Raw genomic sequence first — 100,448 nt, 5'->3', positions numbered from 1 at the left:
CGGCGGATCCGCGTGCCAGCGGATCCGTCTCGGTGCGGACGCTCCCCGCTCCTCCCCACCCGGCCACGTCGGCGAGCCGACCGCGGCACGGGCGACGAGGAACGAGGAGCCCGTGCACACCAGCACCGAACGACGGATCCGCGTGCCAGCGGATCCGTCTCGGTGCGGACGCTCCCCGCTCCTCCCCACCCGGCCACGTCGGCGAGCCGACCGCGGCACGGGCGACGAGGAACGAGGAGCGCGTGCACATCAGCTCAGAAGAAGCCCATCGGTCCTTCCGCGTAGGAGACGAGGAGGTTCTTCGTCTGCTGGTAGTGGTCGAGCATCACCTTGTGGTTCTCGCGTCCGATGCCCGACTGCTTGTAGCCGCCGAACGCCGCGTGCGCGGGGTACTGGTGGTAGGTGTTCGACCAGACGCGGCCGGCTTCGATGGCCCGGCCGGCGCGGTAGAGCTGGGCGCCGTTGCGGCTCCACACGCCGGCGCCGAGGCCGTAGAGGGTGTCGTTGGCGATGCCGATCGCGTCGTCGAAGTCGTCGAAGGAGGTGAGGGCGAGGACGGGTCCGAAGATCTCCTCCTGGAAGATGCGCATCGAGTTGCGGCCCTCGAACACGGTCGGGTTGACGTAGTAGCCGCCGCTGAGCTCGCCGCCGAGGTCGGCGCGGTCGCCGCCGATGAGCAGCTTCGCTCCCTCCTGCTTGCCGATGTCCATGTAGGAGAGGATCTTCTCGAGCTGGTCGTTCGAGGCCTGGGCGCCGATCATCGTGGCGGTGTCGAGCGGGTTGCCCTGTTTGATCCGCTTGACCCGCTCGAGGCCGTCTCCGACGAAGTCGTCGTAGATCGAGCGCTGCACGAGCGCCCGCGACGGGCAGGTGCAGACCTCGCCCTGGTTGAGGGCGAAGAACGAGAAGCCCTCGAGCGCCTTGTCGTAGAAGGAGTCGCGTTCCGCGGCGACGTCGGCGAAGAACACGTTGGGGCTCTTGCCGCCCAGCTCCAGCGTCACCGGGATGAGGTTCTCGCTGGCGTACTGCATGATCAGGCGGCCGGTGGTCGTCTCGCCGGTGAAGGCGATCTTGCGGATGCGCGGGTGGGAGGCGAGCGGGGCGCCCGCTTCGAACCCGAATCCGTTGACGACGTTGAGCACGCCGGCGGGGATGAGGTCGCCGATCAGGTCGAGCAGCACGTGGATGGACGCCGGCGTCTGCTCGGCCGGCTTCAGCACCACGCAGTTGCCCGCGGCGAGCGCCGGTGCGAGCTTCCACACGGCCATCAGGATCGGGAAGTTCCAGGGGATGATCTGCCCGACCACGCCCAGCGGCTCGTGGAAGTGGTACGCGATCGTGTCGTGGTCGATCTCGGAGACGCCTCCCTCCTGCGCGCGGATCGCTCCGGCGAAGTAGCGGAAGTGGTCGATGGCGAGGGGGATGTCGGCGGCGAGGGTCTCGCGCACGGGCTTGCCGTTCTCCCACGTCTCGGCGACGGCGAGCAGCTCGAGGTTCGCCTCCATGCGGTCGGCGATCTTCAGGAGCATGTTCGAGCGCTCGGCGGGGCTGGTCTTCCCCCAGCTCGCGAACGCTTTCCAGCCCGCCTCGACGGCGCGGTCGACGTCGGCGGCGGTGCCGCGGGCGATCTCGCAGAAGGGCTTCCCGGTGATCGGGGTGATGTTCTCGAAGTACTGGCCGCTCGCGGGGGCGACGTACTCGCCTCCGATGTAGTGGTCGTAGCGCGAGCGGAAGGAGGCGACGGATCCCTCCGTGCCTGGATTCGCGTAGACCGTGGAACCCGGCTCCTGCGGTGCCTGCTCGGCGACCTGGTCGGCGTACAGCGTCATGTGGACCTCCATCGACGTCGTTGTCGTGGGCGCGGGGTGGGCGCCCGGTCCTGACGCTACGTCGCGGGGGGTTGCACGACGTTGCACGGGTCGACGCACCGGCGGGAGCGGCGAGGACGGAGGCCGGACCGGCCGGGCGGAGACGCGGCCGCCCGAGGAGGACGGCCCCGCGGCCCGGACCTCAGACGCTCGCGAGCAGACGCTGGGCGATCCGGCTCATGTAGACGCCGTAGGTCACCGTGGCCGCTGCGGCCCCCGCGCCGACCCAGGACCACACCTGCGGCCAGGCGGAGCCGTCGACGAGGACCACGACGACTCCGATCGCTCCGACCAGCGTCGTCCAGGTGGCGAGCCAGAGGTCGAGCGTCCGGCCGAAGATCCTCGCCATCGGGTAGAAGTGCAGGCCCACGATCACGGCGATGGCCGGCACGAGGAACCGCTCGAGCCCGGTGCCGGTGAGGACGCCCACCGCGACACCGATCAGCACGCCCTCCGCGGCGAAGACCGCCCCGAACAGCAGACCGTTCGGCTTCGCCGCGCGGTCGGCGTCGGTGAGCTCCACCGCCATCCTCCGCCGGGCGACGAGGAGGCGGACGGCCTGCACGGCGAAGACCACGGCCGCGAGCGCGCAGACGGTCACGGCGGTCGTCGCCGCCGGTGCCGGCCAGCCGACCGTGGTGTCGCTCGCCCACCACATCGTGAAGACCGCCATCAGGAGCAGACCCCCCGCGACTCCGCTCGCCAGGGCCTGGGGAGGTGGTGCGAGGGTGCTCATGCGTCGAGGCTAGCGAGACGGCTCCGCGGCCGGACGGCTCCGGCGGGACTCCCGGGAGCGGACGGGACGGCTCAGCGCTGCTCCGCCTCGATCGTCTCGAGGTGCGCGGCGACACCGGCACGCCGCGGCGAGCGGGGCGGGAGGACGCGCAGGAGCTCCCGCCACACCTCCGCGTCGTCGCGGCCGTCCGGGCCCTCCGCCCAGGCGAGGAGGGTCGCGGGCGCCGCATCGGCGAGGACGCTCGCCCGCACCCGCAGGCGCAGCTCGCCGGCGATCGCCCGGATCCCCGGCGCCTCGGACGAGGGCAGCGGCGCGCCCCGGTAGGCGTCCAGGGCGAGGCGGTGGGAGCCGCGGTCGAGCAGGCCGAGCACCTGGCGGGCGTCGAGGTCGACCGGGCTCGCCAGGCGGTAGGGGCGCGAGAGGGGCACGAGGCGCGGGAGGGTCGGCTCGAGCGCGCGGCGCAGCCGCACCATCTCGGCGCGGACGGTGACCACCGCGTCGTCCCGGCCGTGGAGCAGGAGGGCGAGCTGCTCGGCCGAGAGCCCGGCCCGGTGCCAGGCGAGCAGGGTCAGGATCTCGGCGTGCCGGGTGCTCAGCTCGAGCGTCGCTCCGGCGGCCGTCACCAGGCCCGTCTCGCGCCCGAGGACCCGCAGGCTCGGCGCCCGGGCCGCCGCCGTGCTCCGTGCAGCGGGCCGCCGCGGGCGGAGGAGCCGCTGCACCATCAGCTCGCTCTCGACGGCGGCGGCGGTCGCCTCCATCAGCGGGAGGGTCTGCGGGGCGACGACGTCGGCGCCTCCGGTGATGTCGATCACTCCGAGGATCTCGTGCGTCTCGGGGTCGTGCACGGGGACTGCGGTGCAGCTCCACGGGTGCACGAGCGAGGCGAAGTGCTCGGCGCCGTGGATCTGCACGCCGTGATCGAGCACGAGGGCCGTCCCCGGCGCGGACGTCCCGACGTCGGGCTCGGCCCACGCCGCGCCCTCGACGAACGACATCCCCTCGGCGAGGCTCTTGAGGTGCTGGTCCCCGTCGATCCAGAGCAGCCGCCCGAGCGCATCGCCCACCGCGACCAGCACGCCGCTGTCCTCGTCGGCGTCGCGCACCAGCAGGCGGCGGATGACCGGGAGGACCGAGGCGAGCGGATGCCCGGTGCGGTACTCGCGGAGGTCGTCGCCCGAGAACGAGAGCGGCGCCGTCAGCCGGTCCGGATCGAGGCGCCGCCGCCGTGCGCGCTCCCACGACTCCTCGACCAGCGCGCGCCGCCGACCGCTGCCAGGGCGGGCCAGCCACGGGTTGGTCATGCGCTCCGCCTCGTCGTCGGGTCGGTGGGAGTCGACGCTACTCCGCGGAGCGCGCCGGCGCCTCTCTCCGCGCACCGGAACGGCCGCGCCCCCGCACCGCCAGCAGCAGCACCGCCGCCACCAGCACCGCGACGCCCAGGACGGCTCCCGCGGTCAGCCGCTCCCCCAGCACCGCCACGCCGAGGAGGGTCGCGGTCGCCGGCTCGAGGAGGGTGAGCGTCGAGACGGTCGCCGCGGGAAGCACTCGCAGGCCGCGCGCGAAGAAGGTGTAGGCCACGGCGACCGTCACCACTCCGAGCCAGAGCACGGCCGGGATCGAGCCGGAGAGCCGCGACGGATCGCCCAGCAGCAGGAACGGGAGCGCCAGCAGCGCCGCGGCTCCGAACTGGGCTCCCATGGCGGCGACGGGGCTGAGTCCGCGCTCGAGCAGCAGCTTGCCGCAGACGGCGTAGAGCGCGTAGGAGGCGCCGGCGCCGGCCGACGCGGCGAGGCCGGGGAGTGTCACGCCGCCGGATCCGCCTCCGCTGAGGAGCACCACGCCGACCGCGGCGAGCGCGGTCGAGGCGAACCAGCGCGGGCTCGGCGTCGTCCGCAGGACGAGCCACTCCAGCAGGCCGGTGAAGGCGGGAGCGGAGCCGAGGGCGACGATCGTGCCGACCGCGACTCCGTTCTGCGCGGTGCCGGTGAAGAAGGCGGGCTGGTACGCGGCGACACCGACCGCTCCGAGCACGACGAGCAGCACGACGGCCCGGGTCGGGCGGGAGCGGCTCCGCCGGCGCAGAGCCTCCACGCCGAGGAGAGCGGCCAGCAGGGCGCCGCCGAGGACGATGCGCGCCGCCCCGAGGAGGAGCGGATCGACGCCCGCCGCTCCGAGGGCCTGGGCGGTCCCCGTCGTGCCGAAGCAGACGGCGGCGAGGAGGACGGCGCCGATCGCCGAGGTCCGGGCCCCGCTCATCCCGCCCCGCTCCCCCGGCCGCCTGATGACCGGCTCCCAGTGTCCCAGGGATGGGCGCGTGCTCTTCCGCCTCTCGCACCGGGGGCCCAGGATGGAGGGACCGGACTAGCGGAGGAGCACGACGTGGGCATCGCGGAACCGTTCGACCTCGAGGACCACCACCGCAGCGCGCACGGCGCCCTGCGCGAGCACTTCTCGGTGCGCGAGTTCGAGGAGGTGCCGCTGGACCGCGAGGCCATCGTCGCCACCGCGTACCTGCGGGCGATCGAGCACGCCACCGTGGCCCGGGTGCTCCCCCTCGCGCGCGCCCACCCCGACGAGCAGGTCCGAGCGTTCGCGTCCGTCTGGGCCGCCGAGCGGCACCGGATCGCCGACGCCCTGGGCGAGGTGCTCGCGGCCTCGCCGCAGATCCGCGGCATCGACGTCCGCCCGCCGGAGCCGACGGTGAGGTCGCGCCCACTCCTCGACCGCGCCGCGGCCTCCCTCGCCGGCCCCGTCGCGCTGGCCCTCGCGGTGGACGCCCGGGTCGCGGTGCACGGCTACCGCCGGCTCGCCCGGCTCTCGCTGCACCCCGAGATGGAGCGCCTCGCCGAGACGGTCACGGGCATCCTGGAGCGGCAGGCCGACTTCTTCACGGTGCACGCGGCGGGACGCCTCGGACGCCCGCTGCCGCGCCGGGTGCAGGCGGCCGGCCTGCTCGCCGTGCTGCGCCTCCCGATCGGCGAGGCCGACCTGCCGGAGGCTCTCGCCCTCGAGGGCCGGGAGCTCGTCTTCGGCCGGGACGACGGCGGACTGGACGGGATCGACGCGGGCGTCGTCGCGGCGTTCGCGCTGCCCTGCACGGCGGCCCGGCGGCTCGTGCACCCCTACCGGCCGGTGTCGATCCGTGCCGCGCACCGCCTCGGACGGCTCGCCGCCGACACCCGCGCCGCCGTCACGACCCTGCTGGAGCAGGTGCGCGAGTAGCGGCGGCGCTCAGCCCAGCAGCTCGCGCACGTCCTCGGCGGTGATCCCGCCGGTGGCCGCCGCGCCGTCGTCCGACATGACCGCGGCGAAGAGCGCGGCCTTCGCCTCCTTGAGGGCCATCACCTTCTCCTCGATCGTGTCCTTCGCGACCAGGCGGTAGACCATGACCGAGCGGGTCTGGCCGATGCGGTGCGCGCGGTCGACCGCCTGCGACTCGGTGGCGGGGTTCCACCACGGGTCGAGCAGGATGCAGTAGTCGGCCTCGGTGAGGTTGAGGCCGAAGCCGCCGGCCTTGAGCGAGATCAGGAACACGCCCGCCGCGCCCGAGCGGAACCGCTCGATGACCTCGTCGCGCTTCTTCGTCGCTCCGTCGAGGTAGGCGTACTCGATGCCCGCCGCGTCCAGCCGCCCGCGGACCCGGCCGAGGAACCGCGTGAACTGGCTGAACACCAGCACGCGGTGCCCCTCGCCGAGTGCGTCGCCCAGCAGCTCGTCGAGCAGGTCGAGCTTGGTGGAGGGCACGCTCTCGTGCGCCTCGTCGACCAGTGCCGCGTCGAGCGCGACCTGGCGAAGCACGGTCAGCGCGCGGAAGATCGCGAAGCGGTTCTTCTCGAAGTCGCCGATCAGGCCCAGCACGCGCTGCCGCTCCCGCGCCAGGTACGTGTCGTAGACCTTCCGCTGCTTCGGGCCGAGCTCGACCTCGAGGGTCTGCTCCTGCTTGGGCGGCAGCTCCTTGGCGACGAGCTCCTTGGTGCGCCGCAGCATCAGCGGGCGGATGCGCCGCCGCAGCTGCGAGAGCTTCTCGCTGTCGGCCTCGCGCTCGATCGGCTTCTGGTAGAACTCGACGAACCCGGCGGGCGAGGGGAACAGGCCCGGAGCGACGATCGACAGCAGCGACCAGAGCTCCATCACGTTGTTCTCCATCGGCGTTCCCGTGATGGCGAGCTTGAAGGGCACGTCGAGCCGGCGCGCGAGCTGGTGCGTCGCCGACTGGCGGTTCTTGACGAACTGCGCCTCGTCGAGGAGGAGCCCCGACCACTGGATGCCTGAGTACGACTCGTAGTCGAGCCGGAACAGGGCGTAGGAGGTGACGACCAGCTCGGCCTCGCCGATGACGCTCGAGAGCGCCTTCCGCTTCTTCTTCGACGTCTCGTCGATCCCGACGACGCGGAGGTCCGGGGCGAAGCGCTTGGCCTCGCCGACCCAGTTGGGCACCACGCTGGTGGGCGCGACGACGAGGAACGGGCGCGGCGAGGTGCCCGCCTCCGCGGCCGCGGCGCGCTGCTCCTGCATCACCCGGGTGACCAGGGCGAGGGACTGCACGGTCTTGCCCAGGCCCATGTCGTCGGCGAGCACGCCGCCGAGCTGGTTGTCGTAGAGGAACGAGAGCCAGTCGTAGCCGAGCTGCTGGTAGGGCCGCAGCTCCACGGCGAAGCCCTCGGGCAGGACCCGCGACTCCAGCGCACCGGTCGCGGTGAAGCCGGAAAGCCCCTCCACGGAGCGGCGCCACGCGGCGGCCTGGGCCTCCACGACGCCCAGCTCGACCAGCTCGTCCCAGAGGGAGGACTGGAACCGGCTGATCCGCAGGGTCTCGCCGGGGTCGTCCGAGAGCTCGCGGGCCTCGGCGATCAGCTCGCGGAGGCGGCCGAACCGCTCGTCGTCGAGGGCGAAGTAGACGCCGCTGGGCAGCACCATGTACTCGTCGCCACGGGCGAGCGCGAGGAAGATCTCGGCCAGCGGGACCGCCTCGTCGTTGACGGTGACGGAGATCTCGAGGTTGAACCAGTCGCGGCTGTCGGGCTGGGCGACGGTCTGCACGGCGACCACGGGCGCGGTCTGCGCCTCGCGGTACTCGACGCGCTCGCCGATCTCCTCGATCTCGACGGTGCCCAGCTCGCGGAGCCGCTCGACCTCGCCGGTGAGGAAGCCGACGGTCTGCATGCCGCGCAGGTCGAAGGTGGGGCGCAGGCGCCTGCTCGACGGCGACACCAGGGCAGGCGTCGACTCCGGGTCGAGACCCGCTCCCACGAGGGAGTCGAGGATCCGCTGCTCGGCCTCGGGGTCGCGGTAGCCCGCGTCCTCGCCGACCCGCAGCGGGAGCCGCTCGGCGTCCACGCCGCCGCGCGCTCCCTCCACTCCGTAGCGCCACCACCACGAGCCGCGCAGGCCCGCGCCGTCGGTGTGCTCGAGGGTGAGGCCGAGGCGCGGCTCGGGCACCGCCGGCGCCTCGAAGGAGCTGTCGCGGGAGACGATGTCGAACAGCCGGTGCAGCCGCTGGTAGTGCTCGGTGAGGAACGCCGACTCCTCGGCCACCGGGATGCGGATGGCCTCGCGGCTCCAGAGGAACGTGCGCGCGGAGGACAGCAGCGGCGCGGCGAACGGGATGAGCGTGACCGGGCGGGCGCGCATCTCGTCGCCGCCCTCCCACGTGTAGAGGCCGACGGCCGGGTCGCCGATGAAGCCGAACTCCTCGGGCGCCGGGTGGTCGCCGATCGCGACGAGCGAGCGCAGCTCGAGGCCGGCGGCGGTGCGCGTGACGTCGATGGAGGCGGTGGCCGTCGTGTCGAGGATCTTCAGCGGCGTCTGGTCGCGGTCGCCCATCACCAGGCCGATGCCCGCGCGGACGGCGCCGTGCAGTGCCGCCCAGATCGCCTCGCTCCGGCACTGGTCGAGGTAGAGCCAGGTGTCGGGCGAGTAGTAGCTGGAGGCGCTGTGCCCGGAGAGCAGGCCCTGCATCTCGCGGATCACGTCGATCTGGCGCTCGTCGTAGTCGTGGCTGTAGTGCAGGTAGCCGAGGTCGCGCCAGCTGGTGCCGGTGCGGACCCAGCGGTCGCGGTCGCCCATCCGCACCGGGCGCACGCCCAGGCGCGGGCGCGGCTCGGGCGGCGGCCGGTAGGAGTTGTAGCGGCCGGGCGGGCGACGCACGGGCTCGCCGGGCAGCAGCTCGAACTGCAGGCCGAGCGGGATGCCGGTGTGCGAGCGCTCCGCGCCGGCGAGGAGTGGGGCGAGCGCGCTGCGCCACTCCGGGACGGCGTCGACAGCGGCCTCGCCCGGGAAGGGACCGGCCGCTCCGCCCTCGCGCTCGCGGCGCAGGGCCTCGATCAGGACGGCGGCGACGTGCTTGCACTCGTGCTTGACCGGGCAGCTGCAGGCGCCGCCGAGGAGGGTCCAGTGCTCGCCCTCGTCGCGGAGCTGCACGCTCACGGCGTACGGCGAGCGCCCGGATCCGCGGACCTGGCCGAAGAGGCGGGTGCGGCCGCCGAACCACTGCAGCTCGCGCACGCGGCCCTCGTCCGCGTACGCGGTGCCCTTCTCGACGGCGGCGGTTCCGACGAGGGCGCGGATGTCCTGCTCGGAGAAGGGCTCGTGGCCGGCGGTCACCGGCCCGGGTGCGGCCGACGGCAGCACCTCACCGGGGGGACTCTGGCGGGCCATGGACCTCACGCTCTCCGCGCTCGAACGAGCGCATCCGTCTATTCAACCCGATTCCGGAGGCGCTGCGAGCCGCGGGCCGGGATCCGTGGAGGACGCACGGCCGTCCCTACGATGGAGGGATGCCCCGTCTGGCCGTCGTCTCGGCGCACACCTCCCCGCTCGAGCAGCCGTCGACGGGCGACGCGGGCGGGATGAACGTGTACCTCGCGGCGGTGCTCCCGGAGCTGGCGGCGCTCGGCTGGGAGATCGAGGTGCTGACCCGCGGCGAGGGCGTCCGCATGCTCGCGCCGGGTGTGCGGGTGGTCGGCGTGCCGGTGCCGGCGGGCGACAAGTACGCGCTGGCAGCCGCGGCGCCGGAGTTCGCGCGCGCCGCGGAGGGGGCCGACGTCGTGCACTCGCACTACTGGGTGTCGGGCCTCGCGGGGGCGCTCACCGGCAGGCCGCACGTGCACTCGATGCACTCGGGCTCGCTCGCGAAGAACGCCCGGCTCGCCCCGGGCGACGTCGCGGAGCCGCAGCAGCGGATCGACGCGGAGCGCGCCGTGCTCGCCTCCGCCGACGCGATCGTGGTGGCGGGCGCCTCGGAGCGGGAGGACGTCGTCAGCGGGTACGGCGCGGATCCGGACCGGGTCGTCGTGGTGCCGCCCGGAGTCGACGCGCGGTTCCGCCCGGGCGGCGGCGAGCGCTCCGGAGTCGTCCTGGTCGGCCGGGTGCAGCCGCTCAAGGGCCAGCTGCTGGCGGTCGAGGCGCTCGCGAGAATCGCGCCGGCGGAGCGGCCGGTGCTGCGGCTGGTGGGCGGGGCGGCACCGGGCCGGGAGTCCTACCTCGACGCGGTGCGCGCCGCGGCGGCTCCGCTGAGAGATCGAGTGCTGATCGAGGGGGCCGCCGACCGCGACCGGGTGGCGGAGCGGCTCCGGAGCGCGCAGCTGGCGCTCGTGCCCTCGGCGGCCGAGACCTTCGGGCTGATCGCGCTCGAGGCGGCCGGCAGCGGCACTCCCGTGCTCGCGCATAGGACGACCGGCCTGGTGGACGCGGTGCGCGACGGCGGGAGCGGCGTGCTGCTCGACTCCGACTCCCCCGCGGCGTGGGCCGAGGCGATCCTGACCCTGCTGGGCTCGCCCGGTGAGCTGGCGCGTCTCGGCCGCGGCGGCGTCAACTGGGCGGCCGCCCACTCCTGGCCGGCCGCCGCCGCCCGGCTGGACGCCGTCTACCGCGGCCTGTCGGCCCGCTGAGGGAACCCCGGACCGTTGAGGGACCCCGCTCCGCCGGATCACCTCGACGGGTCGGGGCTCCCTCGGTGCAGGGAGGGGGTCAGTCGGCGATGGCGGGGGCCCCGGGGTCGAGGCGGGCGCCGCGGGTGGAGCGGTACCAGGGCGCGAGGCGGTCGGGCGAGACGGCGACCATCGCGGCGCCCGTGAATCCGGCGTCGTTGCCGAAGCGGGCGGGGACGATCTCGGTGCCGATGTCGAGGAAGCGGGCGAACTCGTCGAAGACGTGCGCCGCCGCGCCGCCGATCACGAACAGCTGCGGCGAGAGCAGCATCTCGAGGTGCCGGTAGTAGACGCTGAGGCGACCCGCCCACTCCTCGAGGGTGATGCCCTCGCGGCGGACGGCCGAGAAGCCGACCTTCGGCTCGAAGTCGGGACCGTCGATGTGCAGGTGACCGAGCTCGGAGTTGGGGATCACCACGCCCTCGTGGACGAGCGCCGTCCCGATGCCGGTGCCGAGGGTGGTCAGCAGGAGGAGGCCCTCGCGTCCGCGCATGGCCCCGAACTCGCGCTCGGCGACTCCTGCCGCGTCCGCGTCGTTGACGACGACGACGTCGACCCCGGTCGCCTCCGAGAGGAGGGCCTGCGCGTCGAGCCCGACCCAGCGCTGCGAGACGTGGGTGGTCTGGCGGACGACGCCGCCGCGGACGATCCCGGGGAAGCCGACGCCGACGGGCGTGCCTGCGATCGGCGAGACGTCCCGGACGATGCCGGCGATCGCCTCGGCGAAGTCCTCGGGCTCCTTGCCCAGCGGGTTCGCGACCGCGAAGCGCCGAGCCGCCCGCTCGCCGGTGGTGACGTCGACGAGGGACGCCTTGATCGACGTCCCCCCGATGTCGACGCCGACGGCGAAGCGCGGGAGGAGGCCGTCGTGGGGCTGGGTCACGGATGCTCCGTCTGCAGTGGTGGGCGAGCGCGGGGACTCGCGAAAACGGTCGGCCCGTCGGATCCGGGATCGCGACGAGCCGAAGGCGATTCTACGAGCCGTCAGGTGCGCGCGGGCTCCGAGAGGGCGCGGAGGACGAAGTCGATCACCGGCTCGTAGAGATGGACGGCCAGCCCGTCGTCGATCGGGACGACCACCTCGATCGAGCCCTGCGCCTCGGCGACGAACACCGCCGGGTCGTTGCAGTCGGCGATCGCGATGACCGGCAGCCCCCGCCGGCCGGCCGCGCCCGCGAAGCCGTGGTCGGCGACGACCAGGTCGGGGCGGATGCCGAGCTCGTCGAGGCGGTCGAGCAGCGCGTCCATCGGCTCCGGCGAGTGCGTGTGCTGCAGCCCTCCCCCGCGGTAGACGCAGGTGACCCCGCCGGTGCACCACAGAGCCTGGTGCTCGTCCGCGAGAGGCACGCGGATCCCGTCGGGGGCGGCGAACGGGAGCGCATTCACGTCGATCACGCGAGCGCCCCGTTCCGTCGCGGCAGCAGCGAAGCGGCGGTAGACGTCCATCAGGGTCGCCGGGTGCGCGGTGGCGAACAGGAGGAGCGCCCCCTCGCGGACAGCGGCGGCGAACCGGTCGCGGTAGCGGGCGAGACCCGCGACCGTCAGGCGGGCGTCGATCCGGTCCTGCCCGCTCTCGAAGGAGGGGTCGGTGCTGATCCCCACGCGCTCCCCCATCAGCGCGAGCAGTCTCTCGAGCGTCCAGTCCTCGGCCACGTCCACCCCGTAGAGGTGCGCGGGCTCGCGGGCGGCGAGGCCGCGGAGGTTGCCGAGGTTGCTCGCGCGGCCGGTGAGGACGTCCCCGGCGAGGAGGGAGGAGTCGAGGTACGCCTCGAGCTCGGAGTCGGGACGCGGCATGCGGGACCTCTCGATCGACGGGGAGCTCCCAGGCTACGGGCAGTTCAGGTGTTGACATCCGATCCGTCACCGATATATCGTTACTGCATCGCCGACAGATCGGAAGCAGCCGCTCCCGACGGGCGACCGGATCCGATCGAAAGGGATCCCCTCACGACAGAGAGCAGCACACCCATGAACTCCAGGACCTTCTTCTCCGACGACCGCCGCGACTCGTGCGACGGCGACCACTCCTCCCGCCACGAGCACCCCGGCCGCGGACAGCGCCGCGGACCCGGCGGTCACGGCCGCGGCTTCGGGCCCGGCTTCGGCTTCGGCCCGGGCTTCGGCCCCGGCTTCGGCGGCCCCTTCGGCCGCGGCGGAGGACGCGCCCGACGCGGTGACGTCCGCGCGGCCCTCCTCTCCCTCCTCTCCGAGAAGTCCTCGAACGGCTACGGCCTGATCAAGGCCATCGCCGAGAAGACGAACGGATCGTGGCGTCCCAGCCCCGGCTCCGTCTACCCCACCCTCCAGCAGCTCGTCGACGAGGGCCTCATCACGGCCGTCGGCGAGGGCCGCGGCACCGAGTACCAGCTCACGGACGCGGGCGGCACCTACGTGCGCGAGCACGCCGACGAGCTCGACGCGGCCTGGGAGGCCACCCCCGGCGCGAGCGACGCCGATCGCGCCTTCATGGAGAACGTCGGCAAGCTGATGGGCGTCGTGCAGCAGTTCCGCGGAGCGACCGAGGCGCAGCGCGCCGCCGCCTCCGCCAAGCTCGACGAGACCCGTCGCGCGCTGTACCTCATCCTCGCCGACTGACCTCGGCTCCCCTCCCGCGATCCGTCGCGGGAGCCCCGGACGGACGGGACCCCCTCGCCTCGGCGACGGGGTCCCGTCCGTTCCGTCGTCTCCGGAGCCGGCGCCTCAGCGGGCGGCGGACAGGCGCGCCAGACCCTCGTCGAGGGTGACCGACGGGCTCCACTGCAGATCGGCGCGCGTGCGGCGCTGGTCGAACCAGTGCGCGGTCGAGAGCTGCTCGGCGAGGAAGCGGGTCATCGGCGGCTCGTCGGCGCCGGGCCGCACGGCCCACACGCGCTCGACGAGCGAGCCCGCGGCGCGGGCGACGGAGGCGGGGACGGACCAGCGCGGCGGCTCGACGCCCGAGGCGCGGCAGATCCCGGCGAGCAGCTCGGCGACCGGGCGCGGCTCGCCGTTGGTGACGACGTAGGAGCGGCCGTGCACCTCCTCCGCCCGCCCGAGAGCGGCGACGATCGCCGAGGCGGCGTTGTCGATGTAGGTGGAGTCGATCAGCGCCTGGCCGTGCCCGAGGAGCGGCAGCCGGCCGGCGCGCGCCCGCTCGACGATGCGGGCGACGAGCTGGGTGTCGCCCGGACCCCAGACCAGGTGCGGGCGCACGGCGACCACCGCGAAGCCGGGGGCGTCGGCCGCCAGCGCCAGCAGCTCGGCGCGGGCCTTGGTGCGCGCGTAGTCGCCGCGGGCCCGGTCCGGATCGGCGGGCTCGGCGTCGTCGCCGGTGATCGAGGAGCCGGAGTGGGCGACGGAGGGCGACGAGATCTGGACGAAGCGGCTCACGCCGGCGCGGGCGGCGGCGGCGAGCAGACGCCGGGTGCCGTCGATGTTCACGCGGTCGAAGTCGCCAGGATCGCCGGCGAGCGAGACCTTCGCGGCGAGGTGCACGACGCCCTCGGCCGCGTCGACGGCCTCCTCGACCGCGCGCGGATCGGTCAGGGAGCCCCGCGCCTCCTCGACGCCCACGACCCCGGAGGGCCGACGCTGGAAGGTGCGGACCTCGTGCCCCTGGGCGACGAGGCCCGCGGCCACCGCACCGCCGAGCAGGCCGCTCGCGCCGGTGACCAGGACCCTCACGGAGCCACCATCGGGCCGCCGGCGAGCACGCCCTCGGCCCAGCGCGAGAGCGCGGCCCGGTCGATCTTGGAGTTGTGGCGGATGTCGGTGGGCAGCGCCGGGACGACGAGCACCGCGGCGACGGGCCGGCCGACGACCGCGCGCACCTCGGCGGCGAGGGCCTCCTCGGCCAGCACCACGCGGCGCGCGCCCGAGCGCAGCTCGACCACGGCGACCAGCTGCGCGACTCCGCGCGGGCCGGCTCCGACGATCGCGGCGCGGGCGATCGAGGCCACGCGCGCCTCGATCCGCTGCTCCGGTCCGACCGGCGTGACCACACCGTCGGGCGTGACGACGACGTGCGGCATCCTGCCCTCGACCCAGAGGCGGCCGGCGGAGTCGATCCGCCCGACATCCCCGGTGCGGTGCCAGCGCTCGCCCGGGACGGCGCCGACGCGGGCGGCGCGGTCGGTGAGCCAGAGGCGCTCGTAGTGGTCCTCGACGTGACCGGCCGAGACGACGATCTCGCCGGTCGTGCCGGTGATCTCCTCCGGCTCGTCCGCGGCGCGGCCGTCGGCGTCGAGCGGGGCGATCCGCAGCCGGACGCCCGCGGCGGGCACGCCCACGCAGACGCCTCCGCGCGGATCGTCGTCGGAAGCGGCCTCGCGGATGCCCTCCAGCGACGCGTCGGTGAGCAGCAGCCCCTCGGTCATGCCGTAGGGAGTGCGGGCGGAGGCGTTCGGCATGAGCGCCTGCGCCTCGCCGAGCAGTCCCGCCGAGACGGGGGCGCCGGCCGAGAGGAAGGTGCGCACGCCGGCGAGGGCCCGGTGGTCGTCGGCGTCGAGCGCGCCGGCGGTGGCCACGACGTTGGCCAGTGCGGCCGGCGAGAGGAACAGCACGGTCGCGTCGACCCGGGCGGCGGCCGCGGCGACGGCGGCCGCGGTGAGCGTCCGGGGCGCGGTGACGTCCATGTCCGGAGTCGCGGAGCGCGTGCCCAGCGCGGGGCCCAGCAGGGCGAACGGCGCGAAGCCCGCGACGAGGCCGGTGCCCGGTCCGATCCCGTACTGGCGGGCGAGCGCGTCGCGGACGCCGGCGAGCTGGCGGTGCGTGTAGACGACGCCCTTGGCGGGGCCGGTCGAGCCGGAGGTGAACAGGATCGCGGCCACGGCGTCGGCGGCGGGCGCCTCGCCCAGCGCCTCCGGGTCGGCGGCCAGCTCGGCGCGGCCGAGCTCGATCAGCTGCCCGAGCGAGGTGTCGACCCCGAGAGCCGAGGCGGAGGCGCGGGGCAGTGTCTGCGTCGAGACCCGGCCGCCGGGCCAGCGGAGGGCCCGCGCGACGGCGAGGCCGGGCAGGGCGCCGACCACCAGATCCGGCCAGGCGCCGCGGACCGCGCGGGTGAGACCGCGCAGGCCCAGGCCCGCGTCGGCCACGACCACGACGGCTCCGATGCGCAGGCACGCGTAGAGCAGCGCCGTCAGGTCGGCGCCGGGCGGCACGAGGAGCGAGACGCGGTCGCCCGGGGAGACGCCGGAGGCGCGGAGCCCGGCGGCGAGCTCGCGGACCCGCTGCGAGAGCAGGCGCCACGAGACCGAGCGGGGCCCGCCGCCTCCGGGAGGCGCCATCTCGACCAGGGCGAGCGAGTCGTCCTGCGCGTTGCGGTCGAGGTGCGCCCAGAGCGGCTCGACCGGCGCGGTCGGGCGGCGGACGTCGGGGGCGGGGTCGCCGCCGAACGGCTCCTCGCCGTCGGAGAGGTCGCCCAGCCAGGTGAGGACGGCGGACGAGTAGTCGACGTCCTCGGCCACCAGGTGGCCCGCTCCCTCGTAGCGGTGGACCTGCGCGTGCGGGAGGCGGTCGACGAGGTCGTCGAGGTAGCGGTCGGAGAAGATCGGGTCCAGCGGGCCCCAGAGCATCAGGGCCGGCGTCGTCAGGGCGCTGACGCCCTCGGCGATGCGCTGCAGCTCCGGGTCGCTCGCGTGCGCGGAGTCGACCGGGATGTCGGCGACGAAGCCGCCCACTCCGCCGCGGCGCGACGCGGACCGGTAGGGCGCGCGGTACCCCTCCTTCACCGCGGAGGGCAGCGCCGGGTGCCCCAGCGCGAGGGTCGTCTCGAGGAAGGCCGGCGTGCCGACCGTCGAGGCGCCGAGCACACCCGAGGCGAGCGCGAGCCGGAGCGGGGCCGGGATCGGCTCGTCGGCGCTCTGGTGGATCGCGGTGTTCAGGAGCATCGTGGCGCGCAGCTGCTCCGGGTGGTCGACCGCCCAGCCCAGCGAGACGACTCCACCCCAGTCGTGGCCGAGGGTGACCACGTCGTCGAGGCCGAGCACGTCGGTGAGGTTGGAGAGCTCGCGAACACGGTCCGCGAGCGTGTGCAGGGCGCCGGTCCGCTCGGAGAAGCCCATCTCGAGCTGGTCGACAGCGACCACCCGCCAGGCGGGGCCTCCGTGGCGGGCCGACTCGAGCGTGGCGGCCGCGAGGCGGCGCCAGAGGTACGACCAGGTGGGGTTGCCGTGCACGCAGAGGACGGTGCCGACGGGCTCCGTGCCGAGGGCCCCACCCGTGTCGAGCAGGTGCCAGCGACGCGGCACGCCCTGGGCGTCCGGAGCGTCGACGAGGCGCGACCACGCGGGATCGAGCCCGTCGAGCCCGGCCGGGGGCAGCTGCGCCGCGGCCGTGGAGCCGAGCGCTCCGCGGATCCGCTCAGCCGGGTGGGGCGCGGTCACCAGGCGATCTCGAGCATCGCGGTGTTGATGCCCGAGCCCACTCCGATGAGCAGCACCCGGTTGCCCGGCTGCAGGGTCTCGGCCTCCTGGGCCAGGGTGATCGGGATCGACGCCGGGCCGACGTTGCCGAGGGTGGGGTAGGTCGTGGGGACGCGGCTGCGGTCGATGCCGACGGCCTTCACCAGGGCGTCGGTGTGGACGTCCGACACCTGGTGCGTGATGTAGCGGTCCATCCCGCTCCAGTTCCAGTCGCGGGTGGCCTCCTTCCACGCCGAGAGGACGAGCTCCATGCCGCCCTTGAGCAGCGCCTTCGCGTCCGTGAACATGCCGTCGACGCTGCCGACGCAGAGCTCGTTGAACTGCGTGGCCGCGCGGGTGATGCCGCCGAGGATGCGGTGGCCCTTGGGGTGCTCGTCGGCCGGGCCGAGGACGGCCGCGGCGGCGCCGGAGCCGAGAGTCAGGCTCGCGAACTCGCTCATGAAGTCCTTGCGCTTGACGCCCTCGCGGCTCAGGCGCTCGATGGTGTTGACCTGGATCTCGTCGGCGTCCTCGCCGTCGATGATGAGCGCGTAGCGGATCTGGCCGGAGTCGATCAGCTGCGCGGCGAGGGTCATGCCGTTGACGAAGCCGAGGCACGCGTTCGCGATGTCGAAGTTGATGGCCGACGAGGGCAGGCCGAGCCCGTGGTGCAGGCGCACGGCGACCGAGGGCTCGAGGTGCTTGCGGGTCACCGACGTGTTGATGATCAGGCCGATCTGGTCGGCGCGGACGCCGGCCTCGGCGAGAGCGCGCTTGCCCGCGTCGATCGCCGCTCCGTCGAAGCCCTGCTCGGAGCCCCAGTTGCGGCGCTCGTGCACTCCGGCGACGCGCTGGAGGAGCCCGGTGGGGAGCCGCAGGCGCTTGAGCGCCGGAGCGAGCCGGGCCTCGATCTCGGCCGAGGTGGTCACGCGCGGAGCCAGCGTGGTCGCGACGGACAGCAATGCGACGTTGCGGTGCGTGGTCGTTGCGTTTCCGTCCAACGGAACTCCCTGTCGAGTTGTCGATCCTGGCATGTGCCTCCGTGATTTTACGCTGTCGTTCAGGCTGCGCTTCCTGGACGCCCGCTGGGCGGTCGCGGAACGCGTCCTCGGCGGCCCGGAGGGGGCTCCTCACCCGGAACGACGGGCGAGGAGCCGCCGAGGCCACACGCGACGCGCGGTGTCAACCCACCCGCAGGGGCGTCAGGTCCCCATCGCCCACGGCTCGCGATCGCCGCGGAGGCGGGCGGCGAGCGCCATCGCCTGCTCGTCGGTCAGGGTCGCGACGTAGTCGACCACACCGCGCCCCCGGCCGAGCCGCTGCAGCGCGGCCGGGTCGGAGGTCGGCCGGCCGCGCTCGTCCGCCGGGAGCCAGTCGGGGTGGTCGGCGCGCAGGCGGAAGTAGCCGTCGGTCGCGAGCTCGATCAGGTCGAGCAGCTTCTGCGGAGCCCGCGAGCCGTCGCGCGGGTCCTCGAGCCAGGCGTCGAGGTGGGTCACCAGCGTCTCGAGCACCTGCGACTGGCCGCGCTGGTAGGTGGCGAAGTCCGGCCGGTCGATCACGAAGCGGGTGTGCACGAACTTCAGCACGGCCACGTCGTGCCAGGCGTCGGGGAGGAGGGAGAGGTGGCCCGAGCGGACGTTCGGCTCGGCGAGCACCACCACGGAGCGCTGCAGACGGCCGATCCAGGAGGAGACGAACGCCTCGATCGCGCGCTCGGTGCGCGTCGATCCGTCGAACGGGAGCGCGAGGAGCCCCTCGACCAGCTCGGTCGACACCCGCTCCACGGAGGCGCGGAAGTGCTCGTCGCTCGCGATCCACGGGTCGCGGGCCACGAGCCTCCGGCGGAGCATCTCGAGCGAGTGCCCGGGGGCCCGCGCCCACAGCTCCTCGGCGTCGAGGGCGGCGAGCGCGTTCTGCTCGCGGAGGAACGCGCGGAACTCCACGGCGACGGCCGCCTGCTGCAGCACCCCCGCGCGGTAGAAGTCGTCGAGGTCGTGCAGCGAGTAGGCGATGTCGTCGGCGACGTCCATCACCGAGCACTCGAGGGTCTGCTGCCAGGGGGCGATCGCGGCGAAGCCGGAGCGGGCGTCGAGCAGGTCGTCGAGGTCGAGGGTGTACGCCGAGAACTTCGGCGGAGCGGTCTCCCACCGGCTGGCGGTCGAGCCGCGGGGCAGCTCGGTCGGGTCGGCGGAGTCGATGCCGGGGCGGTGGACCGTCCGCCCCCACGGGTACTTGAGCACGGCGGCACGGGAGGCGGCGGTGAGGTTCAGCCCCACCTCCACCGTCTCGCAGACGTCGAGCTCGGAGAGGATCCGGAACGACTGCGCGTTGCCCTCGAAGCCCTCCGCGAGCCCCAGCCGCTCGCGCGCGAGGCGGTCGAGCGCCTGCTCGCCGAGGTGGCCGAACGGAGGGTGGCCGAGGTCGTGCGCGCTGGCCGCGGCCTGCACGACCACCGGGTCGCAGCCGCCGAGCCGCTCGACCAGCTCGCGCTGGGCGGGGTCGGTGGTGGTCAGCTGCATCGCGATCGCGCGGGCGACCGCGGTGACCTTGATCGAGTGCGTGAGCCGGTTGTGCACGACCTGGCCGACGCCGGAGGGCGAGATGACCTGGGTCACCGCGGAGAGTCGGGCGAAGTAGGGCGAGAAGCGGATCCGCTCCAGGTCGACGCGGTACTCGGGGTACTCCTCGCCGGTGGCGAACCGGTCGACCGGCTCGGGGATGCGCCGGTCGCGGCGGTGGTCGTGCGGGGCCGAGGCCCGCGGGGCCGTCGTCTCGGGGAGTGCCGGCTCGCTCATGGCTTCACCCTAATCAGGGGCGCGGGGGCGGAGGGACCGCGCCGCTCCGGCGGGCGGCGTCGCTCCTCCGGCGAGACACCGCGTCCGCCGGCGAGGCACCGCGGGGACGGCGGCGCCTCGGGGAGCGCACGAACACCTCGGCGGTCCGGTGGGCGAGGCCGGCGCCTCGGCGGACGCCGGGACGCCCCGCGGCAGCCCGGCCGACGGGCGAACGGAAGACGGGGGGCGCGGCCTCCCGTCAGGCGGACTGCTCGCGCGGAGCGACGGCGAGGTGCACGGCCGCGGCGACGACCGCGCCGAGGACGTAGGCCGCGATGTCGAGCCAGGAGAAGGTGGTGCCGACGACGAGGCGGAGCGGCGCCCACAGCTCGACCAGGCGCGCTGCGACTCCGATCGCCTGCAGCTGCTCCATCGCGATCGACCAGGCCAGCGCGATCCCGGCAGCCGTCACGCCCGGGATGCGCGGCAGGAGCACCGCGATCAGCAGCGCCACCAGCACGACGTAGGCCACTCCGCCGGCGAGGTCGGCGAGCAGCCCCGTGAGCACGAACCGCAGCGCCAGGCCCAGGCCGAGCACGGCGACGGCCGCGAGGGCGAAGCGGAGCCGCGCCCTCACCGGGCACGCTCCTCGAGGGCGCGCTGCAGGCGGTCGAGAGCGAGGAGGAACGTGCGGTCGTCGGCCACGCGCCAGCCGAGAGCGGCCGGGGCGGCGACGACCAGGGGCACGAGGACGGTGCGCGGGCGCCGCCTCGCCGTACGCAGGACGGCGGAGGCGGGCGGCGGCGCGAGGACCGCCAGGACCAGCGCGCGGACCCGGTGGGCACCCGAGGGCGAGGTGCCGACGCCCACCGAGACGATCCGATCCCACTCGGCGATGCGCAGGGCGTCCGCGCGCTCGGCGGCGAGCTCGAGTCCGTCGCGGCCGACGGCCAGCACTGCGGCGGCGGCGGCCGGAGCGGCGGAGGCGGGTGCCGCGATCCGGCGCAGCGCCCGGGCGAGCTCGGGAGTGCGCAGGACGGCGAACCCCTCGGTGACCGCGGCGAGCGCCGCCAGCCGGCGCTGCCGCTCCGGGGCGGCCTGGCGGACCCGGGCCCGGACGGCGGCCGGGGCGGGCAGGGGCGCGGCGAGCAGCGCCGTCGGCTCGAACCGCGTGCGCGGGGGCAGCGGGACCGCCGGCGGCGTGCGCGGCGGGGGCTCGCCCCAGTACGGCGTCGATGCGGGATCCATGCGCCCCTCCCTCCTCGCGCGGCTCCGAGCCGCCCCTGAGATCATCCCTCCTCCGCCCTCCCGCCTTGCCGAGAGGGCTCGCTGGGCTTACGATGGAGTACCCCCCGGGGGTATGCCGCGACCGGTGTGCCGACCGGACGCCCACCGGGCCGATCGACCGGATCGGACCGGACGCACCACACAGGAGGACCCATGAGCACCAGGATCGACCTCGGCCTGACCGCGAGCGGATCGACGGGAGGCTGCGGCTGCGGCGGAGGCGGTGCCTGCGCGTGCGGCGGCCACGGCGGCGCCGGCCGCTCCGACGCCGGCCACGCGGCGCAGGGCTCCCTGTCCGCCGCGTCCGTGCAGAGCTTCGGCGTCGCGGGCATGACCTGCGAGCACTGCGTCCGCAGCGTCACCGAGGAGCTCGCCGCCTACCCCGAGGTCTCGGCGGTCGACGTGTCCCTCGCCCCCGACGGGGTCTCGACCGTCACGGTCGGCTCCTCCCGGCCGCTCGGCCGCGAGGAGATCGCCGCCGCCGTCGCTGACGCGGGCTACCGCCTCGCTCCCCTGAGCTGACGTGACCGAGACCACCGGCACCCCGCTCGAGCTCGCCATCGGAGGGATGACCTGCGCCTCCTGCGTCGCGCGGGTCGAGAAGCGCCTCGACGCGCTCCCCGGCGTCCACGCGACCGTCAACCTCGCCCTCGAGCGCGCGACGCTGACCCTCCCGCCCGGCACGACTCCGGCCGACGCGATCGCCGCCGTCGAGGCCGCGGGCTACAGCGCGTCGGTCCCCTCCATCGGCGAGGCGGCTCCCACGGAGGAGCAGGAGGAGCAGAGCGACGACGACCGCGAGCGGCGCGCCCTGCGCACCCGGCTCCGCGTCTCCGCGCTGCTCGCCGTGCCGGTGGTCCTGCTCTCGATGATCCCGCCGCTGCAGTTCGCGAACTGGCAGTGGCTGTGCCTCGCCCTCGCCTCACCGGTCGCGGTCTGGGGCGCGCTCCCCTTCCACCGCAACGCCTGGCGGGCGCTGCGGCACGGCTCCACCACCATGGACACCCTGATCAGCCTCGGTGTCAGCGCCTCCTTCGCCTGGTCGGTCTGGGCTCTGTTCCTCGGCGACGCGGGGCGGCCCGGCATGAGCATGCCGTTCGAGCTGCTGGGCAGCCGCTCCGGCCACGACGAGATCTACCTCGAGGTCGCCGCCGCCGTCCCCGTCCTCGTGCTGGCCGGCCGCTACCTGGAGGCGCGGTCGAAGCGCGACGCCGGTGCGGCGCTCCGGGCGCTCCTCCGCCTCGGCGCGAAGGACGCTGTGCGCGTCGCCGCCGACGGGCAGGAGGAGCGCGTGCCCGCGTCCTCGCTCGCCGTCGGCGACCTCCTCCGCGTGCGCCCCGGCGAGACCGTCGCCGCCGACGGCACCGTGCTCGAGGGCTCGAGCGCGATCGACGCGAGCATGCTCACCGGCGAGAGCGTGCCGGTCGAGGTCGGCCCGGGCTCGACCGTGACCGGCGGAGTGCTCAACGCCCACGGCCTGCTCACCGTCCGCGTCGACCGCGTCGGCTCCGAGACCACGCTCGCGCGGATGGGCCGCCTAATCTCGGACGCGCAGGCCGGCAAGGCGCGCGTCCAGCGGCTCGCCGACCGCGTCTCCTCCGTCTTCGTGCCGGTCGTGGTGGTGCTCGCCCTGGCCACCCTCGCCGGCTGGCTGATCGCCGGCGCCGACCTCGCCGCCGCCGTCTCTCCCGCCGTCGCCGTCCTCGTCGTCGCCTGCCCGTGCGCGCTGGGCCTGGCCACCCCGACCGCCGTCCTCGTCGGCACCGGCCGCGGCTCCCAGCTCGGGATCCTCCTCCGCGGGCCGGAGGTGCTCGAGGCCGGGCGGCGGATCGACACGGTCGTGCTCGACAAGACCGGCACGCTCACCACCGGCGCGTTCCAGGTCGTCGAGTCCAGCGACGACGAGAGCCTGCGGTTGCTCGCCGCCGTCGAGCGCGGGTCGGAGCATCCGCTCGCCGCAGCGATCGTGGCCGGGGCCGCGCACCTCGACGTCCCCGAGGCGACCGGATTCCGCTCCAGCACCGGGTTCGGCGTGCGCGCCCGGGTCGAGGGCCGCCTGGTCGTCGCCGGCCGGCTGCGCTGGCTGGAGGAGCAGTGGGGCTTCGCGCCGGGCGGTCTCGCCGAGCGCGCCGAGCGAGCGACCGCCGAGGGCGGCACCGTCGTCGGCGTCGGCTGGGAGGGGGCGCTGCGCGGCTTCGCGGTCCTCCGCGACGAGCCGAGGCCGGAGGCGTCCCGCACCGTCCGCGCCCTGCGCGAGCGGGGCCTGCGGGTGATGGTGCTGACCGGCGACAACCCGCGGGCGGCGCAGGCCGTCGCCTCGGCCGTCGGCATCGACGAGGTCGTCGCCGAGGTGCTGCCGGAGGAGAAGCTCGCGGTGATCGAGCGCCTCCGTGCGGAGGGCCGCCACGTCGCCTTCGTCGGCGACGGTGTGAACGACGCCGCCGCGCTGGCCGCCGCGGACGTGGGGATCGCGATGGGCGCCGGATCGGACGCGGCGATCGAGGCGAGCGACATCACCCTCGTCGGCGACGACCTCGGCCGGGTGCCCGACGCCCTGCGCCTCGGGCGCCGCACCCTCGCGGTCATCCGGGGCAACCTCTTCTGGGCCTTCGCCTACAACGTGGCCGCGATCCCGCTCGCGATGGCCGGACTCCTGGGGCCGCTCGTGGCCGGCGCCGCGATGGCGTTCTCGAGCGTCTTCGTCGTGCTGAACAGCCTGCGGCTGCGGTCGTTCCGCTGAGTCCCGGCGGGCCGTCCGGAGTTCCCTCGCGGAGCTCTTGACGGCCCGCCCGCAGGTGGCGAGGGTGAGCGCATGAGCCTCTTCATCACCTGTCCGGTCGACGACGTCGAGCGCGCCACCGCCTTCTACACCGCGCTGGGCTGGACCCTGAACGCCGAGATGTCCCGCGAGGACGTCTCCTGCTTCGCGATCGGTCCCGGCACGTCCGTCATGCTCGCGAGCCGCGCGATGTACGAGAGCGTCGGCGCCACCGAGGAGCTGATCGGCGCCCCCGGCACCCCCTCGAAGGTGACCGTCTCGTTCGACCTCGACAGCCGCGAGGCCGTCGACGAGCTCGTCGAGCGGGCCGCCGCCGCGGGAGGCCGGATCGGCGACACCGACGACTACCCCTTCATGTACCAGCGCCAGTTCGACGACCTCGACGGCTACCACTACTCCCCGTTCTGGATGAAGCCGGGCGGCGACGCGGCGGAGTGACGGGGCGGCGCGGACTCACTCCGCGTGCCGCAGGCGGTGCCGCCGGACCGCGGCCCGGTTCGCACAGCGGACGGAGCAGTACCGCTGCCGGCCGTTCCGCGTCACGTCGACGACGACGTTCCGGCAGTGGTCGCCCGGCGCCCGACCGGCCTCGCACCGCAGGAGGCGGCTCATCCCCCGGGTCGTCAGGTGCAGCGCCGTGCCCACCGCGATGACGGCGTGGAGGACGTGCGCCAGGGACTGGTCCTGGTCGCGGTAGTGCAGGTGCCAGCCCTCGTCGTCGTGGTCGGTCAGGCGCGGATACGCGGCGATCGCGGCCATCTGGCGGTTCAGCGACGTCGCCCGGTCGCTCGGAGTCGGCGCGTCGACCACTTCCAGCCACTCGTCGATCACGTCGCGCGTCCGGGCGTGGTCGTCCGGGCCGGACTCGAAGGCCATCGTCATGCCGAACTCGCGCGTGCGCGCCTCGATGCCCGCGCGGTCGGACGGCCAGTCGTTCGCGAGGGAGGCGGCGAGCAGGACCGCGTACTCGCCGTAAGGGTTGAGCTGCATAAGACCATGACAGCACAGTGGCTCCCATGCGCACCTCCACCCCCTCCCCGCACCCCTCCGAGCCGCTCGCCCCCGCCGTCGATCCGCACGAGCACGGCTGGACGACCGAGTCGGCCCACCGGACCAGCGAGGGCGTCGTCGTGTACGTCCGCTGCGACGACTGCGGGACGCGGCGCGTGGACGTGCGGACCGGACGCCAGGATCCCCCTGCCGCTCTCAGCCGCGTCCTGCCCGCCTCCGACCACCGCTCGCGGGGTGGAGCAGCGAGCGGCCGCGGGAGGATGAGGGCATGATCGCCGACCTGACCCTCCCCTGCGACGCCGGCCCCGGGGAGAGGAGCCTCCTCCTCCGGCGTGCGGTGCTCGACGACCTCCCCGCGATCGTCCGGCTCCTCTCCGACGACCCGATCAGCGCCGGGCGCGGAGACGTCGCCGCCGAGGAGGACGGGGCCGCCTACGAGGCCGCCTTCCGGAGCATCGCGCACGACCCGGGCAACGATCTCGTGGTCGCGGTGGACGGCGCCGGAGCCGTGGTCGGCACGCTGCAGCTGACCGTGATCCCCGGGATGGCGCGCCGCGGCAGCTCCCGCCTGCTCGTCGAAGCGGTCCGGGTGGCGAGCGCCGAGCGGTCGGCGGGGATCGGCACGGCCCTGATGCGCTGGGTGCTGGACGTCGCTGCGATCGAGCTCCGCACGCCGCTCGTCCAGCTGACCTCGGACGCCGCCCGCACCGACGCCCACCGCTTCTACCTGCGCCTGGGCTTCGTCGACTCGCACGTGGGCTTCAAGCGCCGCGTCGAGCTGCCGGGCTCGTAGCGGCGGTGCGGGCAGCCCGTCCGGACGCCTGATCGGCGTGTCCCCGCAAGCACGACCGGCGCAGGAGGGGACGCCCCGAGCGGAGGCCCGGACGGCACTGCTCGCCTCTCCCCGGCCGACGTGATTGGCTGGCCCGATGAGAACCGAGACCCGTCAGGGCGTCCCCCTCCTGCTCGTCGACGACGACGGAGGCGCGCTCTCGACCCCGGACGACGCGATCGCGCTGATCGGCGAGACCTACGGCGGCGACGTCGAGACGATCGTGGTGCCCGTCGGCCGGCTCGACCCCGAGTTCCTCCGCCTGCGCTCCGGCATCGCCGGCGAGTTCGTGCAGAAGTTCGTCTCGTACGGCAAGCGGCTGGTGATCCTCGGCGACGTCAGCGGGCCGGTGGCGGAGTCGAGCGCGCTGCAGGCCTTCGTCGTCGAGTCGAACCGCGGCGACCACCTCTGGTTCGCCGCCGACCTCGAGGCGCTCGACGCCCGCCTCCGCAGCTCCGGGACCGCGACCGAGCCCGGTGCCGACGGCGGAGTGGAGCCGACGCCCGGCCCCGCCCGCTGATGCCCCTGCTCCAGCCCGGCCCCGACGGCTCTCCACCCGAGGTCGACGGTCCGGTCCGCCTCCTCCTGCTCGCCGACACGCACCTCCCGAAGCGGGCGAAGGCCCTCCCGGACGAGGTGTGGCGCGCGGTCGACGAGGCAGACCTGGTCGTGCACGCGGGCGACTGGGTCGACGAGGCGACGCTGGACGCGCTGGAGGAGCGGGCGGCGCTCCTGCTGGCCGTGTGGGGCAACAACGATCCGGAGCCGCTGCGCGCCCGCCTGCCCGAGGTCGCGCGCGCCCGCGTCGCCGGCCTCGACGTCCGCGTGGTGCACGAGACCGGAGCGGCGACCGGCCGCGAGACCCGCGCCGACGCCGCCCATCCGGGTGCCGACGTGCTCGTCTTCGGGCACAGCCACATCCCCTGGGACACCGTCTCCCCGGCGGGTCTCCGCCTGCTCAATCCGGGCTCCCCGACGGATCGGAGGCGCCAGCCGGCCTGCACCTTCCTGACCGCCGTCGCCGACGACGGAGCGCTCCGCGACGTGCACCTGACCGCCCTGCCGCTCCGGGCACGAACCATTCCCGGCGGCGGCGCAAGGGGGTCACAGAGCATTTAGGTCGGCCTAAGCTCACCTGGATGAGCAGCTCACACGACCACCCCGACTCCGCGCACCTGCGCCCGGAGGGTCTCGACGACGCCACCGTGGCGGCGCTCGGGAAGCTCTCGGAGGCGCTCGAGACGGTCGAGCACGCCCGCGGTCTGCTCTACGGCTTCCACCGGCTCACCGGCGCGGCCGACCTCGCTCTGGGCGAGGCCGTCGACGCGCTGCGCGAGGCCGGCCACGCCGCGACCGCCGAGCGGATCGAGGCCGAGCTCGTCGGCCGCAACGTCATCGAGGGGCGCTGGACCTTCCAGATCGTCGAGGACTACGACGACACCTACTACGCCGCGTTCCGGGAGCAGGAGCGCGCCGCGCGCGACGAGCTCGCCGGCGGACGCCGCCACCTCTTCGAGTCCGAGATGAAGGAGGACCGCCGCTCCGGCGGCCGCCGCCATCACGAGTCGCGCCCGGAGGCGGGCTCGTGAACGCCGTCATCCGGATGCACGCATCGTCGCTGCGGGTCAAGGCGGTCACGCCGGGCCGCGGCGGACGCGGCACGCCTCCCGAGCCCGAGGCGACGATGCGGCGCACCACGCTCAGCATCGACGGCCGCCGCTTCCTCCTCGCCGTCTCCCTCGACACCGAGGAGCTCGAGAAGCGCCTGGTCGAGGCCGTGCGCAACCGCGGCGACATGGTGAGCTTCACGGTCGCAGGCGAGCGCGAGGTCTGCGTGCTGGTCTCCCCGGGCGTCGCGGTCATCCTCGAGCACGAGGACGTCCCGGTCGAGGATCCGGACGCCGAGGACGCGCCGATCCTGTACGACGACGTCGAGTACCTGACCTGATCCGTCGGCGGCCGGTCCCGGCCGCCGGTCCGGGCGCGGCCTCTCGACTCGGGTCGTCCACCCGCTCAGACCGCTCCGGTGCTCGCCCACAGGTGGAACGCCGCGTGCGCCCGATGCGGCCGCCACGCCTGCGACGCCGCCTCCGCCTCCGCCGTGCTCACCCGGCCGAGCGCCTTCCGCAGCACCAGGTCGCCGGCGGGGAAGGCGTCCGGATCGCCGAGGAACCGGAGCGCGAGGTAGTCGGCCGTCCACGGCCCGATGCCGGGGATCGCGAGGAGCGCGCGCCGCTGCTCCGGCAGGTCGCCCGCGCGGTCGAGCACGGGTCCGGCGGCGAAGGCCTCGGCGACGGCCCGGACCGTCCGCGCCCGGGCGTTGGTGATCCCGATCGCCGAGCGCAGCGCCTCGAACTCCGGCGCGAGCAGGGCGGCGGGTGCCGGGAACGCCAGCAGACCGCGCTCCCCCGGGGCGCCGAAGGCCGCGGCGGTGCGTCCGCCGAAGGTCCGGGCCGCGGCGACGGACACCTGCTGGCCGAGGACCGCCATCACCGCCGCCTCGAACGCCTCCGGGTACTGCGTCGCGCGCAGCCCCGGCCGGGCCGCGACGGAGCGGGCGAGCAGCGGGTCCCGCGAGAGCTCGGCGCCGATCGCCACCACGTCGGAGTCGAGGTCGAACCAGGCACGGACGACCGCGGCCGCCGGCGTCAGCACGTCCGGCTCCGCCTCCACCCGCAGCCCGGTCTCCGTCACCTCGAGCGCGATCGGCCGCGGCGCCCCGTCGAGGGTGAGCAGGCGATCCAGGCGCCGGCCGTCGGCCGAGACCCGCTCCACTCCGGGGAGGGCGTGGTTGCGGAGGAGGCTCGCGGCGCCGGCTGAGTCGAAGGGCCCGAGGGCCGGCAGGTCGAGGGAGGACGTCTCGTTCAGGGGAGCAGGACCGTCTTGCCGCGCGCGCGGCCCGACTCGACGAGGGCGAGCGCGGCGGCCGCCTCGGTCAGCGGGAAGGAGGGCCCGAGCACGACCTCGAGCTCCCCGCGACCGGCGCGGTCGAGCAGGCCCGGCCGGGCGGCGTCGCGGAGCGCGGTGCCGGGATCGGCTCCCGGTCCGCCGCCGAGCATCAGGATCCCGCCGAGGCGGGCGGCGTGCTCGAAGCCGGCGACGGTGGCGATGTGCGAGCGGTCGGCGACCAGAGCCACCGAGGCGTCCAGCGCCTCGTCGGTGCCCGCCGTGTCCAGCGCGACGTCGACGCCGCCGGGGGCCAGGGCGCGCACGCGCTCCTCCAGCCCGGCGCCGTAGCGGACCGGCTCCGCGCCGAAGCGGCGGACGGCCTCCTCGCCGCGCTCGCTCGTGGTGCCCAGCACCCGTGCTCCGCGGGCGACCGCGAGCTGCACCGCGAGCGAGCCGACGGCCCCGCTCGCCCCGTGCACCAGGACGGTCTCCCCGGAGGAGACGCGGGTGGCCTCGACGAGGTGGTCGGCGGTCGTCCCGGCCAGCAGCAGGCCCGCGGCCGCCGCCCAGCCGAGCCCGGCGGGCTTGGGCAGGACCGCGCTCGCGGGCGCGACCAGCTCGGCGGAGTAGCCGCCGGAGACCCGGAACGCCACGACCTCGTCGCCCACTCTGATCGGGCCGAGCGGCCCCTCGGCCCCCTCGCCGACCGCGGTCACGACTCCGGAGACCTCGCTGCCCGGCCGGACCGGCACCCGTCCGCGCCCGAACATCCCGCGCAGGAGCTTCGCGTCGGCCGGGTTCACGCCCGCTGCGCGCACCGCGATCCGCACCCTGCCGGGCGCCGGCTCCCCTGGATCGACCTCGACGGCGCGCAGCGCCTCCGGCCCGTCGAATCCCTCGGCCTGCATCGCGACGACCATGCGTCCGCCTCCCGTTCCCGGGCGCCCGCGCACCCGAGCGCGACGCTAGCAGCAGCGTCCGACCCCCGGATCCCCTGCGGAGAGCGCGGCAGCCGACCGAGAACGCCCGTTCTGGTACCGCCTACCATGGAGGGATGTCCCCGATCCTCGACGAGCGCCCTCCCCGCGAGGCGATCCTCGCGGCCGCCGACCGGCTCTACTACGAGCGCGGCATCCAGTCCGTCGGGATGGACGAGCTCCGCACGGCCGCGGGCGTCTCGTTGAAGCGCCTCTACTCGGAGTTCCCGAGCAAGGAGTCGGTGGTGGTCGCCGTCCTGCACGGCCGGCACGAGCAGTGGACCCTCGGCGTGACCACCCGGGTCGCCGCGGCGGACGGACCTCGCGGCAAGCTGCTCGCGATCTACGACTTCCTCTTCGACTGGTTCTCCGAGGACTCGTTCCGCGGCTGCGGCTTCATCAACGCCTTCGGGGAGCTCGGCTCGTCGAACCCGATGGTCGCCGAGATGGCGCGCGACCACAAGGAGACGTTCCAGCGCTTCCTCGCGACCCTCGCCGAGGAGGCGGGTGGCGGCGCCGAGCTCGCCGCGCAGCTCGCGATCCTCGCCGAGGGCGCCCAGACCACCGCGGCCATCGCCGGAACCCCGGAGGCCGCCCTGCACGCGCGTCGCGCCGCCGAGATCCTCATCGACGCGGAGACGCGCCCCGTCTGAGGCACGCCGCGCGCGGGATCAGGCCTCGCCGCCCCCGGGCGGGCCGACCACCAGCAGCGCCGCGAAGACCACGGCGACCAGAGCCAGGACCAGCGCCCCGGCGAGCACGGGCCGCGCGAGAGCCCAGCGGAGGAGCCGGCTCGTTACGCGCCGGTCGCGCGGGTCGTCCGTCGCGTGCGTCCGCCACGGTCCCTCCAGCAGGCCGCGGCGCTCGAAGCCGCGCTCCAGCGGGACCGTCGCGTAGGGCACGACCGCGCTGACGACCGCGAGCGCCGTCGCGCCCGCCGACCACCGCTGGTTCACCGCGAGCACCAGGGCCGCGGCTCCGTAGGCGAGGAACGCGAACCCGTGGATCGGCCCGGCGACGCTCACCGGCCAGTCGCCGGCTCCGGCCGCGTACTTCAGCAGCATCCCCACGATCAGGAGAGTCCAGGTCACCGCCTCGACGATCGACAGCAGGCGGAAGAGGCGGCGGGGGCTCATGGGATCGGCTCCGTTCGGTCCGCGGCGACGCGGCTCGGGGTCGGTCGAGGGTCGCCCGGAGCCTACGGGAGCACGCTCGCGAGGAACCTGAGCGGACGAGGACCGCTCGGGGCGCTCAGCCCAGCCAGCCGGTGAGCGAGAGGGCCGTCACCGCGCCGACCAGGCCCGCGGCGACGAGGGCGACCGTGCCCGTGACTCCGCTGCGGGAGGGGGCTGCGGCGGGGCCGCCGGCCAGGCGCGCCCAGAGCCGGCGTGCCACCTCCTCGGCGGAGGGGCGGTCGGCCGGATCGAGAGCGGTCATCGCGGTCAGCAGCTCGCGCCACTCCGCCGGGACCGTGTCCGGGACGACAGGCGCGTGGTGGAGGCGCTGGATCGAGATCTCGAGCGTCGTGCCGGTGTAGGCCCTGCGGCCCGAGACGGCCTCGAGGAGGACCAGCCCGAGCGAGTAGACGTCGGACGCCGGTCCGACCGGGCCGGAGCCGAGGCTCTCGGGGCTGAGGTACGCAGCGGTGCCCACCAGCACGTCGGAGCGGGTGAGCCGGGCGTCGTCGACCGAGCGGGCGATCCCGAAGTCGCTGAGCTTGGCCTCGTGCGCGGAGAAGCCGGATGCGGTGGCGCGCGAGCGGACGAGGACGTTCTCGGGCTTCACGTCGCGGTGGAGGACGCCCTGCGCGTGGAGGTGCGCGAGAGCATCGGCCACTTGAGCCCCGACCTCCGCGATGAGCCGCGGATCGCCGGAGCCGAACCAGTCGGCCGCCGGGTCGCTGCGGTCGAAGTACTCGAGGACGAGGAACGCGAGGTCGCCCTCCTCGCCGGGGATCTCGCCCTGGTCGAGGACGTCCACCACGGAGGCGTGACTCGAGTCGATCAGGAAGCGGATCTCGCGCTCGCGACGCGCCCGCTCGTTGGGTGTGTCCGGGACGTCGCGGTGGACTTTGACCGCGACCTGGCGGGCGAGGCGGAGGTCGCGAGCGCGGTAGACGACGGCGCTGCCGCCCTCCCCCACCCGCTCGAGTACGAGGTAGCGACCGGCCAGGGTGGAGCCGACCAGCGGATCCACGACGTCGGCGGGGAGCGGCTGCAGGCGGTCGAGTTCGTCCAGCACGGGCAGCTCCCTTCGGGAATGAGTCACTAGCTCGTCTAACTAGTAGTCCCTTCGTAGTGGTCGCCGCCCTTCCAGGCAAGCACCTCGGGAGAGGTTGGCTTGTCTAGATGTTCTTGCTACGAGACTGTCTAGACTGTTCGTCATGGATGAGGTCACGCTGAAGCGACCCGGGGCCTTCTGGTTCTCGGGTGAGGCGACCGAGCCCGGAGCGGTGGAGGTCCTCGCCGCGATGCGCGCCTTCCGCACGGCGGAGGCCGCGATGCGCCGCCGGACCCGCGGATCCATGGGCATGGGCGAGAACGACCTGCTGGCCGTGCAGTTCCTCATGCGCCGCCAGCAGAAGGGCGTGCACGTCAGCCCGAAGGACCTGGCCTCCTACCTCGGCATCTCCTCCGCCTCCACGACCGTGCTGATCGACCGGCTGGTCAAGAGCGGGCACGTGGTCCGGGAGCCGCACCCGAGCGACCGCCGCGCCATCCGCATCGTCGCCACTCCCACCTCCCACCGCGAGGTGCGCGAGACGCTCGACGAGATGCACCGCCGCATGCTCGAGGCGGCCGAGACGCTCAACCCCTCCGAGGCCGGGACCGTCATCCGCTTCCTGCAGACGATGCGCGACATCGTCGAGCGCCCGGCCGACTCCGAGACGGTCGACGCCGCCCAGGAGCTCGCGGGCGAGCCGATCGGCGAGTACGCCGACGGCGTGCTGGAGCAGCGCCGCGCCTGACCGGCGTCCCCGCGGCCGTGGCCGCGCGTCCCCGGGAGTTCACTCCGAGGGTCTTCTGCCGCGCCCCGGATCCGTCGGAGAATCGAGTCGTCCGGCGGCGATGGACAGAAAACGCACTCCGCGACGTAAGTAGCTAGCTCAACTAGTAGGAAGTCTTTCTAGCGATATAGAGTGACGGACGTCAGCCACTCGCACGTCAGATCGGAGCACACCATGGGCAACATCCTGTACGGCACTCCCCCCGCCGCCATCGAGGTCGAGGACCGCGCCCTCGCCCACCTCCAGATCGTCATCATCAACAAGTTCCGCCGCGACGAGCGCTTCCTGCTCACCCTCGACGCGAGCCCCCAGGCCGGCACCGGCCGCCGCGGCGTGTGGATGCACCCGACCATCCCGATCCAGTTCGAGTTCAAGGGCAGCCGCCAGCCCACGATCAACCCGGAGTGGGTCGAGGCCCTCATGGAGCGCGCCAACAGCGGCGCCGGCCTCCGCATCGTGCCCGAGCCGACGAGCAACGCCGCCGTTCCGCTGCGCCGCGCCGAGCCCGCCGCCTGACCCTCCGCGCCGGAGCCGCTCCCGATCAGGCTCCGCCGCCGCACACCGACACGACCCGCCTTCCCGCCCGGGAGGCGGGTTCCGTCGTCTCCGGGTCTGAGAACCCCGGGAGCGCGCTCGCAAGTGGTTGACATTCCGCGCCACGGTCAGGGTCGCAGTCCTACACTGCTCCTGCGGCACGGGGTCGTTCCGGCGGGCTCGTCCCTGCTGTCGCACGCATGACCGGCCGCCGGCCGCTCGGGCCCCCCTCTCGAGCGACCGGCGGACGGCTGCGCGGCGCACCCGAAGCGCCGTCCGCGAGGTCCGCCGGAACCAGGAGCGGCCAGATGACCCACGGAACGAACAACCTCACCACCACCGTCGACGAGGTGCGCCCGGGCGACCTCTTCTGCGCCGTCGTCGCCCACGAGACCGAGCAGTGGCGCGTCGTCGCCGTCCTCGGCATCCGCGTCCTCGCCGAGCGGGTCTCCGGAGGAGACCGCCGCAGCTTCACCCTCCGCTTCGTGCGCCACCAGCTCTCGCCGGACGTGCTCATCGCGAGGGGCGCCGCAGCGACGGCCTCTCCGGACTCCCGCCGTTAGAGCGCCGCCGTCGCCACGGCGGGCCGCGCCAGGCGGGCGAAGAGGCGATCGAAAACGACCCGCCGATCGAACTGCAGGGCGTACTCCCGGGCGGCCGCCGCTCGGCGTGCGCGATCGTCGGCGCTGAGCTCGAGGACGGCGTGGTCGAGGAGCGCGGCGATCGTGTCCGGGCTGTCGACCGGGGTCACGAAGGCGTGCTCGCCGATCGCCTCGCCGATGCCGCCGGTCAGCGTGGTGATGATCGGGCCGCCCCCGGCGAGCATCTTCTCGGCCAGCGCGATGCCGAAGGTCTCGACGAACTCGGGCCGCGGCTTGCTCGGGAGCACGAACGCCGCGCAGCCCGCCATCAGGAAGGGCTTCTCCGCGTCGCCGACGTCGTCGAGGAAGCGGATGCGGTGCGCCAGCGGCGACGCCGCCGCGATCCGGCGCAGCTCCGCCTCCTGCGGACCGCGACCCGCGATGACGAGCTCGTGGCGCTCGTGGACGGCACTGCGCTCGTAACCGGTGATGAGGTCCTCCACGCCCTTCGCCTCGGTCAGGCGCGAGAGGAAGAGGACGTAGCCGTCGGTCCGGAGTCCGCGGGCCCGCACGACCTCCTCGACGACGCCGGGGTCGAGGTCGAGGTAGGCGTCCGCGTCGATCGCCGGGTAGGACACGGCGATGCGCTCCCGGCACTGCGGAGCGAAGCGCGTCCCGTGCGCGGCGTCGACGCGCTCCGCCTCCTCGATGATCAGGTCGCGCGTGTACTCCGACACCGCGACGCAGTGATCCTGCGAGAGGTAGGAGGAGAGGATGTGGGCGGCGGCGCCCAGCCGGCCCTCCTCCACCGCCCGGCGGACCACGTTGGTGACGTCGGAGCCGACGGCCTCGGCGATCGTGGTCACCTCGACGGGGAGGCCGGTGCTCCAGGCGGCGCGGAGGGCGTCGGCCACGACGAGCGTGTGCGGGCTCAGGTAGAGCGAGAGGCAGACGGTCGGGACGCCGTCGGTGAACAGCTCGATCAGGCGTCCGGTCATCCCGGCCAGCCAGCGGCCGTCCGGGACCTTGTAGTCGCCCACGGGTCCCGGCCGCTCCACGACGATGCCGTCGCTGTAGGGCAGCACAGCGTCGAGCGGCTTGAGCGGGAGGCCCGCGGCCTCGAGCCGGTCGATCGGCCAGGTGACGATCCGGACCTCGTCGAATCCGCGCTCCCGGGCGGTCTCGGCGAGATTGCGCGCTTCGACGGAGTGCCCGCAGATCACCGGATCGGCGCGGACGACGATGACGAGTCTGTTCTGCACGGTGTTCGCGTGCGTGCTCTGGTCCATGGGTCTCCTTCAGGGGTCGTCGGTCGGGTGCGGCGGCGGAGGCCGGACGCGCGGGGTCGGTGGTAGCGGGGGTGACAGCGAGCGGGGGTCAGTGCCGGCGCGCCGGCCACGAGGGCGGCCGGTGCTCGGGCAGGGTCCCCCAGTCGGAGGGCTCCGGACCGAGGTGCAGGAGCAGCTCGCCGCCGCGATGGAGGGCGGCCGCGGTCAGGACGCTCGTCAGGAGGGGCGCGCCGTCGAACTCGGCCGACTGCACGTACTGGACCGGCCCACCCGCCTCGGGCTCGACGAAGCCGGTGGTCCGGATCTCGAGGTCGGCCCCTCCGATCGCCACCGACGCGCGCGCGAAGCTCGGCGCGTTGACCAGCACCAGGCCCTGCCCGGCGACGGGGAACAGCCCGAGGCTCGCCCACACGTACCAGGAGCTGAGGCCGCCGGAGTCGTCGTTCCCCGGCAGGCCGCCCCGGCCCGCTCCGAACCGCTGGTGCAGCACGCCGTGCACGATCTCGGCGGTCCGGTCGGGCCGTCCCGCGTAGTGGTACGCCCACGGCGAGTCCATGTCGGGCTCGTTGTTGAGCCCCTCGAAGCGTCCGAGCTCGGCTCCCGCGAGCATCTCGCTCCGCTCGGGGCGCAGCCCGGGCTGGACGACCGGCTCGGCTCCGTAGCCGAAGAACTCGTCCAGCTGAGCGACGAAGCCCTCGTCCCCTCCGCTGAGGGCGATGCGCCCGGCCATGTCGTGCAGCAGGCGGAAGGAGTAGTTGTGGCGGGTGCCCTCGTAGTACGTCGAGTCCTCGAGCAGGCCGGAGCGGAGGTCGAACGCGTTCACCCACTGCGCGGCGCGCTCCTCGAGCTGCTCGGCGAGCTCGAGATCGCCGACGTGGCGGGCCACGACCGCTGTGCACCAGTAGCCGTGCGCCAGGTCGAGCGTGTGGCTGATCGGGTGAGCCTCCCCCGCGGCGAGGAACTCCTCGCCGTACATCCGCTTGAGGTCCTCGCTCATGTGCACGAGAGCGGCGTCCCAGTCGACCCCGGGCAGCCCCAGCCGGCAGAGGTCGGCGAGGAAGGTGTGCGCGAGGGCACTGCCCTGGCGCGAGAACCGGTCGCTGCCCTTGGCCATCCGGTAGCCGATCGGGAAGTTGCCCTCCTCCTCGCAGATGGTGAGGAGCGCAGCCGCGATCTCGACCGCCCGCTCGGGCAGCAGCATCGTGAGCAGCGGGAGCTGAGTGCGGTAGATGTCCCACATCGTGCTGATGTCGAAGACGAAGGGTCCGTCCGTCGGCCAGAACGGGCTCTCGGAGGGAGCGAGGCACGGCTTGATCAGCGAGTGGTAGAGCGCGGTCGAGAAGACCGTCTCGCGCTCGGCGGACGGGGTGTCGACGGCGATCGTGCGCAGGCGCTTCCGCCACGTCTTGCGGGTGCGATCACGGCGCTGGTCGAACCCGGTGCCCGCAGGAGGGACGTCGCGATGCAGGTTCTCGCGGGCGCGGTCGGTGCCCCGCAGCGAGAAGCCCATCCGGAGCTCGACGGTCTGCCCGGCCGTGCTGGGTCCCGCCCACATCAGCCCGAAGGGGCGCAGCGTGGTGGGACGGATGTGGTCGAAGTCGAGCCGGGTCCCGCCGGGCATCAGCCGGCGGTCGTACCAGAGCATCTGCCGCCACTGCAGGGCGTCGCACTCCAGGTGCACCGCGAGCGGCGCCCCCTCCATCACGACCTCGCCGGCCGCGACGCCGGGCGAGATCGAGTGCAGCTGCGCGCGCAGCGGCACCGTCGCTCCGCTCGGGATCGCCAGACCCCCGAGGGAGAGGTCGACCACCACGCGGGCGCTGCGGTGCTCGGGGAAGGTGTAGCGGTGCACCACGGAGGCGGGCCCGACGGTGAGCTCGGCCCGTACGCCGGAGGAGAGGGTCGCCGCGTAGTAGCCGGGCTCCGCCACCTCGTCCTCGAGGGCCCAGCTGCGCCCGAGCTCGTCGAGCGGCTCGAGCATCGGCGTGACCCGCAGGTAGTTGTAGTACTTGCGGATCGCGCCGGTGCCCGACTGCTGGAAGTGGGTGAATCCGCTCGCCTCGAGGCCGTCGTGGAGCGTCGGCGGGACCCCCTCGAGCGCGAGGTCGTAGCGGCCGTAGCCCGTCGGATAGGCGCCGGAGTAGGAGCACGCGGACACCATGCCGAGGGGGTAGGTGGCTCCGGGGTGCGTGTTCCCGATCTGCGGCTTCGGCGACCACCACGTCGCTGCGAGCCCCGTCGGCTCCGGGAGCGCGGTCGCCTCCGTGCCCAGAAACGGGTCCACCCGCTCGATCATCCGCTCGCCGCCATGCCGTGACGCTAGGCACGGCGGGGAGACGAGGGGTGTCGACGGGGTGTCCGGCGGACGACGGAGCGGCGACGGATGAGGGCCGACGGGCTAGGGGATCAGGCGCTCCGCGCGGTAGCGGTCGAAGAGCGCCGTGAACGAGTCGACCGTCCGGTGGAACGCCGTGAAGCCGGCGAGGCGGGACTTGCCGATGTCGGTGACGACCTCGAGGTTCCGGCCGAGGTCGGCGTCCGTGTGCCACCAGGAGGCGACGCGGGAGAGGTCGGGCTCGATCAGCCCGTGCTCGTCGACGAGGCGCCGCCAGACGGGCTCGGCATCGGCCATCTGCTGCTCGAGCGGCTGCGGCTCCTCCCCCGGGCCGACCGGCTCGACGCCGAAGTGCTCAGCGATCCGGGTCCACATCCAGCGCCAGCGGAAGACGTCGCCGTTGACCACGTTGAAGGCCTGGTCACGGCCCGCCTCCGACGTCGACGCCCAGAGCATCTGCTCGGCGAGGATCGTCGCGTCGGTCATGTCGGTGAGTCCGTTCCACTGCGTGAGCGAGCCGGGGAACACGAACGGGGTGCCCTCGGCACGGTGGATCGACGCCGCGACCGCGAGGGTCAGCCCCATGTTCATCGCGTTGCCGACGGCGTGCCCGATGACCGTGTGCGAGCGGTGCACCGACCAGCTGAACCCGGCGCGCCCGGCCGCGGTGAAGAGCTCGTCCTCCTGCGCGTAGTAGAAGTTCGGGGCGTCGAGGCGCTCCTCCTCCTCGTGGAACGGGGTGTCGGGCATCGCGCCCTGCCCGTACGCCTCGAACGGGCCCAGGTAGTGCTTGAGGCCGGTCACCAGCGCGACGTGCTCGACGGGAGCGTGCGCGAGCGCGGCGAGGAGGTCGCGGACCATGCCGCCGTTGACCGCGATGTTCTCCTCCTCCGTCGCCTGGCGCGACCAGGCGGTGAAGAAGACGTGCGTGGGGCGCTGGTCGGCGAGCACGCGGGCCAGGTCCTCGGCGGAGCGCAGGTCGGCGGCGAGCGGAGTGACGCCGGGGCGCGCGTCGATCGGGCGGCGCGAGAGGGCGGTCACCGGCCAGCCCTGCTCGGTGAGCAGGTCGACGAGGGCGGAGCCGCCGATGCCGGTCGCACCGACGACGAGGGCGCTGCGGGGGTCGGACGGGGGGACGGGAGTGGTGGAGGACATCCCCTGGGCCAACAGCCCCGGGGGCGAGGCATTCCCCGATCCGGGCGTCACGGAGGGACACCGGAGGTCACGGAGGGACACCGGGCGTCACGGGCGGACCGCGGACCGGGCTCCTCCCCTACCGTCGAGCACGAGCCGCCCGGGGTGGGCGCAGCGGAACAGGAGCCGACGATGACCGCGACCGATCTGCGGGCCGTGCCCGAGGTGGACTACGAGGAGCTGGCGGGGCGGTTCCGGCCGCTGTTCGCCGAGATCGCGGCGGGAGCGGCGGCGCGGGAGAGCGCACGCGAGCTGCCGGTCGCGCAGATCCGAGCGCTGGCGGACGCCGGGTTCGGCGCGGTGCGCGTGCCGCTGGAGTCCGGCGGGGCCGGCGCGAGCCTCCCCCAGCTGTTCCGCCTGCTGACGGAGCTGGCCGCCGCCGACTCCAACCTGCCCCAGGCGCTCCGCGGCCACTTCGCCCTGGTCGAGGACCGGCTGCTCGCGACCGACGGGACCCGCGAGCGCTGGCTCCGGCGCTTCGCCGACGGCGAGCTCGGCGGCAACGCCTGGACCGAGGTCGGCACGGTCGCGATCGGCGACGTGCAGACGAAGGTCGCTCCGGTCGAGGGCGACCCGACGCGGTTCACGGTGACCGGCACGAAGTACTACTCCACCGGCAGCGTCTTCGCCGACTGGATCGACACCTTCGCCCAGCGCACCGACACCGGGCAGAAGGTGATCGCGATCGTCGACGCTCGCCAGGCGGGCGTCGAGCACGCCGACGACTGGGACGGCTTCGGCCAGCGCACCACAGGCTCGGGGACGAGCACCTTCACGGAGGCGGTGGTCGCGGCCGAGGACGTGATCGACTTCGAGACCCGGTTCCGCTACCAGACCGCGTTCTACCAGGCGGTGCTGCTGGCCGTGCTGGCGGGCTCGATCGCGGGGGCCGAGCGCGAGATCGCGGCCGAAGTGCGGACGCGGACGCGGATCTTCTCGCACGGGAACGCCGAGTCGTTCGCGGCGGATCCGCAGATCCTGCAGGTGGTGGGACAGGTCTCGGCCGCCGCCTATGCGGGAGCGGCGATCGTGGAGCGCGCGGCGGTCGCGCTGCAGCGGGCGCACGACGCGGCCCTCGACGGCGACCCGCTCGAGGACGAGCGGCAGAACGACCTCGCCGAGCTCGAGACGGCGCAGGCCCAGATCGTCCTGACGCAGCTGGCCACCCGGGCGACCTCCGACCTCTTCGACGCGCTGGGCGCCTCCGGGGTGAGCACCCGCAAGAACCTCGACCGGCACTGGCGCAATGCGCGCACGGCCGCGAGCCACAATCCGTGGGTGTTCAAGGCGCGGATCGTCGGCGACCACGCGGTCAACGGCACCGTGCCGCCGCGGGTCTGGGCGATCGGCGCGGGGCCGAAGCGGTAGTCGCCCCGGCGTCGGCCGGGGGCGGTGGACAGCCGGCGAGAGCGGAGGAGAGGATCGAGGGGGCGGCGACGCGGCCGCCGCGGACGAGGGGGCTCGCGATGATCCGGACGACGACCGCGAGGGGCGCCGGTGCGCTGCTCGCCTGCGCGGCGGGGCTGCTCGCGCTGAGCGGCTGCACGGGAAGCGCCGACGAGGGGACGGCCCCGACGACCGCTCCACCGCTGATCTCGAGCGCTCCGACGCCGAGCAGTGCCGTGCCGACCGCGAGCGCCGGCAGCGCGACTCCGCTGCCCACCGCGACCCCGGCCACCGCCCTGCTCCCCTGCGAGGACCTGCTCACCGCCGAGGAGGAGGCGTCGCTCGCCGAGGACGGTCTCGCCCTCTCGCCCGAGGCGACGGTCTACGACGCCGACTACCCCGTCGTGCAGGAGATCGCCGAGGACGGGGTGCTCTGCCGGTGGAGCGGCCAGGGCGACGTGTCGGTCGTGGTCGGGCAGCTGGCGGTCCCGGACGCGGAGTGGCCTGACCGGAGCGCCGTGCTCCTCGCCGACGGGTTCACCGCCGACGACACCGCGGCTCCGGGCTTCCTCGACGGGCCCGACGGACCGGACGAGAGCTACCCCGGCCGCGGCGTCCTCCACCGCGACGGCGTCCTCTACTACGTGAGCTACTCCGGGATCGTCGGCTCGATCGTGCCGCTCTCCGGCTGAGGCGGCGGATCGAGAGCCCAGGGCGGGCGCCCAAGGTCGGCGCTGCTCCCCGTCGTCAGCTGCTCGCCGTGGTGGTCGAACGACAGCGGGACTCCCGCCTCGGCGCACTCACGGCCGATCAGGTCCATGGCGTTCCAGAAGTACTCGCTCGCTCGTCGATCCCCGGAGATCGCGGAGAGCAGATTGCTCGTGGCGAGACGAGCAGCGTCGGACGCGATCGAGTTCGAGGAGCTCTCGTCGAAGCCCTCGAGGGCTTCGCGAAACGGTGGACGCAGAACGGGATCGAGTTCCGGCGCGTAGTCGTTCCACGTGCGCTCGAGCGGGACGCAGGGAGCAGCCTCGTGCACGCCTCCCGGCTTCCCGCACCCGGTCAGGAGGAGCGTGGCCGCCAGCAGGGCCGGCACAGCTGTGGTGCGTCTCACGGGTCTCCTGTCGGTCGAGGGTCCGTCCCGGTCCGCTCCCGGTGCACCGGTTCCTCCCGGGACGGATCGAAGGACCGTATCCGGTCCGAGCTCGCCGACCGGCGCCGCGGCGCGGTACGGCTCCGACAGGCGCGTCCGGCGTGCTGCCCGGTGGGTTCCCGTCCGGGGTCGGGTGGGGCCTGCGGCAGGGGGTAGCGTCGACAGGTGCGATTCCCCTGGCGTTCCCGAGACAGCGAGCGACTGCCGCGGGACGTGCTCGTGCTGGGGGTCGTCGCCTTCTTCGTGATGCTGGGGTTCGGCGTCGTCGTGCCGGTGCTGCCGACCTACGTGCGCAGCTTCGGCGTCGACTACACGGCGGTCGGCGCGGTCGTCTCGGCGTTCGCGCTGATGCGGCTGGTCGCGAATCCGTTCGTGGGGCCGCTGGTCGACCGGTTCGGCGAGCGGGTCGTGCTCGCCGTCGGCATCGGCATCGTCGCGCTCTCCTCGGCGCTGGTCGGCTTCGCCTCCGACTACCCGCACCTCCTCCTGCTGCGCGGAGTCGGCGGCATCGGCTCCGCGATGTTCTCCGTCGCGGCGATGACGCTCCTCCTGCGCACCGCGAGCCCGGAGCGGCGCGGCCGCTCGATCGGCTTCTACCAGGGCGGTTTCCTGCTCGGCGGCATGGCGGGCCCCGCGGTGGGCGGCGTGCTCACGGCGATCTCGCTCACCGCCCCCTTCTTCTTCTACGCCGGCACGCTCGCGATCGCGGGGCTCGTCGGGCTGATCCTGCTGCAGCGGCCGGAGCGCGACGCGGCACCGTCCGCCGCGGCGAGGACGAAGCCCCTGCGCGAGGTCGCCCGCGACCGCCGGTACCAGAGCGCGGTGCTGGCGAACTTCGCCCTCGGCTGGTCGGCGATGGGAGTCCGCGCGACGCTCGTCCCCGTGCTCGTCGTCGAGGGGCTCGGCGGGCAGCCCGCCTGGACCGGCATCGCGTTCGCGATCGCCGCGGTGGTGCAGACGATCGCGCTCGCGCCCGCCGGCCGCTTCGTCGACACGGTCGGCCGGCGCCCGGCGCTGATCGGCGGGTTCTCCGTCGCGGCGGTGGCGATGCTGGCGATGCCGTTCGTCTCGGAGCTGTGGCTGCTCGTCGTGCTGCTCTGCGTCTACGGAGCGGCGGCCGCCTTCATGGGCACGGCCCCGGGTGCGCTGGTCGGTGACGCCGCGGGCGAGCGCGGCGGCAAGCCGGTCTCGGTGTTCCAGGCCGCGTCCGACCTGGGCGGCGTGATCGGGCCGCTGCTCGCGGGCGCCCTCGCCGACGCCGCGTCGCCGACCGCGGCCTTCGCCTCCGCCTTCGTGCTGCTGGCGGCGAGCGCGCTGCTCGGCCTGCGGATCCCGCGCTCGCGGATCGCCTAGCTGTTCCGCCCGCGGGCGTCGACGGGCCAGACGGCGCCGCCGCCGTCGCGGAGGAGGACGCGGTACTCGTCGGCCAGGTTCACCGCGACGCAGACGTGGTTCGGCGCGATCCGCACGCGCGTCCCCACCGGGAGGTCGACTCCGGTGATCGTCGCATGGTGCTCCGAGAGCACTGGGATGCGCGCCTCCGGGTGCTCCGGGAGGCGGCCGAAGCCGCTCGAGGCCGCGCCACGATCGGAGGAGAGCACCTTGCTGCCCGCGTCGGCGATCAGGTGGTCGCCGCGGCGGGACACGATCGTGGCGAGGACGGTGACGGCGATGTCCTCGGGCGTCATCGTGCCGATCTCCCACTGCTGGGCGTCGCCGAGGGCCGAGACCCCGGGGCGCAGCTCCGTGAGCACCGAGGAGTCGGCGAACGCGGCCGAGGGTGTCGAGCCTCCGCTGACCACGCGGGCCTCGACTCCGGACGCCGCGAGCGACGCGACCGACTCGGCGAGCGCGCGCGCCTCGTCGCGGGCGGCCGCCGCTCCGTTTCCGGCCGCGTAGCTGTGGCCGGGGAAGGTGAAGACGCCGGCGACGTCGAGCCCGGCCGAGACGGCGGCCGCGGCGATCGCGCCGGCTTCGGCGGGGAGCACGCCGCTGCGGTGGTGGCCGGAGTCGATCTCGACGACGACCTCGAGCCCCTCGCGCTCGGGCAGGGCCGCGGCCAGGCGCTCGGCCGACTCCGCCGAGTCGACGCCGACCCGCACACGGGCGCTCGCGAGGACATGGCGGAGCCGCCCGGCGCGCTCGGCGTCGAGCCAGAGCGGGTAGGCGATGAAGAGGTCGCGGATCCCTCCCGCGGCGAAGACCTCGGCCTCCGAGACGGTCGCGACGGTGAGCCCGACGGCCCCCGCGGCGAGCTGGCGCCGGGCGATCTCGAGCGACTTGTGGGTCTTCGCGTGGGGGCGGAGCGCCAGACCCCGCTCGCGGGCAGCCGCGGCGACGGCGGCGATGTCGCGGTCGAGCACCGCCTCGTCGAGCACCAGCGCCGGAGTGGCGAGAGCGTCGAGCACGGCGGAGCGGGCGGAGGAGTCGGCGGCGGCGGTATCGACGGTCACGCGCCGAGCCTAGGCCGCACCACCGGCCCGCGTCCGGCCGTCACGGCGGCCTCGCGCCGGTCCGCCGCCGGTCATCGCGCCCCGAGGAAGGCCCCGCGGAGGGATCCCGTCGAGCACGACACCGCGTCGACCTCGGAGGCGGCCGCGCCGCTCCGACACCGTCTTCCGGATCGCCCACCTCTCCGCCGGGACGCTCCCGACGATGCTTCCGGGCTTCGGCGTGGTCGGGCTGAGCACTCTCGTCCACTGACCGTTCATCCTCCGCGGGATGCGGGGAGGACCCCGGCGCTGCCAGGCTGAGCGGATGACTCCGCAGTCCTCCCGCCTCCGGCCCTTCGGCCCGTCCGGCGCCACCGTCACCCGGCTGACCCTCGGCACCTCCTGGCGCCCCGATCGCGTCGCCGACCTCGACCGGGTGCCGGCCCTCGAGCGCGTCCTCGACTCCGACGCCGCCACCCGCGCCGTCTCCGTCGTCGACACGTCGAACGAGTACGCCGGCGGCCACAGCGAGCGCCTGATCGGGGAGGCCCTGCAGGCTCGCGGCGGCGTCCCCGAGGGGATCACCGTGGTCACCAAGCTCGACCGCGACCCGAGCACCGGCAGCTACTCGGCCGAGCGGATGCGCCGCAGCCTCGACGAGAGCCGCGAGCGCCTCGGTATGGACGTCCTCCCCCTGCTCTACCTGCACGACCCGGAGCGCATCTCGTACGACGAGGCCTTCGCCGAGGACGGCCCGGTCCGCGCGCTCGTCGCGATGAAGGAGGCGGGCGTCGCCCTCTCGATCGGGATCTCGGGCGGACCCGCGCCGATGCTGCGCCACTACGTCGACACCGGCCTGTTCGACGCCGTGATCACCCACAACCGCTTCACGCTGGTCGACCGCTCCTCCGAGGAGCTGATCGACGCGTCGGTGGACCGCGGCGTGATCGTCGTCAACGCGGCGGTCTACGGCGGAGGCGCCCTCGCACGCTGGCCGGAGCCGGTCGCCTCCTACGCCTACCAGCCGGCGCCGCGCGAGATCGTCGACGCCGTCGCGGCGATGGGAGCGGCCTGCGACCGGGCGGGCGTGCCGCTCGCCGCCGCCGCGCTGCAGTTCTCGACGCGCGACCCCCGCGTGACGACGACGGTCGTCGGCGCCACCTCCGCCGAGCACTACGACTCCTTCGTGGCCGACGACGCGCTCGAGATCCCCGACGCGCTGTTCGAGGAGCTGGAGTCGCTCGCTCCGCCGAGCACCGTCTGGCAGGACGCGCCCGGGGCGACCTGGCCGCGCTGATCCGGGCATAGCCGGGCTCTCCTCCCGGTTGGAGCACGTGACCCCCTCCGCGAGATGCCGCCGGCGTGCGCCCTCACCGGCGTATCGCCTACCGAAGCGGCGTTCCGCGGAGAAGCACGACAGGAGAGACATGACCGACACCGCCTTGTTCCAGCCGCTGACGCTCCGCTCGAGGACCGCGCGCAACCGCCTCTGGGCGGCACCGATGTGCCAGTACTCGGTGGAGGCGCAGGACGGTGTGCCCACCTCGTGGCACCTCGTGCACCTCGGCGGGCTCGCGCGCGGCGGATCGGGCGTCGTCATCGCGGAGGCCACCGCCGTCGTCCCCGAGGGGCGGATCAGCCCCTGGGACACGGGGCTGTGGAACGACGAGCAGCGCGACGCCTGGGCTCCGATCGTCGATTTCGTGCACGGACAGGGCGCGCTCGCGGGCGTGCAGCTCGCCCACGCGGGCCGGAAGGCGTCGACCTACCGCGAGTGGAGCGGACGCGGATCCGTGCCGCTGGAGGACGGCGGCTGGCCGACCGTCGCTCCCTCGGCCGTCGCGTTCGAGGGCTACGCGGAGCCGCGCGAGCTGGCCGCGGAGGAGCTGCCCGGCCTCGTCGAGGCGTTCCGCGCCTCCGCCCGCCGCGCCGCGGACGCCGGCTTCGACGTGATCGAGCTGCACGCCGCGCACGGGTACCTGCTCCACCAGTTCCTGTCGCCGCTCTCGAACACCCGCGAGGACTCCTACGGCGGCTCGCTCGAGAACCGGGCGCGCCTGCTGCTCGAGGTCGTCCGCGCGGTCCGCGCCGAGATCGGGGAGCTCGTTCTGCTCGTCCGCTTCTCCGCGACCGACTGGGCCGAGGGCGGCTGGACGCTGGAGGAGACGATCACCGTCTCGGAGTGGGCGCGCGCCGAGGGCGTGGACCTCTTCGACGTGTCGACCGGCGGACTCGTGCACGCCAGCATCCCGGTGGCGCCCCTCTACCAGGTGCCGTTCGCGCGCGACCTGCGGAAGGCGACCGGTGCGCTGGTCGGCGCCGTGGGACTCATCACCACGGCGGAGCAGGCGGAGGGCGTGGTCGCGAACGGCGACGCCGACGTCGTGCTGCTCGCCCGCGAGCTGCTGCGCGACCCGAACGCTCCGGTGCGGATGGCGCACGAGCTCGGCGCGGACCTGCCGGTGCCCCCGCAGTACACCCGGGCCTGGCGCTGAGCCTTCAACCGCGAGATGCCACCTGTGCGCACGCCTCGCGGCGTGTCGTGTGCACAAGTGGCATCTCGCGGAGGAGAGCGGTCGGGCCCCCCGGAGGAGAGCGTCAGCTCTCGGAGGGCTCCTCGGGAGCGTCCTCCTCGGGGTTGAAGTGCGAGTCTCCGGAGACCCCCACCGCCAGCCCGTCCTCGGAGTGCGGGATGGTCTCGTCGTCGCCGAGACCGTTCGCCTTCTTCTCGCCCTCGGACGAGGTGGCTGCGTCGGTCACGGCTCAGGCCTCGACGTCGCCGCGCCAGGCACCGTCGGGGGTGCCCTGCTTCTCGATGTACTCCTTGAAGTTGTTCAGGTCCTTCTTCACGGCGTGACTGCCGGCGCCGACGAGCGACCCGAGCGTCTCGAGGAAGCCCTTGGGCTCCCAGTCGAGCTGCACGGTGACGCGGGTCTCGGTGTCGGAGAGCTTGTGGAAGGTGACGACGCCCGCGTGGTCGGTCTCGCCGCCGGTGCTGTTCCATGCGACGCGCTCGTCGGGGTGCTGCTCGGTGATGTTCGCCTCGAACTCGCGCTCGACGGGGCCGACCTTCACCTTCCAGACGGTGAGGGTGTCGGTGACCTGCTGGATCGACTCGACCTCGTCGAGGAAGCGCGGGAACTCCTCGAACTGGGTCCACTGGTTGTAGGCGACGGACACGGGGACGTTGACGTCGACGGTCTCGATGATCTGCGGCACGGTGGTGCTCCTTGCTGTCTCACTCGGTGTGCGGCGTTCCGCTGCTGCGGTCGTCACGCTCGACGTTAGGCGGGAGCCGCCTGGGAGCGCACCGGGTTGCGGACTGCCCCGAACGTGGTAAGCGAGGGCGCTGCTCCGGCGTGCGTGCCGAGACGGCTCCGGCCGGCGCCGAGCCGCCGCCGTGCGCGCCGGGACGTCCGCGGGAGGGCGGCGTCCGGACGGCACGGCGGCGTCTCGGGAGCGGCAGGCCGGAGCAGGCCGCGGTCAGCGGTCCTGCGGGTCGCCGCCGAGCTGGCCGATGGCGGGGAGGGGGCCGCCGTCGTCGGCGCCGGTGCGGCGCCAGCGGGCGATGGCGTTGCCCAGGTGGTAGATCACGAGGGCGGCGCCGGCGCCGAGGACGATGCCGCCGAGCTCGAAGCCGCCGGAGGAGAACGAGAAGCCGGCGATGGCGATCACGAGGGAGACCGCGGCGGTGTACTGGTTGACCGGGCGCGAGAAGTCGACGCGGTTGTCGATCCAGATCTTGATGCCGATCACGCCGATCAGGCCGTAGAGCGCAGTGGTCGCGCCGCCCAGGACACCGGCCGGGATCGAGTTGAAGACGGCGCCGACCTTGGGCGAGAGGCTGAGCAGGATCGCAGTGACGCCGGCGACCCAGTAGGCGGCTGTCGAGTACACGCGGGTGGCCGCCATCACTCCGATGTTCTCGCCGTAGGTCGTGGTGCCGGAGCCGCCGAAGGCACCGGAGAGGGTGGTCGCCACACCGTCCGCGATCAGGGCCCGGCCGGTGCTGGCGTTGGCGGAGGCGTCGGTCATCGTCGCGACGCCGCGGACGTGGCCGACGTTCTCGGCGATGAGGACGAGCACGACAGGCAGGAACATCGCGATGCCCGACCACGTGGATCCGGAGGCGAAGTCGGGGAAGGTGAACGGCGGAAGCCCGAACCAGTCGGCCGCACCGACCGCGGAGTAGTCGATCTCGTTCCGCAGCAGGGCGACGACGTAGCCGATGACCACGCCGAGGAAGATCGAGACGCGGCCGAGGAAGCCTCGGAGGAACACGCTCGACAGGATGATCGCGGCGAGCGTGATCGTCCCGGTGATCGGTGCCTGCTTGAAGCTGAGGTACGCGGTCGGAGCCAGGTTGAACCCGATCAGGGCCACGATCGCGCCGGCGACGACCGGCGGCATCAGCCTGTCGATCCAGCCGAGGCCGACGACCTGCACGAGGACGCCGACGGCGGCCAGGAGGAGGCCCACGGCGACGACTCCGGCGAGCGCCGACCCCGTCCCTCCGACGGCGGTCGCGGCTGTGACGGGCGCGATGAACGCGAAGCTCGAGCCGAGGTAGCTGGGGAGCCGGTTGCGCGTGATCAAGAGGAACAGCAGCGTCCCGACTCCGGAGAAGAGCAGGGTCGTGGCGACCGGGAACCCGGTGAGCACGGGCACGAGGAACGTCGCTCCGAACATGGCGACGACGTGCTGGATTCCGATGGCGATCGTGGCCGGCCAGGCGAGCCGCTCGCCGGGGGCGACGACGGCGCCGGGCTCGACGGTGCGGCCGTCTCCGTGCAGGGTCCAGATGGGCATGGGGCTCCTCGGCGGGGAAGGGAGGCGGGGGTCGACGTTCACAGTAGCGAGGGGTCTGGCCGTGCCGCGGTACCCGACCTACGATCGGGCCATGGACGGAGCGCGGCGTCTCGGCGAGGAGGAGTTCTCCGCGCACCTCGCCGAGCGGGTCGCGCGGATCCGGGGGTCGTTCGGCGACCTCCCGCTCTGGGCGGTCTCGGGCTGGAGCGGTCCGCGGCTGCTGGCGGAGTGGACGCTGACGGGCGGCCCGCGTGGGCTCTCGTTCCTCGCCGACGACGCGGTCCCGGGCGGGACGGGGCCCTCCGTCGAGATCCGCACGACCCTCGGCGATCCGCGGCACGACGTCGCGCTGCTCTGCTGCCGGGAGGAGGCGCCCGTCTCGTTCGTGCAGCCGGAGGCGCTGCCCGCTCCCACGCGGATCGCGGAGATCCCGGTCGACGGGGCTCCGGAGCCCTTCGAGGTGTGGGAGGGAGCCGGGGCCGTGCGCGCGGCCGCCTGGGTGCGGGGGCACGTCCTCACGCTGGAGTGCCGCGGAGTCGATCTGGACGCTCTCGCGTTGAACGAGGTGGACGACATCGAGCCGTTCGTGGCCGGCTGGCTGGAGTTCGTGGGCGCCTCGCGGCGTTGAGCGCCGACCCGCGCTCCCGCGGTGCTGGGAGAGCGCGGAGTCCCGCTCGGCGCGCCGGTGAAAGATGTGCGCCGATCCCGGACAGGAGGGAGCATGAGGCACATGCCAGCTCCCCTCGCGGGTCCCGACCGGTTCGCCGCGGTCGCCGCCGCGGTCGCCGATCCCGTCCGCCGCTACCTCTGGCGGCGCACCGACTCCGCCACCGCCGACGACGTGCTCGCCGCGACGCTCTCGGTGCTCTGGCGCCGCAGCGCCGACGTGCCCGAGGACGACCCGGTGCCGTGGGCGATCGGCGTCGCCCGGCTCCAGCTGCAGAACGCCCGGCGGATGCAGCGCCGCCAGGTCATGCTCGCCCAGCGGATCGCGGTCGTCGATCCGCCCCAGGTGCAGATCGACGAGGGCGAGGCGTCGGGCGCGGAGGAGATCGTGCGCCTCGTGCTCGCCCGGATGCGCGAGCAGGACGCCGAGCTGCTGCGCCTCTGGGCGTGGGAGGAGCTCGACGTCCGCGGGATCGCCGCGGTCCTCGGAGTCACGGCGAACGCCGTCTCGATCCGCCTCCATCGCGCGCGGCGCCGCTTCGCCGAGCTCTACGACTCCACCGACCCGCACGCGCCCGAAGGGGGACTCCGATGACCGGAACCGACGACGAGGACGTCCGCCGCCTCCTCCGCACGGTCGACCCCGCGCGGAGCCTCCCCGCGCTCGACCGCGACGAGCTCGCCGAGCAGATCGCCGCCGCCACGGGCGAGGGCACGCGGACGGTGCACTCCCGCCGCCGGTCCCCCTGGCTGATCGTGGGAGTCGGCGCGCTGAGCGCCGGGGCCGCCGCCTCCCTCCTGCTGCCCTTCGCGCTCGGCGTGGGCGGGGGCAGCACCTCGACGCTGATCCTGCCGAGCACGGGCGGGCCGATGGCCGCGTGCTCGCCGGTGACGGCCGCTGCACTGGCCCCCGCTCAGCTCGCGTTCCGGGCCGAGGTCCGCTCGATCGACGGGAGCACCGTCACCCTGCACGTGCTCGAGCGCTACGCGGGCGAGGTCGGCGACGGCGTCACAGTCACCCAGGGCAGGGAGACGGCGGTGGACGGGGCCCCGATCGTGTTCGAGACCGGGGTCGACTACCTGGTCGCGGCCGACGGCGACACGATCCTGACCTGCGGCCTCAGCGGCGAGAGCTCCCCCGAGCTCGCGGCGCTGTACCAGGAGGCGTTCTCGCGGCAGTAGGCGGAGGCGGGTAGCGGCCCGGGCGGGCGGTGGCAAGGGCCTCCCCGATCGGGGGGAGCGGCGCGCAGGCTGGGGCATGGGCCTCCCGGCCCTCCCCCTCCGGTCGCCCGGCGGCGCCCGCGGGCCCTCGGCGACACCGCCCCGCCCGCCCCGCAGGAGGCCCGCATGCCGGTGTTCCGGCTCCTCGAACCGCTCCACGCCGCCGGTGTCGCGCTCGCCGACCTCGCGAGCGATCGGCTCCGCCTCCACGGCGACGGCTCCGACGTCCGCATCACCGCGGTGACCGTCGCGCACACCGAGGCGGGCCCCGGCGCCCTCTTCGCCGCGCTCCCCGGGAGGAGGAGCCACGGGGCCCGGTTCGCGGCCGACGCGGCGGCGGCAGGAGCGGTCGCCGTGCTCACCGACGCGGGCGGGCTCGACGAGGCCCGCGCCTCCGGACTGCCCGTCCTCCTCAGCGACGACCCCCGCACTGCCCTCGGCCCGGTCGCGGCGCGGGTGTACGGCACGAGGAGCGGACCGGTGCTCCTCGGCGTGACCGGCACCAACGGCAAGACAAGCACCGTGCACCTCCTCGACGCGGTGCTCCGGCAGCTGGGCGTCGTCTCGGGGCTGAGCTCCACCGCCGAGCGCCGCAGCGCCGACCACGTGGTCGCCAGCCGCCTCACCACGCCCGAGGCCTCCGAGCTGCACGCTCTCCTCGCCCGGATGGCGGAGGACGGCGTCGAGGCGGCGGCGATCGAAGTCAGCGCCCAGGCGCTCGTGCGCTCCCGGATGGAGGGGATCGTGCTCGACGTCGCCGGGTTCACCAACCTCAGCCACGACCACCTCGACGACTTCGGCGACCTGGACGAGTACCTCCGCGCCAAGCAGCGCCTGTTCACGCCCGAGCGGAGCCGCCGCGGCGTCGTGGTCGTCGACACGGAGGCGGGGCGCCGGGTCGCCCGCGAGGCCTCGGTCCCGGTCGTCACGCTCTCGGCCGGGGACGGAGCCGACTGGCGGATCGACGTGCTCGAGACCGCGGTCGACCGCACCCGCTTCCGGCTCACCGCCCGCGACGGCTGGTCGACGACCACCTCCGTCCCGCTCCTCGGCCGCCACATGGCCTCGAACGCGGCCCTCGCGCTGGTGATGCTGGTCGAGGCGGGCCACGCGCGCGACCGGGTGGCCGCGGCGGTCGGCTCCGGGATCGACGTCACCGTGCCCGGGCGGACGCTGCTCGTGTCCGGCGCCGACGGGCCGCGGGTCTTCCTCGACTTCTCGCACACCCCCGACTCGGTCGAGCGCACCGTCGACGCCCTCCGCGAGGTGACGCCCGGCCGCGTGCTCGTCCTCCTCGGCGCCGACGGCGACCGCGACCCGAGCAAGCGCGCGCCGATGGGCCGAGCCGCCGCCGAGCGCGCCGACCTGGTGATCGTCACCGACCACCACCCGCGCTTCGAGGACCCCGCGCGGATCCGCCGCGCCCTGGTCGACGGCGCCCGCCGCGTCGAGCGCTGCGAGGTGCTCGAGATCGCGGAGCCGGCCGACGCCGTCCGCGCCGCGCTGCACCGGGCCGGCCCGTCCGACTCCGTCCTCTGGGTCGGCCCCGGCGACACCGACTACCGCGTGGTCGGCGCCGACGACCTCCCCTACTCCCCCCGCGCCGACACGGCCCGCGCGTTGGCCGAGGCCGGCTGGAGCGTCGACCTGCTTGACTGACCGGGTGTTCTCGACCCTCCCGGTGCGCCGCGTGCAGGCCCGACCCGAGCACCCCGCCGACCTCGCGCGCTGGCCCGCGACGCTCGCGCCCGTTCGGCAGGTGCTGGCCGAGGGCTGGGATCTCGGCCAGGTGACGGTGATCACCGGCGAGAACGGCTCGGGCAAGTCGACGCTGCTCGAGGCGGTCGCCCTCGCCTACGGGCTGAACGCGGAGGGCGGATCCACGGGTGCGATGCACTCCTCCCGCGCCTCGGAGTCGGACCTGGCCGAGCACCTCCAGCTGGTCCGCGGGGCCGGGGCGTCCAAGCGCGGCTTCTTCCTCCGCGCCGAGACGATGCACGGCTTCTTCAGCTACCTGGAGGAGGTGGGGATCGACGGCGGGTACCACGAGCGGAGCCACGGCGAGTCGTTCCTCGACATCGTGGCGAACCGCTCCCGGATCAGCGGGCTGTGGCTCCTCGACGAGCCGGAGTCGGCCCTCTCGGTGTCGGGCTGCCTCGCCCTGATCGGGCAGCTGCGCGACCTGGTCGCCGGCGGCTCGCAGGTCGTCCTCTCCACGCACTCGCCGATCCTCGCCGCCCTCCCCGGAGCCGACCTCTACGAGCTCGACGAGACGGGCCTGCGCCGCTGCCGCTACGACGACCTCGACCTGGTGCGGACCTGGCGCGGCTTCCTCGACCAGCCGGCCCGCTTCCTGCGCCGGTTGGAGTAGGTCGGAGGGCGCTCGGCCGCGCCGGAACGGGCCGTTCGTGTTCACCACGAAGGGAGGTAAGTCGGCAGGCAGTCCCGTTCTCGCGGATCCCGAGCCGCCAGGGCGAAAGTCTCCGCCGGCACGAGCACTGTCAGGCCGCGGAGGCCGCCGCCGGCCGGGCGACCCGGGGCGCCCAGCCCACCGCGATCGCGGCGCCGGCGAGCGCGAGCTGTCCGAGCGGCGGCAGGATCGCCGAGACCAGGGAGCCGTCGCCGCCGGACGTGACGAAGGTGTCGGCGACCGACATCCCGAAGCCGAACCCGGCGAAGAAGCGGAAGACGACGGCGCCGGCCACCAGGGCGAGCATGAGCACCGCGATCCGCCGCGGAGTGAGCGGCGACCTCCGGCCGACGAGGGCGCCGACCGTCACGACGATCGCGGCGGCCGTCCAGAACGCGGCCCACCCGGTGACCCAGATCGCGTGGGAGCCGAACTCGAAGCCGTCGCGCTCGGACATGGTCGCGTAGATCTCCGCCAGGGCCACGCCGGGGACCTTCGCCTGCGGATTCCAGACCAGCAGATCGACGGCGCCCACCACCGTGACGCCCGCCACGAGCGCGAGGCCCGCGAGGGCGACGGGGAGGCGCTGAGCGCGGGTCGCCGTCCGCGGTGCGAGGGCGATGGTCCGCGAGCCGCCGAGGACGATCGCCCCGCAGACGAGTCCGGCGAGGGAGACGGGCAGGCCGACGAGGGCGAGGGGTCCGGGGAGGAGGAGGCCGGCCGCGGTGAGCACCGGGCCGACGACGGCGGCGACCAGGGAGATCCGCGCGAGCACCGTGCGGGCCGACGCCGCAGCGCCGAGGAGGTGGACCGCGCCGAGGACCGCGACCGCGACGGCGGCGACGAGCACCGCGGTCTGCACGGCGCCGACGGCGGCCAGGGCGGTGTCGGAGGCGGCACCCGGCTCGGGGACGATTCCTCCGCCGGTCAGCGCGATGCCGCTCAGCATGAGCGCGGCCGCGGCGAAGAGCGCGAGTCCGCGGCGCGCGAGGCGGCGCGGGAGCGTGCCCCGCGCTTCGCCGGTGTGCGCGGGCAGGTCGCGGTCGACGCTCACCAGCAGGGCGAGCGCTCCGAGGACGACGCCGCGCCGGGGCAGTCCCAGCTCGGCGGCCCCGGCCAGGTCGGCCCGCCACTCCTCGAGGTAGCGCTCGCGGGCGAGCGGGGGCAGCAGCAGCGACAGGAGCCGCAGGAGCGCGCTCATGCGGTCGCCTCCGCCGCTCGCGGCGCCGTCCGCGCGGTCGACCGCATCCGCTCGACGGCGGCCCGGGCTGCCGGGGCGCCCTCCGCGGTCAGCTCGTAGAGCCGGCGACGCGGGCCGCTCCGCTCGCTCGCGGCCTCCCACTCCGAGACCACCCAGCCCGCTCCCTCGAGCCGCTCCAGGATCGGGTAGACGCTGCCCGCCGGTCGCCCGGTGGCCTTGATCACGACCATGCCCCAGGTCGGGCCGTCGGCGTCGAGGAGGGTCCGGAGGACGTCCGCGGTGGCGGACGTGAGGCGAGGGAGTGGCTGCACACGGATGACGCTACCTATGTAGAGATAGCGGGGTCAATCGGACCGCCTCCGTGCGTCCGGGCGATTCCACGCCACTCCTCGGCCTCGGTCGGGCCCTCAAACGTTCGACGACTGCGCCGCCCCCGTCCGAGGAGGACCGGCGTCGGCCCCGCCCCCGCTTCCCTGATCGGCGGGATCGGCGCCTTGATACTCCGATGACCAGGGCGGGATCAGCTGCCGCATCACAATTCACGGCGGGGTGGTCGCCGAGCAGATCAGCACAGGCGCGTCCGCCTCGGCGATCCCCACGGCGACCCCGCAGCAGCCGCGGACACTGCCGCTAGCCGGACCCCGCACGCAGAACGTCGGCCGAGAGCAGCCGCCCTCCACCCTCGGGGGACGGCGGGCACTCTCGGCCGACGTTCTGCGCGCGAGCGCGGGGACTACTTGCGGAACATCCGCGCCGTGGTCTCGAAGAGGCCCTTCACGGGGCGCTGCTGCTCGCCCTGCTGGGCGCCGAGGACGATGATGACGGCGGTCAGCACGGGGATGGCCCACTGGGTGACCTTCTGCACGCGGAGGGCCGTGGTCAGCTCCTGCGAGTTCTGCTCCGACGCCTCGGTCACGCCGGGGGCGCCCTCGTCGGCGTGCTTGGCCTGCGTCGCTCCGGCGACCGCGGCGATCACCGAGGCGGCGCCGGCGAGCCCGGTCACGACGGTCTTGACGACGGTGTTCGTGCGGCTCTCCTGCTGGTTGGCCAGGCGGGTCTTGTTGGCGAGGACGAGTCCGATGCCGCCGACGCCGTGGGCGGCGATCGCGGCGAGCTGCACAGGGGTCCAGCGGGCCCAGCCGTTCGAGGAGAGGCGGAGGCGCTCCGCCGGGTCGGACGAGGTGGACGCGGCGCCGTTCAGGCCGACGGCGCCCATGAGCGAGCCGCCGAACCAGGCGGCGGCTCCGAGGTCGTGGAGACTGCGGACGAGGGTGTTGCGGGAGGGCATGTGGGCCTCTTCTCTGCCGGCGGCGGACGCCGGCGGTGGTCGGCTGGTGCGGACTCCTCCGACGCTACGCGCGCCCTGGAACCGCGCACGGGGCTTGACCTCTCCCCCTCCGACAGGCTCCGCTGGAGGTCACCGACCGACCCGGACCGACCGACCCGAGGAGCCCCGCGATGCCCACCGACGACGAGAAGCGGACGACCCGCGACGAGTTCCACGACGCCGTGAACATGACCGCGAAGGAGCTCGAGGAGTGGCTCGGCACCGACGAGTCGAAGGAGGTCGGCCAGAAGCCGGAGGGCGGCGGCGAGTCCGTCGGCCACGAGAGCGGGCGCCGCATCGTCGAGCTTCTGGGCACGAAGCAGGCCGACCTGAGCGAGGACGACTACGCCCACATGACGAAGGTCGTCGGCTACGTGCACCGGCACGCGAAGCAGCGTCCCTCGGGCGATGTCACCGAGACGAAGTGGCGCTACTCCCTGAAGAACTGGGGCAACGACCCGCTGAAGGGCTGACCCGGTCCGAGAGCTGCGCTCAGCACATCCCGAAGAGGTTGCAGAGGGCGCCGCGGTCCTGGATCGACTCCATGCCGCCCGGCTTCTGCACCTTCGGCAGCTCGTAGGAGGCGGCGACCGTCTGCACGCCGGCGGACGAGGCGGCCTGCACGGGAGCGGCGGCAGGAGCGAGAACGGCTCCGAGGGCGAGGGCGGCGGCGGCGAGGATCGGGGCCATGGTCGTTCTCCTGTGATCGAGGGGTGCGATCGGCTCGACCGCTCCATAAGCATGGCGACGCCCCGTCGCACCGCTCCTGTACGAAAGACCAGTCCGCCCTTGTACGGAAGGCCGACGGGGCTCGGGGGAGGCTTCGGTACCCTGGTCCCGTGGTGGGGACGACGCGGTGGACGAACGACGTGCGGACGCTGCCCGGCGGGTGGATCACCCGGTCCCTCCTGCTCGGCTCCTTCACGCTCCTCGTCGTCATCGACCTGATGGGCGGCAGCGTCGACCTCACGTCGGTCCGCGGCTGGATCGAGCTGGCGCTCCCCTACCTGCCGCTCCTGGCGCTGCTCGCCGGCGCGATCCCCGCGGCGGTCTCGCTCTACCTCGTCTACGCCGTCGTCCTGATGCTCGGCGCCCCGCCGCTGCTGCTCGCGGCGCTGATCTTCCCGACCATCGTGGTGGTCGGCTTCGTCACCTTCCTCCTCCCCTGGCGCGCGGGGCTCGTCTTCGTGCTCGGCACCCTCGTCCTCCTGCCCGCGGTGCTGCTCGTCGACCGCGCCATGGGCACGGCCGTCTACGTCCTGGGCGCGTTCGTCCTCTTCGGCGGCACCGCCGGGCTGGGCCTGAACGCCTTCCGGGGCCGCAGCGAGCGGAGCGAGCGCCGGGCCGACCGCATCCAGGAGGAGCAGGCGCGGATCCGCAACGAGGAGCGGACCCGGCTCGCGCACGAGCTGCACGACATCGTCGCGCACGAGGTGACCATCATCGCCATGCAGGCCCGCCGCGCGACCTCGGTCGAGGACCCGGCCAAGACCGAGCGCATCCTCGAGAGCATCGGCGACGCGGCGCAGCAGGCGCTGCAGGATCTGCGGAGCCTCGTGACGCTCCTCCAGGACGAGGACGAGGCAGGCGCTCCCGCCCGCGGCGACTCCGACCTGCTCGGGACCCCGGAGGTCTCGGGCGCCACGACCACCGCCGTCGGCTTCGTCCACGACGTGCGGAACGTCGCCGACGCGATCGAGCGCGCGGGCTTCCGGGTCCGCCTCGACGTGGCGGGCTCCGTGGCGCAGGTGCCCGCGAGCCTCCGCCAGGTGCTGCGGCGCACGGTCCGGGAGCTGGGCACGAACGTGCTCAAGCACGGCGACACCGCCGGTGAGGTGCAGCTCCGGCTCGAGGTGTCGGGGGGCGAGGTGCAGCTGAGCTCCTCCAACGCGATCGCCTCCGCGGCTCCGATCGTCTCCTCGCACCTCGGGATCGAGGCGATGTCGGCCCGCTGCGCCGTCTTCGGCGGGCGGCTGGACGCGGGAGCCCGCGGCGGCCGCTGGACTACGACCATGACCATCCCCCTCGAGGGCCGGGCGTCCGGTGCGCTCGTCGCGGGGGCGACCGACGAAGGACGAGAGCGATGACCCGCGTGCTGCTGGTGGACGACGAATCGATGACCCGCGAGATCCTCCGCGACTACCTCTCGCAGGACCCGGCGATCGAGGTGGTGGGCGAGGCCTCCGACGGGAGGATCGCGGTGCAGCAGGCGGCGACGCTCCAGCCCGACCTGATCCTGATGGACATGCAGATGCCGGTCATGAACGGCGTCGCCGCGACCGAGCGGATCCACGCCGAGCACCCGGGCATCGCGATCCTCGGGCTCAGCACGTTCACCACGGACCGCTACGTCGTCGACCTGCTCCGCGCGGGCGCCTCCGGCTACCTGGTCAAGGACACGAAGCCGCGGGAGATCATCGCGGCGGTGCACGCGGTGCTCGCGGGCGAGTCCGTGCTCTCCGCCGAGGTCACGCGCCACGTGGTGAAGGGGCTCGAGGAGTCGGTGCCGGCGGAGACGGTGCCGGACCCCGATCTGCTCGAGGCGCTCACCGAGAAGGAGCTCGAGGTGATCCGCCTGCTCGCCCGCGGGATGAGCAACCGCGAGATGGCGCAGGAGCTGTTCGTCACCGAGTCGACCGTGAAGGCGCGGTTCGTGAAGGTGATGGAGAAGCTGGGCGTGCGCGACCGGGTGCAGATCCTGGTCTCGGCGATCGAGCACGGGCTCGTCGACCTGGGGACGCGTCCCGGCCGGAGCTGATCGAGCCCGCCGGATTCAGCCCCAGCCGACCACGTCGGCGACGGGCCGCAGGAGCCCCGCGACCGCCCGCTCGAGCGCACTCTCGTCGACCGCGGCGAGCGCCGACTCCGGATCGAGCACCAGGGCGCCGCCCCAGCCCATCACCTCGTACTCCACCAGGGTGCGCGCGAGCGTCTCGGGCGACCGCCAGGCGCGGAGGAGGTTCGCCCGCGCGAACGCGTGCGCGGCGCGTGCTCCCTCCCCGTGCGCGGCGCGGCCGTCGAGGACGGTGCGCAGCACGGTCTCGAGGGTCGGGATGCCCTGGCCGGCCGGGGAGACGACCTGCCAGGTGAGGGAGGGGCGGCTCGAGCGCAGGCCCCGCGCGACCTGGGCGACCGCATCGCCGCCGGCGGAGCGCAGTGCGGCGGGGACGAGCGGCTCGGCCCCCGCGGTGAGGCGGCACAGCGCCAGGAACGTCGCAGCGTGGCCGACTTCGCCGGACGGGTCCGCGCCAGTGACGATCGTGCTCTCGTAGCCCTGCTCGCGGGACTGGTGCAGAGCGCTCGGCAGCGGAGCCGCGGCGGGCACGGAGACGGGCCGGGACGTCTCGCGGACGGCGCGTTCGGGCCCGACCACGGCGAGCACCGGATCCCCGGCTCCCTGGGCGCGCTCGAGCGTCAGGGCGGTCCAGGCCGCGGCGCCCTCCGGAGGGAGCACCGCGGTGAGGCTCTGCGCCCCGGCCGTCGCCGTCCACGCGAGCGAGACCGCTCCGGGGGGAACGGCCGAGCGGAGGCGGGCAGCGCGGTCGGGCCCGTCGTCTCCGGCCGGGTCGCGCCAGCCGAGGGCGACGACGGCGAAGCGGGAGCGCTCGTCGACGACGGCGAGCGGGGGTGCGGCGGTCATGGGCTCCTCCTTCCGGGACGGGTGGAGGCGGCGGGAACGCCCAGTGCGGCGAAGGGCTGCTCGGCGAGGCGGGCCGCGGCGTCCGCGAGCAGCGGGCGCGGCGGCCGCGCGGCGAGGGAGTCGACGAGCTCGCCCGCGAAGCCGGGCGCACCGCGCAGCAGGGCATCCCGGGCGACGGTGCGGGCCAGACGCTCGTCGTCGTGCACCAGCCGCTCCGCACGCAGCACCGCGCGGTGCCGGGCGTGCTCGAGGGCGGAGTCGTCGCTCACCGCGAGGGCGCGGAGGCGGTGCCACGGATCGACGGGCACGGCGGTGTCGTCGACCAGCACGAAGAGGTCGTCGGCGACGGTGTCGCCCGGGCCGAAGAGTCCGGCGCTCGCGTCGAGTCCGGCCTGCGCAGCGAGCGCCTCGGCGGCGATCAGGTCGCCGAGCAGCTCGTCGGAGACGCGGGTCGACGGCGCGGCGGCGGTCGCGGCGAGCCGGCGGGCGGCGGGCTCGGCGCGGTACTCGGGGCGGGCCGTCCCAGGTGGGACGGCGACCGGTCCTGCCGCGCGATCGGGCGTCTCCGCGAGGGCCGCGACCAGGCGGTCCAGGAGCCGGGCGGGGTCGTCGGCCGTGACGCCGACCAGCACGGAGCCGGCCGGGCTGTAGTGGCGCCGGTGCAGCGCGCGCAGGACGGGCTCGGTCGCGCGGCCCTCGAGGTCGAGGTCGCCGCTGCCGTCGTGCGCGTTGGGGGCGTCGGCCCAGTAGCGGGCGGTCAGGTGCGGCCACGGCAGCACGCCGCCCGGAGCGGGGGCGAGGCGCGCGGCCCGCTCAGAGGCGACCGCGCGGATCTGCTCCGCGATCTGCTCCGGCAGGAAGGCGGGGCGGAAGACCTGCTCGACGAGCCGCTCCGCGATCACGGCGGCCGACCCGGGAGAACCCGTCTCGAAGAACTCGGAGTAGTCGAGGTGCGTGTGACCGCCGAGGACGCCGCCGCTCTCGGCGACGCGGGTCTGCCGGACGAGACCGGCGACCCCCTCACTGTCCTGGTAGACGAGGTGCTCGATCAGGTGCAGCATCCCCTCCTCGCCGTCGCGCTCGTGGCGCATGCCGGCGGGCACGGCGAGGGCGACCGAGTCGTTGCGGACCTCCGGCCGGTGCACGACGAGCGCGCGGGCGCCGGAGGGCAGGGCGGCGGACAGGGTCGGGACGTCGCGGGCGCTCATTCCGCCCGCTCCCCCAGCTGTGCGGCGGACAGGCGCAGCAGCAGCCGCGCCTGATCGCTGCTGGCGCCCCCGGAGCGGTGCCAGTCGACGGCGTGCTGGGCCAGCCGGAACGCGGTGCCGACGCGCAGCAGCTCGGCGTCGTGGTCCTCCTCGAGCGAGAGTCCGCGGCGGAGCGCGTCGAGGGCCGGGCGGAGCGCGGGGTGGAAGGCGTGCAGCTCTGCGAGCTCCCCGAGCACCCAGGCGGCGTCCCAGACCGGGTCGGCGAGCCCGACGTCCTCGCCCGTGAGCAGAGCGACGCGGGTCCCGTCGACGACGAGGTGGGCGAGGCCGGGGTGGCCGTGGACCACGACCGCGGCCGGCGAGGCGACGACCGCCTCCGCCCAGTCGGCGAGCTCGAGGAGACCGCCGGCGCCGAGCTCCTCGGCGGCGGGCGCCCAGCCACCGGCGAGCCAGCCGCGGGCGCGCTGCAGCGGACGCGGAGGGAGCGGCTCCCCGGCGGGCCGGGCGCCGTGGAGCGCGTCCAGCGCGCCCTTCCACTCGCGGCCGACGGAGACGAGCGCCTCCTCCGACAGCTCGTGGAGGAGCGCGGGCAGCAGGGCGCGGGCGGTGGTGCGGTAGCGGCGGATCGACGGGTCGGCGCCTCCCGGCACGATCCGGGGATCGGGCGCTGCGAGGCGGACGGGCACCGGCGAGAACGGCAGCGGCGCCTGCTCTCCGAGGCGGCGGGTCCAGACGGTGGTCCCGTCGGGTCCGGCCGAGAGCTCGGTGACGAGCAGCCCGGTGACGAGGGCCCGCGGAGGGGCAGTGGTGCTCACGCCGACCTCGCCTCCTCCGCGGCAGCCGGTGCCGTGCGCAGCGACTCCAGGTGGCGCAGCACCGCGGGGAACGCGGGCGGCACCCAGGCGAGCGCCGTGTCGCTGGACTCGCTCGGCCCGGGCACGGGGTCGATGACGGTGAAGTTGGCCGGCTCGCGCAGCAGCGCGAGGGTTGACTCGACGACCGGGTTGCCGAGCGCCCGCGGCGGGAGCGACGGAGCGATGCACACCGGCGCCTCCGTCGTGAGGGCCGCGAGCAGCGATGGGGAGTCGGTGATGCCGTGCGCGAGGCGCGAGGCGTAGTCGAGGGTGGCCGGGTAGATCAGGATGAGGTCGGCCCACTCGGCGAGGTCGACGTGGGCGACGACGATCTCGTCGTCCCAGCGGTCGTCCTGGATCCGGCCGCGCAGTCGCGACTCCAGGTTGTGCCGGGTGGTGAAGCGGTAGGCCGAGTCGCGGACGAGCACGCGGAACTCGGTCGCCGGAGCGGCGGCGCGCGCCCACTGGATCCAGTAGGGCATGACCTGGGTCATGGCGGAGCCGGTCAGGACGAGGGCCACCCGGGAGTAGCCGAAGCGGCCGAGCGAGAGGTCGGAGAGTGCGGCGCTCTGCGCACCGGGCGGGGTGGTCATGGCGGTCTCCTCAGAGGGCGGCGGGCGGGAGGGCGGATCGGGTCACGGCCGGCGGCGGACGGGCGGACCGTGCCCGCGGAAAGGGCGGACGGGGATGGGCGGACGGCGCGAGCGGACGGCACGCGCCCGGGAGGGGCCGGGGCGACGCGGTCGAGGACCGGTCGCCCCGTGCCCGTCAGCACCCTGCGGTGAGGGTGACGCCGATGATGACGCCGGCGCAGAACGGGGTGGTGGCGGGCGCCTCGGAGGCGGCGTCGGTGCCGATCTCGTCGGCGGCGGTGAAGGTGTCGTGGGCGGTGGCGAGCTCGACGAGGTCGGCGGACTGGACGGTCTGGGCGGTGATGGTCGACATGGTGTTCTCCTTGGATGAGTGGTGGCGGCGGATCCGCCGGGTCGTGCGGGGAGTGGTGCGGGTGGTCCGGCCGGAGGGCCGGGGAGCGGGTGCTGCGGGAGCACCCGGGCGGGAGGAGGGCCGGGTCAGCAGCCCGCGCCGAGGGTGGCGCCGACGATGATGCCGACGCACAGGGGCGTGGTGGCGGGCGCCTCGGTCGCGGCGTCCGAGCCGAGCTCGTCGACGGTGGCGAAGGTGTCGTGCGCTCCCGCGAGGGCGGTGAGGTCGGCGGACTGGGCGTCGGTGGAGATGGTGGTCATGATGTGTCCCTTTCGTGGAGTACCTCGGGCTGAGGTGGTGGTCCCCTCGGGATCGAGGGGAGGTTCGTGGGGCCCTAGCGGGCGGTGAGTCCCGGGCGGTCCGGGTCGATGCGCGCGGCGCGGGCGGCGTCGGCCCAGGCGTCGGCGGCGGGGATCGTCTCGGCCGAGGAGCGCAGGAGCGCTTCGGCGAGGACGCGGGAGCGGTGCTGGCCGAAGCTCAGTCCGCGGTAGGAGGAGCGCTCGTCGGCCGGGTCCTCGGCGTAGGCGAGGCCGTCGGCGAGCCTCTCGGCGAAGGCCGAGACGGCGGTGCGGGGCGAGGGCCGGGCATCGAGCAGCGGAGTGACCCTCCGGGCGACGTCGTCGGCGGAGTCGGCGGGCAGGTAGACGACGAGGGCGTCGGAGCGGGGGAAGGCCCGCGGGTCCGAGAGCGCCTTGGCCTGGTGGCGGGCTCCGGAGGCGGCGAGCGCCTCCAGGAGCGGGCCCCACAGGGCGAGCGCGTCCTCCGCCGAGTCGGCGACGAGCGAGAGGCGCACGACCCGGTCGGCGGGATCGAGTCCCATCGGGCCGAGGGCGAGGAGGTAGCCGGGAGTGGTGCGGGTGCGCCAGCTCGGCAGCCGGACGCCGGCGACGGCCCCGTCGGCGGAGCGGACGAGATCGACCTCGGGCACGAGGACCCGGACGCGGCCCAGCTCGACGACCCGGCGCTCCTCCCCCTGCACGGTGGCGGAGCCGAGCACCCCGGAGGGAGCGGGCTGCAGGACCGTGCGGTGCGGGATCGCGTCGATCAGCCGGGGGGCGAGGTCCTGGCCGTCGCCTCCGGCGGTCTCGCCGAGCAGCGGGTTCCGGAGGTGCAGGTGGGTGTAGACGGTGGCGGCGAGTCGGGCCCGCAGCTCGATCGGCCCGGTGGCCTCGATCACGGTCCCGTCGACCTCGGCCCGCAGCCGGGCGGCGTCGACGCTGATCACGGCCTCGTCGAGGACGGAGCGGGTGGTGAGGGCGGTCATCGCGGGCTCCTGTCGAATCCGAGGGCGGTGGAGTAGGCGGAGGGGGCGAGCAGGACGCGGCGGCCGATGCCGGCGGCGGCCCGCTCGATCCCGGGGAGGCGGGAGACCATCGAGGCCCGGGCGAGGGTGCGGTCGACGAGGTGCCAGCCCAGGTGGGCGGTGGCGCGGACGGCGAGGGCGTCGTCCGCGCCGGCGGTCTCGGCGGCGTAGGCGAGCCACATCCGCCGGATCCTCGGGACCAGTGCCGCCATCCGCTCCGCGATGCGGGCGTCCGCGGCCGCAGTGTCGAAGGCGAGTGGAGGAGCGGAGGCGCCCTCCCGGGTGGTCACGGTGTCGAGCACCGCGCGGTGGATCCACTCCCCCGCCAGCGTGCCGAGGTCGCGGGCCGGATCCCCGATCCCGAACTCCTCCCAGTCGAGCAGCTGGAGGCGCCCGTCGCGGAGGTGGAACTGGTCGAGGCGGAGGTCGCCGTGGATCGGGGCCGTGCGGTTGCCGCTCTCCCACTCGCGGAGATCCTCCGTGGCCGAGACGAGCTGCTCGTCGTGCTGCAGGTCGCCCCAGAAGGCGAGCTCGGCGAGGGTGAGGTCGACGTAGCGGGTGTGCGGGATGCCGACGCGCAGCATCTCGACGGGAGGGCTGGGGTGCGAGGTCGCGGTGAGGCCCGCCACCGGGCCGGCGTGCAGCCGGGCCAGGAGCCGGCCGGCCTGTTCGGGGAAGTCCGCGGGGACGCGCTCCTCCACGAGCAGGAGGGCCAGGCTGGTGCCGGGGCAGTGCTCGAACACCAGCAGGGAGTCGTCCTCGTCGGCCGCCAGCAGGCGGGGTCCGGCCGGGGCGTGCTCGGGGCTCCGGGCGGCGAAGCCGGCGAAGTCCCTGGAGCGGCGGAAGGCCGCGGGGCCCGCCGTCCGGGGCGAGACGTGCTTGACGAAGACGCGGGCGCCGTCGTCGAGGGTCATCGTCCACGACGCGTTCCGGCCGGCGAAGGCGGGGCGGTCGATCGCGGCGACGCGGTGGCGTCCGCCGCCGAGCAGCCGCTCGGTCGAGGCCGCCGCCCGGAGGGCCGCCGGATCCGCGGGGCGGTGCCCAGGGGTCGCGGGGCGGAGCCCGGGAGTCGCGAGGAGAGTCACGATCGTGTCCTTCGGTCGGTCGAGCGGATCAGAAGAGGTAGGTGACGACGAGGTAGGCGCCGCCCGCTCCCCCGACGAGGAGGGCGGTGTTGACGAGCAGCTTCTTGAGGGGCGAGGGGCGGGTCGAGGCGGTGCGCGAGGTGGTCATGGTGGTGTCCTTCCGAGGGGTGGTGGTGGTGGATATCGGGAGCCGGGCCTAGGAGGCGTCGGCGGCCTTGAGGGAGGCGCGGAGCGAGACGCGGGAGCCGGTGCGGAGCGCGTTGTTGCGGTAGACGCGGACGACCAGGCGGAACAGCAGCGGCACCGTGATCGCGGCGACGACGGCGGCGATCACCATCTCGGGGGTGCCGACCGAGTCGAGGCCGAAGCGCATCGGCATCAGGTAGGAGGAGAAGAGGGGGACGAAGGAGAGCGCGTGCACCCAGGCCTCGTCGAGGTTCGCCGGCACCACGTAGAGCGCGATGATCAGCAGCGCCATCTGCACGACGGAGAGCGGCATGGCGGCGGTGCCCAGGTCCTCCTGCCTCGACACGGTCGAGGCGAGCAGGGTGCTGAGGAGCGCGAAGAGCACGTAGCCCTGCAGGAACCAGACGAGGAACCAGACCAGGCTCGGGCCGAGCTCGATCTCGAGGACCGACCACCCGCCGACCACGCTGAACCCGCCGACGACGGCGCCGCCGATCACGAGCAGCTGGGCCAGGGTCACCAGGCCGACGCCGATCATCTTCCCGGCGAGCAGCGGGGCGACGCCGATCTTCGTCAGCAGGATCTCGACGATCCGGGACGACTTCTCCTCGACCACCCCCGAGGCCAGACTCGACGAGGAGTAGACCATCGCGGCGAGCAGGGCGCTGATCATCGCGGTCGCGAACAGGATCCGGGTGTCGAGGACCACGGTCCCCGCCTCCCTCGTCGCGTCGACCAGGAACCAGCCGCCGATCCCGGCGCCGAGGCCGGCGATCGCGGCCAGCGCGAGGGTCGCGGTGAGGATCGTGCGGTTCCCGGTGCGGGTCAGGATCTCGCGGCGGACGATCGTCGCGGCTCCCCGGGCCGGCGTCGGAGGAGCGGAGCTCTCGGCGGTCCGGGCGTGGGCGGCGCGGGGGTGCGTGGTGGTCATCGTCCTGCTCCTTGGATCTCGAGGCGGCGCTCGGCCGCAGGGGTGGAGGCGGCGGTGAGCCGCTCGGACAGCAGCTCGGTCAGCGAGCGCTGCGCGGTGCGGATGCTCCGGAGGCCGCCGTGGCGGGTGAGGGTCGCGAGCACCTGCTCGGGGACGTCCCGGCCGCTGCCCTCGATCGAGACGAGCAGCGACTCCGGCTCACCGGGGACCGGCTCGGCCGACAGTCCCGGTGTGACGCCGAGCTCGGCGACGAGCAGGTCGTCCAGGGGGCGGGAGAACTGCAGCTGCCAGCGGCTGCGGCCGTCGTCCTGCAGCTCGGCCACCGCTCCGCTCGCGGTCACGCGGCCGGAGTCGAGCACGCAGACGGTGTCGCAGAGGCGCTCGACCAGGTCGAGCTGGTGGGAGGAGAAGAGCACGCCGACGCCGCGGGCGGACTGCTGCCGGATCAGGCCGGCCATCGTCTCCACGGCGACCGGGTCGAGCCCCGAGAAGGGCTCGTCCAGCACCAGGAGCGACGGATCGCCCACCAGGGACACGGCCAGCTGCACGCGCTGCTGGTTGCCGAGCGAGAGGTCCTGCACCAGGGTGTCGGCCCGCTCGGCCAGGCCCAGCGCGTCGATCACCTCCTCGGCGGTCTCACGGGCTCCCCGGGCGTCGTGCCCCTCGAGCAGAGCGAAGTGGATCACCTGCTCGCGGACCCGCATCTGCGGGTAGAGGCCGCGCTCCTCCGGCATGTAGCCGATCGAGCGGCGGTCCTCGGCGGTGATCGGCGCGCCGTCCCAGGTGATGGTCCCCGTGTCGGGGGTGAGCAGGCCCAGGATCAGCCGCATCGTCGTGGTCTTGCCGGCGCCGTTGCCGCCGATGAAGCCGACGATCTCGCCGCGGCCCACGGACAGGTCCACGTCGTGCAGGACCCGGTGGCCGCCGAATGCACGGCTCACGCCGCTGAGCTGAAGCCCTCGCATGTCATCTCCTCGAAGTCGTTTCTCTTGACTCCTCAGACGCTACGGACGCTCTCGCGACGGGCTCCTGTACTTCGGTACAGCGCCGAGGTGGCCGAAAGTGCAGGTCCCGGATCACCGGACGTGCAGGTCCCGAGGCGGCCGCGCGTGCAGGTCCGGGGGCGGCCCGGGTGCGGGCCGCCGGCGTCCCGAGCACGACGGACGCCCCCGTGCTCGTCCGGTCGGCGACCGGAGCGCACAGGGGCGTCCGTGGAGGAGGAGGAGCGGGGTCAGGCCGTCGCGCAGCTCCCGTCGACCTCGCCGATGACGCCGTCCGTCACCGACACGACCGCGCAGTTCGGGTAGCCCCGCTGCGGCCGGTGCGCGGGGTCGAGCGCGCGGAGGATGCTCCCCAGCACCGCTCCATGGGTCACGACCAGCACGTCCCCGTGCTCGGCCGCCGGCACGAACCGCGCGATCGCGGCCTCCACGCGGGCGCGCACGGTGGCACCGCTGTCAGCCCGGCCGGAGGGGTCGTGGCGGTGGATCGCGTCGAGCACCGAGTCGAGACCGGCGTCGGTCATCCGCGGCCAGTCGGCGGAGGAGGGCACGTAGGAGTAGCCGTGATCGGCGAACACCGGCTCCCAGAGCGAGGCGTTCGGCTGCCCCTCGAAGGCGCCGAAGTGCCACTCGCGGAGCTCGACCATCGGCTCGGCCTCGAGCGACGGGTGCCCGGCGAGCGCCGCCGCCGCCGTGGTGCGGGTGCGGGTGAGGTCGCTCGTGAACGCCGCGACGAGCGGCACCTCGCGCATCCGCTCGCCGAGGGCCGCCGCCTGGCGCTCGCCGCGCTCGGTCAGGGGCGAGTCGCACCAGCCCTGCAGCTGGCCGGCGACGTTGAAGAGGGTCTCGGCGTGGCGCACGAGGTGGATCGTGCCGCTCACGGGCGCGCGCTCGCGGGCGTCGTCTGGCGGGCGGGGGTCGTGCGGTGCATGCGGTTCTCCGGGGTCAGCGCGCTACTCCGGAGCGGCGCGCGCGATGTGGAGGGCCAGGAAGGCGACCTCCTCGTTGGGCAGGGCGGCCTGGTACTCGGCCGCCACGAAGGAGCGGACCCGCTCGGCGGAGGCGATCGCGCGCGGGTAGCGGGCGCTGAGGCTGGTGAAGAGGAAGTCGTCCTCGCTCTCGAGCAGGCCGCCCGAGAAGAAGCGCTCGGCGAAGTACTGCAGGTGCGTTACGAAGCGGGCGGAGCGGAGGTCGTCGCGGTCGAGCGCGGCTCCGCTGGAGTGCTGGATGATCGCGGTCACCGAGCGGATGAGCTGCACGATCCGGAGCGAGTCGATCCCGACCTTGCCGAGCTCCGCGTTGGCGAGGTGGAACGCGACGTTCGCGGCCTCATCGGCGGGCAGCTCCACGTCCAGGCGCTCGCGCATCCGCTCGACCGCCCGCTCCCCCACCGCGTACTGCACGGGGTAGACCGTCCGCATCTCCCAGGCCAGCCGGTTGGCGACCGAGAGCCCGCGCCGCTGCCGCTCCACCGCGAAGTGCAGGTGGTCGGTGAGCGCGAGGTACACGTGCGGGTCGAGCTTCAGCCCCTGCTCCTCCGCGTCGGCGACGACCGCGCGGGTGAGCTCGACGAACTCCGGCGGGATCTGCGCCAGGAGCTCGACGAGGTTGCGCTGATCCGAGTCGTCCAGCGCCACGAACACCTGGTCGACGCTCGAGGGCTCGATCGCCTCGCCGGCCTTCGCTCCGAAGCCGATCCCCCTGCCCAGGAGCACGCGCTCGACGCCGCGCTCGTCGACGACGAGGACGACGCTCGAGTTGAGCACCTTCTTGATGGTCTGCATGCGTGTCTCCGTCGACGGCCGCGTCAGGGCTGGGGTGGGGGTGGCGGGGCCTCTGCCCGGAGAGCCGGACGGCGCCTCCGGGCAGAGGAGGATCATCCCAGATCCGCGCCGTTGGAGGCGATGACCTTCTGGTACCAGAAGAACGAGTCCTTCCGGTAGCGCTCGGTGCTGCCGTGGCCGAGGTCGTCCATGTCGACGTAGACGAACCCGTAGCGCTTCGAGATCTGCGAGCTGGAGGCGCTGATCAGGTCGATCGGTGCCCAGCTCACGTAGCCGAGCAGCTCCACGCCCTCGTCCACCGCCTGGATCATCTGCTCGAAGTGCGCGCGGAAGTAGTCGATCCGGTACGGGTCGTGGACCCGGCCGTCCTCGGTCAGCTCGTCGCGCATCCCGAGCCCGTTCTCGACGATGAACAGCGGCTTGCCGTAGCGGTCGTAGAGGTCGATCAGCGAGATCCGCAGGCCGACGGGGTCGATCTGCCAGCCCCACTCGCTCGACTCGAGGAACGGGTTCTTGACGCCGAGGACCGTGTTGCCGGGGGTGCGCTCGGCGTCGGGGCGCACCGACTCCGTCATCGACATGTAGTAGCTGAACGAGATGAAGTCGACCGGGTGCTCGCGCAGCAGCTCGACGTCGCCCGCCTCGAACGGGATCTCGACCCCGCGGCTCTCGAGCGCCCGCAGCGCCAGGCGCGGGTAGGCGCCGCCCGCCTGGACGTCGGTGCAGAGGTAGAGCATCCGCTCCTTCGCCTGCGTCGCCGCGACGTCGTCGGGGTGGCAGGTGTTGGGGTAGGTGGTCAGCATCGTGAGCATGCAGCCCATCCGCGACTCGGGCCACAGCTCCTTCAGCGTCCTCGTGACCGAGGCGGAGGCGACGAACTGGTGGTGCAGGGCCGTGTAGCAGGCCTGCTCCACGCTGCCCTCGACGGTCTCCTCGATGATCCCGCCCGAGGTGAACGGGTGGCGGATGATGCCGTCGATCTCGTTGAAGGTCAGCCACATGTCGACGAGGTGGCCGAAGCGCTCGAAGCAGGTGCGGGCGAAGCGCTCGAACAGCCCGATCGTGCGGCGGTCGACCCAGCCGTTGTGCTTCAGCGCGAGCGCGAGCGGCGGGTCGTAGTGCGAGAGCGTGACCAGCGGCTCGATCCCGAGGCGCCGCATCTCGGTGAAGAGGGCGAGGTAGTAGGCGATGCCCTCCTCGAGCGGCTCCGCCTCCTCCCCCGTCGGGTAGAGGCGGGTCCAGGCGATCGAGACGCGGAGGGTGGTGAAGCCCATCTCGGCGAACAGCGCGAGGTCGCCGGGGTAGCGGTGGTAGAAGTCGATGCCGCGGCGCTTGGGGTAGTACTCGGTGTCGTCGTCGGACATCGCCGCCGTGATGCTCTCCACCGTGTTGCGGTGGTGGATCGCGTACTCCTTCGGGTCCGCCTTCGGCTTGTAGGAGGCGACGTCGCTGACCGCCGGGCCGCGCCCGCCCTCGCGCCACGCGCCCTCGACCTGGTTGGCGGCGAGGGCGCCGCCCCATCGGAATCCGTCAGGAAGCGCCATCGGCGAGCTCCTTCTCTCTCTGCGTCACGGTCATGATCCGGTCGCCGGCGGTGATCCGCTCGGCGGCCTCGACGAGCACGGTGTACTCGGCGGAGTTGGTCACGAGCACCGGGGTCGTGGTGTCGTAGCCGGCCGCGGTGATCGCGGCCAGGTCGGCGGTGAGGAGCAGCTGTCCGGCCTCGACCCGGTCGCCGACCGCGACGTGCGCCTCGAACGGCGCGCCGTCCAGCTGCACCGTGTCGATGCCGACGTGGATGAGCACCTCGACGCCGTCCGCGCGGCGCAGCCCCACGGCGTGGCGGGAGGAGAGCAGCGCGATGACCTCGCTGGCGAACGGCGCCCGGACGGCTCCGTCGGTGGGGCGGATCGCCAGCCCCTCGCCGAGCACGCCGGCCGAGAACACGGGGTCCGGAACCTCCGAGAGGGGGATGACGGAGCCGGTGAGCGGCGCCTGCAGCGCGAGCGGGCTCCCGGCGTCGGCCGCCACGTCGCCGAGCGCCTGGACGCTGGCGGAGGCGTCGTCGCGCCAGATGACGAAGGAGACGACGAACGAGACGGCGACCGAGATCAGCAGGCCGATCACGGCGTTGAGCAGGTTCCAGGGGTTCAGCCCGTCGATGAACATCGAGATGCTCGCGACGCCGGGGCTGACCAGCGCGAACGCGGCGACCTGCGTGGCGCCGATGTAGGCGCCTCCGACGACGCTGCCCGTGATGACGGAGACGAGGGCGCGCTTGTTCTGCAGCGTGACGCCGTAGAGCGCCGGCTCGGTGATCCCGAAGAGGGCCGAGAGGCCGCCCGAGAAGGCGGTGGCGCGGAGGGTCGCGCTCTTGGTGCGCAGGGCGATCGCGAGGCTGGAGCCGGCCTCCGCCGCGTTGTGGGCGAGCGAGGAGGCGAGGTAGAAGGTGTCCTTGCCCGCGCTGGCCATCGTCGCGATGGTCGGCGGGATGAACGCCTTGTGCATGCCGACCGAGATGATCAGCGGGAGCACGCCGGCCAGCAGCGCGACGGCCACCCAGCCGAGCGCCCCGTAGAGGCCGATCATCGCGCCGGTGAGCATCGAGCCGAGCCAGTAGCCGAGGGGGCCGAGCAGGAAGATCGTGGCCGGAGCGACGATCACGAGGCACATCAGCGGCACGTAGAACGTGCGGATCGGGCCCCACGAGTGCTTCGTGAAGAAGCGCTCGACGACCGAGAGCAGCAGCACGGCCAGGATCGCCGGGAACACCTGCGCGTTGTAGGCGATGACCGGCACCGGGATGCCGAAGAGCGCGACGCCGCCCTCCTGGTTGAGCAGCGTCGTGAACGCCGGGAAGACCAGGACGCCGACGAGCCCGAGCGCGAGCGGCCGGTTCACGTCGAGCTTCTTAGCGCTCGTGTACGCGACCAGCAGGGGCAGGAAGCCGAACACCGCGTCCGGGATGGCGGACAGCAGCTTGAAGTTGTCGGAGGCCGGGTCGAGCCAGCCCAGCGCCGAGGCGAGGACGAGGAACGACTTGAAGATGCCGGCGCCCGCGATGGCCGGGATGATCGGCGTGAAGACGCTGACCACGAAGTCCATGATCGTCGCGCCGAGGCGCTTGAGGGACCGCGGCTGCTTCGCCTGCTCCGCGGATGCGGTGGTGCCGCCGCGCAGCTTCTCGACCGCCGCGTACATCTCGCTGACGCCGCTGCCGACGATGACCTGCGTCTGCGGGCCGGTGACGACGCCGATCACGCCGGGCACCGCCTTCAGCGCCTCGACGTCGGCCTTCGCGTCGTCCGCCAGCGCGAACCGCAGACGGGTCGAGCAGTGCTGCAGCTTCGCCACGTTGGCGGCGCCGCCGACGTGCTCGAGGATCGCCTTCGCGCTCTCCTGGGTACTCATCGGTACTCCTCCGGGTGTGTGGGGACGCGCGCTTCCCTGCGCTGTGCTGCCCGGCCGTCCGTCGCCGTCCCCGCCCCCTCCGGCACCGTCATCGGTGCTCCGGCGGAGCGTCAGGAGGCGTCCGGGCACAAAAAAAGGACCCGACGACGCTCATTACGCGTTTCGTCGGATCCTGCCTGCACGACCAGTCACATGTCCGATAGCGACGCTAACACGGGGGTGGGTGGGGCGTCAAAGAGGGGGGTTGCTTCGAGATCGAGCTCATCCGTTCCAACGACACGAGATTTCATCACGAAGAGCCGGACGATTTCTTTCCTTCGTGCCGGTGCGAGAGTAGTCGTCGACCTCATCCGGATGAGCATGGAGAAGAGCAAACAATGGCCAGGATCAGATCGCTGGAGCGCGGCGACCAGCGGGTCACCGTTCATCCGACCGAGGTCGACTGCACCTTCCAGGAGATCCAGTCCGATGACGGCCATACTTACGTCCATCTGTCGACCTTCGGATCAGATGACCGCAAGTCCGGCCCCAAGAGCAGTCAGAGCCTCCAGCTCGACGAGAAGATGGCGCGCGAACTCATCGAGGTCCTGATCACGGCATTCCACCTGGATTGAGTCGCGCACCGCGCAGGACCGCCTTGCGCCATTCGCTCTCCACATCTGCCGCTACCTCATCCGGATCCTGGTGCTCCCAGTAGCGGAGCACCAGCCATCCCGCTCCAGTCAGGCGCTCATCCGTGTCGCGGTCCCGCGCGGTGTTCGCCTGCAGCTTGGCCGTCCAGTAGCCGTCGTTCCGCTTCGGCTGCGTGGCATGCTCGGGGCAGCTGTGCCAGAAGCAGCCATCGATGAAGACCGCGATCCGACGAGCGGTGAAGACGACGTCTGCACGCCGCCGCAGTCCCGGCAGCGGAGCATGATCGACCCGGTAGCGGAGCCCCCTGGCATGGAGTCGACGGCGCACCTCGAGCTCAGGACGGGTGTCCCTTCGCTTGTTGCCGAGCATGGACCGGCGGGAGCCGGGCGTGCTCGCCCACGACTCTGCCCCCACTCCGCGGTCCGGCCTCAGCTCAGGACGCTCGCGATGGAGCGGGGAAGGTTGGTGTGCGTCGTCTCGTAGTCCACCCCGAGGAAGGACTTGAAGAGCGCGGAGAAGACGACCTCCGCCCCCTCCACCGGCACGGCCATGCCGATCTGGCGTCGCACGCTGTCCCTTCCCCCGACGAACTGGTACTGGTCCGGGAACGTCTGGAGTCGGGCGCGCTCGCGATTCGTCAGCGCTCGCGGCTCGTCCCAGTGGTAGACGTGTGTCCCGCCGCCGCCCGAACCAGTGACGGTGTACGAGGGCTTGTCCCTCTCGAGGCGCTTGTAGATCTGGCTGATCGTCGCGCCGGTGACGTTGAGTCGGAGGTGCTCAGGGAGCTCGGCAGTGAACGCGCTCTGCCCCGGCTTGATGTGCGTGAGCCGCTCGATGACCCAGGGCTTCTGCTTGGCGAGCTCGTTCTGAGTCACGTCGGGGCCGATAGGCGGGTTCTCGAGCCGATTGCCCGCCGAGTTGTCGATGTGCGCATAGGGCTCCACCGCCGGGATGCGGAACTCGACGTCGAGGTCCCTCCGGATGCCCACGATGAGGATGCGGTGCCGGCGCTGGGGCACCCCGTACTGCTCGAACTTGTACAGGTGCGGAGTCAGGACGTATCCGCCCTGGTCCCCTGCTTCCTCCAGCTCGCGGAGGATCCGACGGAAGGAGTGGCCGTCGTTCGCGCCCTTCAGGTCGCCCACGTTCTCGGCGACGAACCAGGACGGCGAGTGCTCGTTCAGCACGTTCACGCCGTACTTGTAGAGCGGCCCGAAGCGGCCCATCATCCCCTTGCGCTCGCCGACACGGCTGAAGTCGTTGCACGGGAATCCGAAGGCGAAGCCGTCGATCGGGTCGAGCGCAGCGGTGTCGAGGGTGCGGACGTCGCCGTGGATCACGGACTCCCGGCTGGCGCCGGGGATGTTCAGACGGTAGGTCTCACAGGTGTCCGCGTCGTAGTCGTTGGCCCAGACGTGCTCGAGGCCCACATCGAGCCCCTGCGCAGCGCGATGCGCGCCCAGTGCCATCCCGCCCGGTCCGCAGAAGAGCTCACCCATCTTGAAGTCCACGTGCTGCCTCTCGTTCGACCCCGACACAGTGTGCGGCTTGCCACTGACATGCGCAGAGCGGAGCAGCTGCGCACCGCCGCACGAGCGTTCCCCGCTGAGCACGCGCGCATGCCCCGTCGGGCCAGGAGCAGCTTACCGTTCCAGGAGGAGTCGGCTGCACGGGGGCGGGAATGCCCGAAGGCCCACCAGCTTGCGCCTCATCTCCTGCTTCATCGCAACCGGCCTCGGCATTCCGCGGAGAACTCAGTGTCCTTTCCTGCCCTTAGGCTGTCGATGAGTTCATCGAGGGGGCGGCTTGCAGCACGAGATTCTTGTTCCCGGCGTGGAGCTGCTCGAATCGATGCGCTCCGTCGGGTACTCGTTCCACGCGGCTATCGCAGACCTGGTGGACAACAGCATCAGCGCTGGTGCTGTCCGAGTCGAGATCGTCGGCGACCCGGTGGACTCCTCATTCCTCACCGTCCTGGACGACGGCGCGGGGATGAGCCCAGACGAGGCTCGGACAGCACTGCAGCTCGCCGGCAGCGCGCGCACGACGACGAGAGCGGGAAACGACCTCGGACGGTTCGGCCTCGGCCTCAAGACCGCATCGCTCTCGCAGGCGCGACGATTGACCGTGCTCACCCGGAAGAACGCTCAGACGACGGCTCTCCAGTGGGACATCGACCACGTCCTCTCGTCGGGTGAATGGTCCCTGAGCGTGCTTGCCGAGAGCGAGTACACGTCGCTTCCCCGGGCGGATGCGCTCCTCTCCCGACCGTCGGGAACGCTGATCGTGTGGCAGGAGCTCGACTACATGCTCGGCGCCGCGTCACGGCCGGATCTCGTCATGGCGGAGCGGCTGGCCGACCTCAGGGGCCACCTCTCCCTCACCTTCCACCGGTTCCTCGACGACGGAACGCGCAGCCCCCTCGTCATCAGCGTCAACGGCCTCGACGTTCCGGCGCTCGATCCCTTCCTGTCGAAGAACCCTCGGACGCAGCAGTCCCACCGCGAGCCGCTCACGATCGAGGGGCAGAGGATCGAATTCCAGGCCTACACGCTCCCGCACCCGTCGGCACTCTCGAAGAAGGACCGCGAGCGCTGGGATCTGAGCGCCGGGATGCGCGAGCGCCAGGGCTTCTACATCTACCGGAACCGCCGCCTCATCTCCTACGGCCACTGGTTCGGGCTCTCCCGCCGCGAGGAGCTCTCCAAGCAGTCCCGCGTGATGGTCGACATCCCGAACACCGTCGACCACCTCTGGCAGCTCGACATCAAGAAGTCCCGTGCGGAGCCGCCTCAGGCCTTCCGCCTCCACTTCCGGCGGGTCATGGACAAGGTCATCGATCGCAGCAAGCGGGTCCACACGTTCCGAGGAAGGCGCGCGACCGGCGAGACCATCGCCAGGATGTGGGACAAGATCATCGATCGAGAGGGCTCCCGCTACCAGGTGAACGCCGATCACCCGCTCGTCGCGGCCCTGCAGGAGACGATGACCGACGAGCAGAGGCGCCAGCTCTCCCGGCTGCTGACCGACCTCGCCCAGACCTTCCCGACTGCGGATCTGTACATCGAAGCCGCCAAGGGCCAGACGAGCACGGCACCGGTGGCAGCCACCGCCGACGTGCTCGAGCAGCTCGCATCACTCCGCCGTTCGGGCGGCTTCGGCGACCTCCCTCCGGCGCAGGTGGCCTCCACTCTCCGCGCCACGGAGCCTTTCGACCGCGTCGAGGACCTCGACGGACTCATCACTCAGATCTGGAGCGCATCCGCATGACGACCATTGCCGTCGAGAAGGACAAAAAGAAGCTCCTGGACATGCTCACCAGCCTGCTCGTCAACGACAGCTCGATCCAGCTCGACGACCTCGAGACGAAGGCCCGCCTGTTCGCCCCCATAGTCGGACCGGACCTGCAAGCGGGAGACGTCGATGCCGTCATCGCACGAGTAACGGAGCTGCAGCAGGTGACCCTCGACCTCGGACCGGTCGTCTTCGACCCGAAGACCTTCAAGGAATGGCTCGAGGAGCGCAAGAAGACCACTGAGACGAAGCGCTGGAACGCCTACCAGCAGCTTCTCGTCAACCGGGAGTGGAGCCCGACCGTCGTCAGGAAGCTCGACGAGCAGACGGACATCATCCTCGAGCGCATGGGCGACCCCAAGGCGGGCGGCGAGTGGGCCCGTCGCGGACTTGTCATCGGCGAGGTCCAGTCGGGGAAGACAGCGACTTACCTGGGCATCCTCAACAAGGCCATCGACTACGGCTACAAGATCATCGTCGTCATCGGCGGACACACGGAGGACCTCCGCCGTCAGACGCAGCAGCGCCTCGATAAGGACATGACCGGCGTCGATTCGGTCTACATCGCCGACAACATCGACTCCCGCTACGAGAACATGCGCATCGGGGTCGGCGCGATCGACGGCTCCATCCAGAGCAACATCCTCACGACGACCCGCTCCGACTTCAGCGCGGCGAGCAAGAACGCCGGGGTCGTAGCGCTGGGCGGCGACACTCCGACGATCTTCGTCGTGAAGAAGAACGCCCGAGTGCTCGCGAACCTCGCTAACTACCTCGTCGGACAGGCTAATCAGGGCAAGCTCACCGCACCGCTGATCGTCGTGGACGACGAGGCCGACTGGGCGTCGGTCAACACCAAGACCGAGGATGACGCGGCGGCAGTCAACCGCGTCGTCCGCCGGCTGCTGGCCACCTCCAGCCGCAGCTCCTACCTCGGCATCACGGCGACGCCCTTCGCGAATGTGCTGATCGACGATTCGGTCGAGGAGGACCTCTTCCCTCGCGACTTCATCCAGGCCCTGGAGAGCCCCTCGAACTACACGGGCGTCGAGGCGTACTTCGGTCGCGACACGAAAGGCTCCGACCCGCGTATCAGGACCGACGTCCAGGACTGCCTGGAGGTGCTGCCCTTCACTCACAAGCGGACGGCCCAGATCGACGAGCTGCCCGGCACTCTGGTCCAGGCCATCAGCGCGTTCCTCGTCGGGACAGCCATCCGGCGCCGGCGCGATGGATCAGTGCAACCGGCATCGATGATGATCAACGTCTCGCGCTTCAACGACGTCCAGTCGAATGTGACCGCAGAGGTCCAGCACTTCGTGGACGACGTGAGGCGGGCAGTGCTGGCCGAGTACGCCATGCCCGAGGACGAGGTGGGCGACACGACGACAGCCGCCTCGATCCTGAAGGAGACCTTCGACGGCGAGTTCGCCGACGAGGCGTCCTGGGCGGAGCTGCGACCGCTGCTCCTGCAGATCGTCGAGGAGGTGAGCGTCGTGCTCGTCAACAGCGGGACGATGGGCCCGCGCAACAAGCGGCTCAGCGAGATGTCCCGAGAGGACCGGGAGGCGGAGTCCCGGCTCCCGACGATCTTCGTCGGAGGCGATGTGCTGGCTCGAGGTCTCACTCTCGAGGGACTCCAGATCAGCTACTTCGTGCGGAAGGCCGCTGCCGCAGACACGCTCCTCCAGATGGGACGGTGGTTCGGCTACCGTCCGGGCTACGAGGACCTTGTCCGAGTCTGGATCGACTCCACGGTCGTGGATCTGTTCAAGTACGTCGCCGACGTCTCGGACGATCTGCGGGGCTCGCTGCGGCTGATGAACTCCCTGAAGATGACGCCTCAGCAGTTCGGCCTGAAGATGCGACGGCATCCCGAGGCGTTCCTGATCACCGCGGCGAACAAGCAGAAGCACGCCGCGCAGATCGAGGGCGAGGTCGACATAGACGGAGCCTCCTTCGAGTCGCATGTGCTCTCCATCGACTCCTCCGACAGGAGGAGGAACCTGGATGCCGCGAAGGATCTGGTCTCGGCACTGCAGGAGGGCGCCGGCGAGGAGCCCGACGAGACGCGATCCTCGATGGTGTGGTCGAACGTGCCGTCTGAGGTGATCGCACGATTCTTCTCGCGCTTCCGCGGTCACGACAGCGAGACGTTCTTCGGGCAGACGAGCAAGAGCGGCGGCAAGGCGCAGCTTGCCGCGCATCTCGCCGATGCCGTCAACTCGGAGACCTGGGACGTGGGTTTCGTAGAAGGTCAGTCCAAGACGAAGACCGAGGTCCTGGGATTGTCCACTCCGCTCTCGCCGAGCATCCGCAACAACCTGGAGGCCGGTTCAGGCAAATCAGTTCGTTTCGGGAACCGGCGCGTCGCGGCGGGTGCAGACCTGCGCAATGCGATGAAGAAGGACCGGGTCCTCGAGCTGGAACGCGACCTCGAGCGCGGTACTGCGGGCAAGCGGAGACGCCTTTCGGACCAGGACGTCATCCGAGGCGCACTGGAACGGCCCCTGCTGCTCGTCTTCACGGTGATCAACGAGACGGAGTCCGGCGCCGCCGCCCGGGAGCAGCACGACGCCGTAGCCGCCCGAGACGACGAGCTCCAGTTCACTGCGCAGGACCCGTTGATCGCAGTGGTCGTAGCATTCCCGGTCTCTCAGGACGACGCCGAGCGCGCCGGGAGCAAGAAGAACCGGGTTGCGCGGTTCGTCGCGAACACTGTCTTCGCCCGACTCAACCTGGGTCTGCCCGACAAGGACGAGCCCGCTGGAGACGAGGAGTGAGGCTTCACGAGGCATTCGCCGCCGTCCTCCAGGGACCGGACGGCCAAGTGGTCAGGGTTCCGCATCTGTGGCTGCGGATCTTCGCCCAGAACGGCCAGCAGCACCCCGCCCTCGTCCTCGAGCTTCCGTCGACGCCTGCCTACTTCATCGACGGCGGGCGCGGATTCACCGCTCAGATCACGCAGTCCGCGCATTCTGCGACGAGCTATCTCAGGATCGCCTCATCGGATGCCGAGGTGCAGCCGGCCTTCCTGGCGCTGTGCCAGTACCTCCTGGACGAGAGCGGGAGAGCGGACGGCGCTTCAGCGAGCGTGGACATCTTCGCGCGAAGCCTGGAGTCGTTCCGGGACCTCCTCGCCAGGCCCCGGGGCCGTCTGGGAGAGGATGCGCTCCGCGGCCTGATGGCCGAGCTCTCGATCCTCGAGAGCCTTGCAGACGAAGCGGTTTCCCTGTCAAGCGCTCTCCGCACCTGGAGCGGCCCCTACGGCAACAGCAAGGACTTCATCTTCCCCTCGGGGCACTGCGTCGAGGTGAAGTCAGCACGCCTGCCGTCGATGGAGGTGACGATCTCGAGTCTTCAGCAGCTCGAGCCCGCGAACACGACTCTCCAGCTCGCGGTCCTTCCGATGGAGCGCTCGGACGCCGACGACGGCGAGGCCAGGAATCTCCTTCAGCTCTTCGACGCGCTCGCAGAGGCCGCCGATGCTGATCCTGTCTCCCGGAAGCTGTGGCGGGACGCAGTCGAGACGCTGGGCTTCGACCGCGATGATGCGTACTACGCCGACTGGTGGTTCCGCCTCGGCGAGATGCTCGCCTTCGACGTCCTGGAGGGCTTCCCGCGCATCCGCGCGCACTCGGTGCCGGCCGCCGTCAGGAGCGTCAGCTACCGCCTGGACATCACGTCGCTGTCCGACTTCACCGCCAGTCTCCGACTGCACTGACCAGCAACACGAGGTATGCACCAATGACATTCGAGGAAGATCTCCGCGAGCAGATCGCCCTGCGCGCCGCCGGCTCGTCCTCCTTCGCAGTCCAGGCTTTCGGCGAGGAGCTCGTGGAGCGTCTCGAGGACGCCGAGGTCGTCTTCGATGCCACGGTCGAGCCGTTGCGGTGCATCGGGCGACGGGGCAGGAAGCTCGAGCTCCTCGGCTCCGCAGAGGATTCCGCGGACGACTCGCTGGTGATCATCGTCGGGACGTTCCGTGGGACGACGGGCGCGGTGCTGACGAAGTCCGAGTCGGACAAGATCTTCGGCGCTGGTGCCGCCTTCCTGGAGCACGCACTCGACGGATGGCTCACCGAGCACCTCGAGCCCAGCTCCCGAGAGGCTGACTATGCCGCGTACCTGAGGGACAATCTGGCCCGATTCCAGCGCTTCAAGTTCCTCCTCGTGACCGATGCCACTCTGAGCGCCAGGGTCACGACGATCAACGATGAGGTCGTCCTCGACAGGCCGGCGTCCTATTCGATCTGGGATCTGCGCCGCTTCGAGGAGCTGGCCGCCTCGGAGAGCGGCCGGGACGACATCCGGCTCGACCTGACGGAATGGATGCCCGAGGGCCTCCCCTGCCTGGTTGGAGCGGAGAACGGCGCGGAGGCTCAGAGCTACCTCGCCGTCCTCCCCGGCCGCGTGCTCGCCGACGCCTTCCAGCGGTTCGGCAGCCAGCTGCTGGAATCGAATGTGAGGACGTTCCTGAGTGCGCGGGGGAAGGTGAACAAGGGGATCCAGACCACGCTGGCTGAGGAGCCCGAGATGTTCCTCGCCTACAACAACGGCCTGACCACGACCGCTTCCGACGTGACCGTCGAGCAGCGCGACGGGGGGACGTACCTGACCGCGATCGACAACTGGCAGATCGTCAACGGAGGCCAGACGACGTCCTCCCTCGCCCACTTCGTGCGTCAGGCGAAGGACAGGTCGCTCGACGGCGTCTTCGTCCAGATGAAGCTCGTCAAGGTCGCCCCTGTCAAGGCTCAGGAACTCGTTGCGAAGGTCTCCCGCTACGCGAACAGTCAGAACAAGGTCAGCGAGGCCGACTTCTTCTCGAACAGCCCGTACCACGTGAAGCTCGAGCAGATCAGTCTCCGAGTCAAGGCACCGGCGAAGGACGGTGCACAGTTCACGACCGGCTGGTTCTACGAGCGGACCCGCGGTCAGTACGAGAACTCGAAGAATGCGCTCTCGGCGCCGGAGCAGAAGCGGTTCGAGCTCGAGTTCCCCCGGGCCCAGGTGATCGCGAAGACGGACTGGGCGAAGTTCGCCTTCTCCTGGGACCAGAAGCCCCACGAGGTCAGCAGGGGTGCGCAGAGCAACTTCGTGGCATTCGCCGCCGAGACGGACCGGCTCTGGAGAGAGGCCTCCGACGCCGTGGACGACGAGTACTTCCGGCACAGCATCGCGAAGGTGATCATGTACAACCGGCTGCGCGCCGCCGTCATGCAGTCGGACTGGTACTCGACCGGCTACCTCGCGAACATCGTCGCCTACGCCATATCCAAGTTCGCCTACGAGCTCGGACGACAGATGCCCGGCTACCGATTCGACTTCGAGCGGGTCTGGCGCGAGCAGCGGCTCGGACCGCGCACTGAGGCTGTCCTCCTCGACCTCGCGCATGCCATGCACGGAGTCCTCACCGACCCCTACCGCCTGCAGATCAACGTGACGCAGTGGGCGAAGCAGGTCGCGTGCTGGGACTCGGCCAAGAAGAGACGATTCGTCCTGCCTGCCGCCCCTGTCGACGAGCTGGTCGAGGTGGGGGGAGCGCATGCTGCCGCAGAGGCCCCCCAGTCCGATCTGGACCCGGCACCTCAGGCGGATCCTGTCCAGCGTGTGCTCGACGTCCCGTCGGCGGTGTGGACGACTGCCCTCGGCGAAGGCGTCGAGCGAGGTATCGTCAGCCCGATCGAGCGCGCCCAGATCGAGCGCCTCACTGCTCCGGGGAAGCCCCCGACCGAGCGGCAGGCCACGAGGGCTCTCGCAGCACTGGCTCGTGTAGCGGAGCACGGGCTCATCGCCGCGGACGCCTACTGAGGCGGTCGCCCCGCCGCCCTCCCCTCAGCCCTGGCCGGCCTCAGCCAGCCCGCTCGCGAGCTCCCCTTCGCCCCGATCCTCCAGCCGGGCCTCGAGCTCCTCACGGCTCGCCTCCTCGGGCAGGCCGACCGCGCGGGCCATCGTCGAGGAGTCCGCGGTGGTGATGCCCATGACGGCGAGCAGGTCGTCCGGCCGTTCGATGCCGGCCACGGTCACGTGCTCACCGTCGAAGACGAGCCGCACGCTGTCTCCGGCCGCGCTGTCGATGGTCGCGAGCCCTGCGCGGAGAGTGCTCATCATCGGCTGCGTGCGGGCCCAGGTGATCGTCAGACCCCACCCTTCCCCGCTCCACTGCCTGGTCTCCCCGGGGGCCACGCCGAGCGCGAGGGCGACTCCGGACGAGAGCATGGTCCCGCTCCCCCGCAGGTGCTCCCCGGTGACGTCGATGCGGAAGGCGATGCGCCCCTCGTCGAGGAAGTACAGGTTCCTGGTCATCCCCGGCTTCGTCCGGACGACTGCTCTGCGTTCCGCGAAGCGCACCACTCCGGCCTGGACGACGAAGGGCCAGCCTCCGGCGTAGGTCCTGATGCTGTTCGCCGAGATCGAGAACCGCTCCGGCAGATCCTCCAGGAGCGCCTCGAGCGCGACCGCTCCGTCGTTGCGGCGCACCTCTGCGGCGATGGCGTCCTTGATGCTCGTGTAGGCCTCTCCGCCCCACTCGGCGAGCGCCCAGTCGTCGCGGCCGACCCGGACCAGACGCGCGTCGGCGGCGAGGGCGCTGCGGATCGACCGGACCTCGCGCTCGCCCTCGAACGCGGCCTCGATCCAGTCGACGGACCTCGGCTCGCCCTCGCTGCTCAGCAGGACGACTGCGAGATCGCCGATCGACCTCCGACGCGAACTCGTCCAGACGTCCCCGATGCGGACGTGGCCCAGCATCGCCATCCACTCGACGACCCTCTTCTCGCTGAGCGACGTCCATTCGGCGAAGGAGGCGAGGACCTCCGCGTGGGTCGCTCCGCCGTGAGGATCGACGAGGTCGGCGAACCGGACGGCCGTCTCGGCGCGTGCGGCCCCGAGGGAGGGCGCGGCGAACCAGGCGCCGTCGCCCTCGAAGCCGTCGTCGACGGCGTCCAGCACGGCGAGCGCCGACGTGCCGTCGTCGTCGATCTCGTCCAGGAGCCCGGGGACGTCGGACAGCCCGTCGAGGTGGGACAGCGCTCCGATGCGGGCCCTCACCGCGGAGGCGCGGAAGGCCAGCGCCTGATCGCGCTCGAGCCAGAGGGGCAGAACGGCGCGCAGGCGCACCTCGAGCTGGCGGACCCGTTCGCGAGTGACGCCGAACCGCTCCCCGAGAACGTCGAGGGTCGCGCGGCGACCGGCTGTGTGCCGCTCGAGCAGGATCACCCGCTGACGGTCGTCCAGCTCCGACAGGTGGACTCCGAGCTGCTCGGCGAGCGTCGCTGCCGGCGCTCCTCCGCTCCACTCCGCAGAGGTGAGCGAGTCGAGCAGAGACCACGCCTCGACGACTTCGGCCGGAGCGTTCGCCGTGTCCCGGGAACCGGCGAGGAGCGGCGCGTCGCTGAGGCCGAGCGCCTCGTTCCAGGCGGAGGCGAGGTGGAGCGCATCGAGGAGCCGCGTGCGCGGGGTGGCCTCGGCCGCCTGACGGGAACGTCGAGACGGCGGAGACTGCTCGGCGAGCGGCGCCGCACGGTCCTCTCCGGTCCGGAGTGCCTCTCCGACGTACCAGCTCAGGAGATCAGTGAGGCTGCGGGCGCCCATGCCGCGCACGACCATGAGTCCCCGGACGCGCATCGGCGCCAGTGCCTCGAAGTCCACGAGTCCTTCCCTCAGGAGGACGTTGGCGAGCCGGACGCTGTCGATGCGCTCGGGCAGGCCGCGGACCCGGACGGACGGGAAGAGCTCGCCCATGGTCGAAGCGGACCTGTGCTCGACGATGTGCTCGACGACGGCCGAGCGCGCGCTCGGATCCGAGGGGTCCGCCTCCGCGAGCACGGAGCGGAGCTCCGCCCTGTCGGCGGTCGCGTGCCCTTCGAGCCAGGGGAGAGCCCGCCTCCAGCCGATCGGCAGCTCTCCCTCGTAGTCGAAGTCCTCGTACGCGCTCCCGGTCATCGGGCCCCCTCTCGGCTCAGCCATTCTGGCCGGCGCAACCGACAACCGTCGCCGACGCTCCGCTCGCGACAGCCGGACCGGCCCCTCACTCCCCGCACACCGCCAGCACCGCCTCCGACGCCGCCCGGTCCCGCGCATCGATCCCCAGCCCGTACGCACCAAGCACCGCCACAAACTGCTCCACGTACCCGCAGCGCAGCTCCGCGGCCGGTGGCAGCCACTCCCCCGGGCCGGCGTCGCTCTTCGCGCGGTTCGTCTGCTCGGAGGCGGCGACGAGGTTCGCGGGGTCGTTCGCGAAGGCGAGGCGCTGGTCGTCCGTCCACGACCAGGCGCCGTGGTGCCAGGCCCAGCCCAGGGCGACGACGTGGTCGATCTGCACGAGGCGGGAGGTGTCGGTCCCGGAGATGAAGGCGACCGAGGTGCCGTCGTAGGGGTCGATCAGGGTGCCGGTGAGGACCTTGCAGTCGCGGGTGCCGGGCTTGAACACGGGGGCGAGCAGGTCACGGCCGAGGACATCGTTGCGGGTGTCGCAGCCGTTGCGGTCGACGTCCGACCACGCCTGTCCGAAGAGGTCGCGGTCGTAGGGGACGGCGGCGGGGCCTTCGACCGAGGGGAGAGCGGCCAGCGTCGCGAGGAACGGAGCGGACGGCTCCGTTTCCGGAGCGGACGGCTCGACGACCGCCGGCGGGCTGCTCGGCGCGGGAGCAGCGGGACTGCTCGACGCCGCAGAAGCACCGGCCGGGGAGGACACCGCCTCCGGTCCCCCTCCTCCCGCCGTGTCCGACAGTGCGACGGCTGCGACGGCGAGCGCCGCAGCCCCCAGCAGAGCGAGGATCGCACCGGCCCGTCGACGAGGGCGCCGGCGCACGGGTGACGTAGGCCAGTGGCGCATGATCGACCCCTCCTGCCACGAGACCCGCGATGCGGTCGACGCGACACGCCTCCTCAGTATGCGGAGTGACCCGCTCCGGGCTCGACGGTCGGGCGGAGCGTCTTGAACGGGGCGGCCGCGCGGAGCGACGGCGTCGACGGCCGGGATCGAGCCTCCCGGAGGCCACCTCGTCGCGCCCGCGTCGGCGACCCGCGCCTGCTTGACTGCTCCCATGGAGATCTTCATCGGAGTGGTCGGCCTGCTCGGCGGGCTGGTCATCGCCGGGCTCGCGGTCGTCGCGGTGGTCATCGGACGGCGGCGGGCGGTGCCGGCGTCGCTGGTCGACGTCGAGGTGCGGCTGACGCACGCCGGGGACGACTGGTGGCGGGTGGGCGCGCGGGTGCGCAACTCCGGCCGGTCGCTCGTGCCGGTGACGAGCTACAGCGACGGGCGGCCGATCTCGGTCGATCTCGGCGGAGCCGTGTCGGCGGAGTGGTACGGGTCGGCTCCCCGGTCGGACGCGTGGCGGATCGATCCGGCGGTCGGGCTCCTCCTCGGACCCGTCGCGCTGGAGCGCGGAGCCGACCTGGGGGCGACGATCGTCGTGCGCGGGCGGCCGCAGGTGCGGATCGACGCGCCGCTGCGCTACGTGCCGGTGCGCGAGAACGTGATCGAGTCGCAGACGCCGGACGCCGCTCCGGTCTGGGGCGTGTCCGAGGCCGCGGCCGCTCCGGCAGCAGCGCCGGCGTCGGCTCCCCCTGCGCCGATCCGTCCGCGCCAGCAGCGGCCGATGGACGCCGACCCGTCACGTCCCGAGCGTGAGAGCGTCCTCCGCGGCGGCTTCGGAGTGTGGGCGGCGATGATCGCGGGCGGCGCAGGAGCCGTCGGCGTCGCGATCGGGATCGCCCTCGAGCTGACCGGCGTCGAGGCATCGGGGCTGGGCGGCGCGGGCATCATCCTGATCGCGGCCGGCTTCCTCGGCCTGGTCGGCACCCTCGTGATCCGGCTGCTGCGCCGCTGGCTCGAGCCGCCCGCCCTCTGGCGGACGCCCGCGCAGCGCCTCCGCCGCCCCGGGACGATCACCGTCCTCATCCTGAGCTACGCCGGGCTGGCGCTGTTCTGCACCGAGTTCGCGGCACAGTCGGTGACGGGCGACACGACCTGGGTGGCCGGTGTCGCCGTGCTGATGCTGATCGCCGCACTGATCGGCATGGGACTCGTCGGGTTCCTCCGCCTGGTCGTCCTGCTCGGCGTGCGCCGCGCCTCCCGGGAGACCCCGTGACCCGAGAGGTCGTCGTCGTCGGAGCCGGCCTGGTCGGAGCGGCGACAGCCCGCGCACTCACCGAGCGCGGCGACCGCGTGGTGCTCGTCGAGCAGTTCGAGCGGGGCCACGACCGCGGCTCGTCCCACGGCGAGACGCGCATCTTCCGCCGCGGCTACCTCGAGGACGACTACCGCGCCCTCACCGGACGGGCCGGGCGCGCCTGGGCACGGCTCGAGGCCGAGACCGGCCGCCGCCTGCTGCACCCGGTCGGCGCGATCGACCACGGCGACCCCGCCGTCCTGGCCGCCGTCGAGGCTGTCCTCCTGCGCGACGGGATCCCCGTGGTGCGGATCGAAGCGGACGAGGCGCAGCGGCGCTGGCCGGGACTCCGCTTCGAGACCGACGTCCTGCTGCACCCCGAGGGCGGACGCCTCGACGCGGCGGCCGCGATCGACGCGATGCTCGACTCCGCCCTCGGACGCGGCGCCGTCCTCCGGACGCGGACGCGCGTGCTGGGCATCGAGGAGCGCGCCGACGACGTGCGCGTGCTGACCACCGACGGCGCCCTCGACGCCGACGCGGTCGTCGTGGCCGGCGGATCCTGGACGCCTCCGCTCGTGGACGGCCTCGTCCGCGCGGCCGGCCGACGCCTCCCTCCGCTGCGCGTCACGCAGGAGCAGCCCGCGCACTTCGCGAGCGATCTGCCCCTCGACTCGTGGCCGAGCTCCGCTCACCACCGCGCCGGCCTGCCCGTCGTCTACGGGCTCGCGACGCCCGGAGTCGGGGTGAAGGTGGGCGAGCACGGCACCGGTGTCGTCGTCGATCCGGACGAGCGCACCTTCGAGCCCGAGCCCCGGGCGCTCGCCCGCCTCGTCGGCTACGTCGCGGAGTGGATCCCGGGCGTGGACGCGGCGAGCGCCACTCCGATCAGCTGCCTCTACGACAGCACCCCCGACGAGGACTTCGTGATCGACCGCGTGGGCCGCGTGACTCTGGCGACCGGGTTCTCGGGACACGGCTTCAAGTTCGGCCCGGTCCTGGGCGAGCTGCTCGCGGACCTCGTCGCCGGCGGGGCGGCGCGGGAGCGGTTCCAGCTGCTGCCGGCGTGAGGGGCGGGTGCGTCCGGAGGAGCGGCTTCGACCGGGAAGCAGCGGGTGCTCCCGGAGGCGGATTCCGCCGCAGTAGCGTCTGCTCAGCGGCCTGCGGGGCCCGTCCCGTGCTGCTCGCGGCCGTCCGGGTCGAGGAGCACGGCGTCGTCCCAGCCGCTCGCCGCCTCCGTCGTACGGGCCTTCGCCGGCGAACGCCGCGCGACCGCGACGACGATCAGCGCCCCCAGCATCACCAGGGCGGCGGTCTGGAGCGGCGGCGCGACCATCGCGAGCGCCTGCCGCACGTAGAGCTCCGGCGGGACCGTGATCGAGTCGCCCTGGTACTGGTTCGGCAGCAGGAGGACCACGACCGGGAGCGCGAGCACTGCGGCCCAGAGGACGACGGTGACCGCGATCGCGGCGGCCCAGAGCAGGCGGACCCGCGTCATCGGCGGGGAGCCCTCAGCAGCGGCACCACGACCGCCAGGCCGAGCGCGATCAGGCCGACGGTGAGGAACGGTCCGATCGCGTTGTCGCTGAGCACGCGGAGGTACTGCTCGGGCCCGAAGGCGCTCTGCGACGGCGAGTAGTCGTACCAGCTGTGGGAGCTGTTCCAGAGGGCGAGGAGTCCGACGAGGACGCTCACGCCGCCGACGACCGCCAGGGTTCCGGCGATGCGGCGAGTGGAGACAGCGGGGCGGGGGTCGGTGTCGGTCGCGTCGTGACGGTCACCGGAGTCGGGTGCCGCGTCGCCGGGAGCGGAGTCGGGTTCGGTGGGGAGCGGGACGGTCGGCTCGGTCGGGAGTGGGACTGTCGGCTCCGCGGGTCGGGGCGCGGTCGGCTCCGCGGGTGTCGGGACGGCCCGCACCGCCGCTCTCGCGCGTTTCGGAGCGGTCCGTCGGCCGGAGACTCGGGAGCCCGTCGGGCCGCCGACCGATCGCACGTCCTCCTGATCGGGAGCGGACCCGCCACCTCGCCGGCCGGCCGATCGCCCGATGCCCGAGGTCCCGCCCGACAGGAACGGGGAGCGGAGGCGCTCCTCGCCGCTGCCGCGCCGCTCGGCCTCGCGTCCGTCGTAGCCGCGCTGGAAGCCCGCGTGGTAGCGCGGGTCGGTGCCGCCCTCGTCCGTCCCGCCGCTCTCGCGTGGGGAGCCGTCCGCTCCGGTGCTCCGCGCCATGCCGTCCCCCGCTTCGTGCAGTCGGGCCATCATGTCGCACCTCGCCCGCTGCGGGGAGGTGCCGGGCGGAGCTCGGGGGGCGGTCGACGGAGGCGGGGGTTCACCGTCCGGCCGCGGTGGTGCGCGACGGGAGGCTGACGATCCCCGCTCCGACCAGCAGCAGGCCGATCGTCACCGCCGTCAGCGCCGGCCAGCCACCGGCTCCGACGGCCAGGCCGAGGAGCCAGCCGCCGGCGGCCGAGCCCGCGTAGAAGGCGATCGTGTAGACCGCACCGGCGTGCCCTCGGAGTGCCGGAACCGCCCGCGCTCCCGTCCAGGCGGCGCCGGTCGCGTGCAGGGCGAAGAAACCGGCCGTGAAGACGAGGAGTCCCGCGATCACCACGGCGACGTTCTCGGCGAGCATCACCAGCAGTCCGACGATCATCAGGGCGACGCCGATCCGCATGACGAGGCGGGGACCGATCCGCGGCCCCCATCTCCCCGCGAGCCGGGAGGAGACGGTTCCCGCGAGGTAGGCGGCGAAGAGGAGGGAGACGAGCGCGGGCGCCAGCGCGAACGGCGGCGCCTCGAGCCGGAACGCCAGGTAGTTGTAGACCGCGACGAACACCCCGACCGCGAGGAACGTCTGCAGCGCGATCGCGACGAGCATCGGATCGCGGAGCACCTGCGCCGTCTTCCCTCGCCAGCCGCCGGGGGCCGCCTCGCGCGCGCCGCCGCCCCGGGGCGCGAGCACCGCGAAGACGATCGCGGCCGCCGCGCAGACGGCCGTCACGACGAGCAGGGCTCCGCGCCATCCGAGCGCCGCCGCGAGCGGTCCGGCGAGCAGGCGTCCGGCGGCACCGCCGATCGTGGTCCCGGAGACGTAGGCGGTCGCGGCGGCCGTCGCTCCGGCGCCTCCGACCCGGTCGTGGATCGCCGCGACGGCGAGCGCCGGGACGGCACCCAGTGCCGCTCCCCCGAGGAAGCGCAGGACGAGCAGGAGCTCGAAGGTCGGGGCGATGCAGGCGAGCAGCGCCAGGACCACGGACGTGAGGACCGCGATCCGCATGGATTCGAGCCGTCCGATGCGCTCGGCCACCGAGGCCCACGGCAGCACCGAGAGCGCCAGCCCGAGGGTCGCGGCCGAGACCGTGAGCGCGGCGTCGGACGGGGCGAGGGCCCACTCCCGCGCGAGCTGCGGGAGGACGCTCTGCACGGCGTAGAGCTCGGCGAAGGTCGCGACTCCGGCGGCGAGGAGGGCGATGGTCAGCCGCCGCTGCGAGAAGGGCGCCGCTGCGCGCATCGGTCGGGTGCCTGCGGCGGCGCTCATGATTCCAACGGTAGACCGCCTCCGGGTGCATGACTAATGTCCTTTCTCGTGCTGTTCATGCGTTCTGGTCATGTCCGGATCTAGGGTGGTGGCGTGTCCGACGACTGGCCCGCGACCCTCCGCCTCCTGCCCCTGCTCGTCGCGATCGCCCAGACCGGGAGCGTGACGGCGGCGGCCGCCGAGCTCGGGATCCCGCAGCCGACCGCGAGCCGGTCGCTCGCCCGGCTGTCCGCCCTGGTCGGCACTCCCCTGGTCCGCCGGGAGGGCCGCGGGGTGGTGCTGACGGAGGCGGGGACCCGTCTCGCCGAGGCCGCTCAGGACGGCATGTCGGTGATCCGCACCGGGCTCGCGGAGGTGCGGCAGGCGGGCGACGTGGAGCACGGCCGGATCGACCTCGCCTTCCAGACGCTCCTCGGGGAGAGCTTCGTGCCGGATGTGATCCGCCGGTTCCGCCGCCGCTGGCCGCAGGTCGGCTTCGGGCTCCGTCACGGCTCCCGAGCCCTCTGCCTGAGGGCCGTGGCGGAGGGCGAGTCCGAGCTGGCGATCGTCGCGGATCCGCCCGATCTCCCCGGCACCACCACGACGACCCTCTACTCGGAGCCTCTCCTCGCGGTCGTGGACCCCCGTCATCCGCTCGCCTCGCGGCGCTCCGTCACGGTGGAGGACCTCCGCGGCCTCGACCTGATCATGCTGGCGCCCGGCTACGGCCTCCACGAGTCGGCCCGGCGCCTGCTCGCCGTGGACGGCCGTGACCCCGTGCCGGCGTTCGAGGTCGGCGACTACCGCGCCGCCCGGGGACTCGCGGCAGCCGGCCTCGGACTCACGATCCTGCCGCCGAGCCCGTCCTCGGTCGACGACGACGTCCGCGAGATCCCGATCGACGATCCGGGCGCGAGCCGTGAGATCGGTGTGCTCGCCCGCGACACCGGGAACCCGGTCGTCCCCGAGTTCCTGCGGGCCCTGCACGCCGCGGCGGCCGCCCGGCGCCGGTGACCGCTGCTCGGCTCTGCTGTCAAGCACAGGAAGCGGAGGCCCTTCGTGCAGCAAGCTTCGAGAGGATCCCCGCACCGCCAGCGACACCCCCCTCCCCCCGCTCCTGCACCACGTCACCGAGGACGGCCCCGGTCATGATCCTTCTCCGCACCCACGCCAACCGCTGGACCGCGCGCGCCCGCCGCAGCGGCGTCGTCCTCGGCATCATCACCCTGGTCTCCGACCTCCCCCGCCCGGCCTACCGGACGGTCCGCCTCGATCCGGCAAGCGGCGAGCGCGTCCTGCTCCGCGACACCGCCGAGCTCGAGGAGGCCTTCGCCGTGCTCCTCGCCGGGCTCGAGCGCTCGCGCATCGCGGCCTCGGCACCCCCGGCCGAGTCGGCTCCCCCGTGCGCCCCGGTCGACGCGCCCGTCGCAGTCGAGGACGACCTCGAGGAAGCCGCCTGACCCGACGGCGTCCTTGCGGGGAGACCCTCACCGCGCATCAGGTGCCGAGCTCTCCGCCCGCCTCCTTCACACTCGACGTGTCGGATCGACGTGCCGTGACACCTCGACCGGCGGATCCGTCCTCGGCAGGTCCCGCGGACCGATGACCCGTCGGAGCCGGGCCGGCCTGCGCGACCGCAGGAGAGCCCGGCGCCAGCGCGGATCGGTGCGGGCTCGGAGGTGGGGGTCGAGCGGGCGGAAGCCTCCCGCGGTCCGCTCCTCGATCAGCACGATCGTCGCGGTCGCGAGGTGCAGTCTCCGGATCGGCTCCCTCTCGGGATGCGGATGCCCGGAGCGCGTGCGGAGCTGCTGCTCCAGCTGCTCCGGGTCGGCGGACCACCAGGTGCTGACGCCGACGCGTCCATCGGGGAGAGGGAAGCGCTCGGTGATGCGGTAGGGGAGGCCGTGCTCGGTCATGCAGTAGTGCCTTTCGAGGAGAGGGTCCGAGAGCCCGGGCCGCGCTGCAGCGGCCCGGGCTCCGGTTCACGAGGTGCGGGTCGAGCGACGGCGCAGCGCCGTCAGGGCGCCGCCGGCCAGGAGCAGAGCGCCGGCTCCGGCCGCGAGGGGCCCGGCCGCCGCTCCCGTCGAGGCGAGGACCGTCGGCACGAGTCCGACCGGAGGCACCGCCACCTGGGCGCAGCTGGCTCCGCCGTCGTCCGCGCACGGGTGCAGGACGGTCGTCGGATCGAAGCCCTCCGGGACCTCGGTCAGGCGCGCCCGGTTGGGGATGGTCCACGCGTCCACGCCGTCGGCGACCCGTCCGGTCACGGTGAACGTCGTCGACGCTCCCGGGGCCAGAGACAGGTTCTCGACAGTCAGGTCGGACGACGCCGGGCCGCCGTCCCGGGAGATCGTGACGTCGCTCAGGTGCGCGAGCTCGGGGATGTCGGTGAGGGTCACCCCGTCCGCCGGCCGAGCCCCCTCGTTGGCGACCACGATCCGGAACCCGGCGCGCCCGCCGTGGTCGACCTGATTCCCGATCGCCGTCTTCTCGATGGAGAGCCTTCCCTGGACGGGCGGCACCGGGATCTCCGCGCAGGACGACGTCGCATCGTCAGCGCAGGCGTTCTCGACCGTCGGCGGGTCGAAGCCCTCGGGCTGGTGGGTGATCGAGACGCGGTTGGGCAGGGTCGCGGAGTCGTACCCGTCGGTGACCCGGCCGCTGACGTGCAGCGACACCTGGCCGCCGGCGGGGATGTCGAGACCCGTGACGGGCTCCGTGGCCGGCTGCGTTCCTCCGGCGCCGTTCTCGATGGTCGCCTCGAGCAGGTGGTCGAGCGTCGGGACGTCGGTCACGGTCACGTCCGTCGCGTCGACCGTTCCGGTGTTCGCCACGACGATGTCGAAGCCCGCCGTGCCGCCGTGCTCGGCGCTCGCCTGGGACGCGGTCTTCCGGATCAGGAGCGACCCCTCGCCGATGTCGTGCGGGACGGTGGCGCAGGGGTTCGCGTCGGTCCCCGTGCCGGACGAGGCGGGAGCGAAGGGCGCATCGGCGAGGCAGGCCGTGTTCGTCAGCGCGCGGTCCCCCTCGCCGGTCACGATCACGTCGAAGGTCAGCTCGGCCGTCGCCCCGACCGGCAGGCTGCCGGCCGCCCAGGAGATGCGGCCCGTCTCCGCGTCGATCGTGGCCGTGCCCTGCGAGGCGCGGAGGGAGTCGGCGTCGAGCTCGGCGTCGTCGAGCACGCCCTTGTCGAGGTAGTCGATGACGGCGGCGTCGGTGTAGTCCCCTGTCCCGTCCGAGGTCAGCGTCACCCGGTAGGGCACGCGGGCGCCGCGGAGCAGCGGAGTGGCGGAGTCGACCGACGAGGTCTTCGCGATGGTCACGTGCGGCGCGAGCGGATCGAGGCGTGCGACCGCGACCGCACCGTCCGAGCCGTAGGCCCAGTCGTCGATCGCCCGCAGGTCGCCGTAGGAGCCGTGCACCGAGTCGTTGGCGTTGGGGACGCGGCCCCGCCCGGAGTCGTCGCCCTCCCAGCGGTGCACCCCGCCGGACGAGTCGGTGCCGCCGTCGCCGGACGTCACCGCGGAGGTGCCGGAGTACCGCTCCGAGTTCGATCCGGCGAGGAGCGAGTCGTCCCAGTGGACCATCGACGGGTCGTCGCCGCCGCCGGTCGACCTCACGACGGACACGCCGCCGGCGGACGTCTCGGCGTCGACCCGCGTGAAGTGGAACTCGTTCGTGCGGCCGATGGAGGCGCGGAAGGTGACGTCGGGGTCGGTCACGTCGACCGTCCCGCCCTTCGCGTCCCGTCCGTCCCAGTCGACCGAGAAGGGACCGGTCGTCCCCGCGATCCGGGTGAGGTGCACGTCGCGCTCGCCGTCGTAGGAGCCGTCCCCGTCCGCATCGACGTCCACGACGACGGTGCCCGGCTGCGTCCCCAGGACGCCGGTCAGCGTGCCCGCGTCGGAGCCGGCGGTCGACCGGCGGAAGGCGAGGCCCTCGATCGTCGGCCCGCGGTAGGCCGGAGCGATCGACTCCGGCAGGTCGGACGACGGCGGGTCCAGGAAGAGCTTGTAGGTCTGCAGGCCGTCGATCCCGGAGCGTCCGGACGCCTGCACGTACTGAGCCCCGATCCCGCCCGCCTCGCTCGACTGCGGCATGGGGACCGAGAGGTAGGACGGATCGGACGACCCGACCTTCACGTTGCCCTTGTTCGTGGCCTGGACCGTCGAGGCGACCCCGTCGTAGCCGCGCAGCCCCAGCTCGTAGCGGGCGCCCGTCTCCGTGACGGCGTGGAGCGTGAAAGACGAGCGCCGCTCCTCGGGCGAGGAGTAGGACTCCTTCGCCCCGGACTGGATCGCATAGGAGTCGGACCACACCCGGCCCGCGACCGCCGCGCCCCGCGCGTCCTGGACGCCGATGCTCCAGACGAGGTTCACCGGCGCCGTCACGTCGTCGTCGGACACCCGGATCTGGAAGACGCCGGTCTCGTCCGCCACGAACGAGCCGCCGGCGGACACCGAGGGCGCCGCTCCGGGCGCGAAGTCCTGCTCGTCGAGGACGGCCCCGCCCGGAGCCGTCACCCGCGCGGTACCGCCGCCGGTCTCGCCCTCGCCGGCGCCCGAGCCCGCCTGGAGCGGGTGGAGGTCCACCCGGAGCGTCTCGCCCTTCTGGACCCAGGCCGAGACGGTCGTCACTCCGGCGTTCGTCGCGCCTCCCTGCAGGAGGGTGTTCTCGATCGTCGTGTGAGGACCGTCGGCGGCGAGGGCGGGCGGCGGCGCGAGGCCTCCGCCCAGCAGCCCGCTCACGAGCACGCAACCCACCGTCGTGCCGACCAGCGCTCGCGCCGTCCGCGCTCGGGGTCGTCCGCGCTCGTCCTGCCCCGACTGTTCCGTTCGACTCATCCGATGTCCTCTCCTCTGCCGACCGAGCGCACTGCGTCGGCGGCGACCGTTCAGCCCCACGGAAGGAGAGTATTGCTCGGTTCGACGTCACCGCGGCCGGGACGGCTGCATCCGTGGAGAACGGCGCGAGATGGGCGCTGTGGAGGAGGAAACGGCGCGCGAGAAGAGCCGAGCGGCGTGCTCGCGACGGGTGATCGCGGAGCCTGCGCGGAGTGACCGCGAGCGCGGGCGAGGACTGATCGCGGATGCGGGCGGAAGACGGTCGGCGCCATCGACGGCGCGAAGAGGCGTCCTGCGAGGCGGAGGACCGGCCGTTCCGCCGCCCCGCGCTCTCCGGGAGACCGACGCCGACGGCCACCGGAACGAGCGACCGTTAAAACGAGAACGGCCCGCCGAAGCGGGCCGTTCTGCTCTGTCTCAACCAGAGTGCGCCCGGAGGGATTCGAACCCCCAACCTTCTGATCCGTAGTCAGATGCTCTATCCGTTGAGCTACGGGCGCAGTCCATCGCGTGGGCCAGAGGCGCACGCAACGAGGTACGACTATACATGCCGGGAGCCCCCTCCGCGAATCGGCGGCGGCGGCGCAGACGGCTCCCTCTCGGGACGCCGCCGCAGCCACGAGGACCCAGGCTCCGTCGCGGTGTCCCGGAGCGCCTCGCAGAGCCTCCGACCGGCGGACGCCGCTGCTCCCCCTCACGGCGTACCGTGGGCTCATGGAGGCCGCCGCGATCGAGCTCGTGGGCTTCGTCGTCTCTCCGCTGCACCGCTACGAGGGCCGCCCCGCCGATGGCCCGATGCCGTCCGAGGGCAACGAGCAGCCCGAGCGGATCGAGATCCGCGCAGGCCTCGGCATCGTCGGCGACCGCTTCTTCGCCCAGCGCGCGCACCGCCCCGCGGCGATCACGCTCTTCGCGGTCGAGACCCTCGAGCACATCGCCGCCGAGCTCGGCGCAGGGCCCTTCGACCCCGCCGACACCCGCCGCAACATCATCGTCCGCGGCGCCGACGTCGATGCGCTCGCCGGCCGCACGTTCGCGATCGAGCAGGGCGGGGAGCGGATCGAGTTCCAGGGCGGACGACCGGCGAACCCCTGCGCCTGGATGGACGTCGTGCTCGCCCCCGGGGCGTTCCGGGCGATGCGGAGGCGCGGCGGCGTCCGGACCGCCCCCCTGACCAACGGCGTCCTCCACACCGGGCCGGCCCGTCTGATCCTCCACAGGTCGGACGACATGCTGATCTGAGCCCGGCGGCGAGCGCCTAGGCTCGCAGCGACCGACTCCCCCGATCGAAGGAGGCCCCGTGCTCCGCCCGAGCGACCTCCTCCCCACCCTCGCCACGACCCTGCGGCGCGGAGTCCGCGACGTCTTCGCGACCACGCGCTCCCGGGGGCGGGATCCTCACCGCCGCACCCGCAGCACCGACGTCTCGGTCCAGCGCGTGCACTACCGCGACGTCTGGGCGCGGGTGAGCACAGTGGGGCGCGACGGCGAGCGCACGTTCGTCCTCGTGCCGGGGATCGGAGTCGCGGCCACGTACTTCGAGCGCCTCGCGCCCGCGCTCAACGAGTTCGGCCCGGTGCACGCTCTCGACCTGCCGGGCTTCGGCGGCGTGCCGCACCCGATCGACGCGCGGCGCATGGACATCGGCGACTACGCCGAGCTGGTCGGCGCGGTCATCGACGAGCTCGGCCTCGACGATCCCGTCGTCCTCGGCCACTCGATGGGGACGCAGGTGGTGGCCGAGCTCGCCGCGCGCCGTCCGGAGCTGACCACCATCGTCCTGCTCGGACCCGTGATGAACCGGCACGAGCGCCGCCTCCCGACCGCCGCGCTCCGCTTCGCCCAGTCGAGCGTCCGCGAGCCCCTCAAGGTCGCGATCCTCGCCGCGGGCGCCTACCTCCTCTGCGGACCGCGCTGGTTCTCCCGCGTGCTGCCCGAGATGATGCACTACCGGATCGAGGAGACCGTCCCCCGGATCCGCGCGTCCGCCCTCGTCATCCGCGGCGAGTTCGACCGGCTCGTGCCGCGCGAGTGGGCGGAGGAGATCGCCCGGTCGATGCCGCATGCGCGGGCCTGGGAGATCCCCGACGCCTCCCACTCCGTGATGCACGCGCACGCCGAGGAGGTCGCCCGCCTCTGCGTCGAGCACGCCCGTGCACCGCGGCCCGACCGGGACGAGGCCGCCCTCCGCCGCTACCCCGACTCGGAGGTCGATCACGCCGAGGAGGACGCGCCCACCGAGGACCCGATCGGCGCTCTCCGGGGACGCATCACCGAGCTGGCCGGGATCCTCGTGGACGACGACTCCCTCATCGCCGAGGGCAAGACCCTCCACGCCGAGGCGAGCGACCCCGAGGCACTGCACCAGGTCGCTCCGGACCCGGGCGGCGGCGAACTCGTCGAGGGCGGCGGACCGAGGAAGGACGGCGAGCAGGACGGCTGACCACCGCAGGCCGCCACCACCCGCACGTCGCGCGGCGTGAGACGCCGAGCGCAGCAAGAGCAGCCCTCCCGCCGACGCCACTCGGCGCCCGCCCGTCAGGACTCCGCGCCGACGATCTCCTCGCGGATGCGCCGCAGGTCCTCGGCGAGCGCCCCCAGCAGGATCCAGTGCTGCGGGTGCGGAGTCGCGATCACGAGCGGCGCGGTGAGAGCGGGCAGCTCGTCCGTGATCGCCTCCGGCTCGGGAACGTCGACCGAGGACTGCACGAGGAGCCGCAGATCGTGGGCGGCCCGGTGCAGCTGGACGGCGATGTCGGCGATCGTCGGCTCCCCGACGAGCTCGTCGTCGTAGAGGTCGTGCACGGTCCGCGTCATGCCGCGGACCCGGGTCACGATGCGCCCCAGCCGCGGGACGACGGAGTCGAGGGCCAGCAGCCGGTCGCGGTGGGCGGAGCGGCGCGGGTTGAGGCGGAGGGACTCCTCGCCGGTCGCGATCGCCTCCTCCGCCTTGCTCTGCATGGTCTGCAGCAGCCGGGCGTTGATGAGCAGCTCGTCGAGCCGGCGTCGCGGGACGGGGGCCTGGAGGGCGTCGCCGAGGTCGTCGAGGGCGGCGGCGAGCTGAGCGGTGAGGTCTCCGATCGCCCGCTCGGCCGGTGCCAGCACGACCGGAGGGACGATGAGCACGTTGATGACGACTCCCACCGCCGCGCCCAGCAGGGTCTCGAGGATGCGGTCGAGCGCGTAGTTCGGCGTGACCGCGCCCACCGAGAGCACGAGCATCGCGCTGATCGGGATCTGCACCGCGGAGGCGGGGGTCAGGCGCACGGCCCACCCGACGGCGATCGCGGCCACGATCGCGAGGAGAACGATGATGCTCTCGCCGCCGAGCACCGTGCCGATCACTGATCCGACGATCACGCCGATGATGACGCCGACCGAGCGCTCGAGGGCCTTGGAGAACGACTGGTTGATGCTCGGCGCGACGACGAGGAGCGCGGCGATCGCGCCGAAGACGGGCAGCGTCCCCGGGAAGACGACGCCGGCGAGGAGCCAGGTGACGACCGTGGCCGCCGCCGTCTTGACCAGCTGCAGCACCGGCGGCCGCGTCGGCACGGTGAAGCTCGAGGTCAGGCGCATGGGACCACGGTAGCGAGCACCCGCTGCCTCGCGGTCCCCGCGCGCATCACCGGCTCGCGGCCGCCTCGACGCTCGCGAGCACCGCGCGGAGCGAGCGCGACGCCTCCGCCCGCAGATCGGCGGGCACCCCCGAGAGCAGCGCCCGCTCGGCGTCGAGCACCTCGGGGAAGGCCCGGTCGACCAGCTCCTCCCCCTCGCGAGTCAGCGTGATGAGCGAGCCGCGCCCGTCCGCCGGGTTGGCGGAGCGCCGCACCAGGCCCCGCCGCTCCAGCGAGTGCACGCGCTTGGTGATCGCCGGCGCGGAGGCGAGGGCGATCGTCCGGAGGGTCGTCGGCGACTGCGGAGTGCCGGCGCGACGCAGCGTGGAGAGCACGTCGAACTCGCCGCGGGTCAGCCCGTGGGCGGCGAGCAGCTCCTCCGTCGCCCGGACGATCAGCGCGGAGGCGCGGATCAGCCGCCCGACGACGTCGACGGCGGAGGTGTCGAGCTCGGGCCGCAGCGCCGCCCAGCCCGCCCTGATCTCGTCGACCGCGTCACCCGGCTGGCTTTCAGACTGATTCACACGTAAAGTATATCTGCTTCACCCGTGAAACACTTCTCCGGCCGCCGCCGCTCGGACCCCGATCAGAGGACCCGATGGCCGCCACCCCCGTTCTGCCCCACCCCCGCGAGCTCCTCGCCTTCGGCCCGCACGCCGGCGCCCATCGCGTCGCCCTGCGCGCCGGCGTCTCGATCGCCGTCCCGCTGCTCGTCCTCTGGGCGCTCGGCCGCACCGATCTCGCCCTCTATGCGACCTTCGGCGCCTTCACGGCCCTCTACGGACGCCAGCACACGCACCGGCCGCGCCTGCTGATGCAGCTGTCGGCAGCCGCGTTCCTCGTCACCACCGTGACCCTCGGCACCGTCGTCTCCCTCTCTCCTCACCGCGACTGGCTGATCATCCCCGTCGTGGTCGCCGTGACCGTCGCGGCCGCCTATCTCAGCGACGCCCTGCACTGGCATCCGCCCGGCCCGCTGTTCCCGGTGTTCGCCGTCACGGCGTGCGCGTCCGTCCCGTCCGAGCCCTCGCGGATCCCGCTCGCCGTCGCTCTCGCCGCGGGCTCCGCCGCCTTCTCGCTCGTCGTCGGCCTGAGCGGTCTCGCGCTCCCCCGCGCACGCCGCCTCGCCCCGACGCCGTGGCGCACCTCGTTCCGCGCGGCGGCGGCCCGTCCGGCGACGCGCGCCGCCCTGCTCCGCTTCGGGGCCGTCGTCCTGGTGGCAGGCACCATCCCGACCGCGACGGGCCTGGGCCACCCCTACTGGGCGATGGTCTCCGCCGTCGCAGCCGTCTCGGGAGCGGACGCGGGCGCCCGGCTCGTGCGCGCGGGCCACCGGATGCTCGGCACGATCGTCGGAGTGCTGATCGCGGCCGCGCTCCTGGCCCTGCCGCTCTCCCCGCTCGCCGTGATCGTGGTGGTGGTGCTCCTCCAGATGACCGCCGAGCTCGTCGTCGGCCGCAACTACGGCCTGACCCTCGCCTTCGTCACTCCGCTCGCGATCCTCATGGTCGAGCTCGCGCATCCCGTCGACGAGCTCGTGCTGCTGCGCGACCGGGCGCTCGAGACCGCGCTGGGCGTGCTCGTCGGAGTCGTGGCGACGCTCCTGACCCACGCCGCCTCGCAGCGCTCGCGCTCCTAGGCTCTGGAGGATGGACCGCGCGATCCCCGCAGTGCTCGCCGAGATCACGGCGGCCGTCGCCGAGGTGCGCGACGTCGCACGGTCGCAGCAGGACGGCGCGCGGGCCCGCGTCGCGGACCGGCTCGACGAGCTGTTCGCCGGAGCGACGACCCGCCGAGACGTCCGGGCGGCGGCCGCCGACGCGCTCGGGCTCTGGGGCGGGGCGGGCTCCTTCTCGGACGTCGGCTCTGCCGAGGCCGACCACGCGGTCAGGCGCCTCTACCGGGCCCTGCGCGCCGGCCGCTCCTGGCTGCTCCGCGCCGGCTGACCCGCACGTCGCGACCGCCGCACGACGCCGAGAACGACGAAGGCCCCCTGCTTCCGTGGAAGCGGGGGGCCTTCTCGTTGGCGGTACCGGTGGGATTTGAACCCACGGTGGACGCAAGCCCACACATGTTTTCGAGACATGCTCCTTCGGCCGCTCGGACACGGTACCGGGGTCGAGTGTACGCGACGGCCGGAAGTCGCGCCAATCGAGAGGACGGGCCGCCGTCAGGCGGGGAGGAGGAAGCCGAGCACGCGGTCCCACTCCGGAATCGCGAGCAGGTGGCCGCGGCCGGGCACGACCTCGAGGCGGGAGTCGGGTAGCCGTGCGGCGTACCACTCGGCGTGGCGGCGGCCGGCGACCGCGTCCTCGGCGCCGTAGAGGAGGAGCGCGGGCGGCTCGGCGGACTCGACGGCGAAGCCCCACTCCTGCACGCCGTAGCCGATGAGGTCGGCGGCCATGCCGAGGGCGCCCTGGGCGACGGCGCGCTCGAGCATGCGCGAGAGGCGCTCGCGGACTCCGGGGGTCTCGAGCACCGCGGTGTCGGCGTCGCCGGAGCCGAGCATCCCGAGCAGGGCGTCCGGGGCGGGGGTCGGGCCGAAGGCGCCCTCGAGGGTGCGGGTGAGCGAGCGGACGGCCTCGTCGAGCGGGAGGTCGGCCAGGCGGGCGAGCTCGGCGCGGTTCTCGTCGCCGACCCACGGCACGGCGCTGTCGGGAGCGGGCGTGCCGATCACGGCGACGCGCTCCACGAGGCCGGGGTAGTTCGCGGCGAGCGCGAGGGCCACGCGGCCTCCCGCCGACCAGCCGGCGGCGCTGACGGAGGCGATGCCGACGGTCGCGAGGTACTCGGCGATGTCGGCGGCGGCCTGCTCGGGGCTGGCTCCGACGCCCGCTCCGGCGGGGTCGAGGTCGGTCAGGAGGGAGGAGGCGCCGTAGCCCGGGCGGTCGAACGAGAGCAGGCGCACCCCGTGGCGCGCGGTCGCCTCCGGGTCGGGGTCGAAGTCCGAGGAGCCGGGAGCGGGATGCGCCAGGACGACGACCCGCTCGGCGCCCTCGGGGCCGGACCAGCTGACTCCGAGCGGGCGGCCG

Annotated in this window: 98 protein-coding genes and 2 tRNA genes; 42 read left to right on the top strand and 58 right to left on the bottom strand. The window is 73.4% G+C overall.

Features of this window, described 5'->3' with window-relative positions; all coding sequences use genetic code 11:
* Positions 1-254: 254 nt before the first annotated feature.
* The 4 genes from C5D66_RS03805 to C5D66_RS03790 form a co-directional block, all read right to left on the bottom strand.
* Positions 255-1,829 (bottom strand): aldehyde dehydrogenase family protein, encoded by a 1,575-nt coding sequence (locus C5D66_RS03805; protein ID WP_104233506.1) that lies wholly within the window; start codon positions 1,827-1,829, stop codon positions 255-257.
* 181 nt (positions 1,830-2,010) lie between these two features.
* Positions 2,011-2,604 (bottom strand): hypothetical protein, encoded by a 594-nt coding sequence (locus tag C5D66_RS03800; RefSeq protein WP_146079253.1) that lies wholly within the window; start codon positions 2,602-2,604, stop codon positions 2,011-2,013.
* A 71-nt stretch (positions 2,605-2,675) separates the two neighbouring features.
* Positions 2,676-3,905 (bottom strand): GAF domain-containing protein, encoded by a 1,230-nt coding sequence (locus tag C5D66_RS03795; protein WP_104224191.1) that lies wholly within the window; start codon positions 3,903-3,905, stop codon positions 2,676-2,678.
* 37 nt (positions 3,906-3,942) lie between these two features.
* On the bottom strand, positions 3,943-4,860 hold the full coding sequence (locus C5D66_RS03790) for a DMT family transporter (protein WP_104254866.1): 918 nt from the start codon (positions 4,858-4,860) through the stop codon (positions 3,943-3,945).
* A gap of 123 nt (positions 4,861-4,983) precedes the next feature.
* Here C5D66_RS03790 and C5D66_RS03785 point away from each other — a divergent pair, with 123 nt between their 5' ends.
* Positions 4,984-5,826, top strand: coding sequence for a hypothetical protein (locus C5D66_RS03785; protein ID WP_104254867.1), 843 nt, complete (start codon positions 4,984-4,986; stop codon positions 5,824-5,826).
* Between the two features lie 9 nt (positions 5,827-5,835).
* Here C5D66_RS03785 and C5D66_RS03780 read toward each other — a convergent pair whose 3' ends face one another.
* Entirely contained in the window at positions 5,836-9,261 is a 3,426-nt protein-coding gene (locus C5D66_RS03780; RefSeq protein WP_104254868.1) for a DEAD/DEAH box helicase, read from the bottom strand.
* Between the two features lie 119 nt (positions 9,262-9,380).
* Here C5D66_RS03780 and C5D66_RS03775 point away from each other — a divergent pair, with 119 nt between their 5' ends.
* Positions 9,381-10,493: a glycosyltransferase gene (locus C5D66_RS03775; RefSeq protein ID WP_104254869.1), complete on the top strand. Its 1,113-nt coding sequence runs from the start codon at positions 9,381-9,383 to the stop codon at positions 10,491-10,493.
* Positions 10,494-10,572: 79 nt separating this feature from the next.
* Here C5D66_RS03775 and C5D66_RS03770 read toward each other — a convergent pair whose 3' ends face one another.
* Together C5D66_RS03770 and C5D66_RS03765 are read right to left on the bottom strand one after the other, a co-directional pair.
* A complete protein-coding gene (locus tag C5D66_RS03770; protein ID WP_258061252.1) occupies positions 10,573-11,415 on the bottom strand; it encodes an ROK family protein in 843 nt (280 codons plus the stop codon).
* Positions 11,416-11,516: 101 nt separating this feature from the next.
* Complete coding sequence (locus tag C5D66_RS03765) at positions 11,517-12,326, bottom strand: phosphatase (protein WP_104254870.1); 810 nt, start codon at positions 12,324-12,326, stop codon at positions 11,517-11,519.
* Positions 12,327-12,500: 174 nt separating this feature from the next.
* Between C5D66_RS03765 and C5D66_RS03760 the strand changes: the two genes are divergently transcribed.
* Positions 12,501-13,127, top strand: a complete 627-nt coding sequence (locus C5D66_RS03760; RefSeq protein ID WP_104224185.1) for a PadR family transcriptional regulator — start codon at positions 12,501-12,503, stop codon at positions 13,125-13,127.
* 105 nt (positions 13,128-13,232) lie between these two features.
* On the opposite strand, the gene C5D66_RS03755 is transcribed toward C5D66_RS03760, so the two are convergent.
* The 6 genes from C5D66_RS03755 to C5D66_RS17030 form a co-directional block, all read right to left on the bottom strand.
* Positions 13,233-14,195, bottom strand: a complete 963-nt coding sequence (locus tag C5D66_RS03755) for an NAD(P)-dependent oxidoreductase (protein WP_104254871.1) — start codon at positions 14,193-14,195, stop codon at positions 13,233-13,235.
* Positions 14,192-16,894: an alpha/beta fold hydrolase gene (locus C5D66_RS03750; RefSeq protein WP_258063948.1), complete on the bottom strand. Its 2,703-nt coding sequence runs from the start codon at positions 16,892-16,894 to the stop codon at positions 14,192-14,194. The genes C5D66_RS03755 and C5D66_RS03750 overlap by 4 nt, the downstream gene beginning before the upstream one ends.
* A complete protein-coding gene (locus C5D66_RS03745; RefSeq protein WP_104224183.1) occupies positions 16,891-17,946 on the bottom strand; it encodes a 3-oxoacyl-ACP synthase III in 1,056 nt (351 codons plus the stop codon). Before C5D66_RS03745 ends, C5D66_RS03750 begins: the two co-directional genes overlap by 4 nt.
* A gap of 168 nt (positions 17,947-18,114) precedes the next feature.
* Complete coding sequence (locus C5D66_RS03740; RefSeq protein ID WP_104233447.1) at positions 18,115-19,707, bottom strand: deoxyguanosinetriphosphate triphosphohydrolase family protein; 1,593 nt, start codon at positions 19,705-19,707, stop codon at positions 18,115-18,117.
* A 238-nt stretch (positions 19,708-19,945) separates the two neighbouring features.
* Entirely contained in the window at positions 19,946-20,323 is a 378-nt protein-coding gene (locus C5D66_RS17035; protein ID WP_181027128.1) for a DUF2809 domain-containing protein, read from the bottom strand.
* Positions 20,320-20,934: a hypothetical protein gene (locus C5D66_RS17030; protein ID WP_181067944.1), complete on the bottom strand. Its 615-nt coding sequence runs from the start codon at positions 20,932-20,934 to the stop codon at positions 20,320-20,322. Before C5D66_RS17030 ends, C5D66_RS17035 begins: the two co-directional genes overlap by 4 nt.
* A 192-nt stretch (positions 20,935-21,126) precedes the next feature.
* On the opposite strand from C5D66_RS17030, the gene C5D66_RS17430 reads away from it, so the two are divergent.
* The 3 genes from C5D66_RS17430 (at position 21,127) to C5D66_RS03720 (ending at position 24,190) form a co-directional block, all read left to right on the top strand.
* A complete protein-coding gene (locus tag C5D66_RS17430; protein ID WP_104233449.1) occupies positions 21,127-21,495 on the top strand; it encodes a heavy-metal-associated domain-containing protein in 369 nt (122 codons plus the stop codon).
* 1 nt (position 21,496) lies between these two features.
* Positions 21,497-23,713, top strand: coding sequence for a cation-translocating P-type ATPase (locus C5D66_RS03725; protein ID WP_258063949.1), 2,217 nt, complete (start codon positions 21,497-21,499; stop codon positions 23,711-23,713).
* 72 nt (positions 23,714-23,785) lie between these two features.
* Positions 23,786-24,190 (top strand): VOC family protein, encoded by a 405-nt coding sequence (locus C5D66_RS03720; RefSeq protein ID WP_104254872.1) that lies wholly within the window; start codon positions 23,786-23,788, stop codon positions 24,188-24,190.
* Between the two features lie 15 nt (positions 24,191-24,205).
* On the opposite strand, the gene C5D66_RS03715 is transcribed toward C5D66_RS03720, so the two are convergent.
* The gene (locus tag C5D66_RS03715) at positions 24,206-24,742 is read right to left on the bottom strand and encodes a CGNR zinc finger domain-containing protein (RefSeq protein WP_104233451.1); all 537 of its coding nucleotides are present in this window, start codon (positions 24,740-24,742) and stop codon (positions 24,206-24,208) included.
* A gap of 26 nt (positions 24,743-24,768) precedes the next feature.
* Here C5D66_RS03715 and C5D66_RS03710 point away from each other — a divergent pair, with 26 nt between their 5' ends.
* The 6 genes from C5D66_RS03710 to C5D66_RS03685 all read left to right on the top strand — a co-directional run bounded on the left by C5D66_RS03710 (position 24,769) and on the right by C5D66_RS03685 (position 27,543).
* A complete protein-coding gene (locus C5D66_RS03710; protein ID WP_104254873.1) occupies positions 24,769-25,035 on the top strand; it encodes a hypothetical protein in 267 nt (88 codons plus the stop codon).
* Positions 25,032-25,556 carry a GNAT family N-acetyltransferase gene (locus tag C5D66_RS03705; protein WP_104254874.1) on the top strand — a complete coding sequence of 175 codons (525 nt, stop codon included), beginning with the start codon at positions 25,032-25,034 and terminating at the stop codon, positions 25,554-25,556. The genes C5D66_RS03710 and C5D66_RS03705 overlap by 4 nt, the downstream gene beginning before the upstream one ends.
* A gap of 136 nt (positions 25,557-25,692) precedes the next feature.
* The gene (locus C5D66_RS03700; protein WP_104247004.1) at positions 25,693-26,115 is read left to right on the top strand and encodes a DUF4180 domain-containing protein; all 423 of its coding nucleotides are present in this window, start codon (positions 25,693-25,695) and stop codon (positions 26,113-26,115) included.
* Positions 26,115-26,714: a metallophosphoesterase gene (locus tag C5D66_RS03695; RefSeq protein WP_104224174.1), complete on the top strand. Its 600-nt coding sequence runs from the start codon at positions 26,115-26,117 to the stop codon at positions 26,712-26,714. The genes C5D66_RS03700 and C5D66_RS03695 overlap by 1 nt, the downstream gene beginning before the upstream one ends.
* A 20-nt stretch (positions 26,715-26,734) precedes the next feature.
* Positions 26,735-27,184, top strand: coding sequence for a hypothetical protein (locus tag C5D66_RS03690; protein ID WP_104224173.1), 450 nt, complete (start codon positions 26,735-26,737; stop codon positions 27,182-27,184).
* Positions 27,181-27,543 carry a hypothetical protein gene (locus C5D66_RS03685; RefSeq protein ID WP_104224172.1) on the top strand — a complete coding sequence of 121 codons (363 nt, stop codon included), beginning with the start codon at positions 27,181-27,183 and terminating at the stop codon, positions 27,541-27,543. The genes C5D66_RS03690 and C5D66_RS03685 overlap by 4 nt, the downstream gene beginning before the upstream one ends.
* 65 nt (positions 27,544-27,608) lie before the next feature.
* On the opposite strand, the gene C5D66_RS03680 is transcribed toward C5D66_RS03685, so the two are convergent.
* Positions 27,609-28,439 (bottom strand): DNA-3-methyladenine glycosylase, encoded by an 831-nt coding sequence (locus C5D66_RS03680; RefSeq protein ID WP_258061256.1) that lies wholly within the window; start codon positions 28,437-28,439, stop codon positions 27,609-27,611.
* Positions 28,440-28,459: 20 nt separating this feature from the next.
* Positions 28,460-29,404 carry an NADP-dependent oxidoreductase gene (locus tag C5D66_RS03675; RefSeq protein WP_258061249.1) on the bottom strand — a complete coding sequence of 315 codons (945 nt, stop codon included), beginning with the start codon at positions 29,402-29,404 and terminating at the stop codon, positions 28,460-28,462.
* 134 nt (positions 29,405-29,538) lie between these two features.
* On the opposite strand from C5D66_RS03675, the gene C5D66_RS03670 reads away from it, so the two are divergent.
* Positions 29,539-30,114 carry a TetR/AcrR family transcriptional regulator gene (locus C5D66_RS03670; protein WP_104224170.1) on the top strand — a complete coding sequence of 192 codons (576 nt, stop codon included), beginning with the start codon at positions 29,539-29,541 and terminating at the stop codon, positions 30,112-30,114.
* Positions 30,115-30,132: 18 nt separating this feature from the next.
* On the opposite strand, the gene C5D66_RS03665 is transcribed toward C5D66_RS03670, so the two are convergent.
* Together C5D66_RS03665 and C5D66_RS03660 are read right to left on the bottom strand one after the other, a co-directional pair.
* Positions 30,133-30,597, bottom strand: a complete 465-nt coding sequence (locus C5D66_RS03665) for a DUF3817 domain-containing protein (protein ID WP_104225947.1) — start codon at positions 30,595-30,597, stop codon at positions 30,133-30,135.
* 115 nt (positions 30,598-30,712) lie between these two features.
* Positions 30,713-31,702 carry a serine/threonine-protein kinase gene (locus C5D66_RS03660; RefSeq protein WP_181067919.1) on the bottom strand — a complete coding sequence of 330 codons (990 nt, stop codon included), beginning with the start codon at positions 31,700-31,702 and terminating at the stop codon, positions 30,713-30,715.
* Positions 31,703-31,844: 142 nt separating this feature from the next.
* On the opposite strand from C5D66_RS03660, the gene C5D66_RS03655 reads away from it, so the two are divergent.
* The 3 genes from C5D66_RS03655 to C5D66_RS03645 all read left to right on the top strand — a co-directional run bounded on the left by C5D66_RS03655 (position 31,845) and on the right by C5D66_RS03645 (position 33,565).
* Entirely contained in the window at positions 31,845-32,429 is a 585-nt protein-coding gene (locus C5D66_RS03655; RefSeq protein WP_104224167.1) for a MarR family winged helix-turn-helix transcriptional regulator, read from the top strand.
* 213 nt (positions 32,430-32,642) lie between these two features.
* Positions 32,643-32,984: an ATP-dependent DNA ligase gene (locus C5D66_RS03650; RefSeq protein ID WP_104224199.1), complete on the top strand. Its 342-nt coding sequence runs from the start codon at positions 32,643-32,645 to the stop codon at positions 32,982-32,984.
* Positions 32,985-33,310: 326 nt separating this feature from the next.
* Positions 33,311-33,565 (top strand): hypothetical protein, encoded by a 255-nt coding sequence (locus C5D66_RS03645; RefSeq protein WP_104254877.1) that lies wholly within the window; start codon positions 33,311-33,313, stop codon positions 33,563-33,565.
* Here C5D66_RS03645 and C5D66_RS03640 read toward each other — a convergent pair.
* From C5D66_RS03640 to C5D66_RS03630, 3 genes are all read right to left on the bottom strand, one after another.
* Positions 33,562-34,872: a glycosyltransferase gene (locus C5D66_RS03640; RefSeq protein WP_104249746.1), complete on the bottom strand. Its 1,311-nt coding sequence runs from the start codon at positions 34,870-34,872 to the stop codon at positions 33,562-33,564. The two genes, C5D66_RS03645 and C5D66_RS03640, sit on opposite strands and share 4 nt — an antisense overlap.
* An 88-nt stretch (positions 34,873-34,960) precedes the next feature.
* Entirely contained in the window at positions 34,961-37,156 is a 2,196-nt protein-coding gene (locus C5D66_RS03635) for a glycoside hydrolase domain-containing protein (RefSeq protein WP_258063912.1), read from the bottom strand.
* A 114-nt stretch (positions 37,157-37,270) separates the two neighbouring features.
* On the bottom strand, positions 37,271-38,362 hold the full coding sequence (locus C5D66_RS03630) for an SDR family oxidoreductase (RefSeq protein ID WP_104254879.1): 1,092 nt from the start codon (positions 38,360-38,362) through the stop codon (positions 37,271-37,273).
* 171 nt (positions 38,363-38,533) lie between these two features.
* Here C5D66_RS03630 and C5D66_RS03625 point away from each other — a divergent pair, with 171 nt between their 5' ends.
* Together C5D66_RS03625 and C5D66_RS03615 are read left to right on the top strand one after the other, a co-directional pair.
* On the top strand, positions 38,534-39,769 hold the full coding sequence (locus tag C5D66_RS03625; RefSeq protein ID WP_104254880.1) for an acyl-CoA dehydrogenase family protein: 1,236 nt from the start codon (positions 38,534-38,536) through the stop codon (positions 39,767-39,769).
* Positions 39,770-39,867: 98 nt separating this feature from the next.
* Entirely contained in the window at positions 39,868-40,479 is a 612-nt protein-coding gene (locus C5D66_RS03615) for a hypothetical protein (RefSeq protein WP_104254881.1), read from the top strand.
* Here C5D66_RS03615 and C5D66_RS03610 read toward each other — a convergent pair.
* Entirely contained in the window at positions 40,437-40,901 is a 465-nt protein-coding gene (locus C5D66_RS03610; protein WP_146079252.1) for a hypothetical protein, read from the bottom strand. The genes C5D66_RS03615 and C5D66_RS03610 overlap by 43 nt on opposite strands.
* Positions 40,902-41,105: 204 nt before the next feature.
* Here C5D66_RS03610 and C5D66_RS03605 point away from each other — a divergent pair, with 204 nt between their 5' ends.
* Entirely contained in the window at positions 41,106-42,293 is a 1,188-nt protein-coding gene (locus C5D66_RS03605) for an MFS transporter (protein ID WP_244229579.1), read from the top strand.
* Here C5D66_RS03605 and C5D66_RS03600 read toward each other — a convergent pair.
* Positions 42,290-43,393 (bottom strand): alanine racemase, encoded by a 1,104-nt coding sequence (locus C5D66_RS03600; RefSeq protein ID WP_258061247.1) that lies wholly within the window; start codon positions 43,391-43,393, stop codon positions 42,290-42,292. The two genes, C5D66_RS03605 and C5D66_RS03600, sit on opposite strands and share 4 nt — an antisense overlap.
* 304 nt (positions 43,394-43,697) lie before the next feature.
* On the opposite strand from C5D66_RS03600, the gene C5D66_RS03595 reads away from it, so the two are divergent.
* Positions 43,698-44,669, top strand: coding sequence for an aldo/keto reductase (locus C5D66_RS03595; protein WP_181067918.1), 972 nt, complete (start codon positions 43,698-43,700; stop codon positions 44,667-44,669).
* 130 nt (positions 44,670-44,799) lie between these two features.
* Positions 44,800-45,867, top strand: a complete 1,068-nt coding sequence (locus C5D66_RS03590; protein ID WP_104254884.1) for an NADH:flavin oxidoreductase/NADH oxidase — start codon at positions 44,800-44,802, stop codon at positions 45,865-45,867.
* Positions 45,868-45,970: 103 nt separating this feature from the next.
* Here C5D66_RS03590 and C5D66_RS17025 read toward each other — a convergent pair whose 3' ends face one another.
* The 3 genes from C5D66_RS17025 to C5D66_RS03580 all read right to left on the bottom strand — a co-directional run bounded on the left by C5D66_RS17025 (position 45,971) and on the right by C5D66_RS03580 (position 48,181).
* Positions 45,971-46,132: a hypothetical protein gene (locus tag C5D66_RS17025; RefSeq protein WP_167299017.1), complete on the bottom strand. Its 162-nt coding sequence runs from the start codon at positions 46,130-46,132 to the stop codon at positions 45,971-45,973.
* A 3-nt stretch (positions 46,133-46,135) separates the two neighbouring features.
* Positions 46,136-46,591 carry an SRPBCC family protein gene (locus C5D66_RS03585; RefSeq protein WP_104224157.1) on the bottom strand — a complete coding sequence of 152 codons (456 nt, stop codon included), beginning with the start codon at positions 46,589-46,591 and terminating at the stop codon, positions 46,136-46,138.
* Between the two features lie 264 nt (positions 46,592-46,855).
* Positions 46,856-48,181 (bottom strand): uracil-xanthine permease family protein, encoded by a 1,326-nt coding sequence (locus tag C5D66_RS03580; protein ID WP_104225956.1) that lies wholly within the window; start codon positions 48,179-48,181, stop codon positions 46,856-46,858.
* Positions 48,182-48,272: 91 nt separating this feature from the next.
* Between C5D66_RS03580 and C5D66_RS03575 the strand changes: the two genes are divergently transcribed.
* From C5D66_RS03575 to C5D66_RS03555, 5 genes are all read left to right on the top strand, one after another.
* Entirely contained in the window at positions 48,273-48,809 is a 537-nt protein-coding gene (locus C5D66_RS03575) for a hypothetical protein (RefSeq protein ID WP_104254885.1), read from the top strand.
* Positions 48,810-48,911: 102 nt separating this feature from the next.
* Positions 48,912-49,442 (top strand): RNA polymerase sigma factor, encoded by a 531-nt coding sequence (locus tag C5D66_RS03570; protein WP_181067917.1) that lies wholly within the window; start codon positions 48,912-48,914, stop codon positions 49,440-49,442.
* Positions 49,439-50,029 (top strand): hypothetical protein, encoded by a 591-nt coding sequence (locus C5D66_RS03565; protein WP_104237812.1) that lies wholly within the window; start codon positions 49,439-49,441, stop codon positions 50,027-50,029. The genes C5D66_RS03570 and C5D66_RS03565 overlap by 4 nt, the downstream gene beginning before the upstream one ends.
* A gap of 165 nt (positions 50,030-50,194) precedes the next feature.
* Complete coding sequence (locus C5D66_RS03560) at positions 50,195-51,727, top strand: Mur ligase family protein (RefSeq protein WP_104254887.1); 1,533 nt, start codon at positions 50,195-50,197, stop codon at positions 51,725-51,727.
* Positions 51,728-51,731: 4 nt separating this feature from the next.
* Positions 51,732-52,439: an AAA family ATPase gene (locus tag C5D66_RS03555; protein WP_258063910.1), complete on the top strand. Its 708-nt coding sequence runs from the start codon at positions 51,732-51,734 to the stop codon at positions 52,437-52,439.
* Positions 52,440-52,569: 130 nt separating this feature from the next.
* On the opposite strand, the gene C5D66_RS03550 is transcribed toward C5D66_RS03555, so the two are convergent.
* The 3 genes from C5D66_RS03550 to C5D66_RS03540 all read right to left on the bottom strand — a co-directional run bounded on the left by C5D66_RS03550 (position 52,570) and on the right by C5D66_RS03540 (position 54,967).
* Positions 52,570-53,679 carry a hypothetical protein gene (locus C5D66_RS03550; protein WP_104225091.1) on the bottom strand — a complete coding sequence of 370 codons (1,110 nt, stop codon included), beginning with the start codon at positions 53,677-53,679 and terminating at the stop codon, positions 52,570-52,572.
* Positions 53,676-53,990, bottom strand: coding sequence for a PadR family transcriptional regulator (locus C5D66_RS03545; RefSeq protein ID WP_104249735.1), 315 nt, complete (start codon positions 53,988-53,990; stop codon positions 53,676-53,678). The genes C5D66_RS03550 and C5D66_RS03545 overlap by 4 nt, the downstream gene beginning before the upstream one ends.
* A gap of 422 nt (positions 53,991-54,412) precedes the next feature.
* Positions 54,413-54,967, bottom strand: coding sequence for a hypothetical protein (locus tag C5D66_RS03540; RefSeq protein WP_104225093.1), 555 nt, complete (start codon positions 54,965-54,967; stop codon positions 54,413-54,415).
* Positions 54,968-55,137: 170 nt separating this feature from the next.
* On the opposite strand from C5D66_RS03540, the gene C5D66_RS03535 reads away from it, so the two are divergent.
* Positions 55,138-55,479, top strand: a complete 342-nt coding sequence (locus tag C5D66_RS03535) for a DUF3140 domain-containing protein (protein WP_104256256.1) — start codon at positions 55,138-55,140, stop codon at positions 55,477-55,479.
* 19 nt (positions 55,480-55,498) lie between these two features.
* Here C5D66_RS03535 and C5D66_RS03530 read toward each other — a convergent pair whose 3' ends face one another.
* Positions 55,499-55,696, bottom strand: a complete 198-nt coding sequence (locus C5D66_RS03530) for a hypothetical protein (RefSeq protein ID WP_104256257.1) — start codon at positions 55,694-55,696, stop codon at positions 55,499-55,501.
* A 149-nt stretch (positions 55,697-55,845) separates the two neighbouring features.
* On the opposite strand from C5D66_RS03530, the gene C5D66_RS03525 reads away from it, so the two are divergent.
* A complete protein-coding gene (locus tag C5D66_RS03525; protein WP_258059356.1) occupies positions 55,846-57,093 on the top strand; it encodes a sensor histidine kinase in 1,248 nt (415 codons plus the stop codon).
* Positions 57,090-57,764, top strand: coding sequence for a response regulator transcription factor (locus tag C5D66_RS03520; protein ID WP_104225096.1), 675 nt, complete (start codon positions 57,090-57,092; stop codon positions 57,762-57,764). Before C5D66_RS03525 ends, C5D66_RS03520 begins: the two co-directional genes overlap by 4 nt.
* 15 nt (positions 57,765-57,779) lie before the next feature.
* On the opposite strand, the gene C5D66_RS03515 is transcribed toward C5D66_RS03520, so the two are convergent.
* The 14 genes from C5D66_RS03515 to C5D66_RS03460 all read right to left on the bottom strand — a co-directional run bounded on the left by C5D66_RS03515 (position 57,780) and on the right by C5D66_RS03460 (position 71,393).
* On the bottom strand, positions 57,780-58,646 hold the full coding sequence (locus C5D66_RS03515) for a hypothetical protein (RefSeq protein ID WP_104256258.1): 867 nt from the start codon (positions 58,644-58,646) through the stop codon (positions 57,780-57,782).
* The gene (locus C5D66_RS03510; protein ID WP_104256259.1) at positions 58,643-59,854 is read right to left on the bottom strand and encodes a pitrilysin family protein; all 1,212 of its coding nucleotides are present in this window, start codon (positions 59,852-59,854) and stop codon (positions 58,643-58,645) included. Before C5D66_RS03510 ends, C5D66_RS03515 begins: the two co-directional genes overlap by 4 nt.
* Entirely contained in the window at positions 59,851-60,669 is an 819-nt protein-coding gene (locus C5D66_RS03505; RefSeq protein WP_104225099.1) for a hypothetical protein, read from the bottom strand. Before C5D66_RS03505 ends, C5D66_RS03510 begins: the two co-directional genes overlap by 4 nt.
* A complete protein-coding gene (locus tag C5D66_RS03500; RefSeq protein WP_104225100.1) occupies positions 60,666-61,301 on the bottom strand; it encodes a flavoprotein in 636 nt (211 codons plus the stop codon). Before C5D66_RS03500 ends, C5D66_RS03505 begins: the two co-directional genes overlap by 4 nt.
* A gap of 175 nt (positions 61,302-61,476) precedes the next feature.
* The gene (locus C5D66_RS17020; RefSeq protein WP_181067916.1) at positions 61,477-61,653 is read right to left on the bottom strand and encodes a hypothetical protein; all 177 of its coding nucleotides are present in this window, start codon (positions 61,651-61,653) and stop codon (positions 61,477-61,479) included.
* A 125-nt stretch (positions 61,654-61,778) separates the two neighbouring features.
* The gene (locus C5D66_RS17015; protein ID WP_181027122.1) at positions 61,779-61,952 is read right to left on the bottom strand and encodes a hypothetical protein; all 174 of its coding nucleotides are present in this window, start codon (positions 61,950-61,952) and stop codon (positions 61,779-61,781) included.
* Between the two features lie 74 nt (positions 61,953-62,026).
* The gene (locus C5D66_RS03495; protein WP_104256260.1) at positions 62,027-62,956 is read right to left on the bottom strand and encodes a T3SS effector HopA1 family protein; all 930 of its coding nucleotides are present in this window, start codon (positions 62,954-62,956) and stop codon (positions 62,027-62,029) included.
* Positions 62,953-64,080, bottom strand: coding sequence for a class V lanthionine synthetase subunit LxmK (gene lxmK, locus C5D66_RS03490; RefSeq protein ID WP_258059357.1), 1,128 nt, complete (start codon positions 64,078-64,080; stop codon positions 62,953-62,955). Before lxmK ends, C5D66_RS03495 begins: the two co-directional genes overlap by 4 nt.
* A gap of 196 nt (positions 64,081-64,276) precedes the next feature.
* Positions 64,277-65,197, bottom strand: coding sequence for an ABC transporter permease (locus tag C5D66_RS03485; protein WP_104225127.1), 921 nt, complete (start codon positions 65,195-65,197; stop codon positions 64,277-64,279).
* On the bottom strand, positions 65,194-66,138 hold the full coding sequence (locus C5D66_RS03480) for an ABC transporter ATP-binding protein (RefSeq protein ID WP_258059757.1): 945 nt from the start codon (positions 66,136-66,138) through the stop codon (positions 65,194-65,196). The genes C5D66_RS03485 and C5D66_RS03480 overlap by 4 nt, the downstream gene beginning before the upstream one ends.
* Positions 66,139-66,428: 290 nt before the next feature.
* The gene (locus tag C5D66_RS03475; protein ID WP_104256261.1) at positions 66,429-67,079 is read right to left on the bottom strand and encodes a histidine phosphatase family protein; all 651 of its coding nucleotides are present in this window, start codon (positions 67,077-67,079) and stop codon (positions 66,429-66,431) included.
* 72 nt (positions 67,080-67,151) lie between these two features.
* Positions 67,152-67,982, bottom strand: coding sequence for a PRD domain-containing protein (locus C5D66_RS03470; RefSeq protein WP_104256262.1), 831 nt, complete (start codon positions 67,980-67,982; stop codon positions 67,152-67,154).
* Between the two features lie 92 nt (positions 67,983-68,074).
* Positions 68,075-69,526 (bottom strand): glycoside hydrolase family 1 protein, encoded by a 1,452-nt coding sequence (locus tag C5D66_RS03465; RefSeq protein ID WP_104256263.1) that lies wholly within the window; start codon positions 69,524-69,526, stop codon positions 68,075-68,077.
* On the bottom strand, positions 69,513-71,393 hold the full coding sequence (locus C5D66_RS03460; protein ID WP_104256264.1) for a beta-glucoside-specific PTS transporter subunit IIABC: 1,881 nt from the start codon (positions 71,391-71,393) through the stop codon (positions 69,513-69,515). The genes C5D66_RS03465 and C5D66_RS03460 overlap by 14 nt, the downstream gene beginning before the upstream one ends.
* Positions 71,394-71,770: 377 nt before the next feature.
* On the opposite strand from C5D66_RS03460, the gene C5D66_RS03455 reads away from it, so the two are divergent.
* Positions 71,771-72,007: a hypothetical protein gene (locus C5D66_RS03455; protein ID WP_104256265.1), complete on the top strand. Its 237-nt coding sequence runs from the start codon at positions 71,771-71,773 to the stop codon at positions 72,005-72,007.
* Here C5D66_RS03455 and C5D66_RS03450 read toward each other — a convergent pair.
* Both C5D66_RS03450 and C5D66_RS03445 read right to left on the bottom strand, forming a co-directional pair.
* Entirely contained in the window at positions 71,985-72,395 is a 411-nt protein-coding gene (locus C5D66_RS03450; protein WP_104256287.1) for a very short patch repair endonuclease, read from the bottom strand. The two genes, C5D66_RS03455 and C5D66_RS03450, sit on opposite strands and share 23 nt — an antisense overlap.
* Before the next feature lie 59 nt (positions 72,396-72,454).
* Entirely contained in the window at positions 72,455-73,537 is a 1,083-nt protein-coding gene (locus C5D66_RS03445; RefSeq protein WP_104256266.1) for a DNA cytosine methyltransferase, read from the bottom strand.
* A 322-nt stretch (positions 73,538-73,859) separates the two neighbouring features.
* On the opposite strand from C5D66_RS03445, the gene C5D66_RS03440 reads away from it, so the two are divergent.
* The 4 genes from C5D66_RS03440 to C5D66_RS03425 are packed head-to-tail and all read left to right on the top strand — an operon-like array spanning position 73,860 to position 81,134.
* The gene (locus tag C5D66_RS03440; protein ID WP_104256267.1) at positions 73,860-75,296 is read left to right on the top strand and encodes an ATP-binding protein; all 1,437 of its coding nucleotides are present in this window, start codon (positions 73,860-73,862) and stop codon (positions 75,294-75,296) included.
* A complete protein-coding gene (locus tag C5D66_RS03435) occupies positions 75,293-78,103 on the top strand; it encodes a Z1 domain-containing protein (RefSeq protein ID WP_181067915.1) in 2,811 nt (936 codons plus the stop codon). Before C5D66_RS03440 ends, C5D66_RS03435 begins: the two co-directional genes overlap by 4 nt.
* Positions 78,100-79,044 carry a PD-(D/E)XK motif protein gene (locus C5D66_RS17010; RefSeq protein ID WP_181067914.1) on the top strand — a complete coding sequence of 315 codons (945 nt, stop codon included), beginning with the start codon at positions 78,100-78,102 and terminating at the stop codon, positions 79,042-79,044. Before C5D66_RS03435 ends, C5D66_RS17010 begins: the two co-directional genes overlap by 4 nt.
* A 23-nt stretch (positions 79,045-79,067) precedes the next feature.
* Entirely contained in the window at positions 79,068-81,134 is a 2,067-nt protein-coding gene (locus C5D66_RS03425; protein WP_104256269.1) for an AIPR family protein, read from the top strand.
* A gap of 24 nt (positions 81,135-81,158) precedes the next feature.
* Here the strand turns inward: C5D66_RS03425 and C5D66_RS03420 are convergent, their stop codons facing one another.
* Both C5D66_RS03420 and C5D66_RS03415 read right to left on the bottom strand, forming a co-directional pair.
* Positions 81,159-83,267, bottom strand: a complete 2,109-nt coding sequence (locus C5D66_RS03420) for a sigma factor-like helix-turn-helix DNA-binding protein (RefSeq protein ID WP_181067913.1) — start codon at positions 83,265-83,267, stop codon at positions 81,159-81,161.
* A gap of 85 nt (positions 83,268-83,352) precedes the next feature.
* On the bottom strand, positions 83,353-84,159 hold the full coding sequence (locus C5D66_RS03415; RefSeq protein ID WP_104256271.1) for an HNH endonuclease family protein: 807 nt from the start codon (positions 84,157-84,159) through the stop codon (positions 83,353-83,355).
* A 211-nt stretch (positions 84,160-84,370) separates the two neighbouring features.
* Here C5D66_RS03415 and C5D66_RS03410 point away from each other — a divergent pair, with 211 nt between their 5' ends.
* The gene (locus C5D66_RS03410) at positions 84,371-85,420 is read left to right on the top strand and encodes a hypothetical protein (protein ID WP_104256272.1); all 1,050 of its coding nucleotides are present in this window, start codon (positions 84,371-84,373) and stop codon (positions 85,418-85,420) included.
* Positions 85,417-86,511, top strand: coding sequence for an FAD-dependent oxidoreductase (locus C5D66_RS03405; protein ID WP_104256273.1), 1,095 nt, complete (start codon positions 85,417-85,419; stop codon positions 86,509-86,511). The genes C5D66_RS03410 and C5D66_RS03405 overlap by 4 nt, the downstream gene beginning before the upstream one ends.
* A gap of 83 nt (positions 86,512-86,594) precedes the next feature.
* Here the strand turns inward: C5D66_RS03405 and C5D66_RS03400 are convergent, their stop codons facing one another.
* The 3 genes from C5D66_RS03400 to C5D66_RS03390 form a co-directional block, all read right to left on the bottom strand.
* Complete coding sequence (locus C5D66_RS03400; protein ID WP_104256274.1) at positions 86,595-86,939, bottom strand: hypothetical protein; 345 nt, start codon at positions 86,937-86,939, stop codon at positions 86,595-86,597.
* Entirely contained in the window at positions 86,936-87,700 is a 765-nt protein-coding gene (locus C5D66_RS17425; protein WP_181067920.1) for a hypothetical protein, read from the bottom strand. The genes C5D66_RS03400 and C5D66_RS17425 overlap by 4 nt, the downstream gene beginning before the upstream one ends.
* A gap of 67 nt (positions 87,701-87,767) precedes the next feature.
* Entirely contained in the window at positions 87,768-88,976 is a 1,209-nt protein-coding gene (locus C5D66_RS03390) for an MFS transporter (RefSeq protein ID WP_104256276.1), read from the bottom strand.
* Between the two features lie 93 nt (positions 88,977-89,069).
* Here C5D66_RS03390 and C5D66_RS03385 point away from each other — a divergent pair, with 93 nt between their 5' ends.
* Both C5D66_RS03385 and C5D66_RS03380 read left to right on the top strand, forming a co-directional pair.
* A complete protein-coding gene (locus C5D66_RS03385) occupies positions 89,070-89,969 on the top strand; it encodes a LysR family transcriptional regulator (RefSeq protein ID WP_104256277.1) in 900 nt (299 codons plus the stop codon).
* 134 nt (positions 89,970-90,103) lie between these two features.
* Positions 90,104-90,415, top strand: a complete 312-nt coding sequence (locus C5D66_RS03380; protein ID WP_104256278.1) for a hypothetical protein — start codon at positions 90,104-90,106, stop codon at positions 90,413-90,415.
* 66 nt (positions 90,416-90,481) lie between these two features.
* On the opposite strand, the gene C5D66_RS03375 is transcribed toward C5D66_RS03380, so the two are convergent.
* The 3 genes from C5D66_RS03375 to C5D66_RS03365 all read right to left on the bottom strand — a co-directional run bounded on the left by C5D66_RS03375 (position 90,482) and on the right by C5D66_RS03365 (position 94,299).
* The gene (locus C5D66_RS03375; RefSeq protein ID WP_104256279.1) at positions 90,482-90,871 is read right to left on the bottom strand and encodes a hypothetical protein; all 390 of its coding nucleotides are present in this window, start codon (positions 90,869-90,871) and stop codon (positions 90,482-90,484) included.
* A 66-nt stretch (positions 90,872-90,937) separates the two neighbouring features.
* Complete coding sequence (locus tag C5D66_RS03370) at positions 90,938-93,799, bottom strand: DUF11 domain-containing protein (RefSeq protein ID WP_104256280.1); 2,862 nt, start codon at positions 93,797-93,799, stop codon at positions 90,938-90,940.
* A gap of 427 nt (positions 93,800-94,226) precedes the next feature.
* Positions 94,227-94,299, bottom strand: a tRNA-Arg gene (locus C5D66_RS03365).
* Positions 94,300-94,513: 214 nt separating this feature from the next.
* Here C5D66_RS03365 and C5D66_RS03360 point away from each other — a divergent pair.
* Complete coding sequence (locus C5D66_RS03360; RefSeq protein WP_104256281.1) at positions 94,514-95,041, top strand: MOSC domain-containing protein; 528 nt, start codon at positions 94,514-94,516, stop codon at positions 95,039-95,041.
* A 58-nt stretch (positions 95,042-95,099) separates the two neighbouring features.
* Positions 95,100-96,242, top strand: coding sequence for an alpha/beta fold hydrolase (locus C5D66_RS03355; protein ID WP_181067912.1), 1,143 nt, complete (start codon positions 95,100-95,102; stop codon positions 96,240-96,242).
* 95 nt (positions 96,243-96,337) lie between these two features.
* On the opposite strand, the gene C5D66_RS03350 is transcribed toward C5D66_RS03355, so the two are convergent.
* The gene (locus C5D66_RS03350; RefSeq protein WP_104225996.1) at positions 96,338-97,378 is read right to left on the bottom strand and encodes an aromatic acid exporter family protein; all 1,041 of its coding nucleotides are present in this window, start codon (positions 97,376-97,378) and stop codon (positions 96,338-96,340) included.
* A gap of 46 nt (positions 97,379-97,424) precedes the next feature.
* A complete protein-coding gene (locus C5D66_RS03345; RefSeq protein WP_104256283.1) occupies positions 97,425-97,940 on the bottom strand; it encodes a MarR family winged helix-turn-helix transcriptional regulator in 516 nt (171 codons plus the stop codon).
* Between the two features lie 74 nt (positions 97,941-98,014).
* Here C5D66_RS03345 and C5D66_RS03340 point away from each other — a divergent pair, with 74 nt between their 5' ends.
* On the top strand, positions 98,015-99,055 hold the full coding sequence (locus tag C5D66_RS03340) for an FUSC family protein (protein WP_104256284.1): 1,041 nt from the start codon (positions 98,015-98,017) through the stop codon (positions 99,053-99,055).
* A gap of 10 nt (positions 99,056-99,065) precedes the next feature.
* Positions 99,066-99,362 (top strand): hypothetical protein, encoded by a 297-nt coding sequence (locus C5D66_RS03335; RefSeq protein WP_104256285.1) that lies wholly within the window; start codon positions 99,066-99,068, stop codon positions 99,360-99,362.
* 78 nt (positions 99,363-99,440) lie between these two features.
* Here C5D66_RS03335 and C5D66_RS03330 read toward each other — a convergent pair.
* Positions 99,441-99,530 (bottom strand) — tRNA-Ser (locus tag C5D66_RS03330).
* Positions 99,531-99,586: 56 nt separating this feature from the next.
* The coding region (locus C5D66_RS03325; protein WP_104326784.1) for an alpha/beta fold hydrolase at positions 99,587-100,448 on the bottom strand (862 nt) is incomplete at its 5' end.

Origin of the sequence: Rathayibacter sp. AY1B4 (assembly GCF_002932815.1) — a bacterium.
Taxonomy (GTDB): Bacteria; Actinomycetota; Actinomycetes; order Actinomycetales; family Microbacteriaceae; genus Rathayibacter.
This window is presented reverse-complemented; position numbering and strand designations above follow the sequence as displayed.

Bases quoted from the DNA above. Each gene is read 5' to 3' on its own strand.
- C5D66_RS03805 (WP_104233506.1), bottom strand. From the start codon at position 1,829: ATGACGCTGTACGCCGACCAGGTCGCCGAGCAGGCACCGCAGGAGCCG.
- C5D66_RS03800 (WP_146079253.1), bottom strand. From the start codon at position 2,604: ATGAGCACCCTCGCACCACCTCCCCAGGCCCTGGCGAGCGGAGTCGCG.
- C5D66_RS03795 (WP_104224191.1), bottom strand. From the start codon at position 3,905: ATGACCAACCCGTGGCTGGCCCGCCCTGGCAGCGGTCGGCGGCGCGCG.
- C5D66_RS03790 (WP_104254866.1), bottom strand. From the start codon at position 4,860: ATGAGCGGGGCCCGGACCTCGGCGATCGGCGCCGTCCTCCTCGCCGCC.
- C5D66_RS03780 (WP_104254868.1), bottom strand. From the start codon at position 9,261: ATGGCCCGCCAGAGTCCCCCCGGTGAGGTGCTGCCGTCGGCCGCACCC.
- C5D66_RS03775 (WP_104254869.1), top strand. From the start codon at position 9,381: ATGCCCCGTCTGGCCGTCGTCTCGGCGCACACCTCCCCGCTCGAGCAG.
- C5D66_RS03765 (WP_104254870.1), bottom strand. From the start codon at position 12,326: ATGCCGCGTCCCGACTCCGAGCTCGAGGCGTACCTCGACTCCTCCCTC.
- C5D66_RS03760 (WP_104224185.1), top strand. From the start codon at position 12,501: ATGAACTCCAGGACCTTCTTCTCCGACGACCGCCGCGACTCGTGCGAC.
- C5D66_RS03745 (WP_104224183.1), bottom strand. From the start codon at position 17,946: ATGCCAGGATCGACAACTCGACAGGGAGTTCCGTTGGACGGAAACGCA.
- C5D66_RS03740 (WP_104233447.1), bottom strand. From the start codon at position 19,707: ATGAGCGAGCCGGCACTCCCCGAGACGACGGCCCCGCGGGCCTCGGCC.
- C5D66_RS17030 (WP_181067944.1), bottom strand. From the start codon at position 20,934: ATGGATCCCGCATCGACGCCGTACTGGGGCGAGCCCCCGCCGCGCACG.
- C5D66_RS17430 (WP_104233449.1), top strand. From the start codon at position 21,127: ATGAGCACCAGGATCGACCTCGGCCTGACCGCGAGCGGATCGACGGGA.
- C5D66_RS03720 (WP_104254872.1), top strand. From the start codon at position 23,786: ATGAGCCTCTTCATCACCTGTCCGGTCGACGACGTCGAGCGCGCCACC.
- C5D66_RS03715 (WP_104233451.1), bottom strand. From the start codon at position 24,742: ATGCAGCTCAACCCTTACGGCGAGTACGCGGTCCTGCTCGCCGCCTCC.
- C5D66_RS03710 (WP_104254873.1), top strand. From the start codon at position 24,769: ATGCGCACCTCCACCCCCTCCCCGCACCCCTCCGAGCCGCTCGCCCCC.
- C5D66_RS03705 (WP_104254874.1), top strand. From the start codon at position 25,032: ATGATCGCCGACCTGACCCTCCCCTGCGACGCCGGCCCCGGGGAGAGG.
- C5D66_RS03700 (WP_104247004.1), top strand. From the start codon at position 25,693: ATGAGAACCGAGACCCGTCAGGGCGTCCCCCTCCTGCTCGTCGACGAC.
- C5D66_RS03695 (WP_104224174.1), top strand. From the start codon at position 26,115: ATGCCCCTGCTCCAGCCCGGCCCCGACGGCTCTCCACCCGAGGTCGAC.
- C5D66_RS03690 (WP_104224173.1), top strand. From the start codon at position 26,735: ATGAGCAGCTCACACGACCACCCCGACTCCGCGCACCTGCGCCCGGAG.
- C5D66_RS03675 (WP_258061249.1), bottom strand. From the start codon at position 29,404: ATGGTCGTCGCGATGCAGGCCGAGGGATTCGACGGGCCGGAGGCGCTG.
- C5D66_RS03670 (WP_104224170.1), top strand. From the start codon at position 29,539: ATGTCCCCGATCCTCGACGAGCGCCCTCCCCGCGAGGCGATCCTCGCG.
- C5D66_RS03665 (WP_104225947.1), bottom strand. From the start codon at position 30,597: ATGAGCCCCCGCCGCCTCTTCCGCCTGCTGTCGATCGTCGAGGCGGTG.
- C5D66_RS03655 (WP_104224167.1), top strand. From the start codon at position 31,845: ATGGATGAGGTCACGCTGAAGCGACCCGGGGCCTTCTGGTTCTCGGGT.
- C5D66_RS03650 (WP_104224199.1), top strand. From the start codon at position 32,643: ATGGGCAACATCCTGTACGGCACTCCCCCCGCCGCCATCGAGGTCGAG.
- C5D66_RS03645 (WP_104254877.1), top strand. From the start codon at position 33,311: ATGACCCACGGAACGAACAACCTCACCACCACCGTCGACGAGGTGCGC.
- C5D66_RS03640 (WP_104249746.1), bottom strand. From the start codon at position 34,872: ATGGACCAGAGCACGCACGCGAACACCGTGCAGAACAGACTCGTCATC.
- C5D66_RS03630 (WP_104254879.1), bottom strand. From the start codon at position 38,362: ATGTCCTCCACCACTCCCGTCCCCCCGTCCGACCCCCGCAGCGCCCTC.
- C5D66_RS03625 (WP_104254880.1), top strand. From the start codon at position 38,534: ATGACCGCGACCGATCTGCGGGCCGTGCCCGAGGTGGACTACGAGGAG.
- C5D66_RS03615 (WP_104254881.1), top strand. From the start codon at position 39,868: ATGATCCGGACGACGACCGCGAGGGGCGCCGGTGCGCTGCTCGCCTGC.
- C5D66_RS03595 (WP_181067918.1), top strand. From the start codon at position 43,698: ATGACTCCGCAGTCCTCCCGCCTCCGGCCCTTCGGCCCGTCCGGCGCC.
- C5D66_RS03590 (WP_104254884.1), top strand. From the start codon at position 44,800: ATGACCGACACCGCCTTGTTCCAGCCGCTGACGCTCCGCTCGAGGACC.
- C5D66_RS03580 (WP_104225956.1), bottom strand. From the start codon at position 48,181: ATGCCCATCTGGACCCTGCACGGAGACGGCCGCACCGTCGAGCCCGGC.
- C5D66_RS03575 (WP_104254885.1), top strand. From the start codon at position 48,273: ATGGACGGAGCGCGGCGTCTCGGCGAGGAGGAGTTCTCCGCGCACCTC.
- C5D66_RS03570 (WP_181067917.1), top strand. From the start codon at position 48,912: ATGCCAGCTCCCCTCGCGGGTCCCGACCGGTTCGCCGCGGTCGCCGCC.
- C5D66_RS03565 (WP_104237812.1), top strand. From the start codon at position 49,439: ATGACCGGAACCGACGACGAGGACGTCCGCCGCCTCCTCCGCACGGTC.
- C5D66_RS03560 (WP_104254887.1), top strand. From the start codon at position 50,195: ATGCCGGTGTTCCGGCTCCTCGAACCGCTCCACGCCGCCGGTGTCGCG.
- C5D66_RS03550 (WP_104225091.1), bottom strand. From the start codon at position 53,679: ATGAGCGCGCTCCTGCGGCTCCTGTCGCTGCTGCTGCCCCCGCTCGCC.
- C5D66_RS03540 (WP_104225093.1), bottom strand. From the start codon at position 54,967: ATGCCCTCCCGCAACACCCTCGTCCGCAGTCTCCACGACCTCGGAGCC.
- C5D66_RS03535 (WP_104256256.1), top strand. From the start codon at position 55,138: ATGCCCACCGACGACGAGAAGCGGACGACCCGCGACGAGTTCCACGAC.
- C5D66_RS03530 (WP_104256257.1), bottom strand. From the start codon at position 55,696: ATGGCCCCGATCCTCGCCGCCGCCGCCCTCGCCCTCGGAGCCGTTCTC.
- C5D66_RS03520 (WP_104225096.1), top strand. From the start codon at position 57,090: ATGACCCGCGTGCTGCTGGTGGACGACGAATCGATGACCCGCGAGATC.
- C5D66_RS03515 (WP_104256258.1), bottom strand. From the start codon at position 58,646: ATGACCGCCGCACCCCCGCTCGCCGTCGTCGACGAGCGCTCCCGCTTC.
- C5D66_RS03510 (WP_104256259.1), bottom strand. From the start codon at position 59,854: ATGAGCGCCCGCGACGTCCCGACCCTGTCCGCCGCCCTGCCCTCCGGC.
- C5D66_RS03500 (WP_104225100.1), bottom strand. From the start codon at position 61,301: ATGACCACCCCGCCCGGTGCGCAGAGCGCCGCACTCTCCGACCTCTCG.
- C5D66_RS17020 (WP_181067916.1), bottom strand. From the start codon at position 61,653: ATGTCGACCATCACCGCCCAGACCGTCCAGTCCGCCGACCTCGTCGAG.
- C5D66_RS17015 (WP_181027122.1), bottom strand. From the start codon at position 61,952: ATGACCACCATCTCCACCGACGCCCAGTCCGCCGACCTCACCGCCCTC.
- C5D66_RS03495 (WP_104256260.1), bottom strand. From the start codon at position 62,956: ATGACCGCCCTCACCACCCGCTCCGTCCTCGACGAGGCCGTGATCAGC.
- C5D66_RS03485 (WP_104225127.1), bottom strand. From the start codon at position 65,197: ATGACCACCACGCACCCCCGCGCCGCCCACGCCCGGACCGCCGAGAGC.
- C5D66_RS03470 (WP_104256262.1), bottom strand. From the start codon at position 67,982: ATGCAGACCATCAAGAAGGTGCTCAACTCGAGCGTCGTCCTCGTCGTC.
- C5D66_RS03465 (WP_104256263.1), bottom strand. From the start codon at position 69,526: ATGGCGCTTCCTGACGGATTCCGATGGGGCGGCGCCCTCGCCGCCAAC.
- C5D66_RS03460 (WP_104256264.1), bottom strand. From the start codon at position 71,393: ATGAGTACCCAGGAGAGCGCGAAGGCGATCCTCGAGCACGTCGGCGGC.
- C5D66_RS03455 (WP_104256265.1), top strand. From the start codon at position 71,771: ATGGCCAGGATCAGATCGCTGGAGCGCGGCGACCAGCGGGTCACCGTT.
- C5D66_RS03450 (WP_104256287.1), bottom strand. From the start codon at position 72,395: ATGCTCGGCAACAAGCGAAGGGACACCCGTCCTGAGCTCGAGGTGCGC.
- C5D66_RS03435 (WP_181067915.1), top strand. From the start codon at position 75,293: ATGACGACCATTGCCGTCGAGAAGGACAAAAAGAAGCTCCTGGACATG.
- C5D66_RS03425 (WP_104256269.1), top strand. From the start codon at position 79,068: ATGACATTCGAGGAAGATCTCCGCGAGCAGATCGCCCTGCGCGCCGCC.
- C5D66_RS03420 (WP_181067913.1), bottom strand. From the start codon at position 83,267: ATGACCGGGAGCGCGTACGAGGACTTCGACTACGAGGGAGAGCTGCCG.
- C5D66_RS03415 (WP_104256271.1), bottom strand. From the start codon at position 84,159: ATGCGCCACTGGCCTACGTCACCCGTGCGCCGGCGCCCTCGTCGACGG.
- C5D66_RS03410 (WP_104256272.1), top strand. From the start codon at position 84,371: ATGGAGATCTTCATCGGAGTGGTCGGCCTGCTCGGCGGGCTGGTCATC.
- C5D66_RS03400 (WP_104256274.1), bottom strand. From the start codon at position 86,939: ATGACGCGGGTCCGCCTGCTCTGGGCCGCCGCGATCGCGGTCACCGTC.
- C5D66_RS17425 (WP_181067920.1), bottom strand. From the start codon at position 87,700: ATGATGGCCCGACTGCACGAAGCGGGGGACGGCATGGCGCGGAGCACC.
- C5D66_RS03390 (WP_104256276.1), bottom strand. From the start codon at position 88,976: ATGAGCGCCGCCGCAGGCACCCGACCGATGCGCGCAGCGGCGCCCTTC.
- C5D66_RS03380 (WP_104256278.1), top strand. From the start codon at position 90,104: ATGATCCTTCTCCGCACCCACGCCAACCGCTGGACCGCGCGCGCCCGC.
- C5D66_RS03375 (WP_104256279.1), bottom strand. From the start codon at position 90,871: ATGACCGAGCACGGCCTCCCCTACCGCATCACCGAGCGCTTCCCTCTC.
- C5D66_RS03370 (WP_104256280.1), bottom strand. From the start codon at position 93,799: ATGAGTCGAACGGAACAGTCGGGGCAGGACGAGCGCGGACGACCCCGA.
- C5D66_RS03360 (WP_104256281.1), top strand. From the start codon at position 94,514: ATGGAGGCCGCCGCGATCGAGCTCGTGGGCTTCGTCGTCTCTCCGCTG.
- C5D66_RS03350 (WP_104225996.1), bottom strand. From the start codon at position 97,378: ATGCGCCTGACCTCGAGCTTCACCGTGCCGACGCGGCCGCCGGTGCTG.
- C5D66_RS03340 (WP_104256284.1), top strand. From the start codon at position 98,015: ATGGCCGCCACCCCCGTTCTGCCCCACCCCCGCGAGCTCCTCGCCTTC.
- C5D66_RS03335 (WP_104256285.1), top strand. From the start codon at position 99,066: ATGGACCGCGCGATCCCCGCAGTGCTCGCCGAGATCACGGCGGCCGTC.